The following is a 110,872-nucleotide window of genomic DNA, read 5'->3' on the forward strand; positions in this document are numbered from 1 at the left end:
AGCCGGAAGGGCTATAGGGCTCGCCGCCCGGCATCTTGTAGCCCTTGGCGTCCCAGGGCTTGACCAGGTCGGCATCGCCTGCCTTCAGCACCCATTCGCGGGCGGCTTGCAGGGGGTCGGCAACGACCTCGTCGATCAGGCCGGCGGATTTCGCCCTGGCGGGGTCCGAGAGCTTGCCTTCCAGCAGGAAGGGCGCGGCGCCCATGGCGCCCAGCTTGCGCACCAGCCGGGTGGTGCCGCCCGCGCCGGGGAAGATGCCGACCATGATCTCGGGCAGGCCGATCCTGGCCTTCGGGTTCTCGGCGGCAAAGATGCGATGCGTGGCCAGCGGCAGCTCCAGCCCGATTCCCAGCGCCGTGCCGGGCAGGGCGGCTGCGATGGGCTTGCCGCCCTTTTTCGTCTTGGGGTCCATGCCGGCCAGCTCGATCTTGCGCAGCAGGTGGTGCAGCGTCATCACCCCGTCGAAGACCGCCTGCGCGCCGCCCTGCTTCATGCCGGCGATGACGTTCAGGTCCATGCCGGCGGCGAAGTCCTTCTTGCCGCTGGTGATGACGATGCCCTTCACGGCCGCGTCGGCCAGGGCCTCGTCGATCAGCGCGTTCAATTCGGCCGCGCCGTCCAGCGACAGCACGTTCATCGACTTGCCGGGCACGTCCCAGGTGATGATGGCGACGTCGTCGGCGCCTTTATCCATGGTGAAATCGGTCATCTTCCCCTCCGCTCAGACGCGCTCGATGATGGTGGCCGCGCCCATGCCGGACGCGATGCAGAGCGTGGCGAGGCCCACGGTCTTGTCCTGCCGCTCCAGCTCGTCGAGCAGCGTGCCGATGATGATGGCGCCGGTGGCGCCCAGCGGGTGGCCAAGGGCGATGGCGCCGCCGTTGACGTTGACCACGGCGGGATCGACCTGGAAGGCCTGCATGAAGCGCAGCACGACCGAGGCGAAGGCCTCGTTCACCTCAAAGAGGTCGATGTCGCTGATCGCCATTCCCGAATCGCGCAGGATCTTTTCCGTCACCGGCACCGGGCCGGTCAGCATGATGGTCGGGTCGGTGCCGATCTTGGCGGTGGCGCGGATGCGGGCGCGGGGCTTGAGCCCATGCGCCTTGCCGAATTCCGCATTGCCGATCAGCACCGCGGCGGCGCCGTCCACGATGCCCGAGCTGTTGCCGGCGTGGTGGATATGCTCGATGCGGTCCAGATGCGGGTATTTCAGCATCGCCACCTTGTCGAAGCCGGGCATGGACTCGCCCATCTCCTTGAAGCTGGCCTTCAGCTTGGCCAGATCCTCCAGCGTGGTGCCGGGGCGCATGTATTCGTCGCGGTCGAGGATGGTCAGGCCGTTCTGGTCCCTGACCGGCACGATGGACTTGGCGAAGCGGTTCTCTTGCCAGGCCAGGGCGGCGCGGCGCTGGCTCTCGACGGCAAGGGCATCGGCCTCTTCGCGGGTAAAGCCGTATTCGGTGGCGATGATGTCGGCGCTGATGCCCTGCGGGACGAAATAGGTCTTGAAGGTCAGGCTGGGGTCCACGGCGATGGCGGCGCCGTCGCTGCCCATGGCGACGCGGCCCATCATCTCGACGCCGCCGGCGATATAGGCGTCGCCTGCGCCGCCCCTGACCTGGTTCGCGGCCAGGTTCACCGCCTCCATGCCCGAGGCGCAGAAGCGGTTGATGGCCAGGCCGGGGATCGACTCGTCCAGGTCGGATTCCAGCACTGCCGAGCGGGCGAGGCAGCCGCCCTGTTCCTTGACCTGGGTGACATTGCCCCAGATCACGTCCTCGACGGCATGGCCCTCGAGCCCGTTGCGCTCCTTGACGGCATTCAGCAGCCGGGCGGAAAGCGCGACCGAGGTGACTTCGTGCAGGCTGCCGTCCGGGCGGCCCTTGCCGCGCGGGGTGCGGGCGGCGTCGTAGATATAGGCTTCGGTCATGCGTCCTCCTTCGCGGCCCGGTCCGCGGGATTGCCGGGCATCAGGTCATAGGGATGTTTCCAGCCGGGCAGGGCCTGGATGCGGTCCAGCCAGGCGTCGATCCGGGGCCATTCGGCGCGGTCGAAGCCGAAGGGCTCGGGGTAATAGAGATAGCTGCAACAGGACAGGTCGGCGATGGTGGGCCGGTCGCCCGCCAGCCAGTCGCGCCCGGCCAGGTGCCCGTCCAGCGTCTTCAGCGCCGCCCTGCAGCGCCCCTGCAGCCAGGCGATGACCTCGGCGGGGCGTTTCTCGGGCGGCAGGAAGTTCATCAGGAAGCGCAGCGTGCCGAATTGCGACGAGCCCTTGTGGTTGTCCCAGAACAGCCAGCGCAGGATCTCGCTCCGGTCGCTGTCCATGAAGCGCCCGGTCCTTTCGGCCAGGTGCAGCAGGATCACGCCCGACTGGGCCAGGGTCAGGCCGTCCTCGACGTAGACCGGCGCCTCGCCCATCTCGTTCAAGGCGCGATAGTCGGCGCCGCGCATGGCGCCGCCGAAGAAATCCACGAAGACCGGCTGCCAGGGATGACCGGTCAGCTGCATCATCAGCGCCACCTTGTAGGAATGGCCGGATTCTCCGAAGCAGTGAAGCTGGGCGGTCATGCTGTTTCCTTTCCTTCGACTTGGCGCCGGGCTTCCCGGTCGCATGGGTATTTTTACAACGAAGAAGACGCGCCTTAACCTTGTCTTAACCGCTCCCTGTGAAACTCGGCGGTGCGGTACAGGCTGGGGAGCCGATGACCGCCAACGGAGAAGTCGCCCCGGTCATTTGGCCAAAACCTGTCCCGCCTGAACCGCGGGGGTGGCCGGGGCGCAACCTGCCGATTTCTTCGTTGCCCAAATACCCATGCGACCTTGCCGCCAGGCGCCCCCCTTGCCCGTTTCAGAACCGCCCTGCATCCAGCGCCATCACCGGCTCGGCGCCCGAGCGGATGCGGGCCAGATGCGCCGCGGTCATCGGCAGCTGTCGCGCCATGTAATAGCGGCCGGTCGCCAGCTTGGTCTCGTGGAAGGCCGGATCCTCGGTGCCGCCATCCAGCGCCGCCTTGGCCGCAGCCGCCATCCGCGTCCACATCAGCCCCAGCGCCACATGGCCGAAGAGGTGCATGAAGTCGTAGGAGCCCGCCAGCGCCGCGTTCGGGTTCTTCATGCCCTGTTCCATGAAGAACATCGCCGCCGATTGCAGATCCTTCGAGGCCGCCTTCAGCGGCTCGCAGAAGCCGGCCTCCAGCGCCGCGTCGCCCTCATGCGCCTTGATCTCGGCCTTGACCAACTCGAAGAAGGCCATGACCGGCTTGCCGCCCTCGGCCGCGAGCTTGCGGCCGACGAGGTCCAGCGCCTGCACCCCGTTCGCGCCCTCGTAGATCATGGCGATGCGGGCGTCGCGGACGAATTGCGACATGCCCTGTTCCTCGATATAGCCGTGGCCGCCGAAGACCTGCTGGGCCTGCACCGCCGTCTCGAAGCCCTTGTCGGTCAGGAAGCCCTTGATCACCGGCGTCAGCAGCGAGACGAGGTCATGGGCCTCCTTGTCCTCGGCCAGCACCGCGCGGTCGATCAGATACGCGCCCCAGAAGGCCAGCGCGCGGGCGCCCTCGAGGAAGCTTTTCTGGTCCATCAGGTTGCGGCGGATGTCGGGATGCACGATCAGCGGATCGGCCGGACCCGCAGGGTTGGCATCGCCCGTCACCGCGCGGCCCTGCAGCCGGTCGCGGGCATAGGCGACGGCGTTCTGATAGGCGGCCTCGGCCACGGAATAGCCTTGCAGGCCGACGCCGATCCGGGCCTCGTTCATCATGGTGAACATGGCGCGCATGCCCTTGTGCAGCTCGCCCAGGAGCCAGCCTTTCGCGCCGTCATAGTTCATCACGCAGGTGGCATTGCCGTGGATGCCCATCTTTTCTTCCAGGTTGCCGACCGAGACGGCGTTCCTGTCGCCCAGGGAGCCGTCCTCGTCGACCAGGAATTTCGGCACGATGAAAAGCGAGATGCCCTTGGTGCCCTCGCCCCCGCCCGGCGCCTTGGCCAGGACCAGGTGGATCACGTTTTGCGACATGTCGTGGTCGCCGGCCGAGATGAAGATCTTCTGCCCGGTGATCAGGTAGCTGCCGTCCTGCTGCGGCTCGGCCCTGGTGCGCAGCAGGCCCAGGTCGGTGCCGGCATGGGGCTCGGTCAGGTTCATGGTGCCGGTCCATTCGCAGCTGACCATCTTCGGCAGGTAGGTGGCCTTCTGCTGTTCGGTGCCATGGGCGTGGATGGCGGAATAGGCGCCATGCGTCAGGCCCTGATACATGGTGAAGGCCATGTTCGAGGCCGAGAACATCTCGCCCGCCGCCAGGCCGATCACATAGGGCATGCCCTGGCCGCCGTATTCCGGGTCGCAGTCGAGCGCGGTCCAGCCGCCCTCGCGCATCTGTTCGAAGGCTTCCAGGAAGCCCCTGGGGGTATGGACCACGCCGTTTTCCAGCGTGCAGCCCTCGCGGTCGCCGACGGCGTTCAGCGGCGCCAGCACCTCGGAGGCGAGCTTGCCGGCCGCCTCCAGCACGGCCTGGGTGAAGTCGCGGTCAAGATCGCCGTAACCCGGCAGATCCTGGTTCGAGATGTCCAGCACGTCATGCAGCACGAATTGCATGTCGCGGATGGGCGCGGAATAGGTGGTCATCGGTCCTCCCGAAAGTTCGCCCTCAGGCGTCGGATTTCAGTCTTTGCAGAGCGGCCTCGCCCTCGGCGATCTGCTGGCGCAGCTCGGCGATGGCCTCGCCCAGTTCGCGGTGCTGCCGCTCCATGTCGGCAAGCCGGTCGCGGGCGGTGGCGAGCGTGGCTTCGGTTTGGGTGATGTTGCGTTCGGCCGGGTCGTAAAGCTCCAGCAATTGCCGGATCTGCTCCAGCGAGAAGCCGAAGCGCTTGCCGCGCAGGATCAGGGTCAGCCGGGCGCGGTCCGAGCGGCCGTAAAGCCGATGCTGGCCGCGGCGCTGCGGAAACAGCAATTCGCGGGATTCGTAGAATCGCAGCGTGCGCGGCGTGACGTCGAAGGCGTCGCACATCTGGCGGATGGTCAACAGCTCGTCGCCCATGGCCGATCCTCTCCCCTTGGCACATTCACTTGCCGGGGAATATAGGTCGAGTTGACGTGCGCGTAAGGGGGGACGTGGCGTCAGCGCCCGGCTCAGCCCCTTTTCGCCGTCCCGGCGCCGTTCTGGCCCGCCCCGTCCTGGCCCGCGCCATCCTGGCCCATGCCGTCCAGGATCGCGACGGTGTCGTTGCGCAGGGCCAGCAATTCGGTCATCGAGGCTTCGAGCTCGTCGCGCTGCTGGCGCAGCACCTCGAGCTGGCGGTCGGCCAGCTCGATCCAGACGCGATACTGCTCCTGCGTGCCCTTTTCGCCATAGATCAGCAGCCATTGCCGGATGTCCTCGAGCGAGAAGCCGAAGCGGCGGCCGCGCAGGATCAGCTTCATCCGGGCGATCTCGCGCGGGCCGTAGAAGCGCGAGCGGCCTTCCTTGCGGGGGCTGAGCAGCTCGATGTATTCGTAATAGCGCAGCGTCCGGGGCGTCACGTCGAACCGTGCGCACATTTCCTTGAAGCCAATGTATTCGCTATCGGACATCGGATGAACTCTATGCTGCGGTTGCGGCGCAGCCTAGCGCGGGGGCGGATCAAACTCAACCATTGGTCGGGCGGGCTTGCCTGCGGGTCGCGGGCTGCTACCATTGCCGCCTGCGAGCCAAGCAAGAGGCCAGGGGCATGAGCGAACCGTCGCCAGAGGACGAGCTTGAACAACGCCGGCGCATCGCGCGCCAGTTCATCGAGGTGATCCCCCATGCGCGGGCGCTTGGCATGCGGCTGGACCAGCTTTCCGCCGAGGGGGCCGAGATCTCGTTGCCCTGGCGCGAGGATCTGGTCGGCGATCCGCGCAGCGGGGTGATCCATGGCGGGGTGATCTCGGCCCTGATGGACACGTGCAGCGGCGCGGCGGTGATGGCGCATCCGACCGGGGCGCGCTCGACCGCGACCATCGACCTGCGCATCGACTACATGCGCGCGGCGACGCCCGGCCAGACCATCCGCGCCAAGGCAAGCTGCTATCACATCACCCGCTCGGTCGCCTTCGTGCGCGCCTGGGCGATGGATGACGACGAATCCCGCCCCGTGGCCTCGGCCACCGGCGCCTTTACCGTCGAGAGGTGACATGGCCCCGCGCAACGAACCCCTCGACGCCATCAAGTCGCGGCGCAACAACACGCTGAACGCGCTGGTTTCCAGCGTGCCCTATATCCGCTGGCTGGGCATCGGCTTCGACCGCCGCGGCGACGAACTGACCGCCGTGCTGCCCTTTGACGAGAAGCTGATCGGCAACCCGATGCTGCCGGCGATCCATGGCGGGGTGACGGCCGCCTTCCTGGAGGTCACGGCCATCGTCGAGCTGACCTGGACCGCGATCTGGGAAGACATGGAGCAGGGCCGCATCGCCCCCGACGCCGCCGTGCCCGAAAGCCTGCCGCGCCTGCCCAAGACCATCGACTTTACCGTGGACTACTTGCGCTCCGGCCTGCCGCGCGACGCCTATGCGCGGGCGCGGGTGGTGCGCTCGGGGCGGCGCTATGCCAGCGTGCATGTCGAGGCCTGGCAGGACCAGCGCCAGAAGCTGCTGGCCCAGGCGACCGGGCATTTCCTGATGCCGCAGGATGGCTGAGGAGCATGGCTGAGACGCTGGCCGGCCGGTCCGGGAACCGGGGGGCCGAGGCCGATCTCTCGCACCGCCGGGTGCTGGCCATCGCCCTGCCGGTGGTGCTGTCGAACGCGACCATCCCGATCCTGGGCACGGTGGATACCGGCGTCATCGGCCAGCTGGGCGAGGCCGCGCCCATCGGTGCGGTGGGGCTGGGCGCGGTGATCCTGACCTCGGTCTACTGGATCTTCGGCTTCCTGCGCATGGGCACCTCGGGGCTGGTGGCGCAGGCGCATGGCGCGGGCGACGATGGCGAATCCGGTGCGCATCTGCTGCGGGCGCTGGGGATCGGGCTGGCGGCGGGGCTGGTCTTCATCCTGGCGCAGGGGTTGCTGTTTGCCGGCGCCTTCCGGCTGGCGCCGGCCTCGGCCGAGGTCGAGGCGCTGGCCCGGCAATACCTGGCGCTGCGCATCTGGGGGGCGCCGGCGACCATCTCGCTTTACGCCGTCACCGGCTGGCTGATCGCCACCGAGCGGACGCGCCGGATCCTGGCGCTGCAATTGCTGATGAACGGGCTGAACATCGTCCTGGACCTGTGGTTCGTGCTGGGTCTGGGCTGGGGCGTGCGCGGCGTCGCGGGCGCGACGCTGATCGCGGAATGGTCCGGCCTGGCGCTGGGGCTGTGGTTCGCGCGCCATGCCCTGCGCGCTGCGATCCGGCGCGCCGGGCTGCTGGCGCGCGAACGGATCGAGGAACTGGCGCGGGTGAACGGCGACATCCTGATCCGGTCGGTGCTGCTGCAAGGGTCGTTCACCACCTTCATGTTCCTGGCCGCGGGGCAGGGCGACGTGACGCTGGCCGCCAACCAGGTGCTGCTGCAATTCCTGTCCATCGTCGCCTATGGGCTGGACGGTTTCGCCTTTGCCGCCGAATCGCTGGTCGGGCAGGCGGTGGGCGCGCGCCGGCCCGACCGGCTGCGGCAGGCGGCGCGGCTGACCTCGGCCTGGGGCGTTCTGGGCGCGGGGCTTTTGTCGGCGGTGTTCCTGCTGGGCGGGCCGGCGATCATCGACCTGCTGACCACCGCGCCCGAGGTGCGGGCCCAGGCGCGCGCGTTCCTGCCCTGGCTGGTCGCGGCGCCGCTGGTCGGCATCGCCTCGTGGATGCTGGACGGCATCTTCATCGGCGCCACCCGCACGCGCGAGATGCGCGACGCCATGCTGGTCGCGGTCGGGATCTATGCGGTGCTGGTGGCGGTGTTGCCGCCGATCTGGGGCAACCATGGGCTTTGGGCGGCGCTGATGGCGTTGAACGCGCTGCGCGGCCTGACCATGTGGCGGCTTTATCCCAGGGTCGTGGCGGCGGCGGGCTGAGATGCGGAACGCCCCGGAATCCGGGGCGTCGGCGTCTTGCGAAAGCTCAAAGCTCGTTGATGATCTGTTCGCGCGCGGTGACGCGCAGCTCGGCCATCTTGGCGCGGATGGTGTCCTCGTCGGCCTGGCCGGCCAGGTCGGCCGCCAGCTTGCGGAACACGTCCTCGTCGCCCGGCTCGTCGAAATCCGAGGTGACGACGGTCAGCGCATAGGCGCGGGCATCGTCGCCCGTCTTGCCCAGAAGGCCGGCCGCCCATTCGCCCAGCAGGCGGTTGCGCCGCGCTTCGGCCTTGAAGTTCAGTTCCGCATCATGGGCGAATTTCGCCTCATGCGCGCGCTCGCGGTCGTCAAAAGTGGTCATGGCGGCCTCCGGCTTGGGATTATCCCGTGGATATTGCGCAGGATATGCCCATGCGGGCGGGCCATCGCAAGCCCGTATTGCCCATGACCCCGTTTCTGGCCTATAGCCGCATAAAGATTGTCACCTTGCGGACGGGAGACGCGCAGCATGGCACCAAGGCGCAAGAAAATCTACGAAGGCAAGGCCAAGATCCTCTACGAGGGCACCGAGCCCGGCACGCTCATCCAGTATTTCAAGGATGACGCCACCGCCTTCAACGCCCAGAAGAAGGCCACGGTCGAGGGCAAGGGCGTGCTGAACAACCGCCTGTCCGAGTTCTTCATGACCGGGCTGACCAATATCGGCGTGCCGAACCACTTCATCCGCCGCATCAACATGCGCGAGCAGCTGGTGCGCCAGGTCGAGATCATCCCGCTGGAAGTGATCGTGCGTAATTTCGCCGCAGGCTCGATCTCGAAGCGCCTGGGCATGGAGGAGGGCACGCCGCTGCCGCGCCCCATCGTCGAATACAGCTTCAAGAACGACGAGCTGGGCGATCCCTTCGTGTCCGAGGAATACATCATCGCCTTCGGCTGGGCTTCGCAGCAGGACCTGGACGACATCGTGAGCCTGGCGCTGCGGGTGAACGATTTCCTGTCGGGCGTGTTCTTCGGCGTCGGCATCAAGCTGATCGACTTCAAGATCGAGGTCGGCCGCATCTGGGACGGCGATTTCATGCGCCTGGTGGTCGCCGACGAGATCAGCCCGGATTCATGCCGGCTCTGGGACGTGAAGACCGGGCAGAAGCTGGACAAGGACGTGTTCCGCCGCGACCTGGGCAGCCTGACCGATGCCTATACCGAGGTGGCGCGCCGGCTGGGCCTGATGCCCGCCAACACCACCTCGCTGACCAAACCCACCCTGATCAACTGAGAGGCCCTGCCGATGAAAGCCCGTGTCACCATCATGCTGAAGGATGGCGTTCTGGATCCCCAGGGCGAGGCGATCCGGCACGCGCTGGGGGGCCTGGGCTTTGCCGGCGTCTCGGGCGTGCGCCAGGGCAAGGTGATCGAGCTGGACCTGGCGGCATCCGATGCCGAGGCGGCGAAGGCCGAGGTCGCGCGCATGTGCGAGGGCCTGCTGGCCAATACCGTGATCGAGAAATACGCGGTCGAGATCGTCTGATCCGTTCGGGCCGGGGCTCTGCCCCGGACCCCGGGATATTTGGACACGAAAGAAGGGGCTTGGGGAGGGCGGCTTCGTGATCGACAAGCTCTCCATGTTCATGGCCCTGGCGCGCGAGAAGCATTTCGGCCGCGCCGCCGAATCGCTGGGCATCACCCAGCCCACCCTGTCATCGGCCATCCGGGCGCTGGAAGAGCAGCTGGGCGTGCAGCTGGTCCGGCGCGGTTCGCGTTTCCAGGGGCTGACGCCCGAGGGCGAGCGCGTGCTGGGCTGGGCGCGGCGCATCGTCGCCGATGCCCGCGCCATGCAGGCCGAGATGCAGGCGAGCCGCAAGGGCGTTTCCGGGCGGCTGCGCATCGGCGTCATCCCGACCGCAATGCCGCGAATCGCCGAGCTGACCGGGCCTTTCCTGCGCCGCCATCCCAATGCCGGGGTCTCGATCCTGTCGCGCAGCTCGGACGAGATCCGCGACCAGATCGAGGCGCTGGAGCTGGATGCCGGCGTCACCTACCTGGACAGCGAGCCGCTGGGCCGGGTGCAGAGCCTGCCGCTGTATCGCGAGACCTATTGCCTGATCGACCGCGGCGAGCTGGCCGGGCCGGCGGACTGGGCCGAGACCGCCACCCGGCCGCTATGCCTGCTGACCCCGGACATGCAGAACCGCCGCATCGTCACCCGGCACCTGGTCGAGGCCGGGGCGGATGCGCTGCCGCGGGTCGAATCGACCTCGATGCTGGCGATCCTGTCGCATGTGGCGACCGGCGACTGGGCTGCCATCCTGCCGCGGGCCCTGGCGCGCGGCCTGCCGCTGCCCGAGGGGGTGCGGGCGCGCGACCTGACCGGGAACGGGCATATGGTCGGGCTGGTCGTCGCCCGGCGCGAGCCGCATCCGCCGCTGGTCGAGGCGCTGATCCGCATCGTCTCGTCGATTGATACCTTCAATCAATAGACGATATATCACGATTGTTCTGTCTATCGTGGGGCTCTAGTCTGGGTAAAACAATTGAGCCCGGACCGACCCAGCCATGACTTCACCAGCGATCGACGCTGATTTCCTTTTGCGCCTTGACGAAATCATCGCCGCCCACAAGGGCCGCGAGGGGCCGCTTTTGCCCATCCTGCACGACATCCAGGCCGAATGGGGCCATGTCCCCGAGGAGGCGCAGCCGGTGCTGGCCGAGGCCCTGGGCATGACCCGCGCCGAGGTTCATGGCGTCGTCAGCTTCTATCACGATTTCCGCGACCATCCGCACGGCCGGCATGTGCTGCGGCTGTGCCGGGCCGAGGCCTGCCAGTCGATGGGCGCCGAGGCGTTGGCCGATGAGGTGCGCCAGGCGCTGGGGATCGACTGGCACCAGACCACGCCCGACGGGCGGCTGACGCTGGAGCCGGTGTTCTGCCTGGGGCTTTGCGCCTGCGCGCCCTCGGCCCAGATGGGCGACAGGCTGGTTGGCCGGGCGAACCTGGCCAAGGTGCGGAAACTGGTGGCCGAAGCGGGCATGGGGGCGGGCGCATGAGGGTCTGGGTTCCCCTGGATGCCGCCGCGCGGGCGCTGGGCGCCGACGAGGTGGCCGAGGCGCTGGGGCGCGAGTTCACCGTCACCCGCAACGGCACGCGCGGGATGATCTGGCTGGAGCCCCTGGTCGAGGTCGAGCGCGAGGGCGTGCGCCACGGCTATGGGCCGGTCGGGCCCGAGGACGCGGCCTCGGTCGCCGAGGCGATCCGCACCGGCGGCGATCATCCGCTGGCGCTGGGCCCGGTCGAGGATCTGCCCTGGATGAAGGCGCAGACCCGGTTGACCTTTGCCCGCGTCGGCGTGATCGACCCGCTGTCGGTCGAGGAATACGAGGCGCATGGCGGCTTGGCCGGCCTGCGCCGCGCCATCGGCATCGGGCCGGAACGGATCGTCGCGGAAGTCACCGAATCCGGGTTGCGCGGCCGGGGCGGCGCCGGTTTCCCGACCGGGATCAAGTGGAAGACCGTGGCTGGCGCCAAGGCGGCGCGGAAATACATCGTCTGCAATGCCGACGAGGGCGATTCGGGCAGCTTCGCCGACCGCATGCTGATGGAGGGCGATCCGCTGGTCCTGATCGAGGGCATGGCGATCGCCGGCATCGCCGTGGGCGCGGTGCAGGGCTATGTCTATATCCGCAGCGAATATCCCGACGCGATCCGGCTGATGGAGGCCGCCATCGGCAAGGCGCGGCAAGCCGGCATCCTGGGCCAGTCGGTGCTGGGATCAGACCATGCCTATGACATGGAGGTGCGGGTCGGCGCCGGCGCCTATGTCTGCGGCGAGGAAACCAGCCTGCTCAACAGCCTGGAGGGCAAGCGCGGCGTGGTGCGGGCCAAGCCGCCGATCCCGGCGCTGGAGGGCTTCCTGGGCCGGCCGACGGTGGTCAACAACGTGATCTCGCTGGCCTCGGTGCCCTGGATCCTGACCCATGGCGGGGCGGAATACGCGAAGCTGGGCATCGGGCGGTCCAAGGGCACGATCCCGATCCAGATCGCCGGGAACGTGAAATACGGCGGGCTGTTCGAGGCCGCCTTTGGCATGAGCCTGCGCCAGATCATCGAGGAGATCGGCGGCGGCACCGCCTCGGGCCGGCCGGTCAAGGCGGCGCAGGTGGGCGGGCCCTTGGGCTCCTATATCCCGCATTGGGATTTCGACGTCCCCTTCGGCTACGAGGAACTGGCGACGAAAGAGGGCCTGCTGGGCCATGCCGGCATCACCGTCTTCGACGACACGGCCGACATGCTGAAGCTGGCGCGCTTTGCCATGGAGTTCTGCGCCGTGGAAAGCTGCGGCAAATGCACGCCCTGCCGCATCGGCTCGATCCGGGGCGTCGAGACCATCGACCGCATCGCCCAGGGCGACGAGACGGGGATCCCGATCCTCACCGATCTTTGCAACACGATGAAATGGGGCTCGCTCTGCGCGCTGGGGGGCTTTGCGCCCTTCCCGGTCATGTCGGCGCTGACCCATTTCCCCGAGGATTTCAGCGGGCGCCGCGAGCCCCGCCCCATAACCAGGAGCCGGGAGGCCGCCGAATGAAGGATTTCATCATTCCCGACCGCGACATGGGCACCCCCGCGGTCAACTCCGACGTTACCGTGAACCTGCTGGTGGATGGTATCCCGGTCAGCGTTCCCGCCGGAACCAGCGTCATGCGCGCGGCCGCCGTGGCGGGGATCTCGGTGCCCAAGCTTTGCGCCACCGACCATCTTGCCGCCTTCGGCTCCTGCCGGCTTTGCGTGGTGCAGATCGAGGGGATGCGGGGCCTGCCGGCATCCTGCACGACTCCGGTGGCCGAGGGCATGGTGGTCCATACCCAGACCGACGAGGTGGCCCAGGTCCGCAAGGGGGTGATGGAGCTTTACATCAGCGACCATCCGCTGGACTGCCTGACCTGCGCCGCCAATGGCGATTGCGAGCTTCAGGACATGGCCGGCGCCGTCGGCCTGCGCGAGGTGCGCTATGAGCCGGGCAAGAACCATTTTGCCCGCCGCGACGCCGAGGGGCCGAACCCGGAATACCGGCCCAAGGACCAGTCGAACCCCTATTTCACCTTCGATCCGGCGAAATGCATCGTCTGCTCGCGCTGCGTGCGCGCCTGCGAGGAGGTGCAGGGCACCTTCGCGCTGACCATCGAGGGGCGGGGCTTCGACAGCCGCGTTTCCGCCGGCATGGCCTCGGACAGTTTCCTGTCGTCGGATTGCGTCAGCTGCGGCGCCTGCGTGCAGGTCTGCCCGACCGCGACGCTGATCGAGAACAGCGTGATCCAGATCGGCACCCCCGAGCATATCGTCAAGACGACCTGCGCCTATTGCGGCGTCGGCTGTTCCTTTGACGCGCATATGCGCGGCGAGGAAGTGGTGCGCATGGTGCCCAGCAAGGACGGCAAGGCCAACCACGGCCACAGCTGCGTCAAGGGCCGCTTTGCCTGGGGCTATGCCACGCATCGCGAACGCCAGACCCAGCCCATGGTGCGCGAACGGATCACCGATCCCTGGCGCGTGGTCAGCTGGGACGAGGCGCTGGATTTCGCCGCCACCCGGCTGCGCCAGGCGCAGGCGGATTTCGGGCGCGATTCCATCGGCGTCATCACCTCGTCGCGCTGCACCAACGAGGAAACCTATCTGGTGCAGAAGCTGGCGCGCGCGGTCTTTCACAACAACAACACCGACACCTGCGCCCGCGTCTGCCATTCGCCCACCGGCTACGGGCTGAAGACCACCTTCGGCACCTCGGCCGGCACGCATGACTTCGATTCGGTGGATGAGACCGACCTGGCGCTGGTCATCGGCGCCAACCCGACCGACGGGCACCCGGTCTTTGCCAGCCGGCTGCGCAAGCGGCTGCGCGAGGGGGCGGGGCTGATCGTGCTGGACCCGCGCCAGATCGACCTGCTCAAGACCCCGCATATGGGCGAGGGACTGCACCTGCCGCTGCGCCCCGGCACCAATGTCGCCATGCTGACCGCCATGGCGCATGTGATCGTGGCCGAAAAGCTTTATGACGAGGCCTTCATCCGCGAGCGCTGCGACTGGGACGAGTTCCTGGCCTATGCCGAATTCCTGCTGGATCCGCGCCATGCGCCCGAGGCGGTCGAGACGCCGGCCCGCGTCCCGGCCGAGTTGATCCGCAAGGCCGCCCGCGCCTATGCCGCCGCGCCCCGCGCCAGCATCTATTACGGCCTGGGCGTGACCGAGCATTCGCAGGGCTCGACCACCGTCATGGCCATCGCCAACCTGGCGATGCTGACCGGCAATATCGGCAAGCCCGGCACCGGCGTGAACCCGCTGCGCGGCCAGAACAACGTGCAGGGTTCCTGCGACATGGGCAGCTTCCCGCATGAATATCCGGGCTATCGCCATGTCTCGGACCCCGAGACGCGGGCGATCTACGAACGCGCCTGGGGCGTCGAGCTGTCGCCCGAACCGGGCCTGCGCATCCCCAACATGTTCGACGAGGCGCTGGCCGGCCGGTTCCGCGGGCTCTATTGCCAGGGCGAGGACATCGTGCAATCCGACCCCGACACCCGGCACGTCACCGCGGCGCTCGCGGCGATGGACATCGTCGTCGTGCAGGATCTGTTCCTGAACGAGACCTCGAACTACGCGCATGTCTTCCTGCCGGGGTCGAGCTTCCTGGAAAAGAACGGCACCTTCACCAATGCGGAACGCCGCATCAACATGGTCCGCCGCGCCATGACGCCCAAGAACGGCTACGAGGACTGGGAAGTCACCCAGATGCTGGCCAACCGCATGGGCGCCGCCTGGTCCTATGCGCACCCGCGCGAGATCATGGCCGAGATCGCGCTGACCACCCCCAGCTTCGCCGGCGTCAGCTACGACCTCCTGGAGCGCGAGGGCTCGGTGCAATGGCCCTGCAACGACAAGGCGCCGCTGGGCACGCCGGTCATGCATATCGACGGCTTCGTGCGCGGCCGGGGCAAGTTCGTCCATACCGAATATGTGGCGACCGAGGAACGCACCGGGGCGCGCTTCCCGCTGTTGCTGACCACCGGGCGGATCCTGTCGCAATACAACGTCGGCGCCCAGACCCGGCGGACCGAGAACGTGGTCTGGCACCCCGAGGATATCCTGGAGATCCATCCCTCGGACGCCGAGAACCGCGGCATCCGCGAAGGCGACTGGGTGCGCGTGGCCTCGCGTTCGGGCGACACGACGCTGCGCGCGCATATCACCGAGCGGGTGGCGCCGGGCGTGGTCTATACGACCTTCCATCACCCGACGACTCAGGCCAATGTGGTGACGACGGACAATTCCGACTGGGCCACCAACTGCCCCGAGTTCAAGGTGACGGCCGTGCAGGTCAGCCCCTCGAACGGCCCCTCGGAATGGCAAGAGGAGTATCGCCATCATTCCGACCTCGCCCGCCGCATCCTGCCCACCGCTGCCGAGTGACGGCATGCGGGACGTGAAGGCCGGCGTGCTGCGCTGGGACGGCGAAGGCCAGGGCGGCGGCTGGCGGCCCATCGAGCCGCCCCCGGCGCCGCAGGAATGCCCGGTGGCCATTGTCATCGACGGCATGAGCCAGGCGGTGCTGATGGCGACGCCGCATGACCTGCGCGACTTTGCCCTGGGCTTCGCCCTGACCGAGGGGCTGGTCGCCGCGCCCGAGGATGTCGAGGGCTTCGAGGAGGCCGAGGTTTCCGCCGGCGGCTTTCCCGCGCGCGAGGCGCGGCTCTGGCTGCGCCCCGGCCTGGCCGCCCGGCTGGCCGAGCGGCGGCGCAGCATGATCGGCCCGGTGGGCTGCGGGCTGTGCGGCGTCGACAGCATCGAGGCGGCGCTGCCCCGGATCGTGCCGGTCGCCTCGGACTGGTCCATGCCGCCCGCGGACGTGGCCCGCGCCATGGCCGCGCTGACCCAGGGCCAGGTCTTGCGGCACCGGACCCCCGCCATCCACGGCGCCGCCTTCTGGGACGGTGCCCATGGCCTGACGCGCGAGGATGTCGGGCGGCACAATGCGCTGGACAAGCTGGCGGGCGCGCTGGCGCTTGCCGGACTGGCGGCCGGGCAGGGCGCCATCGTCATGTCCTCGCGCCTGTCGGTCGACCTGGTGCAGAAGGCCGCCCGCATCGGCGCGCCCATCCTGATCGGCGCCAGCGCACCGACGGCCCTGGCGCTGGAATGGGCCGAGCGCGCCGGCATCACCCTGATCGCCCGCGCCAGGGGCGCGAGCTTCGATCTTTACACCCATCCCCGGCGCATTGCCGGAAGCTGAGGCGACATGTCCCACGACCATTCGAAACTGATCCGCATGGCCAGCCAGATGGCGCAATTCTTCGGCACCCAGCCCGACCGGCCGGCGCCCGAGGCGGTGGCCGCGCATATCAACGAATCCTGGACGCCGCGGATGCGGCAGGATTTCGTGGACCAGATCCGCGCCGGGGCCGAGGCCGATCCCGTCGTGCGCGAGGCGGCCGCCTTCGTCCGCCTGCCGGCCGCCTGATTTTGCCCCTGCCACCCCGTTTGGCGTCGTGATAGCGTGGCGGCATGGCACAGCTACCTTCCCGGCAAGAGATTCTCGACTGGGTGTCCGCCCACCCGGACGCCACCGCGAAACGCGACATCGCGAAAGCCTTCGGCATCAAGGGTGCCGAGCGCATCGAGCTGAAGCGGCTGCTGAAGGAGCTGGAATCCGAGGGGCTGCTGGAACGCCGCCGCCGCCATTACCACGATGCCGAGCGGCTGCCGCCGGTCACGGTGCTGCAACTGCTGCCGCCGGACCGCGACGGCGACATCTTCGCCAAGCCGCTGGAATGGCAGGGCGAGGGGCCGATGCCGCGCATCCTCTATGCGGCGCTGAAATCCGACCCGGCGGTGGCGCCGGGCGAGCGCATCCTGGCCCGGCTGATCGAGACGCGGGGCGAGGATCACGACTACCAGGCCCGGCTGATCCGCCGCATCGGCACGGTGCAGCACCGCATCGTCGGCATCTTCCGCGCCGCGGCCGGCGGGTCCGAGGCGGGCGGCCGCATCCTGCCCATCGACAAGGGCCAGGACAAGGAATGGCAGGTCCGCCCCGGCGACGTGCATGGCGCGAAAAGCGGCGAGCTGGTCGAGGCCGAGCAGGTCGGCCCCCGCGGCCGCATCGGCCTGCCCGTGGCGCGGATCGTCGAGCGGCTGGGCGACCCGTCGGCGCCCAGGGCCGTCAGCCTGATCGCCATCCACCAGCACGGCATCCCCGACGATTTCCCCGACGAGGCGATCGCCGAGGCCGATGCCGCCCGCCCGGCGACGATGAAGGGGCGCGAGGATCTGCGCCCCCTGCCCTTCATCACCATCGATCCCTCGGACGCGCGCGACCGCGACGATGCCGTGGCGGCCGAGACGCATGAGGACGGCGGCGCCACGGTCTGGGTCGCCATCGCCGACGTGGCGCATTACGTCCGCCCCGGCTCGGCGCTGGACCGCGAGGCGAGGAACCGTGGCAATTCCACCTATTTTCCCGACCGGGTGGTGCCGATGCTGCCCGACATCCTGTCGAGCGACCTCTGCTCGCTGCACCAGGGCGTGGACCGGCCGGTCATCGCAGTCAGGATGCGGCTGGACGCGCAGGGCAACAAGACCGGCCACAGCTTCTACCGCGGCATGATCCGCTCGGCCGCGAGCCTGGCCTATGAACAGGCGCAGGCGGCGGCCGACGGCAGCCCGGACGACCAGACCGCGCCGCTGCTCGACGCCGTGATCCACCCGCTCTGGCACGCCTACGGGCTGCTCAAGGCCGCGCGGCAGCGCCGCCAGCCGCTGGAACTGGACCTGCCCGAGCGCCGTATCGAGCTGACCCCCGACGGTCGGGTGAAATCGGTGAACTTCCGCGAACGCTACGACGCGCACCGGCTGATCGAGGAATTCATGGTGCTGGCCAATGTCGCTGCGGCCGAGGAACTGGAACGCCTGCGCCGTCCGCTGCTCTACCGCGTCCACGAGGAGCCGACGGTGGAAAAGCTCGACGCGCTGCGCGAGGTGGCCGAGGCCTCGGGCTTCACCCTGGCCAAGGGGCAGGTGCTGCAGACCCGGCACCTGAACCGTCTGCTGGAACAGGCCGAGGGCTCGGAATTCGACGAGCTGATCAACATGACGGCGCTGCGCTCGATGCAGCAGGCCTATTACAACCCCGAGAATTTCGGCCATTTCGGGCTGGCGCTGCGCTCTTACGCGCATTTCACCTCGCCGATCCGGCGCTATTCCGACCTGATCGTGCATCGTGCGCTGATCATGGGGCATGGATGGGGCGATGACGGGCTGTCGGCGCATGACATCGAGACGCTTTCGGAAACCGCCCAGCATATCTCGGAAACCGAGCGCCGCTCGATGGCGGCGGAACGCGACACCACCGACCGCTATCTCGCCGCCTATCTGGCCGACCGGGTGGGGGCCGAGTTCACCGGCCGCATCAGCGGCGTGCAGCGTTTCGGCGCCTTCGTGCGGCTGGACGAGACCGGGGCGGACGGGCTCTTGCCGATCCGCGAGATCGGCCGGGAATATTTCCACTACGACCCCGAGGCGCAGGTGCTGATGGGCTCCGAGACCGGGCTCGAGATCGGCATCGGCCAGCGCGTGACCGTCCGCCTGACCGAGGCGGTGCCGCTGACCGGCGGGCTGATGCTGGAACTGCTGGAACTCGAAGGCCGGCCGCTGCCGCAAGGCTCGGGCGGCGGGCGCGGCAAGAGACCGATGCGCAAGCGCGCCACCCAGGCCCGGCTGGCCGAGATCAAGCGCGCGCAAAAGCGGCGGCGGGTTCGGCGGCAGGGCTGAAGAAGGGGGCTTTGCCCCCGCGCGTTCCGCGCTCCCCCAGGATATTTGGACACGAAAGAAGCGACGTGGCGACTCCGCCGGCTTCTTTCGTGTCCAAATATCCTGCGGGGGAGTCGGCCGCAGGCCGACGGGGGCGCAAAGCCCCCTTGCGGCGCCGGTGCAAGCGAAAAGGCGGCCCCTTGGACCGCCTCTCCTGCATCGCCTGGATCCTGGCTCTCAGCCGATGGCGGCGGCGCGGACGTCGTCGTCGATCTTGTCGGCATATTGCGCGAAATTGTCGCTGAACATGCCGACCAGCTTGCGGGCCTGGGCGTCATAGGCGGCGCCGTCCGCCCAGGTCTGCCGCGGGTCGAGCAGCTTGTCCTCGACGCCGGGAACCGAAACCGGAACCTCGAAGCCGAAATTCGGATCCTTGCGGAACTCGACCTGGTTCAGCGAGCCGTCCAGCGCCGCGGTCAGCAGGGCGCGGGTCGCCTTGATCGGCATGCGCTTGCCGGTGCCGAAGGCGCCGCCGGTCCAGCCGGTGTTGACCAGCCAGCAGGCCGCGCCGGTCTTGGCGATCTTTTCCTGCAGGAGCTTGCCATAAACTTCCGGCCGCCGCGGCATGAAAGGGGCGCCGAAGCAGGTCGAGAAGGTGGGCGTCGGCTCGGTCACGCCGACCTCGGTCCCCGGCGTCTTGGAGGTGAAGCCCGACAGGAAGTGATACATCGCCTGCGCCGGGGTCAGCCGTGCGATCGGCGGCAGCACGCCATAGGCGTCGCAGGTCAGCATGATCACGTTCCTGGGCTGGCCGCCCAGCGAGGTTTCCGACGCGTTCGAGATCTGCTCCAGCGGATAGGCGCAGCGCATGTTGTCGGTCAGCGAGTTGTCCTCGAAGTCCAGCTCCAGCGTGTCGGGGTCGTAGACCATGTTCTCGACCACGGTGCCGAACTTGAAGCAGGTGGCGTAGATTTCCGGCTCGGCCTCGGCCGAGAGGTTGATGGTCTTGGCGTAGCAGCCGCCCTCGAAGTTGAAGATGCCGTGGTCCGACCAGCCATGCTCGTCATCGCCGATCAGCGTGCGCGAGGGATCGGCCGAAAGCGTGGTCTTGCCGGTGCCCGACAGGCCGAAGAAGATCGCCGAATCGTCGGGATTGCCGATGGCGTGGTTGGCCGAGCAATGCATCGGCATCACGCCCTTTTCCGGCAGGATGTAGTTCAGCAGCGTGAAGACCGATTTCTTGTTCTCGCCGGCATAGGCGGTATTGCCGATCAGGATCAGCTTCTTCTCGAAGTTGAGCGCGATCACCGTTTCCGAGCGGCAGCCATGTTTCGCCGGGTCGGCTTTGAACGAGGGGCAGTTGATGATGGTGAAATCCGGCACGAAGCCGGCCAGTTCGGCCGCTTCCGGGCGGCGCAGCAGGTGGCGGATGAAAAGCCCGTGCCAGGCCAGTTCGGTCACGACCCGGACGTCGAGGCGCAGGGCAGGATCCGCGCCGCCGTAGAGGTCTTGCACGAAATAGTCCTTGCCCTTCATGTGCTCCAGCATGTCGGCATGGAGCCGGTCGAAGGCCTCGGGCTCCATCGGGCGGTTGTTTTCCCACCAGATGCTGTCTTCCACCGACGCCGTGCGCACCACATGCTTGTCCTTGGGCGAGCGGCCGGTATGGGCGCCGGTCGAGACCAGGAAGGTGCCGCCCAGGCCCAGCTTGCCTTCGCCGCGCTGGATCGCCGCCTCGACCAGCGCCGGCTCCAGCAGGTTGTAGTGGACATTGCCGAGCCCCGTGATCCCCTGGTCTTCGAGACGGCAATTCGGATTGACGCGCGGTTCGGTCATGGCACCTTTGCTCCTGCTGATAGTCCGGGCCGGCAGCGGCCGTTGCGCGTCCTATAACACGGCATTTCCCCGGCGAAAGCGCACATATGGGCAGGGTTAGCGCAATCAGACACGGTTAGCGCAATCATTTGTCGGATCGTGGTCTTGGCTTCGGGAAAACGTCACAAAGGCCCTTGGTCCGGCGTAGGGGTCCGGGGCGATTCGCGCCGCGGCAAGAGGCAAGGGGAAGGAAGCCATGATCCTGCATGCAAGTTGCATCGCCCACCGGGAACGGGGGCTGCTGATCCTGGGGCCCTCGGGCGCGGGCAAGTCCACGCTGGCGCTGCAGATGATGGCGCTTGGCGCGGCGCTGGTGGCGGACGACCGCACCGTCCTGCGCCGTGAGGGCGGTCGGATCCTCGCCGATGCGCCCGATTCGATCCGCGGCCGGATCGAGGCGCGGGGGGTGGGCATCCTGCATGCTGCGCCGCATGGCCCGGTCGAGCTGGCCCTGGCGGTCGATCTGGCGCGCCCCGAGCCCGACCGGCTGCCGCCCGACCGGCGGCTTGACCTAATGGGCAGGTCCGTGCCCCTTGTCCTTGGGGCCGGCCGCGTTCATCTTGCGTCAATACTGTTGCAATACCTTGTCGCTGGCCGGGCGGATACGGATTTGCACGAAAGGTAGGGTCAAGCCATGCCGGAGGCGGCAAGCGCCATGGACAGCCAGGAGGAACAGGCCCAGCGGCTGGTGCTGATCACCGGCCCGTCGGGGGCCGGGCGCTCGACGGCGATCAACGTGCTGGAGGATCTGGGCTACGAGGCGATCGACAACCTGCCCCTGTCGCTGATCCCGCGGCTGCTGGACGGGCCGGCGCGGCCGATGCCGCTGGCCCTGGGGCTGGACGTGCGCAACCGCGACTTCTCGGTCGCCAACCTGATCGAGCTGATCGACCGGCTGACCCGGCTGCCGGAATATGCGCCCGAGGTGCTGTTCCTGGACTGCACGACCGAGCAGCTCTTGCGGCGGTTCAACGAAACCCGGCGCCGCCATCCGCTGCGCGCCGAGGGCTCGCCGCTCGACGCCATCATCGCCGAGCGCGACATGCTGTCGCCGATCCGCGCCCGCGCCGACGTGCTGGTCGATACGTCCGAGCTGTCGCCGCATGACCTGAAGGCCGAACTGGCCCGCTGGTTCGAGACCGAGCCGGGGCGGCGGCTGACCGTCTCGGTCCAGTCCTTTTCCTACAAGCGCGGGGTGCCGCGCGGGGTGGACATGATGTTCGACTGCCGCTTCCTGGCCAATCCGCATTGGCAGCCGGAACTGCGGCCGCTGGATGGCCGCGATTCGCCGGTTCAGCATTATGTGATGGCCGATTCGCGATTCGACGAGTTCTTCCGCAGGGTGCAGGATCTTGTGCTTTTCACCCTGCCTGCCCATCTGGATGAGGGAAAGGCGCACCTGGCGATCGGCTTCGGCTGCACCGGGGGGCGACACCGTTCTGTCACAATGGCGGAAAAAATGGCAGATGCGCTTGCGAAAGCAGGCTGGCAAGTGTCAATTAGACATCGGGAACTTGAACGCCGTGAAAAGGCGCCGGCACCTGGGGATGATGGCCATATGCGGGCCTCTCGCACAGCTTTGGCGCAAGGGTGAACGGCTGGTGCGTGGTGGGGCGAATTGATCGGGATTGTCATCGTGGCGCATGGTGGGCTGGCCAGGGAGTATCTCTCGGCCGTCGAGCATGTGGTGGGGCCGCAAACCGGGATCAAGGCCGTGGCCATCGAGGAAAACCATGACCGGGGCGAGAAGCAGGCCGAAATCTGCGCCGCCGCGGATGCGGTGGACGCGGGCGACGGCGTGGTGGTGGTCACGGATCTGTTCGGGGGTTCGCCCTCGAACCTGTCGCTGATGGCCTGTGCGACGCGGAACCGCTCGATTCTCTATGGGGCGAACCTGCCGATGCTGGTGAAACTGGCGAAATCGCGCAAATTGTCGGTGGCCGATGCGGTGACGCTGGCCAAGGATGCGGGACGCAAGTACATCAACAGCTATGACGTCCTGCCTGCCGATGTGCTTCCCATTCCCAAACGTGCCGCTTCATGAATGACATGACCAACGGGGCCGTCACCCGCGAACTGGCGATCATCAACGAAAAGGGCCTGCACGCGCGGGCCAGCGCGAAATTCGTCGAGACGGTGGAACGCTTCGACGCCCAGGCCACCGTGGAAAAGGACGGCATCAGCGTCTCGGGCGATTCGATCATGGGCCTGCTGATGCTGGCCGCGCCGCGCGGCACCGCGATTCGCGTCACCACCCGCGGGGCCGAGGCGCGGGAGCTGGCCGATGCGCTGACCGCCCTGGTCGAGGATTACTTCGGCGAAGGCATGTAAGGGCCGGACATGGCCCGCACCTCCTATCACCATGGCAACCTGCGCCAGGCCCTTGTCGAGGCCACGGTGCAGCTGATCGAGGAAAAGGGCCCGCAGGCCTTTACCCTGGCCGAGGCCGCACGCCTGGCCGGGGTCAGCGCCGCCGCGCCCTATCGCCATTTCGCCGGGCGCGAGGACCTGCTGGAGGAGGTCGCCCGGCAGGGCTTCGAGGAATTCGCCGACCGGCTCGAGGCCGCCTTCGACCAGGGCCGGCCGCGGCCGCTGACCGCATTCCTGCGCATGGGCCAGGAATACCTGACCTTTGCCGCCGAGCGGCGCGGCTTCTACATGGCCATGTTCGAATCGGGCATCTCGATCGCCGGCAATGCGGGGCTGTCGCAGGCCTCGGAACGGGCGCGCGGCATCCTGGTGCGCGGGGCCGAGACGCTGTTTGCCCAATTGCCCAATGGGCGCCGCCCGCCGCCGGGCATGGTCGCCGACCATGTCTGGGCGCTGAGCCATGGCGTGGTCGAGCTGTTCGGCCGCGGCAAGCCCGGCTCGCGCTCGCCCATCTCGGCGGGCGACATGCTGGAAAGCGGGGCGCTGATCTATCTGCGCGGGCTCGGCGTGATCCCCGACTGAAACTTTCCCATGAAAATTTCCGCCGTTTCCCTTGAACCCGGCCGGCTGCGCTCCATCTATGTAAATGTGATTAACATTCACATCGGAAAGGGACCGCAATGAACACTGACATCGCCCCGCGCCCCTCCGTCCTTGACCGGGTCGGCGCCGTGCTGGCCGGCATCCGGGACTGGCTGGACGAACGCGGGAAGGGCGCCTGGATCGCCGCCATGATCCTGGCCTTCATCGCCTGCTGGCCCTTGGGCCTTGCCATCCTGGGTTACATGATCTGGAGCAAACGCATGTTTTCCTGCCGCCACCGCCATCATCACCACCGCCACGGCCGCAGCCATGGCCTCGGATACGCGGCGCCGACCGGCAACACCGCCTTCGACGCCTATCGCGAGGAAACGCTGAAGCGGCTGGAGGACGAGCATCGCGAGTTCCTGGACTTCCTGCAAAAGCTGCGCGAAGCCAAGGACAAGGCCGAGTTCGACCAGTTCATCCAAAGCCGCAAGGAACCGGATGAGCCGCCGGCTTCCAGGATCGAGCCGCAGGCGTGATGCGAAAAGGGCCGGGGATCACCCGGCCCTGCTTCAATAGGAATATTCGGCATAGATGCGGCTGAGGTCGCCCGCCCATTCGCCCTGGTATTTCTCCAGCAGCTCGTCGGCCGGCACCCTGCCGGTCTCGACGCTTTCCTTCAGCGTGTTCAGGAAATGCGTCTCGTCCGGGACCAGCCCGCCCGAGCCGGTGCGGGCCCGCGCCTTGAGCCCGGCCTCGGAAATCGCCAGCACCTCGCGCGCCAGGTCGCGCATCCTGGTGCCGTTCACCTCGGCATCCAGCGCCAGAAGGCCGGCGCCCTGCCGCCAGGATTCGCGCGTCTCGGCGTCCCAGCCCTTGACCAGATCCCAGGCCGCATCCAGCGCCGAGGCGTCGTAAAGCAGCCCGACCCACAGCGCCGGCAGGGCGCAGAGCCGCCGCCAGGGGCCGCCGTCGGCGCCGCGCATCTCGATGAATTTCTTGACCCGCGCCTCGGGGAAAACGGTGGTCAGGTGGTCGGCCCAGTCCGACAGCGTCGGGATCTCGCCCGGCAGGGCGGGCAGGCGGCCGTTCAGGAAATCGCGGAAGCTCTGCCCCAGCGCGTCGATATACTTGCCGTCGCGATAGACGAAATACATCGGCACATCGAGGACGTAATCGACCCAGGCCTCGTAGCCGAACCCGTCCTCGAAGGCAAAGGGCAGCATGCCGGTGCGCGCGGCGTCGAGGTTCTGCCAGATATGCGCGCGCCAGCTTTTCCAGCCGTTCGGCTTGCCGTCGAGGAAGGGCGAATTGGCAAACAGCGCATTCGCCACCGGCTGCAGGGCCAGCGCCACGCGCAGCTTCTGCACCATGTCGGCTTCCGAGGCGAAGTCCAGGTTCACCTGCACCGTGCAGGTGCGATACATCATCTGCGTGCCCAGCGTGCCGACCCGGCCCATGTAGTCGGTCATCAGCCGGTAGCGCCCCTTGGGCATCATCGGCATCTGGTCCTGGGTCCAGACCGGCGCCGCGCCCAGGCCGATGAAGCCCGCGCCCAGCTCGTCGGCGACGCTTCTGACCTCGGCCAGGTGCTGGTTCACTTCGTCGCAGGTCTGGTGGATGGTCTCCAGCGGCGCGCCCGAGAGTTCCAGCTGCCCGCCCGGCTCCAGGCTGACATTGGCGCCGTCGCGTTCCAGCCCGATGATATGGCCGGCCTCCAGCACCGGGGTCCAGCCGAAGCGGGCCTGCAACCCCTCCAGCATGGCCTTGACCGAGGGCTGGCCGGGCGCGGCCTCATAGGGCAGGGGCATCAGGTCGGCGTGGCGATAGCCGAATTTCTCGTGTTCCGTGCCGATCCGCCAGCTTTCCCGCGGCTTTTCGCCCGAGGCGAGGTATTCGGCCAGCTGTTCGGGACGTTCGATCGGGCCGCCGCCCTGTTGGGGAATGGACATCGGTGGCCTTTCGTTTGCCTTTGCCCGCCACAGGTGGCAAGGCGGGCGGCTCAAGTCAAGCGGGCGCGAACCGGCCTCGTCCAAAGGGTTTGGATCGTGGGCGCCCCCTCGGCCAGCGCGGCGGCGACCCGGCCCATCTCGATCCCCGGCAAGGTGGCGAAGGCGCCGGCCAGATGTTCGGCCCCCGAGGCATCGACGGGGATCAGCAGCGCCTGCCCGTCGGCGCTTTTCAGCCGCCAGTGCCGGCGGCCGTTCAGCCGCATCAGCCGGATTTCGTTCAACTCGCGCAGCGCGATCTCGCCGCCCAGCAGCCGGTTGGGCGACAGGTAGCGGATCGCGCCCTCGTCCAGCTCGACCATGCCGGGGCCCAGCGTGTCGTGGCGGAACCGCATCCGCCGCCGCGCGTCCAGCGCCCAGAGCGCCGAGGCCCCGGCGATCGCGGCGCCGATCGGCCACAGGATCCAGCCGCCCAGCGAGAACACCCACAGCCCGAAGGCGGTCGCGGCCAGCGCGGTGCCGGTCTCGGCCCAGGGGCGCAGCTTTTCGGCCAGCTCCGGGCGGATCATTCCAGGTCCAGCGCCATGTCCCGATGCGGGATGCCGGCATCGTCGTATTCCGGGCCATAGGCGGCAAAGCCCAGCTTTTCGTAAAAGCCGATGGCATGGGTCTGGGCGCCCAGCTTGGCGCGGGTGACGCCGGGCATGGCGCGCAATTCCTCCAGCGCCGCGCGGATCAGCGCCGCGCCGGCGCCGGTGCCGCGGGCGGATTGCAGCACGGCGACGCGGCCGATCTTGCCGGTCGCGCCCTGGACCAGGATGCGGGCGGTGCCCACCGCCGCGCCCGAGGCGTCGCGGGCCAAGAGGTGGATCGCCTCGCCGTCGCGGCCGTCCCATTCCTCGGCCTCGGGGACGGATTGCTCGATGATGAAGACCTCGCGCCGGATCGCGCGGCAGGTCGCAAGGTCGGTGGTCTTTTCGATCATGCGAAGTAACGCTCCAGGATGCGGCGATAGATGCGGGCAAGCTGGCGCACCTGTTCGGCCGGCACGCGCTCATCCACCTGATGCATGAAATGCCCCACCAGCCCGAATTCAAGCACCGGGCAGTGATCCTTGACGAAACGCGCGTCCGAGGTGCCGCCCGAGGTGGAAAGCGCGGGGGCCAGCCCCGTCTCCTCGCGCACCACGCCGGCGACCAGGTCGACGAAGGGGCCGGGCCGGGTCAGGAAGCTTTCGCCCGAAACGTCGGTCGAGATGGCGAAATCCACCTTGGTATCGGCCGAGATCGCCGCCGCCCGCGCCCGGATCATGCGGTCGAGGCTGCCCGACGTATGCGCGTCGTTGAAGCGGATGTTGATCGTCGCCTGCACCCGTTCCGGGATCACGTTCGAGGCCGGGTTGCCGCAATCCACCGTCGTCACCTGCAGGCCCGAGGGGTCGAAATGCTCGGTCCCCTCGTCCAGCGGCGCCTCGGTCAGCTCGTGCAGCAGCCGCAGCAGCGCGTGGATCGGGTTGCGGGCGCGATGCGGATAGGCGGCATGGCCCTGGATGCCATGCGCCTCGACCTGCAGGGTCATCGAGCCGCGGCGGCCGATCTTGATCATCTCGCCCATGCGGTCGGGGTTCGAGGGCTCGCCGACGATGCAGACATCCATCCGCTCGCCATGCGCGGCCATCCAGTCGAGCAGCGCGCGGGTGCCGTGCTTGCCCGGCCCCTCCTCGTCGCCGGTGATGGCCAGGACCACCGCGCCGTCCGGCGGCGGGGTCTCGGTCACGAAGCCGATGGCGGCGGCGACGAAGGCGGCGACGCCGGATTTCATGTCGGTGGCGCCCCGGCCCCAGATCCAGCCCTCGGCCTCGTGCCCGGAAAAGGGCGGATGCGTCCAGCTGGCCGGATCGCCGGGCGGCACCACGTCGGTATGGCCGTTGAAGCCGAAGCTGCGCGCGCCCTTGGCCCCCCAGCGCGCGAACAGGTTCGGCACCCCCTCGCGGTCGACGCGATGGCATTCGAAGCCCGCCGCGCCCAGCACATCCGCCAGCAGCAGCAGCGCGCCGCCCTCGTCGGGCGTGACCGAGGCGCAGCGGATCAGCCTTGCGGTCAGTTGGGCGGGATCGGGGATCGTGGTCATGGGCGGCCTTTCGCTTTTGGCCCCCTGGTTACACCGCCGGGCCCGCAAGCTCCAGCGCGCGGCGCAGCAGGTTGGCGCCGGTCAGCACCAGCAGCAGCAGCGTCCAGCGCCGGAACCGCGCCGCGTCCAGCCGGTCATGCGCCAGATAGCCCAGCCCCATGCCGACCAGCGCCGGGATGACCAGGATCGCCGAGAACGGCAGGGTCCGGGCGTTCAGAAGCCCCGATTGCAGATGCGAGGCGGTCAGCACCGCCGCGCCGATGAAGAACACCACGCCCTGCACGCGCATCTGCTCGGCCTTGGGCACGTGCAGCGACAGCAGCAGCACCAGCAGCGGCGGCCCCCAGATGCCCGAGATGCCGCCGATCAGCCCGCCGGTCACGCCGGTCGCGATCTCCACGCGGCGGCGGTGATGGACGGGCAGGACCATGCTGCGCCCCAGGATCTGCCACAGCGCGAACAGCATGATCGGCAGGCCGATCAGCGCATACATCAGCCCTTGCGGCACGCGGGTCGCGAAAAAGGCGCTGACCGGGATGAACAGCACCACCATGCCGACATGCCAGCGCCAGTCCCAGGTCGCCTGCCATGCCGGGCGCCAGCCGCCGCGCAGCGCCTGGCGGATGTTCGTGACCAGCACCGGCAGGATCACCGCGGCGACGGCCTGCTGGGCGGGCAGGAAGGAACCCAGCGCCGCCAGCATGATCATCGGCATGGCAAAGCCGATGGCGCCCTTCACGAAGCCGGAAAACAGCGTGATCGCGATGGCGATCCAGAAATGGAAGGGATCGAGGCCGAACATGTTCCTTGGGCGACGGTAAGATTCTGCGGGTTCTGGCAAGGTGCTTAGCGCGCCTCGGATCTTTCCGCAAAGCACAAGAGGCAGGCTCTCAGGCGGAAAGCGGCGCCATCCCCCCGCGCGCGCGGGAGCGAAGCGGTGTTTGGCTCCTACACCACAGGGTCGCCGGCCATCCCCCGCGCGCGCGGGACCGGAGACATCGGCCGCGCGCACGCTGGCGCGATGACCGGCCATCCCCCGCGCGCGCGGGACCGGAGGCCCCCGGATGATGTTCCGGGGGTCTGGGACAGCCATCCCCCCGCGCGCCAGACCGGATCACCGGCAATGCCTCGGCCTGGGCCGGAAGCACGAGGCGGCTGGCACGCCCCTCGCCCCCAGCCGGAGCAGCGCCCGGATCAAGGGCGCGCTGCCGAGGAACGGCAGCGCCGACGGCCGATTGCGTGCCGGTGACGGTGGCGGACCAGACCCATCCGGCCATGTGGCGCAGGGATGTCAGCCTGGCCTCTGGCAGGCCCTGGATCGCTGCGCATCCGGCTGGATGTCCAGCGGTTCACGCCCCGCCATGCCAAGGCCCTCGCCAGCCGCTTCGGGCCAAGGCACGGCCCCGCCGTCACTCGGGGCGCGGACGCAATAGGCAAGCTGCTGGGCGGGGCCGGGCGGAAGGGTTCGACACGGTGTTCCCTCTTGCCCAAGGGCCGGCCGCAAAGGAGATCGACCGTTGCCAGACCGTCCTGCTCGACGGCAGCAGCCTGGCGCTGTGCCATCATCCCGGCCGATATTCCGTGGGCACCCAGCCCGGCAATGGGCGCGACTGACGGGACATTTTAGTTCATAATGCGGCTATATCGCGCATGATAGTTGCGCTGCAATTGCGAAACGGCTAGTCATGCTGCAACGCCGCATGAAGGAATCTGCCATGAAGGACATGCCCGCGATGCCAGCCGATACGCCTTCCGCCCTGCTTGCGCTTGCAGGCGAGGCCCTGCCGGAACTCGAAGCCCTGCAATCCCGCGCGACCGAGGCGCTGCGCGCGCTGGTCGCCCCCGCGGGCAAGCCGCAACCGGCGCTTCTGGAGGAACACCAGCACGCCGCCCATGCGCTGTCCTGGCTGGCGACCTATGTCGAATCGGTGCGCCAGCTGGCCGGCTGGGCCGGGCGGCTGGCCGAGGCGGGCAGCCTGGGCCGCACCGAGGCGCTGATCCTGCAGATCGGCCTGGGCGAATACCTCACCCAGATCGCCGGCGGCATCCCGATGAGCCAGACCGAGTTCGCCCGGCTTTCGGACCTGGGCCTCGACTGGCAGCCGGGCGAGGCGGCGGCCGCGCTGATGCGCGGCAATACCGCCCAGGCGCGGGCCGAGCTTGCGCGGCTGATGCAGGACAACCATGGCCGCGCGACCTTCGGCGCCACCGGGCTGGACGAGGATCTGGAGATGATCCGCGACCAGTTCCGCCGCTATGCCGACGAGCGGGTGATCCCCAACGCCCATGAATGGCACCTGAAGGACCAGCTGATCCCGATGGAGATCATCAAGGAACTGGCCGAGCTGGGCGTCTTTGGCCTGACCATCCCCGAGGAATTCGGGGGGCTGGGCCTCTCGAAAGCCTCGATGGTGGTCGTGACCGAGGAGCTGTCGCGCGGCTATATCGGCGTGGGCTCGCTGGGCACCCGCAGCGAGATCGCGGCCGAGCTGATCCTCTGCGGCGGCACCGAGGCGCAGAAGGCGAAATGGCTGCCGGCGCTGGCCTCGGGCGAGATCCTGTCGACGGCGGTCTTTACCGAGCCGAATACCGGCTCGGACCTGGGCAGCCTGCGCACGCGGGCCGTGCGCGACGGCGAGGATTGGGTCGTCACCGGCAACAAGACCTGGATCACCCATGCGCAGCGCACCCATGTCATGACGCTGCTGGCGCGCACCGACCCCGAGACCACGGATTGGCGCGGATTGTCGATGTTCCTGGCGGAAAAGACGCCGGGCACCGACGACGACCCCTTCCCGACCCCCGGCATGACCGGCGGCGAGATCGAGGTGCTGGGCTATCGCGGCATGAAGGAATACGAACTCGGCTTCGACGGCTTCCGGGTCAAGGGCGAGAACCTGCTGGGCGGCGAGCCGGGGCGCGGCTTCAAGCAGCTGATGGAGACCTTCGAATCGGCACGCATCCAGACGGCCGCCCGCGCCGTGGGCGTGGCGCAATCGGCGGCCGAGATCGGCATGCAATACGCCATCGACCGCAAGCAGTTCGGCAAACCGCTGATCGAGTTCCCGCGCGTCGCCGACAAGCTGGCGATGATGGCGGTGGAAATCATGATCGCCCGCCAGCTGACCTATTTCAGCGCCTGGGAAAAGGACCACGGCCGGCGCTGCGACCTGGAGGCCGGCATGGCCAAGCTCTTGGGCGCGCGCGTCGCCTGGGCGGCGGCCGACAATGCCTTGCAGATCCATGGCGGCAACGGCTTTGCGCTGGAATACGCCATCAGCCGCGTGCTGTGCGACGCGCGGATCCTGAACATCTTCGAGGGCGCGGCCGAGATCCAGGCCCAGGTTATTGCACGCAGGCTACTGGACTAGGATGAAATTCCGGCCCCTGCTGGACAGCGGGGGCCGTTAGGGCATTATGGCAGCAACATGACGTAACGGAGCTGCCCATGAACCGCATCCCGATGATTTCCGTGGCCTTCGCCGCCACGCTCGGCCTTGCCGCCTGCGAGCCCGCCACGCCCGACGTTCCGGGCAGCAATATCCCGACTGGCGCCTATGTGCTGGTCGGCATCGGTTCCGACACCGTGCCGCAGCGCAATGTCGGCATGACCATCGCGGCGGACGGCTCGATTTCGGGCAAGGCGCCCTGCAACCAGTATTCGGCCAGCCAGACCGCCGAGCCGCCGGGCTTTGCGCTGGGCCCGCTGACCACGACCGAGATGGCCTGCTCGGGCAATGCCGGCCGGCTGGAGACGCGCTATCTGCAGGCGCTTGCGGCCGCCGACGGCATCACCTTCGAGGGCGGCGTGCTGACCATCAAGGGGCCGACCTACCTGACCTACGAGCCGGGCTATCGCAAGGAATGACCCCTTGCCCGGAAGGAGGCGCGCCATGCGCAAGCTGATCCTGGCCCTGTCCTTGCCCCTGGGGCTGGCCGCCTGCGCGGCAGAACCGGACGGTGCGGCGCAGATCCCCGGCGACTATGCGCTGGTCGCGGTCGAGGGCGTCGCGGTTTCGGGCACGCCGAGCCTGCGCATCGCCGAGGACGGCGCGGTCTCGGGGCAGGGGCCCTGCAACCTGTTCACCGGCCGCAACAACGCCGCGCTGCCGGCGCTGGACCTGGGCGCGCTGGCGGTGACGCGCCGCGCCTGCCTGCAAGAGGGTGGCGAGCACGCGTTCTTCCAGGCGCTCGGCGCGGTGCGCGAGGCCAGGCGCGAGGGCGAGGAGCTGGTGATGACCGGCCCGGATGTCACCATCCGCTGGCGGATCGCGACGCCGTAAGCCGGGCGACCAGCCGGGCGCGTGCGGGCGGCAGGGGCTTGCCCGCATGGCTCTCGGCCAGCCGCGATTGCAGGAAATGCCCGGTCAGGGCCAGCGCGTCCTCGATCCCGCCATTGCCGCGCCCGCCCAGCATGGCGGGCAGGGGCAAGAGCCGCGGTGCCCAGTCCCCCGCCGCCTGCGCCGAAACCGCCCGGCCCGAGCGCGGGCTGACATAGGCCAGCCCCTCGCGCGATCCCGTCACCGCGCAGCTGGTCAGGTCCAGCCCGAAGCCCAGCTCGTCCAGAAGACGCATTTCCCAGCGCAGATAGGCTTCCGCCCAATCCTCGCCCGCGTCCATCAGGTCCAGCAGCGCCTCGGTCGCGGCGGCAAGGCGGGGATGGGGGTCGCGCTCGGGCAGGGCAAAGGTCAGCAGCGCGGTGACGGCATTCACCCCGGCCAGCGCATCGGCACCGGCCAGCAGCCCCGGCCGCGCCCGCGCCGGCTCGATGCTGAAGGTGCCCAGCTGTTCCTCAAGCCGCGCCCGCCAGCGCAGGCTGACCCGGTTGCCCGGCTGCAGCATGGCGGCGCGCCTGGCGCTGGCGCCGCCGGGCACCAGGCCGCGGATCAGCCCTGCCTCGCGCGTCAGCACGGTCAGGATCACGGCGCTTTCGCCGTGCCTTTGCAGCGCCATCACGCTGGCCTCGCCGCTCCATTCCATCGCGCCGCCTTTCCTTTCGCGCCACCCTGCCGCAATCTGGGGGCGACGGACAAGGAGGCAGGCATGTTGAAACCGTGGATCGAGGCCCAGGCCCGGCTGGTCGAAGTGGCGGCGGGGCGCGCGCCGGCGGATCTGGTGATCCGGGGCGGGCAATGGGTCAATGTCCACACCCGCGAGGTGATCCCCGGCATCGACATCGCCGTGGCCGACGGCCGGGTGGCCTATGTCGGCGCCGATGCCGGGCCCTCGATCGGCCCCGATACGCAGGTCATCGAGGCGGCGGGCCGCTACATGGTCCCCGGCCTGGTCGACGCGCACATGCATGTCGAATCGGGGATGCTGACGCCCGCCGGATTCGCGGCGGCGGTGATCCCGCATGGCACGACGACGATCTTCCATGACCCGCATGAGATCGCCAATGTGCTGGGGCTCAACGGCGTGCGGCTGATGCGGGACGAATCGCTGCTCCAGCCGATCAGCATGTTCACCCAGATGCCCAGCTGCGCGCCATCCGCCCCCGGCCTGGAGACCACCGGCCAGCCGATCACCGAGGGCGAGGTGGCGCAGGCCATGGGCTGGGACGGCATCGTCGGCCTGGGCGAGATGATGAACTTTCCCGGCGTCGCCGCGGGCGACCGGCAGATGCTGGCCGAGATCGCCGCCACCCGCGCCGCCGGCAAGACGGTGGGCGGCCATTACGCCAGCCCCGACCTGGGCCGGCCCTTCCACGCCTATGTCGCCGGCGGTGCCGCGGACGACCACGAGACCACGACCGAGGCGCAGGGCATCGCCCGCGTGCGCCAGGGCATGGGCTGCATGATGCGGCTGGGCTCGGCCTGGTATGACGTGGAAAGCCAGATCACCGCGATCACCGAAAAGGGGCTCGACCCGCGCTTCTTCATCCTTTGCACCGACGACAGCCATTCCGGCACGCTGGTCCATGACGGGCACATGAACCGGGTGGTGCGCCATGCCATCGACTGCGGCTGCGATCCGCTGGTGGCGATCCAGATGGCGACGATCAACGCGGCCCAGCATTTCGGGCTGGAACGCGAACTGGGCAGCATCACGCCGGGCCGGCGGGCGGACTTGATCCTGACCCCGGACCTGCGCAGCCTGCCCATCGAGGCGGTGATCGCGCAGGGGCGTCTGGTCGCCGAAGGCGGCAAGCTGCTGGTCGATTGCCCGCGCATCGCCTGGCCCGACGAGGCGCGCAACTCGGTGCATCTGGGGCGCAGCCTTGCCGGCGCGGATTTCGCCGTGCGCGCCACGGGCGACAGCGCGCGGGTGCGGGTGCGGGTGATCGGCGTGGTCGAGAACCAGGCCCCGACCCGTGCGCTGACCGCCGAGCTGCCGATCCGCGACGGCGTGATCGAGGCGCAGGGCGAGACCTGCCATATCGCGCTGGTCGAACGCCACCGGGCGACGGGCGGCGTGGTGAACGGCTTCGTCTCGGGCTTCGGCTACCAGGGCCGGATGGCGGTGGCCTCGACCGTGGCGCATGACAGCCATCACATGATCGTCGTCGGCACCTGCCGCGACAGCATGGCGGCGGCGGCCAACCACCTGGGCCGGATCGGCGGCGGCGTCACCGTGTTCCGCGACGGCGAGGCACTGGCGACGGTGGCGCTGCCCATCGCCGGGCTGATGTCCGACCTGCCCGCCGAGGAAGTGGCCGAGGCGACGCAGGGGATCGTCAAGGCGATGCAGGATTGCGGCTGCCGGCTCAACAACGCCTATATGCAGCATTCGCTCCTGGCGCTGGTGGTGATCCCCGAGCTGCGCATCTCGGACCTGGGCATCGTCGACGTGACCCGGTTCGAACTGGTCGACCTGCTGGTCTAGCCCTGCAGCCCCGGCACGGCCTTCGGCCGGGATGGGCCGGGGCTGGCCGCGGGGCGTGCGTCAGTCGCCGTCGTCGGGCACTTCGTCGTCATCGCCAAAGCGTGCGTCGTCGTCATATTCGTCCTCGCCCTCGCCGACATATTTCGCCGACAGGTTGATCGAGTGATTGTCGTGGATCGGGTCCATGACGATGTCCGAGGGGATTTCGCCCGCCAGCCATTCGCGGATCTCGTCCTTGGTCTCGTCGATCTCCTGCCCGGTGACTTCGGCGATATAGGTGATGAAGGCGCGCTGGTCGCCGTCGATCTCCTCGAGGTCGCTTTCATCGGCCGCAGGCCATTTCTCGACGATGGCCTCGAAGAAGGCGGGCCAGTTGTCGCGGACGTGAACCCATTTCATCAGTAGCCTCCTCCGCCCAGGCCGCCCTGCACCAGGCGCGAGGCGCCGGTGATGTCCTCGCCCACGCCGGCCACGGTATTGCACGCGGCAAGCGCAAGAAGGGTCAGGATGGCTGCGATCCGACTGAATTTCATTCTCTTTCCTCCTGCCACCAGGTTTCTGGCATGAAGCCGGGCCAGTCACCGTAAAGCGGCGTGTTTTCAGGATAATCCAGGTCGGCACGATGGGCCAAGCGGGAAATCCGTGAATAGCTGACCGGGATGACATAGCGTCCGGCGGTTAAGATTCGGTCAAGGGCCCTGACCGCTGCGACGAAATCCTCATGCGTGCGGGCGTGGCCCATCTCGGCGATCATCGCCTCGGCGGCGGGGCTGTCCATGCCCATCCAGTTGCGGCTGCCCGGCTTGGCCACGCCCTCGCGGCCCCAATAGAGCCGCTGTTCGTTGCCCGGCGACAGCGACAGCCCGCGTTCATACCAGGTCATGTCGAACTGGTAGTTGTTCGTCCGCTCCACATATTGCGCGGCATCGAGCATCGTCACCGTCGGCCGGATGCCCAGGTTGCGCAGCGATTGCACGAAGATGTCGATGATCTGCCGGGTCTCGGCGCTGGTGCGCATGGCGCTGCCCGACTGGTTCAGCAGGATCTCGAAGGCGAAGGGGCGGCCCTTCGCGTCGCGCAGCTCGCCCTCTTGCACGGTCCAGCCGGCCTCGCCCAGCAGGTCCAGCGCGGCGCGGATGCCCCGGCGGTCGATGGCGCGCTCGCCGCCCTCGGGCAGGGCATAGCCTTCGATGGTGCCGGGCGGCAGCTGGTCGGCGAAGGGCGCCAGCAACGCGGCCTCGCGCCCGGTGGCGGGGCCGGGCTGCATCGCCAGATCGGAATTGGCGAAATAGCTGGTGATCCGCGGATCCTTGCCGCCGGTCAGCGTCATGTTGATGAAGCGATAGTTGAAGGCTTCGATCATCGCCTGCCGCACCCGCCAGTCGGCAAACAGCGGATTGCGGGTGTTCATCACCAGCCCCATGATCCCCGAGGGGCGGCCATGCGCGATCTCGGATTTCTCCATCCGGCCGTCGCGCATGGCGGGAAAGTCGAAATTGCGTTCCCAGCGCGCCGCGACCAGTTCGCGCCAGACGTCGATCTCGCCGGCCTTGAACGCCTCGAACATGGCCGAGGCATCGCCGAAATAGTCGTAGCGGATCACGTCGAAATTGTGCAGCCCCCGGCTGACCGCCAGGTCGCGGCCCCAGTAATCCGGGTTGCGGCGAAAGCTGATCGCCCGGCCCGGATCGACCTTGTCGATGACATAGGGCCCCGATCCGATGGGGACCATCAGGCTGGACTGGCCGAAATCGCGCCCCTGCCATTGCGCCTTCTTCAGGATCGGCCGCATGCCCATCAGCATCGACAGCTCGCGGTCGGCGGTGTTGAAGGTGAACCGGACCGAGCGCGGCCCGGTCTGTTCCATCGTCTCGACCTTGGACCAGACGGCGGTATAGCGCGGATGCCCCTTGGTCCCCAGCACCTCATAGGACCACATCACGTCCTCGATCGTTACCGGCGTGCCGTCGGAAAAGCGGGCCTCGGGGCGCAGGGTGAACTCGACCCATGTCCGGTCGGCATCGGTCTCGACGCTTTCGGCCAGAAGGCCGTAGAGGGTGAAGGGCTCGTCGATCGAGCGCATCATCAGCGACTCGGCCACCAGCCCCGGCTGGGTGAAGATCGGCCAGACCGGGTTGCCCATCAGGATCCAGGGGTTGAGCGAATCGAAGGTGCCCGTCTCGGCCAGGCGAATCGTGCCGCCCTTGGGCGCCTCGGGATTGGCATAGGGCAGGTGGGTGAAGCCGGCCGGAAGCGCAGGTTCTCCATACATTGCAATGGCATGCCGGGGTTCGGCAAGGCTTGCCAGCGGCATGGATGCAACACACAGGCACAGGGCGATTCGCCGCCAGATCGCGGATTCGTTAGCAAACTTGAAGAATCGCATGCTCGATGGCCCTGTTTTCCGGGTCGTTGGTTCTGCCCGTGCCCAGATTAACCGCCCGTTCACCTTGAAGCAAACTTACGCCTTGGACTCATGGGGCGAAAAGCGTATAGATAAGGCACTGCTCGATAGGTTTCTTGCCTGTATGAAACCTGCCTCATGACTTGCGCCCGCCTTGTGCGGGCGCTTTTTTCTTGGGGGTTTCGCGATTGCGCCGCAGCCTTGCCTGCCCGCACCCGCCGGGGGAATCGAGCGCGCAAAAAAGTGAACGAAGCGGTATTTCCCCTGCCATCGCCAGCGGCCCCCGCGCCTTGCCGCGCCGCCGGTGTCCGACCTTGTGCGGTGCGGGCTTTTTCCCCATGCTGCGGCGGCAACAGCAACGCAGGCGTGGAGGCAGCGATGTTCCAGAAATTCCTTGGCGGCAAGACGGCGGTGGTGACGGGTTCGAACTCGGGGATCGGGCTTGGCATCGCGCATGAGCTGGCGCGGGCCGGGGCGGATCTGGTGCTGAACAGCTTTACCGACGCGCCCGAGGATCACGCCCTGGCCGAAAGCCTGGCCGCCGAGCATGGCGTCAAGGTCCGCTACATCCAGGCCGACATGTCGAAGGGCGCCGAGTGCCGCGCCCTGATCGAAAAGGCCGGCGCCTGCGACATCCTGGTGAACAATGCCGGCATCCAGCATGTCGCGCCGATCCCGGATTTCCCGGCCGAGAAATGGGACGCGATCATCGCCATCAACCTGTCCTCCGCCTTTCACACCACGGCGGTGGCGCTGCCGCTGATGCGCGAGGCGGGCTGGGGGCGGGTGATCAACATCGCCTCGGCGCACGGGCTGACGGCCAGCGAATACAAGTCGGCCTATGTCGCCGCCAAGCACGGCATCGTCGGCCTGACCAAGGTGACGGCGCTGGAGACGGCGAAGGAGCCGATCACCTGCAACGCCATCTGCCCCGGCTATGTGCTGACGCCCATCGTGGAAAAGCAGATCCCCGACCAGATGAAGACCCACAACCTGAGCCGCGAGGACGTGATCGCCAAGGTCATGCTGCACCGCCAGCCCTCGGGGCAGTTCGCCACGGTCGAGCAGATGGGCGGCACGGCGGTCTTCCTGTGCTCGCCGGCGGCCGAGCAGATCACCGGCACGACGATCTCGGTCGATGGGGGGTGGACGGCGCTTTAGGGCGCCGCTCCGACGGGGTTTCCCACCCCTTTGCCCAAGGGGATCGCGGGCGGGCGGTCAGCCCCAGGCCGCCTCGAACTCGCGCCATTCGCCCTTGCTCATGCCGCTGTTTTCCTGCGTGACCGTCTCGCCGGCCAGGCGGCGCTTCAGCGCCTCGACGCCCCTGGCGGAAAGCTGCATGCCGCCCAGCCGGTAGTCCTCGAAGGCGGCATAGGCGAAGGGCACCCAGTCCTTGACGATGCCGCACATGGTTTCGGCATAGGTGCGGATCTCGTATTGCGCATGGGCATCGGCGCGCAGGCGCAGGAAATGGAACAGGTTGTGCAGGTCGACCTTCCAGTACCATTGCGTATAGACATTCGCCGGCAGGTTCATCCGCGCCAGTTCGCGCGCCAGGCCCTGCTGGCCCTCCTGGCTCAGCATCGCCTCGTAATGGTCATAGCTGCGCATCGCGTCCTCGCGCAGGATGTCGAGGACGCGGGCGGCCTCGTCCCCCTCCAGCACCTGGCCGCGGCCCTGGTTGTTCACCGTCGATTGCGCGGCCAGGTGTTCGGGGGCGGGGATGTAGAATTCGCGGTCCAGGATCGAATAGCGCGCCGAATATTCGTTCACGTTGGCGGTGCGGTGGCGGATCCATTGCCGGGCGACGAAGACCGGCAGCTTGACGTGGAACTTGACCTCGCACATCTCGAACGGGGTCGAGTGCCAGTGCCGCATCAGGTAGCGGATCAGCCCCTCGTCGTTGCTGACCGATTTCGTGCCGCGGCCATAGCTGACCCGCGCGGCCTGGGTGATCGCGCCGTCGTCGCCCATGTAGTCGATGACCCGCACCAGCCCGTGATCCAGCACCGGATGCGCCCGGTAGAGATGGCCCTCCATCCCCTCGGAGACGGCGCGCAGGGTGGGGCGCGGGCTGGCGCGCAGCTCGTCGATCTCGGCCTGTTGTTCGGGGGTCAGGGGCATGGCGGAATCCTTCGTGCTGTTGGGCATATCTTGTGGCACCGACGGGGGATGCAATCAACCGGCAGTATGGACGCGGCGGGTGCAGCCGATCGCCCCACGTTGCGGTCCGGCCGCCGCCATGCCAGTCTGGCCGCAGCGAACGGAAAGGAGCGACAGATGAAGGTCCGCTATCTGCACACCATGGTCCGCGTGCTCGATCTGGAAAAGACGATGGCATTCTTCCACCTGCTCGGGCTGGAGGAGACGCGGCGAATCGACAATGAGAAGGGGCGCTTCACCCTGGTCTTCATGGCCGCGCCCGGCCAGCCGGAATGCCCGGTCGAGCTGACCTGGAACTGGGACGGCGACGACGGCCTGCCCTCGGACAGCCGGCATTTCGGCCATCTCGCCTATCGGGTCGAAGATATCTACGAGATGTGCCAGAGGCTGATGGATGCGGGCGTGACCATCAACCGCCCGCCGCGCGACGGCCATATGGCCTTTGTCCGCAGCCCCGACAACATCTCGATCGAATTGCTGCAAGAGGGCGAGGCGCTGCCGCCGCAAGAGCCCTGGGCCAGCATGCAGAACACGGGCCACTGGTAGAGGGCGGGGCCCGGCGAAAGGCGGCGCAGGGTCTGGACATGCCCGGCCCGCGCCGGGTCGGGCCGGGCCGCCGCAAGAGCCCTGGGCCAGCGTGCAAAACACAGGCCACTGGTAGGGGGCGGGGCCCCGGCGAAAGGCGGCGCAAGGTCTGGCTCATGTCCGATCCGCGCCGGGTCGGGTCGGCCGATCGCAGACCTGACCGCGCGCATTGAGGCGTGCATGCCCGACCCGTCGCCGGGACCGGCCGGCGGGGAGAAGGGCCCCCGCGGCCGATGCCGGTGCGGGCCGGGCATGACGGCGTCGCTGGGCCATGCTGCTGCGCTGCGGTTCAGTAGATGTAGCGGATCTGCTCGGCCCAGAATCTTTCGACCCGGCGCCATTGCAAGTTCACCGCCTCGATGGGCGGATCGTCCAGCACGCCGGACAGTTCCAGCCCTTCGGCATGGCGGGCAAACAGCCGCGCCACGCAATCGCGCACCTCTTGTCCCGCCTGGGTCAGCCGCACCCGGACCGCGCGGCGGTCCATCTCGCAGCGTTCATGGTGGACATAGCCCAGCTCGACCAGCTTCTTGAGATTGTAGGAGACGTTCGAGCCCTGATACATCCCGCGCGAACGCAACTCGCCCGCCGTCACCTCCGACGTGCCGAGATTGTAGATCAGCAGCGCCTGCACCGGCGTCAGGTCCGAGCGGCCCAGCCGCTCGAACTCGTCCTTGATCAGGTCCAGCAAAAGCCGATGCAGCCGCTCCAGCATTTGCAGGCTTTCCAGATAGGCGTCGGCCCGGTTGGTCCGCGGCGGCAAGGGCCGCAGGGCCGGCACCGTGTGGGCAGAGCTGCGCTGTTGCATAAGCGGGTTCCGTTCTTGGCCTCGTTTCCGCCACCATGGCGCAGATTTGCCAATCTTCGGTTAATCGCCGCGCAGTTTGCTAAAATTGCGCCTATTTCCGTGCCAGCCGCTGATGGGCAAAACCCGCCACGCGGTCCAGGATGGGCAGCAGCGCCTGCGGTCCGGGGCGGGCGTCGCCCAGCCGGGCGGTGATCCAGGGATACAGATCCTGGTCGTTTTCGCTCAGCAGCGCCTCGTAAAGGTCCAGCTCCTCGGGGCTCAGCCCGTCAAGCTCGCTGTCCGAGAACGGGCCCAGGATCAGGTCCATCTCCTTGGTGCCCCGCCGCCAGCTGCGCATCCGCAGCCGCTTTAGCCTTGCTTCGTTCTCGTCCACGCTTGCCCCCGGCTTGCCTGTCCGCGGCGCCGCCCCTATGACGGGGCAGCCAGCCGCAGGATGAATTCGATGAGCTTTTTGTCGCAGACGCTCGCCCGCGTCAAACCCTCGCCCACCATCGCCATCACCACCCGCGCCCGCGAGCTTGCGGCCGAGGGGCGGGACATCATCGGCCTGTCCGCCGGCGAGCCCGATTTCGACACGCCCGCGCATATCCGCGAGGCGGCCAAGGCCGCCATCGACGCCGGCCATACCCGCTACACGGCGGTGGACGGCATCCCGGAACTGAAACGCGCCATCTGCGACAAGTTCGCGCGGGAAAACGGGCTGGACTATGCGCCCGCGCAGGTGACGGTCGGCACCGGCGGCAAGCAGATCCTCTACAACGCACTGATGGCGACGCTGAATCCGGGCGACGAGGTCATCATTCCCGCGCCCTATTGGGTCAGCTACCCGGACATGGTGCTGCTGGCCGGCGGCACGCCCGTGGTGGTCGAGGGCGCGATGCAGAACGGCTATCGCATCACCCCCGAACAGCTGGAGGCGGCGATCACGCCGCGGACGAAATGGCTGATCCTCAATTCGCCCTCGAACCCCACCGGCGCGGGCTATGCCGTCGAACACATGCGCGCCCTGACCCAGGTGCTGATGCGCCATCCGCAGGTCTGGGTGCTGGCGGACGACATCTACGAGCATCTGGTCTTTGACGATTTCCGCTTCGTTACCCCGGCGCAGGTCGAGCCGGGGCTGAAATCGCGCACGCTGACCATGAACGGCGTGTCGAAGGCCTATGCCATGACCGGCTGGCGCATCGGCTATGGCGCGGGCCCCGAGGAACTGATCCGCGCCATGGCCAAGCTGCAGTCGCAATCGACCTCGAACCCCTGCTCGATCAGCCAATATGCGGCGCTGGCCGCGTTGCAGGGGCCGCAGGACTACATCGCGGAAAGCCGCGCCGTGTTCCAGCGCCGCCGCGACCTGGTGGTGGCGGGGCTGAACGCCTGTCCCGGCATCGACTGCCCGGTGCCGCAGGGGGCGTTCTACGTCTATCCCTCGATCGCGGCGCTGATCGGCAAGACCTCGGCCGGCGGCACGTTGATCGCGGATGACGAGGCATTCGCCACCGCGCTGTTGAACGAGACCGGGGTCGCGGTGGTCTTTGGCGCGGCCTTCGGGCTTTCGCCGCATTTCCGCATCTCCTACGCCACATCGGACGCGGTGCTGGCGGATGCCTGCGCCCGCATCAAGACATTCTGCGAGGGGCTGCGCTAAAGCGAAGCGGCGGGGCCGAAACCCCGCCCCGCCTGCCTTAGTTGACAAAAAGCTGCGGCCTGGTCAGGCTTTCCGGGCGCAGGATGGCGTCCAGCCGCTCTTTCGGCAAAAGCCCCTTTTCCAGCACCAGCTCATAGACGCCGCGGCCGGTCAGATGCGCCTCGGTCGCGAGTTCGGTGGCGGCGGCATAGCCGATATAGGGGTTCAGCGCCGTGACGATGCCGATCGAGCGGCGCACGGTTTCCTTCAGCACGTCGCGATTGGCGGTGATGCCGCGCACGCAATTGTGCTCCAGCGTGTTGCAGGCCGCGATCAGGTGGCTGACCGAGCGGAACATGCTGTAGGCGATGACCGGCTCGAAGGCATTCAGCTGCAACTGCCCGCCCTCGGCGGCCATGGTGATGGTCATGTCGTTGCCGATCACCTCGAAGGCGACCTGGTTGACCACCTCGGGGATGACCGGGTTCACCTTGCCCGGCATGATCGAGGAACCGGCCTGTTTCGCCGGCAGGTTGATCTCGTTGAAGCCGGCGCGCGGACCTGAGGACAGCAGCCGCAGGTCGTTGCAGATCTTCGACAGCTTGACCGCCACCCGCTTCAGCACGCCCGAGACCTGCACGAAGGCGCCGCAATCCTGCGTCGCCTCGACCAAGTCGGGGGCGGTGACGAGCGGGATCACGGTGATTTCGGCCAGCCGCGCCCGCACCCGCTCGGCATAGTCGGGATGGGTGGTGATGCCGGTGCCGATGGCGGTGGCGCCCAGGTTGATCTCGCAGATCAGGCTGGCGGCCTCGGCCAGGCGCATCTCGTCCTCGCCGATAGTGATGGCGAAGGCGTTGAACTCCTGGCCCAGGGTCATCGGCACCGCCTCTTGCAGCTGGGTGCGGCCCATCTTGAGGATTTCGGCGAATTCCGCGCCCTTCTCGGCAAAGGCGCCGCGCAGCGAGGCCAGCGCCGCGATCACGTTCTGCAAGCCCCGCCACGAGGCCAGCCGCAACGCCGTCGGATAGACGTCGTTGGTCGATTGGCTCATGTTCACATGCTCGTTGGGATGCAGGTATTTGTATTCGCCCTTGGCATGGCCCATGATCTCCAGCGCGCGATTGGCGATGACCTCGTTGGCGTTCATGTTGGTCGAGGTGCCGGCGCCGCCCTGGATCTGGTCCACGACGAACTGGTCGTGCAGCTGGCCGGCGCGGATTTCCTCGCAGGCGACGACGATGGCGTCGCGGCGCTCGGCCGAAAGCAGCCCCAGATCGGCATTGGCCAGCGCCGCCGCCTGCTTGATCGCGGCCAGCGCGCGGATCAGTTCGGGAATTTCGCCGATGGGCCTGCCGGAGATCGGGAAATTCTCGACGGCGCGCAGGGTGTGGACGCCCCAATAGGCGTCGGCGGGCACCTCGCGGTCGCCAAGCAGGTCGTGTTCGATGCGGGTCTTGGTCATGTTCACCTCGGGCGCAGGCGCGCCGCCCGCCGGTGGCGGTGCGGGCGCGATGCGCATTTCTGTCGGATCTGTTGCGATAGGCAGGGCGTTCGCGCGCCCCATGTGTCAAAGATTTAGGCAGGATCGCGGGTATTTTCCAATGCGAAGTCGCGCTGGGTTATTCCAATCCTGCATAACCTTCGCCCAACTCGCGCGCGGCCTGCCAGACCCGCCCGGTGATGCCGCGGCCGCGCGCCGCATTGCGGTAAAGCCGGATCTCCATCGGCAGTTCCGGGGCCACGACCTCCAGCCGGCCGGTCGCGATCTCGGCCTTGACCAGCCGGCGGGGCAGCCAGACCAGGCCATGCCCGGCCACGGCCATGCTTTTCATCGCCTCGGCCATGCTGGCTTCGTCGGTATGGGCGACATAGACCCTGGGCGCGCCGGGCTGCGCCAGCGCGATGCGCGCCATGGCGTTCAGGAACGAGCCGCGGGAATATTTCAGCATCGGCATGCCCTCGGTCCGCCATTCCTGCGGAAAGCCGGGGCGGGCGACGGCGACCAGGCTGTCCTGGCCCACCACCAGATGCGGATAGCCCGCGGGGTCCAGCGGGATGTTCACCTGCGGATGGGCATAGGTCAGGAAGAAGTCATAGCCGCCCTCGGTCAGGGCCTCGATGCAGCGGTCGAAATTCTCGGGCTTGACGCGGCTGGTCATCTGCCCCGCCGCCGCCTTCAGCCGCATCAGCCAGCCCGGCAGGAAAGTCACGGTCAGGCTGTGCAGCGCCACGAAGGAAATCTCGCCGCCCCGGCTTCGGGCATGGTCGCGGAACTCGGCGCGGCGGGCGAGGATCATGCGCACGACCTCTTCGGCCGTCTCGCGGAACAGCACGCCCTCGGGCGTCAGCGACACCGGGTAGCTGTCGCGCGACAGCAGGTCGGTGCCCAGCCATTCCTCCAGCGCGCGGATGCGGCGGCTGAAGGCGCTTTGCGTGACGCCGCGCAGCTCGGCCGAGCGCGAGAAGCTGTGCGTCTCGGCCAGGCTCAGGAAGTCCTCAAGCCATTTCAGATCCATGCGCCCCCCTTTCCTGCCGCTTTAGCCGAGCCGGCGCGGGCGCGCCATGCCTGGCCGCCTTGCGGGCGGCAATCGGGCCTGAATGCTTGCCCCTGGCCGGAAAATCCGGTTTTCTGGCGGGCATCAGACGGGGAAGGGCGCATGGACGACAGCACGATGGTGACGGTGGCCGAGCTTGGCCGGATGGTCGAGTCGCTTTTCATGCGCGCCGGCTTCAACGCCCAGCAGGCCGATGCCATCGCCCGCATCATCACCGCCGCCGAGCGCGACGGCGCGAAATCGCACGGCATCTATCGCATCGAAGGCTGCCTGCGCACCCTGGCGGCCGGCAAGGTTTCCCCCGATGCGCGGCCGGAGCTGATCGACGAGGGCAGCGCCGTGATCCGGGTCGGGGCCGGCGGCGGCTTTTCCCCCGCCGCCTTCGAACTGGGCCTGCCGGCGCTGGCCGGCCGCGCGGAAAAGCTGGGGCTGGCGGCGCTGGTCATCAACGATTGCGTGCATTACTCGGCGCTGTGGCCCGAGGTCGAGGCGCTGGCGGCGCGCGGCCTTGCCGGGCTTGCCATGTGCCCCAGCTATGCCGCCGTCGCCCCGGCGGGCGGCAACCGGCCGATCCTGGGCACCAACCCCATCGCCTTTGCCTGGCCGCGTGCGGGGGCCGCCCCCTACGTCTTCGACTTCGCCACCTCGGCCGCGGCGCGGGGCGAGATCGAGCTGCTGGCGCGGGCGGGCGAACCCCTGCCCGAAGGCTGGGCGCTGGACGCGGCCGGCCAGCCCACCACCGATCCCCAGGCGGCGCTGGCCGGGGCCATGCTGCCCTTTGGCGGGCACAAGGGCTCGGCCATCTCGACCATGGTCGAGCTGCTGGCGGGGGTGATGATCGGCGACCTGACCAGCCAGGGCGCGCTGGACGAACTGGGCACGCTGGCCCTGGCACCCAGGCATGGCGAGCTGATCCTGGCCTTTTCGCCGGCGCGTTTCGCCGCAGGCCGGCCCGGTGATCCGCTGGCTGCGGCCGAGGCGCTGTTCGACGCCATCCTGGGCCAGGGCGCGCGCCTGCCCGGCCAGCGCCGCCTTGCCGCCCGCGCCCGCTCCGAGGCCGAGGGCATCGCCCTGACCGCCGCCGAACTGGCGCTGATCGAGCGCTTCCAGCGCGAGGGGCTGGCGGCGCTGGGCTGATCGCGGTCCGGCGGGGGCCAAGCGGCTGCACGACCGGCGGTCGGCATGCATCGCGGCCTGTCCCGTGCGCTGGCTGCCGGAAAGCGGCTGAGCAGAATCGTCCATCCGTCCCAGGCGGTGCGGCCGGCCCCAGGGCAGGGGTCGATCATGCGCGACGCCGGCATTGCGCGGGGCTTGCAAGGCAGGCCCCCGTTCCGATCCTGTGCATCAGGTGCAGAAGCCTAGCCGTCGGTTCTCGGCTCAGGGCGGGCCACCGGGCGCGGCATCGGCGGAACTGGAGCGGCGGATCCTCGCCACGCCAGCCGCCGGACTGGCAGGCCGCCGGGCCGCGCTGCCACGGCCCCGCGGACAGGCCCGCGCGGTGCCGCGGTGCCGATCCAGAACCGCGACGGGCCGTTCGATCATGCCCGGACCTTGCGGCGGGCGGATCAACCTAGCGCATGGCGGCAAGCCAATCCTGGATCGTGGCGAGCGATTCGGGCTCGTCGAGGAAGGGGACATGGGCGCGATCGGGCACCTCGGCCAGGATCATCTGGGGATGCCGGCAGCGCATCTCGGTCGCGGTCTCATGCGCCAGCAGGTCCGAGTTTGCCCCGCGCACCAGCGCCAGGGGCAGCCCCTGCGCGGCGTCGAACAGCGGCCACAGATCGACCTCGGGCCCATTGAAGGCGGCCAGGAACGCCTCGCGCAGGGCGGGGTCGTAGTTGATGCGCAGGCCCGCGGGCGTCTCGGCGTAATGGCGCCGCGCCTCGTCCAGCCATCGGCTTGCCGGCACGCCGGCAAAGCCGGGCATGAGGGCGGGCAGGCGCTCTGCCATGTCCTCCAGGCTTTTCGCGGCCGGGTTGCGGCCGACATAGTCGAAGATCCGCTCCAGCCCGCTGCGCTGCAATGCCGGGCCGACATCGTTCAGGCACAGGCCCAACAGCCGGTCGCGCGCCGTCGCGGCCAGCAGCATGCCGATGATCCCCCCGCGCGAGGTGCCCAGCACCGCCGCCTGCGCGATGCCCAGGTGATCCAGCAGCGCCAGCGCGTCCCGCGCCTCTTGCGGGACGGTATAGCTGTCCGCGCCGGTCCAATCCGAATCGCCGCGGCCGCGGTAATCCGGCCGGATCAGCCGCACGCCGGCCAGATGCGGCGCCAGATAGTCGAAATCCCGCCCCGTCCGGGTCAGCCCCGGCAGGGCCAGGACCGCCAGCCCCTCGCCCTCGTCGCGATAGGCCAGCCGGGCGCCGTCCTCGGCCTGGAAGAAGCGGACGGGCATCACAGGTTTTCCGACTGCGGCATGCCCAGCACGTGATAGCCGCCATCGACCAGCACGATCTCGCCCGTGGTGCAGGCGCCCCAGTCCGAACACAGCCAGACCGCCGTGCCGCCGATCGCCTCCAGCGTGGCATTGGCGCGCAGCGGGGCATTGGCCTCGGTATGGCGATAGGTCTTGCGGGCGCCGCCGATGGCTGCGCCGGCCAGGGTCTTCATCGGGCCGGGGCTGATCGCGTTGACGCGAATCCCCTCGGGGCCCAGATCGTTGGCCAGGTAGCGGACCGAGGATTCCAATGCGGCCTTTGCCACCCCCATGACGTTGTAGAACGGCGTGACCCGGTTCGAGCCGGCATAGGTCAGCGTGATGATCGAGCCGCCATTCCTCATCAGGGGCTGCGCGCGCCGGGCCAGGTCGATCAGCGAATAGCACGAAATCGTCAAGGAATTCTTGAAATTGTCGCGGGTCGTATCGATGAATCGCCCGGTCAGCTCGTTCTTGTCGGAATAGGCGACGGCATGGACCAGGAAATCCAGCCCGCCCCAGCGCGATTCGATCGCCGCAAAGGCGCGGTCGAGCGATTCGTCGTCCAGCACGTCGACATCCATCAGGAAGTCCGAGCCCAGCGATTGCGCCAGGGGCTCGACCCGCTTGCCGAAAGCCTCGCCCTGATAGGAAAAGGCCAGTTCCGCGCCCTGATCCGCCAGCGCCTTCGCAATCCCCCAAGCGATCGAGCGGTCATTCGCGACCCCCATCACAAGGCCGCGTTTGCCTTTCATCAATTCGCTCATGGCTTAACCTTTTCTTGGTTTATTCGCGGTATTTCGACAGGAGCAGCGTGGCGTTGGTGCCGCCAAAACCGAAACTGTTGGAAAGGACACTATCGAAATCGACGTCATCCATGCGCGTCTGCGCAATCTCCTCGGGCCGGATCTCGGGGTCCAGCTCGGTGATGTTGGCCGAGGCGGCGATGAAGCCCTGCTGCATCATCAAGAGCGAATAGATCGCCTCATGCACGCCGGTCGCGCCCAGCGAATGGCCGGTCAGCGACTTGGTCGACGACACCGGCGGCACCGCGCCCTCGCCAAAGACCCGGCGCAGCGCCTTGATCTCGCCCACGTCGCCCACCGGGGTCGAGGTGCCATGCGCATTGACATAGCTGACGCGCCGCCCCTCGGGCAGGGTGGACAGCGCCAGCCGCATCGAGCGCTCGCCGCCCTCGCCGGAAGGGGCGACCATGTCATAGCCGTCGCTGGTCGCGCCATAGCCGGTGACCTCGGCATAGATGCGGGCGCCGCGGGCCAGGGCGTGGCCCAGCTCCTCCAGCACCACCACCCCGGCGCCGCCGGCGATGACGAAGCCGTCGCGGGTCGCGTCGAAGGGGCGCGAGGCGGTCTGGGGCGTGTCGTTGTATTTCGACGACATCGCGCCCATGGCGTCGAACAGGCAGCTGAGCGTCCAGTCCAGCTCCTCGCCGCCGCCGGCGAAGACGATGTCCTGCTTGCCCATCTGGATCAGCTCGGTGCCGTTGCCGATGCAATGCGCCGAGGTCGAGCAGGCCGAGGTGATCGAATAGTTCACGCCCTTGATCCTGAAGGGCGTGGCCAGACAGGCCGAATTGGTCGAGGACATGCAGCGCGTGACCATGAAGGGGCCCATGCGCTTGGGCGCGCCCTTCTCGATCACGGTGCGATGCGCCTCGAACAGGTTGGCGGTCGACGGCCCGCCCGAGCCCATGACCAGGCCCGAGCGCTCGTTCGAGACATCCTCGGGCGCCAGGCCCGCATCCTCGATCGCCTGCTGCATGGCGATGAAGTTATAGGCCGCGCCCGCGCCCATGAAGCGCAGGTTGCGCTTGTCGATATGGTCCTCGACGGCGATCTGCGGCATGCCGTGGACCTGGCTGCGAAAGCCGTGCTCGGCATATTCGGGGGCGAAGACGATGCCCGAGCGGCCGGCACGCAGGCTTTCGGTGACCTCGGTGGCATTGTTGCCGATGGGAGAGACGATGCCCAGCCCGGTGATGACGACACGGCGCATGGCGTGCTCCTTGTTCATGTGTCAGGCGGCCGACAGGGCAACCTTCATGTCCTTGACCTCATAGATGGTTTCGCCGTCGGCCTCGACACGGCCGTCGGCGACGCCCATGGTCAGGCGACGGGTCTGGACTGCCTTGGTGAAATCGACGAAATAGCGCAAGAGCTTGCGGTCGGGGCGGACCATGCCGGTCAGCTTGACCTCGCCCACGCCAAGCGCATAGCCGCGCCCCTGCCAGCCGCGCCAGCCCAGGTTGAAGCCGGTCAGCTGCCACAGCCCGTCAAGGCCCAGGCAGCCCGGCATGATCGGATTGCCGGGAAAATGGCAGGCAAAAAACCACAGGTCGGGATGGATGTCGAATTCGGCGACGACATGGCCCTTGCCATGCGGGCCGGCATCGGCGGAAATCTCGGTGATGCGGTCCATCATCAGCATCGGCGGTTCGGGCAATTGGGCATTTCCGGGGCCGAACAACTCGCCACGGGCGCAGGCCAGCAGATCTTCCTTGTCAAAGCTGGTCCGTGTCATCGTCATGCGCGTGTGTTCCCCTCGATCCGACGTTGCGTTAACTGCTGCGGCGGCTGCCGGGCAAGCCCGCGCCGCACTTGCTTTCGGGTCTATCATTCCGTCCCGGCAGGGCGCAAGGGCGCAGGTTTTGCGGGTTTTTGCGTCGGATATGCCGGCGGTTGCCAAAGACGGAGGCGCGGCGGACGATTTGCCGCAGCTTTCCCCGCCCGGCAGGACGGGCGGGCCTTGCGCACCATGGCCGGCGCCGCATCCGGGGGCTTTGCGCCCCCAGACCCCCGCAGGATATTTCAACACGAAAGAACCGGGCAGGAGAATACCGGGCCGCGGCTTCTTTCGTGCCGAAATATCCTGGGGGAGCGCGGAACGCGCGGGGGCAAAGCCCCCATGACGGGGGAACGGGCGGTCAGCCGGCCTGTTCCGCGGCCAGGTCGCGGGTGCGGCGGGCGATCAGGGCGATGCCCGGCGCGATGTCCCCCTCGCGGATCGAGGAATAGCCCAGCCGGAAGAAGGCGCAGGGCTGCGGCGGGGTTTCGAAGAAGACCTCGCCCGGCTCGATCAGCACGCTGTCCTCTTGTAGCCTTGCTGCCAGGACGGCGCTGTCGATGCCGGCCGGTCCCTCGATCCACAGGCTCGACCCGCCCGAGCGCGCCGCCCCGGCGATGCGCAGCCCGGTGGCCGCCAGCGCCTGCTCCATCAGCGCGCGGCGGCGTTTCAGCGCCCCGCGCAGCCGCACGATATGCGCGTCGTAATGGCCGAGCGCCAGGAAATAGGCGGTGATCCTTTGCAGGTGGTTCGGCGGGTGGCGCAGCATGATGGCGCGCAGCGCGCGGGCTCGCGCGATGAAGGGCGCCGGCGCCACCATGTAGCCGATGCGCAGCCCCGGAAACAGCGATTTCGAGAAGCTGCCGACATAGATCACCCGCCCCGACCGGTCGAGCGATTTCAGCGCCGGCGCCGGCGGGGCCAGATAGGACATCTCGAAGTCGTAATCGTCCTCGACGATCAGGAAATCATGCGCGGCGGCGCGGGCCAGCAGGTCGCGGCGCCGCGCCAGCGGCATGGTCGCGCCGGTCGGGATGTTGTGGCTGGGCGTCACGATCACCAGCCGCGTCCCCTGCGGCAGCAGCTCGGGGTTCAGCCCGCCCTCGTCCACGTCGAGGAAGGTGGTCGGGCTGTGGGCGCGGCGCAGGGTCTCGGCGAAATCGGGATAGCCCGGATCCTCGGTCACGGCCAGCCGGTCGCCGCGCGCCAGCAGCTCGACGGCGATGAACAGCGCGTTCTGCGCCCCCAGCGTCACCAGCACCTCGTCCGGCTCGGCCTGGATGCCGCGGCGGGGCAGGGAATGCGAGCAGATGTAGTCGATCAGCATCGGGTCGTCGGCGCCGTAGAGATCCGAGGCCAGCTCGCCGAAATCCCGCGTCCCCCAGGCCCGGCGGGCGCAGTCGCGCCAGGCGTTGTGGTCGAAGAGCGCCGCGTCGCTTTGCCCGTAGATGAAGGGATAGCGGAAGTCGCGCCAGTTCGCCGGCTTGCGGATCACCCGCTGCCGCGGCAGCTGGCCCGCAAGCCAGCTGTCCCAGTCGAGCGCGGTCTCGTGCGGCACGGGCTCCTGCACCTTCAGCCGGCGGTGCGGCACGGTGGCGGCGACGATGATGCCGGACCGTGCCCGCGTCTCCAGATAGCCCTGGCTGACCAGCTCCTGGTAGACCAGCGTCACGGTCATCCGCGAAATCCCCAGCGCAGCGGCCAGCCCCCGCGACGAGGGCAGCCGCGTGCCCGGCCGCGCCCGCGTCTCCAGGATCGCCCGCACGATGGCCGCCGCCAGCCGCGCCTGCAGCGTGCCTGCATCGCTGTCGCGGGAAAAGAACATTTCGACGGGAATCCGGTCGCTCATCTGGCCTTATCTTTGCTTTCATCTGGACATATCGTTACGCCCCGTCACCTGCAACATTTTGCCGCAGAAGCAACCGTGCAGAGTTGCCCATGCCAATCACCGGGGCTGAGTCGACAGGCTCGGCCGCGTCGCAAGACCAACAATCGAAAAACAGGGAGTCACAAGAATGACCAACATGAACCGGGCCGGAGCCTTCCTGGCCGCGATGACGCTTGGCGCCGGCCTCGGCCTGGCCCCCGCCCATGCCGAGACCACCGTGGTCGTCGGCTACCAGCAGATCGTCGGCCCCTTCATCGCCGCCATCGCCGACGGTCGGCTGGACGCCGCGGCCAAGGAGGCGGGCTACAAGATCGACTGGCGGCAGTTTTCCTCGGGCGGCGACATCTCGACGGCGCTTGCCTCGGGCAACGTGCCGGTGGGGGTGATCGGCTCGACCGGGATCGCCGCCGCGGCGACGCGCGGGGTGGAGTTCGAGCTGTTCTGGATCCTCGACAATATCGGCAAGTCCGAGGCGCTGGTCGCCCGCAACGGCTCGGGCATCGAGAAGCCCGAGGATCTGGCCGGCAAGAACGTCGCGGTGCCCTTCGTCTCGACCTCGCATTTCCACCTGCTGGTCGGGATGGACCAAGTCTGGAAGATCGATCCGCGCGGCGTCAACATCCTGAACATGAAGCCGCCGCAGATCCTGGCCGCCTGGCAGCGCGGCGACATCGACGCGGCCTATGTCTGGCCGCCGGTGCTGACCGAGCTGATGAAGGAAGGCGCGGTCATCGCCGACAGCGAACAGATCGGCGCGGCCAGCGTGCCGACCTTCGACGGGCTGGTGGCGGACAAGAAATTCGCTGCCGAGAACCCGGACTTCATGGCCGCCTTTACCAAGGCGTTGGCCGGGGCCTATGCCGATTACAATGCCGACAAGGCGGCCTGGACCGAGGATTCCCCGCAGGTCGCGGGCATCGTCAAGATGATCGGCGGCGATGCCGCCGGCACGGTCGAGGCGCTGAACATGCTGTCCTTCCCGGATGCGGCCGAGCAGGCCTCCGAGACCTGGCTGACCGGCGGCGCGGTGCGCGCGCTGGGCGAAAGCGCCCGCTTCCTGGTCGAGCAGAAGCAGATCGACGGCGCGCTGGACGATTACGCCCCCTTCGTGAACCCGAGCTTTGCCCAGGCCGCGGCGCAATAGGCGGCGGGCCCCCTTGCGGGGCCGCCTTCCCGCGCGCTTCAACCCTTTCCTCTGAAAGACCGCTGATATGCAGACACTGAAAGTTTCCGACGTCAGCCTGATCTATCCGGGCCATCACAAGGGCGCCCCCGTCACGGCGCTGAAAGGCGTGAACCTCGAGGTCAAGAGCGGCGATTTCGTCGTGGCGCTGGGTGCCTCGGGTTGCGGCAAGACCACGCTCCTGAACCTGATGGCCGGGTTCATGGCGCCCTCGGCCGGGCAGATCACGCTGGGCGACCGCCCGGTCGCCGGCCCCGGCGCCGAGCGCGGCGTGGTGTTCCAGAAACACGCGTTGCTGCCCTGGCTGAACGTCATCGACAACGTGGAATTCGGCCTGAAACTGCAGGGCGTGGACGCCAGGACAAGGCGCGAGCGCGCGGTGAAGAACCTGGCGCTGGTCGGCCTGCAGGACTTCCACAAGCACATGATCTATCACCTGTCGGGCGGCATGCAGCAGCGCGTCGGCATCGCCCGCGCCCTGACCTGCGACCCGGCCATGCTGCTGATGGACGAGCCGATGGCGGCGCTGGACGCGCTGACCCGCGAGACGGTGCAGGAACTGCTGCTGCAGATCTGGCAGCAGACCGACAAGATGTATTTCTTCATCACCCACAGCGTCGAGGAGGCGCTGTTCCTCGGCTCGCGGCTGATCGTCATGTCGCCGCGGCCGGGCCGCATCACCCACACTTACGAGCTGGACTTCAACCGCCGCTTCCTGGCCGAGGGCAATGCCCGCGCCATCAAGTCCAGCCCCGATTTCATCGAGATGAGGGAGCAGATCCTTGGCATCATCTATGGCGACGAACGCGCCGGCGAGCAGGAAAAGATCCATGCTTGACCGGCTGATGAAAGCACGCCCGGCCCGGCCCGGCGTATCCTACGGCGCCCCCGGCGACGGCTCCAGCGCGCTCATCAGCCTGGCCACGGCGCTGGCGCTGATCGCGCTGTGGTTCCTGGTCACCGGCATGGGCTGGGTCAGGCCGCTGTTCCTGCCCTCGCCCGCCGCGGTCTGGGGCAAGTTCGTGCTGGCCGCGACCGAGGGGGTGTCGAACTCGACCCTGGTGCAGCATACGCTGGCCAGCCTCGGCCGGGTGCTGGGCGCCTTCTTCCTGGCGCTGGCCGTCGCGGTGCCGGTCGGCATCCTGATGGGGGTGAACCGGGTGGTCCGGGGCCTGCTGGACCCGATCATCGAGTTCTACCGCCCGCTGCCGCCCTTGGCCTATCTGCCGCTGATCATCATCTGGCTGGGCATCGGCGAGTTTCCCAAGGTCTTCCTGATCTTCCTGGCGATCTTTGCCCCCATGGCCATCGCGGCGCGGGCCGGCGTGCGCTCGGTCTCGATCGAGCAGATCCATGCCGCCTACGCCATGGGCGCCAGCAAGCTGCAGGTGATCTTCCACGTCATCCTGAAGGCGGCGCTGCCCGAGATCTTCACCGGCATGCGCATCGGCATCGGCGTGGGCTGGACGACGCTGGTCGCGGCCGAGATGGTCGCCGCCCACCGCGGCCTGGGCTTCATGGTGCTGAACTCGGCCGAATACCTGGCCAGCGACGCCGTGATCATGGGGATCATCGTGATCGGCATCCTGGCCTTTGCCTTTGACCTGCTGATCCGCCGCATCGAGCGCGCGCTGATCCCCTGGAAGGGCAAGGTCTGACCCCCGTCCGCCGGATCTGACCCGCAACCATTCACCGCAAACGTCCCGGAGGCGCGCCCGCGCGCCGCCGACCGGGAGAGGAGTATCCACCGATGACCCGCAAGCTGACCGCCGGCGACCTGAAGGCCACCTTCGACGCCTTCAACCGCCACGACATCGACGGCGTGATGACCCATTTCGCCGAGGATTGCGTGTTCTACACCGTCGCCGGCGAGCATGAATACGGCAACAAGGTCGAGGGCAAGGCCGCTATCGCCAGGGCCTTCGAGACCGTCTGGACCACGATGCCGGACGTCGAATGGGCCGACCACACGCATTTCCTGTCCGAGGACGGCACCCGCGGCGTGTCGCAATGGACCTTCCGCGCCACCAACCCCGACGGCAGCCGGACCGAGGTGCAGGGCGTGGACCTGTTCCGCATCGCGGACGGCCGGATCGTCGAGAAGCAGGCGATCCGCAAGCAGCGCCCGGCCATCCCCGCCCCCGCCTCCGCCGCCGCCCTTGCCGAGAAATGAGGCCCGCCATGCAGGCGATCGAGAAACGAGCGGGCGCGCAGCCCTACGACCCGTTCTATGACCCCATCACCAGCCGCAGCCTGGGCCCGCGCAGCGATTACGCGCCGACCTACTGGATCGGCACCGCCGGCGAGCCGCCTGCGGACGACGGCCCGGTCACGCGCGACATGGATGCCGACGTGGTGGTGATCGGCTCGGGCTATACCGGCCTTTCCTGCGCCCTCCACCTGGCCAAGATGCACGGCATCAAGGCCACCGTGCTGGAAGCGAACGGCGTCGCCTATGGCTGTTCGACCCGCAACGGCGGGCAGGCGCAGGTCAGTTCGGGCCGGCTCAAGCGCAGCCAGTGGATCGAGCGCTGGGGCCTCGATACCGCCAAGGGCCTGCATGCCGAGGTCTGCGAAGGGTTCGAGCTGTTCCGCGGGCTGATCCGCGACCATGCGATCGACTGCGATCCGCAGGACGGCGGGCATTACTACATCGCCCACAAGGCCAGCGTGATGCCCGCGCTGCAGAAGGAGGCGGCGCTTCTGCGCGAAACCTTCGGCTATGACGCCCGCATGATCTCGCGCGACGAGCTGCACCGGACCGTCGTGCGCGACATGGAGGCGCATGGCGCCATGTGGGAGGTGGACGGCGTCGGCATCCATGCCGCGAAGCTGGCCTTCGGCTACCTGCGCGTCGCCCGCGAACTGGGCGCGAAAGTGCATGTCGACAGCCCGGTGCAGGGCTGGGAATACCGCGGCGGCGTGCATCACCTGCGCACGCCGGGCGGCACGGTGCGCGCCAAGCGCGTGGCGGTGGCGACGGCGGCCTATGCGCCGCGCGGCCTGCACCCGCGACTCAGGGACCGGCTGATGCCGATCATGTCGAACAGCATCGTCACCCGCGTGCTGACGCCGGGCGAGCTGGAGGCGGTCGGCATCCGGAAGCTCTCGCCGCTGACCGACACCCGGACGCTGCGGCATTACTACCGGCTGCTGCCCGACAACCGGCTGCAGATCGGCTCGCGTGCCGCGATCACCGGCCGCGATGCCGCGAACCCGGCGCATCTGGAGGCGCTGAAGCAGGGGATGGCCCGCAAGTTTCCCGCCCTGCGCGGGATCGAGCTGGACTACAGTTGGTGGGGCTGGGTGGATGTCAGCCACGACATGATGCCGCGCATCACCGGCTTGGCCGACCTGCCCGGCGCCTTCTATGCGCTGGGCTATGGCGGCAACGGCGTGATGTATTCCGCCATGGCCGGGCGGCGCATGGCGCAACTGGTCGCGGGCGAGGCTGTGCCCAGGCTGCCGATCTTCAACGACGAATTGCCGCATGAGGGCTGGAGGACGCCGTTCCGGCGCCTCGGCCAATGGGGCCTCTACAAACTCTATCACTTCCGCGACGAGCGCAAATAAGGAGCCATCGCCATGAAAATGACCACTGAGGAGTCTTTTGTGAAAGTTCTCCAGCTTCACGGGATCGAGCATGCGTTCGGGATCATCGGCTCTGCGATGATGCCTGTGTCGGACCTGTTTCCCAGGGCTGGGATCACGTTCTGGGACTGCGCGCACGAGACGAACGCCGGGATGATGGCGGACGGGTTCACCCGCTCGACCGGCCGGATGTCGATGGCGATCGCGCAGAACGGCCCCGGCGTGACCGGCTTCGTCACGCCGGTCAAGACCGCCTACTGGAACCACACCCCGCTGCTCTTGGTCACGCCGCAGGCGGCGAACCGCACCATCGGCCAGGGCGGCTTCCAGGAGATGGAGCAGATGCGCATCTTCGCCGATTGCGTCTGCTACCAGGAAGAGGTGCGCGACGCCTCGCGCATCCCCGAGGTCTTGAACCGGGTGATCATGCAGGCCTGGCGCAACTCGGCCCCGGCGCAGATCAACATCCCGCGCGACTTCTGGACCCAGGTCATCGACGTGGAGCTGCCGCAGGTGGTCGCCTTCGAGCGGCCCGCGGGCGGCGAGCAGGCGGTGGCCGAGGCGGCAAAGCTGCTGTCCGCGGCCGAGTTCCCGGTGATCCTGTCGGGCGCCGGCGTGGTGCTGTCGGGCGCGATCCCGGAGCTGGCCAGGCTGGCCGAGCGGCTGGATGCGCCGGTCTGCTCGAACTACCAGCACAACGACAGCTTCCCCGGCTCGCACCCGCTGGCCATGGGCCCCTTGGGCTACAACGGCTCGAAGGCGGCGATGGAGATCATCGCCAGGGCCGACGTGGTGCTGGCGCTGGGCACGCGCTTGAACCCGTTCTCGACCCTGCCGGGCTATGGCATCGACTACTGGCCGAAGGATGCCAGGATCATCCAGGTCGATATCAACGCCGACCGCATCGGGCTGACCAAGAAGGTCACGGTCGGCATCCAGGGCGACGCGGCCAAGGTGGCGCGCGGCATCCTGGCGCAGCTTGCCCCCACCGCCGGCGATGCCGGCCGGGCGGAACGCAAGGCGCTGGTGGCGCAGACCAGGTCCCGCTGGGCGCAGGAACTGTCGAGCCTGGACCACGAGGAGGACGATCCCGGCACCGAATGGAACGAGGACGCGCGCAGGCGCGACGCCGGGCTGATGAGCCCGCGCCAGGCCTGGCGGGCGATCATGCAGGCGGTGCCGAAGGAGGCGATCGTCAGCTCGGACATCGGCAACAACTGCGCCATCGGCAATGCCTACCCGAGCTTCGAGGCCGGGCGGAAATACCTGGCGCCGGGGCTGTTCGGGCCCTGCGGCTACGGCTTCCCGGCGATCCTGGGCGCCAAGATCGGCAATCCGGACGTGCCGGTGATCGGCTTTGCCGGCGACGGCGCCTTCGGCATCTCGATGAACGAGATGACCGCCTGCGGCCGCGAGGACTGGCCGGCGATCACCATGGTGATCTTCCGCAACTACCAATGGGGGGCGGAAAAGCGCAACACCACGCTGTGGTACGACAACAACTTCGTCGGCACCGAGCTGGACCGCGACACCTCCTATGCGAAGATCGCCCAGGCCTGCGGGCTCGTCGGCGTGCAGGTGAAGAGCCAGGAGGAACTGACCGCGGCGCTGCACGATGCGGTCGAGCGGCAGATGAAGAACCGCGAGACCACCTTCATCGAGGTGCTGCTGAACCAGGAACTGGGCGAGCCCTTCCGCCGCGACGCGATGAAGAAGCCGGTGGTGGTCGCCGGCATCGACCCGGCCGACATGCGCCCCCAGCAGGGCGCGGCCTGAGGCGGGGCGGCGGCGGAAGGCCGGGGCGTCCCCTGCCTTTCTCCGTTTCCCAAATACCCCGGGGGGGCGCTTGCGCGGCCCCATCGAGGGGCCGCGCAAGCGCGAGGGGGGCAGAGCCCCCCTCGGCGCCCCCGCCCCGCCCGCGACCCCCATGACACCCCCCGGCGTGCAGCAACAAGCGCCCCGGCCCATCCCCGCATCCCGGTGAGGACGATGATTTCCACCATGATCCCTTCGCGCGGCCTGATCGAGGAAGCCTTTCCGGGCTTCGCCGTCTCGGCGCTGGTCGCGGCCACGGCGCAGTTCCTGTCGGATCATTACGGCGCCCCCGCCATGCTGATGGCGCTGCTTTTGGGCCTGGCGCTGAACTTCCTGGCCGAGGAGGGCACCCGCACCGCCCCCGGCATCGCCTTTACCGCGCGCACCGTGCTGCGGCTGGGGGTGGCGCTTCTGGGCGCGCGCATCTCGGCCGGCATGCTGGCGGCGCTGGGGCCGGGCGCCATCGCGCTGGTGGCGGCGGGCGTGGTGCTGACCATCCTGTTCGCCCTTGCCGCCAGCCGGCTGGCCGGCCGCGGCTGGCGCTTTGCGCTGCTGACCGGCGGCTCGGTGGCGATCTGCGGCGCCTCGGCGGCCATGGCCATCGCCGCCGTCCTGCCCCGGCACGAGAAATCCGAACGCGACCTGGTCTTCACCGTGCTCTCCGTCACCGTGCTTTCGACCGTGGCCATGGTGCTCTACCCGATGCTGGCCGGGCTTTTCGGCTTCACCGCCCGCGATTCCGGCGTCTTCCTGGGCGGCACCATCCATGACGTCGCCCAGGTGGTCGGCGCCGGCTTCTCGATCGGCCCCGAGGCGGGCGAGACCGCGACCCTGGTCAAGCTGATCCGCGTCGCCATGCTGGCGCCGGTGGTGCTGTGCTTTTCCCTGGCGATCCGGGCGCGCGGGCTTTCGGACCGCCGGGGCGGCAAGGCGCCGCCGCTGCTGCCGGGCTTCGTCATCGGCTTTCTCGCGCTCGCCACGCTCAACAGCCTGGGGCTGGTGCCGCCGGCGGTCTCGGACTTCGCCGGGCAGCTGTCCCGCTGGGCATTGCTGATCGCCATCGCCGCGGTCGGCATCAAGACCTCGCTCGGCAAGATGCTCGAGGTCGGCGCCGGCGCCATCGGGCTGATCGTGGCCGAGACCGTGTTCCTGGGCGTCTTCGTCGTCGCCGGCCTGCATTTCCTGGGGTAAGAGATGAAACCGCTCGAGCGCATCCACCAGACCGCCAAGGCGCTGGACCGCCACATCATCCTGTCCGAGGGCGACGACCCGCGCGTGGCCGAGGCCGCCCGCCGGCTGCTGGCCGAGGGGCTGGCGCGCGTCACCCTGATGGGCGGGCCCGAGATCCCCGGCGCCCGCCGCATCGACCCGGCCGGCGCGCCCGACCTGGCGGAACTGGCCGACCATTGGCACCGCATGCGCGCGGCCAGGGGCATGACCGGCGAACGCGCGCTGGCCGAGATGCGCGACCCGATCCGCCAGGCGGCGATGCGGGTGCGGCTGGGCCAGGCCGACGGCACGCTGGGCGGCGCCGTCGCCACCACCGCCGACACCGTCCGCGCCGCGTTGCAGATCATCGGCCGGGCGCCCGATGCCGGCATCGTGTCGAGCTTTTTCCTGATGCTGTCCTGCGGGCCGGGCGCGCCGATCAGGGGCGGCATGATCTTTGCCGATTGCGGGCTGGTGATCCAGCCCGACGCGCAGGAGCTCGCCGCCATCGCGCTTTCGGCCGCCGAAAGCTGCCGCCGGCTGCTGGCCGAGGAGCCGCGGGTGGCGCTGCTGTCCTTCTCGACCGCGGGCTCGGCCGACCACCCGAGCCTCGGCCGGCTGCGCGAGGCGCTGGCGCTGATCCGCGCCGCGGCCCCGGATCTCGAGGTGGATGGCGAGATGCAGTTCGACGCCGCGCTGGACGAGGCGATCCGGGCGAGGAAGGCGCCGGCCAGCCGGCTGTCGGGGCGGCCGAACGTCTTCGTCTTTCCCGACCTCGCCGCGGGCAATATCGGCTACAAGATCGCCGAGCGCCTGGGCGGCCTCACCGCCATCGGGCCCATCCTGCAGGGACTGGCAAAACCCGCAAACGACCTCTCGCGAGGATGCTCCGTCAAAGACATCGTCGACGCAGCAGCCGTAACAGCCGTCCAGACAGCAAAGCCCGGGCCGGTCGCCGCGTCCTAGCGGCGGCCCGACCCGCTGCGTTCAGCGCCCGGCCGGGGCGGCATAGACGGCCGACCAGAAGCGGGTCCGGCCATCCGCGCCGGTGGCGTGGCCGATGCCGAACTGCCGGACCTGCGGGATCAGGATATTGGCCCGGTGCCCGCTGGAGCTGTTCCATTCCCCCAGCACCTGGTCGGCGCCGTAGGGGCCGGCGGCGATGTTCTCGGCGGTGATGCGCGGCGCATATCCCAGCGCCTTGAGCCGTTGCGCCGGGCCGCTGCTGCGGCTGCCGGCATGGCTCATCCGGCCGCGCTGCGCCATGTCGCAGGCATGGGCGGCCGCGGCCTGCGACAGCAGGGCATTGGCCTGGACCGCGGGCAGCCCGGCCTGGCTGCGGGCGCGGTTGGTGGCGGTGAGGCCGGAACGGACGACCTGCGGGCTGGGGGCGCTGCATTCGACCAGGCCCGGCGCCGAGACCTGCACGTCATAGGCCTTGTCCGGCCCGGCGCTTGGCGGCGCGGTGCAGGCGGCCAGCAGCAGGCAGGCCGCAACCGCCGTGCATGCGGGGTGGGGGATTTCGTGCGGCATCGTGTTTTCCTCCTGATGCGATGGAAGAACGCCTGCGGCACGACTGGAAAAACCTGAACGAAAGCACGATGGAAATGCGGGTCGCAGCGCCCTGGAGCTGTGCCGGCGATCTTCGGACACGTCATGCGTGCAAAACGACCCGGAAGGGGACATGGTTCCTGATCCGCTGCGGCGCTGGAACAAGGCCGCTTGCGGGCGCTTCACCCGGTCCTCGCGGAATTTTCGTGCAAATCCCAGGGAGAGACGACCGATGAGCCGCCCGGTCAGGCGTGAGGCGGCCGGCCCAGCCCCCGATACAGCCCCCGATGCAGGCCGGCCATGGGGGTGCTGGTGACGGGGGCGACGGGGCTGATCGGGCAAAGCGTCTGCACCCGGCTGGTCGCCGACGGCCATGTCGTCCTGGGCACCACCCGCAGCGCCGCGCCGGCGGCACCCGGCGCGGTCTCGGGCTGGATCCGGGTGGATTTCCGCCAGGCGCGCGAGCCCGAGACCTGGCTGCCGCATCTTCGCGACATCGACGCGGTGGTGCACTGCGTCGGCGTGTTGCTGGACAATGCGCGCGAGGATACCGCCGCCGCCCATGCCACCGGGGCGGAGGCGCTGTTTCGCGCCTGCGCGGCGGCGGGGGTGCGGCGGGTCGTGCATTTCTCGGCCATCGGGTGGACCGGCGGCAGGCCTCGGCCTATTCGGCCAGCAAGCTCAAGGGCGACAGGGCGCTGATGGCGCTGGACCCGGACTGGGTGATCCTGCGGCCCTCGGTGGTGCTGGGCGGCCCTGCCCGTGCTGCCGGTGATGCCCGTGACCGGCCCCCTGCAGGGGGTGGCGCTGGAGGATGTGGCCGAAACCGTGGCGTTCTTCGTCCCGCCCGACCGGCCGGCACGGCTGGCGCTGGAGCTGGCCGGGCCAGAGCGACTGTCCTTTGCCCAGGTGGGGGCGCTGCATCGCGCCTGGCTGGGCTGGCGCCCGGCGCGGCCGCTGGCGCTGCCTGGCTGGTGGCGGGCCTGCTTTACCGGGCGGGCGACCTGGCGGGCAGGCTGGGCCGGCGCCCGCCGCTGCGCAGCACCGCGCGGGCCGAGATCCGCCACGGCGCCGTCGGCGACCCGGCGCCCTAGACGCAACTGACCGGCATCCGGCCCCGCGGCCTGGAGGAGACCTTGCGCGCGCGCCCGGCCACGGTGCAGGAGCGCTGGTTCGCCCGGTTTTATCCCATCAAGCCGGTGCTGTTCGTGGTGCTGGTGCTGTTCTGGACGCTGACCGCGATCATCTCGCTGACCACGGGTTTCGAGAACGGGCTGGAACTGATGCATGGGGCGCTGGCCGGGCCGGGGGTGGTCGCGGGCGCGCTGGCCTGGCACCTGGGCTATGGGCTGGGCGAGCATCGGATCGTGCTGTCGCTGCTGCTTTATCTGCTGACCGGCGCCTTCTGGCTGCCGGTGGTCTGGATGCAGATGCAGATGCGCGACCTGGCCGTCGCGGCGCTGCACCGGCGCGCGCGCTGCCGCCGCGCTGTTTTCGGGCCTGGTTCGCCTTCGGCTTTCCGGCCTTTGCCGCCGTGCCGGGCATCTTCTGGCTGATGATCGCGCGGCCGGCGCAGATCTGGTAGGGCCCCGCCTCAGGGCGGCGGCCGGCCCCTGACGCCGGCGGCCGGCCCGGCAAAGACCGTCCGGCAGGCCTGCACAAAGGCGTGGACCGCCGGATGCCGGGCGCCGGACCGCTGCCAGATCACCCCGGTATGCCGCGCCTCGCCGGCGGGCAGCAGGGTCTTGCGCAGCCGCAGCCCATCCGGCCAGGGCGGCGCCCAGTCGGGGACGATGGCCACGCCCAGGCCCCGGTCCACCAGCGCGGCGATGGCGTCCAGCGCGTCCAGCTCCAGCCATTCCTGCACCTTCAGCCCGTGGTCGCGGATGTATTTGTCCACGATCTGCCCGCCCCATTGGTTGCGGTCGTAGCGGATGAAGCGCGACCGCTCGATCAGCACATGCGGGTCGAGCGGCGGCGCGGATTGCGAGGCGATGAAGACCAGCGGCTCGTCGCGGATGGTCAGCCAGTCGGTGGATTTCGGGATGGCGAATTGCGGCCTGACGATGATCGCCGCGTCCAGCTGTCCCTCGACCACGCGGTGGTAGAGATCGACCGACGAGCCGGGCTGGACGAAATATTCGATCGAGGGATAGTCGGCGCTGAGCCGGGTGATGATGGCCGGCAGCAATCCGGTCAGCGAGGTCGCGGTCGCGCCCAGCCGCAACTGCCCCGCCGGCACCCCGTTCGCCGCCAGCGCCTGAAGATCGCGCGCGCCCTGCACCAGCGCGCGGGCATGATCCAGGATCGCCAGCCCCTGGGCCGTGGGCTGCACCGTGCGCCCCGAGCGCAGGACCAGCTTGTGCCCCAGCTCCTGCTCCAGCGCGTGCAGGCGCTGGGTCAGGGCCGCCGGCGTGCGGTTCAGCCGCCGGGCCGCCTCGGCGATCGAGCCGCAATCGGCGATGGCGATGAAGGTTTCCAGAAAGCGCAGGTCCATGGGGCCGATCCTCATCTGCCGGGCCGCCGGTCATTATGGCGGGACGGCCTGCCCCTTGCCAGCGGGTTTTCTTTTCCGGCCATTACGAAAACGGGGTCTGAGGGCCAGGTTCCGTTTCTTGCCCGCGCAGCGGCCGGCAGCAAGACTGGCGGCGGAAAACCGGGGACGACGCATGCCGATCGAATTGCTGAAATACGGGTTGAGACGGGGCCACCGGCCCTATCGCGACATTCCCTCCACGCCCGAGCTGCGCAGAAGCTACGATGTCGTCATCATCGGCGGCGGCGGCCACGGGCTGGCGGCGGCCTATTACCTGTCGCATTACCACGGCATCTCGAACATCGCCGTGCTGGAAAAGGGCTATCTGGCCGGCGGCAACACGGCGCGCAACACGACGACGGTGCGCTCAAACTACCTGACGCTGCCCTCGATCGAGTTCTATCGCGAAGGCGTCTCGCTGTTCGAGACCATGTCGCAGGAGCTGGGCTTCAACGTCATGTTCTCGCAGCGCGGCCAGCTGACGCTGGCCCATTCCGACGCGGCCATGCGCAGCTTTCGCCTGCGGGCCGAGATGGGCAAGCATGCCGGTATCCGCGCCGAGGTCGTGGATGCCCAGACCGTGCAGGAGCTGTGCCCGCATGTGAACATGGATTTCGGCGGCCAGCACGAGGTCCTGGGCGGGCTGTGGCACGCCGACGGCGGCACCGCGCGCCACGACGCCGTCGCCTGGGGCTATGCCAAGCGCGCCGCCGAGCGCGGGGTCGAGATCCACCAGCGCACCGAGGTCACGGGCTTCGGCATCGCCGGCGGCCGCGTGACCGAAATACGGACCAACCGCGGCACCGTCCTGGCTGGGCAGGTCTTGCAGGCGGCGGGCGGGATGAACGGGCGCATCGCCAAAATGGCCGGCATCCGGTTGCCGATCCGCTGCTTTCCCCTGCAGGCCATGGTCACGCAGCCGCTCAAGCCGTTCCTGGACATCCTGCTGTCCTCGTCGAACCTGCATACCTATCTGGTGCAGTCCTCGCGCGGGGAGATCGTGATCGGCGGCGGGACCGACCCCTACCAGCTGGCCTCGACCCGCTCCAGCCTGCCGCAGAAAGAGGCGCTGGCCACCGGCGCGCTGCAACTGATGCCCTTCCTGCATAACGTCAAGCTTTTGCGGCAATGGGCGGGGATCACCGACATCACCCCGGATTTCAGCCCGATCATGGGCGCCTCGCCCCTGCAGAACTATTGGCTGGACGCGGGCTGGGGCACCTGGGGGTTCAAGGCGACGGCGGTGGCGGGCAAGCGCATGGCCGAAACCATCGCGACCGGGCGGGTGCCCGACATCCTGATGCCCTTTGCGCTGGAGCGCTTTGCGCGATTCGAGCTTCTGAACGAAATGGGCGCCACGGCGGCCGGGCATTGAGGTGCTGCGATGAAGATCATGACCTGCCCGGTGAACGGGCCCCGCAATATTTCCGAATTCCAATGGCTCGGCCCCGTCCATGCCGAGGACGAGGCCCGCGACGAAACCCTGGTCGAGCGGCTTTTCCTGGCGCCGAACCCGATGGGCGTGCTGCGCGAATGGTGGCGCCACACCCCCTCGAACACGGTGTTCATCGCCGAACGCAACCTGATCTCGGATGAAATCCTGCGCACCTGGCTGAAGGGTTCGGACGCAGACAAACCCACGAGCGCCGCATGAGCAACAGACTTGGCCACGGCTGGGGCAGCCGCATCGACCGCAACGCCGCCATCGGCTTCACCTTCGAGGGGCGGCCCGTCTCTGCCCATCCCGGCGACACCATCGCCAGCGCGCTGGCCGCCAAGGGCGAATGGATCCTGTCGCGGTCCTTCAAGTATCACCGCCCGCGCGGCATCCTGACCATGGCCGGGCAGGACGCCAATACCCTGGTGCAGATCGGCGACGAGGCCAATGTCCGCGCCGACCTGCGCCAGGTGGCCGAGGGCATGGCGGTCACGCCGCTGAACGTCAGCGGCAGCCTGCGCCGGGATCGCGGCCGCATCATCGACCACCTGGGCCGCTTCCTGCCGGTGGGTTTCTATTACCGCACCTTCTTCGGGCCGCGCAGGACCAGCTGGCTGAAGCTGTGGGAGCCGATCATCCGCGCCTCGGCCGGGCTGGGCACCGTCAGCCTGGACCCGGCGCCGCGCCGCTATCTCAAGGAAACCCGGCATTGCGACGTGCTGGTGGTGGGGGCGGGGCCGGCCGGCCTTGCCGCCGCCATCGCCGCCGCCGAGGCGGGCGCCGACGTGATCCTGGTCGAGAAGGAGCCGGAACTGGGCGGCGCGCTGACCTATGCCCGCTTCGGCGTCGAAACCGCCGATGCGGCCCGCCACCTGGACGCGCTGCGCCGGAAGGCGGCGGCGGCCGGGATCGCGGTCCTGTCCGGCGCGACCTGCAACGGGCATTTCGCCGACAACTGGCTGCCGGTGCTGCAAGGCGACCGCCTGATCCGCATCCGCGCCGCCGAGCTGGTGCTGGCCACCGGCGCGCACGAGCAGCCGCTGATCTTTCGCAACAACGACCTGCCCGGCGTCATGCTGTCCTCGGCCGCGCAGCGCCTGATGCGGCATTACGGCGTGCGTCCGGGCCGGCGGGCGGTGGTCTATGCCGGCGACCGCGACGGCTATCTGGCGGCCCTGGACCTGGACGATGCCGGCGTCAGGATCGCCGCGGTGATCGACCCCGAGGCCGAGGACCGCGACGGCCTTGCCCCGGAGCTGGCGCGGCGCGGGGTGCCGGTCATGCGCGGCTGCACCATCCGGCAGGCCCGCGGCGGCCTGCACCTGAAGGCGGTCGAGGTCCAGGACCGCCAGGGCGGCCGAACCCGGCTGGACTGCGACCTGCTGGTCATGGCCGGCGGCTATACGCCGGGCTACCAGCTTGCGCTTCATGCCGGGGCGCGGCTGTCCTCGGACGACGGCGGCACGCGTTTCTCGATCACCGGGGTGCCGGATCATGTCCACCTTGCCGGGGCGGCGGCGGGCCTGTCCGACCTGGCGGCGGTGATCGAAAGCGGCCGGATCGCCGGGCTGCGCGCCGCGGCCGGGCTGGGCCTGGCGCCCGCGCAGGAACTGCCGGCGCCGGTGCAGGCCGGCTGGCGCCGCGCCGCGCCCTCGCCGGCCCATCCCAAGGGCCGCGACTTCGTCGATTTCGACGAGGATCTCCAGGTCAAGGACATCGAGAACGCCATCGCCGACGGCTATCGCGAACTGGAGCTGGTGAAGCGCTATTCCACCGTCGGCATGGGGCCGTCGCAGGGGCGGCATTCGGCGCTGGCCACGGCGCGCATCGTCGCCCGCAAGACCGCGCGCAGCCTGGCCGAGGTCGGCATCACCACCGCGCGCCCGCCCTTCGGCCCGGAAAGGCTGGGCCTTCTGGCCGATACCACGCCCGAACGCCACCGCCGCACGCCGCTGCACGCCGCCCATCTGGCGGCCGGGGCCCGGATGACGCCGGTGGGCGCCTGGTGGCGGCCCCTGGTCTATCCCGGCGCCGACGCGCCCGAGGATGCGATCCGGCGCGAGACCCGCATGGTGCGCGAGGCGGCGGGGATGCTGGACGTCTCGACCCTGGGCAAGCTGGAGATCCGCGGGCCGGATGCGGGGGCCTTCATGGACCGCATCTATACCATGGCCCATGCCGGGCAGCCGGTGGGCCGGGTGCGCTATTGCCTGGCCCTGAACGAGATGGGGTCGATCCTGGACGACGGCGTGGCCTTCCGCCTGTCGGACGAGCATTTCTACGTGACGGCGACCACCGGCGCGGTCGATCGGCTTTTCGCCGAGATGATGCTGCAAAAGACCATCATGGGCGCCAGGGTCGACATCCAGAACGTGACCGCGGCCTTCGGCGCCATGAACCTGACCGGCCCCAGGGCCCGCGAGGTGCTGGAGCGCCTGCCCGGCAGCATCGACTTCGGCCGCGAGGGCTTTGCCTTCCTGGACGGGCGCGAGGGCGAACTGGCGGGTTGTCCGGTCCGGGTCATGCGCATCGGCTTCACCGGCGAGTTGAGCTACGAGATCCACCTGCCGCAATCCCATGCCGCCGGGCTTTGGGCGGCGCTGCTCGAGGCGGGGGCGGACCTGGGGCTGCGGCCCTATGGGCTCGAGGCGTCGCGCATCCTGCGGCTGGAAAAGGGCCATATCATCATCGGGCAGGACACCGATGCGCTGTCCACGCCGGACGAGCTGGGCATGGGCTGGGCACTGTCGCGCAAGAAGCCCTTCTACATCGGCAAGCCCGCGGTCGAGCGCCGCCGCGCCCTGGGCGACAAGCGCCGGCTTTGCGGCTTTGCCCTGCCGGACGAGGGGAATGCGGCCGGGGTGGGCGAATCCGCGCTGGTGCTTCAGGACGGCAAGCCTGTCGGCCATGTCACCTCCTTCGGGTATTCGCCGACGCTGGGGCAATGGATCGGGCTGGCCCATGTCGCCCCCGACCAGGCCGAGCCGGGGTCGCGGATCACCCTGCGCGGCTTTGCCGGCGCCGAGGTCGAGGCGCCCGTCGTCGCGCTGCCCTTCCATGACAAAGACAACGCACGACAGGAGATGTGAGATGACCGCGCTTGCCGCACCGGCCCGGATATGGCCGCTTGCCGACCGGCTGCCGCTGCTGGACGCCTGGCCCCAGGACGGCCGGGACTGGATGCTCGACCTGTCCGCGCTGCCGCGTTTCGGGCTGCGCGGGCCCGGCACGGCCGCGTGGCTCTCCGGCCGCGGCTGCCCGCTGCCCGACACCATCCACCGAACGGCCGAGGCCCCCGGCATGACCGTCGTCCGGCTGGGCGGCGACGAGGTCATCCTGCTGGCCGATCCCCTCGCCGGACCAACGGGGCTGGCCGCGTTGCGGCAGGACTGGCAGCAGGCCGCCGGCCCCAAGGGCTTCGACGCCTGGCGCGAGGAGACCTGGTGCTGGCTGGCCCTGACCGGGCCGGGCCTGGCCGATGCCCTGCCGCTGCTGACCGCGGTCGATACCCGGCCGCATGTTTTCGGTCCCGGCGCCGTGGTCCAGACCCGCGCCCTGCACATGGATGCGGTGCTGGTCCGCAACGACCGCAACGGCCAGCCCGGCCTGGACATGCTGTTCGACGTGGCCTCGTCGGACTATGCGGCGGATTTCGTCGCCGACGTGCTGCCGGGATTCCAGATGGGCCGCCTGGCGGGCTGATCGCCCGGTCCCCCTTTGGCGAACATGAAGACGCCCGCCCGATCTGCCGGATCGGGCGGGCGTTGCGTTCTTGGGGCGCGACAGCACCTAGCCCAGGAGATCGCGGGTGCGCGCGTCTCGACGTGGCCTTGTTCGATTACGCGACGGATTTCGTCACCGATGTGCCGCCGGGTATTCGGGATGGGCCGCCTGGGGGGCTGATCGCCCGCCTTTGTCCGCACGCCTTGCCCTGCCGGCCGCGAAAATGCCCGCCCGATCCGCCGGATCGGGCAGGCGTTCGGATTCTAGCCGGCGCTACAGCACCTGGTCCAGGAAATCGCGGGTGCGCGCGTCCTTGGCCTGGGTAAAGAACTCGGCCGGGGGCCCGTGTTCCACGATCACGCCGCGGTCGGTGAAATAGATGTGGTCGGCGACCTCGCGCGCGAAGCCCATCTCATGCGTGACCAGGATGCAGGTCATGCCCTCGGCGGCCAGATCCTTGATGGTGACAAGGACTTCCTTGACCGTCTCGGGGTCCAGCGCTGCCGTCACCTCGTCGAACAGCATCACGTCGGGCCGCATCGCCAGCGAGCGGGCGATGGCGATGCGCTGCTGCTGGCCGCCCGAAAGCTCGCCCGGATAGTGGTTCTCCTTGCCCTCCAGCCGCACCTTCTTCAGCAGGGCGCGGGCGCGGGTCTCGACCTCGGCAGGCTTTTCCTTCAGCACCTTGACCGGCGCCATCATCACATTCTGCAGCGCGGTCTTGTGCGGGAACAGGTTGTATTGCTGAAAGACCATGCCGACCTTGCGCCGCAAGGCCAGCTTGTCCAGCCTGGGGTCGTGGACCTCTTGCCCCTCGACCTGGATCGAGCCGGCCTGGATGTCGTTCAGCGCATTGATGCAGCGGATCAGCGTCGACTTGCCCGATCCCGAGGGGCCGATGATGCAGATCACCTCGCCCTTCATCACGTCCATGCTGATGCCGCGAAGCACCTCGACCTGGCCATAGGATTTGTGGACGTCGCGCAGGCGGACGATGGGCTGGTCGGCGGTCCAGTTTGTCATGGGACACCCTTTCAGTTTTTGACCGCGAACCGACGTTCCAGCCGCAGGGTCAGGCGGGCGATCGGATAGCAGTATGCAAGGAACAGAAGCAGCGCGAAGCCGTAGAAGGGGATCAGGAGTTCGGGGCGGTTGCCCTCGGCCTCCATGGCCTGCCGGGTCATGCTGATGATCTCGCCCACGCCCAGAAGCGAGCAGAGCGGCGTGGACATGGTCAGGATCGCGTACCAGTTCATCCAGGGCGGCAGCATCCGCTTGAAGCATTGCGGCAGGATGATCTGCCAGATGGTCTGGCGGCGGGTGAAGCCCAGCGACTCGGCCGCCTCCCATTGCGCGGTGGGCACGGACTGGACGGCGCCGCGGACCACCTCGGCGATGTTGGCCGATACCGGGATGGCCAGGCCGATCACCGTCTTGATCCAGCCGGGCAGGGGGATCGTCATGCCGAAGACCTTGATCTGGAACGGAAAGGCCAGCAGCACGATGAACAGCAGCACGAGCCAGGGCACGTTGCGGAAGAAGGTGACATAGACCCGCGCGACGGCGCGCAACAGCCGCGCGCGCGAGATCAGCGCCAGCCCGGCAAAGGCGCCGACCGCCGTCCCGATCGCCATGGCAAGGACCGAGATCAGCACGTTGAACAGGAAGCCCTGCGTGAACAGGAAGGGCATCCAGCGCAGCAGCTTTTCCAGCGGGGTTTCGATGGCGGCGGCGGCGCCGGCCTGCGCCAGGACCATGGCGGGAAACAGCGCCGCCAGCGCCACGATCCAGCCGGCCGGGATCGCGGCCAGCCAGCGCGTCGCGAAGAACGCGTCATAGGCCGGGCCGCGCGGGGCAAAGGGCAGCAGCACCGGCAGCGCGCCCTTGGCCGTCGGGACGGGGGTTTTATACGCCATAGCCTGGAATCCTCAGCTTGCGTTCCCATTGGCCCATGCCCAGGGACAACAGCCCGACCAGCCCCAGGTAGCAGACCATCATCAGCAGCATGGTCGGGTTCTGGGCCGAGGGAAAATCGTTCCAGATGGAGACGGACTGGTAAAGCAGTTCGGGGACCGCGATGGCATAGGCCTGGTTGGTGGTCTTGACCAGGTTGATGAGATTGGCCGACAGCGCCGGCAGCGAGATCCGCAGGGTCAGCGGCAGCACCACGTTGGTATAGGCCTGAAGCCGCGTCATCCCCAGCGATTCCGCGGCCTCGCGGGTGGAATGGGGCACGGCCTCGATCCCGGCGCGGAAGATCTCGATGTTGAAGGCGCCGGCAAAGAAGGACAGCGCGATGATCGCCCAGCCGACGTTCGAGATGATCGGCACCTCGAGCCAGCCGTCGGGGCTGTAGCTGGGGGTGAACTGCCCCAGCGCGAAATAGAAGAACAGCAGCTGGATCAGCGGCGGCGTGTTGCGGAAGAACTGCACATAGCCCTGCACCGCGCTGCGCAGAAGGCGGCTTTTCGCCTCCTGCGCCCAGGCGCCGACGACGCCGATGACGACGGAAAACACCAGGCAGGCCAGGCTGAGCTTGATGGTCATCCACAGCCCGCCCAGAACCCGGTCCATCTGGACCGGATCGTAAAGCCAGATGAAGTTCCAGTGCGGAGAGGTGGCGGCCAGTTCCCGGAAGAAATCCTGCATGTCCGTCAGCATCGGCGCGCGGCCCCTACTGCGCCAGCGGATCGGCCATCCGCGCGTGCATGTCGGCCAGGAAGGGGCTGGCGGCGACGCCCCATTTCTTTTCCAGCTCGATCAGCGTGCCGTCGCGGTGCCAGGCGTATTGCAGGCCCGAGACGATCTGGCCAAGCGCGCAGCTTTCCTCGGACTTGGCGACGGCCAGGCCCCAGGGCGCGAAATCCTCGACCGGCAGCGAGATCTCGAAATCGTCCCAGCCGCCGGCGGCGTAATCGGCGCCGATGGTGGTGTCGTCATAGACGAAGGCCACGCATTTCTTGTCGCGCAGCGCCTGCTTGGCCTCGGCTGCGTTGCCGAAGGCGGCGATGGTGGCGCCGTATTCCTGTTCGATCTTCTGCAGGTAGAACGAGCCCTGCACGCCGCAGACCGGCTTGCCGCGCAATGCGTTCCAATCGGTCAGGCCCATGGCCTTGGGCGTCAGCGCCGCCGTGCCCGAGGCGTAATAGTTCGGCCCCTTGATCCCCACCATCGCCCGCCGGTCGGCGGTGTCGGTCATGGTGGCGATCATCAGGTCGATCTGGCCCTGCTGCAGGAACTGCATCCGGTTCGACGCGATCACCGGCACCAGCTCCAGCTTGACGCCCAGCGTGTCGGCGACCATCTGCGCCATGTCGATCTCCAGCCCGACGATGTTGCCGGCCGTGTCGCGATAGCCCCAGGGCTTGTAGTCGGCCTTGACCCCGGCGATCAGGGTGCCGCGATCCTGGATGCGCTTCAGCCCGGCATTGGTGCAGCTTTCGGCGGCGGCGGCCAGCGGCGCAAGCGCGACCGCGGACGCCAGAAGGGTGGCGAGGATGGTTTTCATCTATGGGACTCTCCTGTTGATTATGAGAGGACTAGCAAAGCCCTCCGACAGAGCGTGAGAGACGAAAACATTGCCCTGCTGCGGCAACATTATTTCCCCGGACAAAGGCGGGAAGGCCGCGCCATCATGCGCCGCGCCCCCTGCCGCGGTCGCGCGCCGCCGCGTGCTGGGCGGGCTTGCGGGCTGGGCGGCTGCCTGTGCCGCGCCCTCGGCCCTGCGCGCGGGGCCCGAAACCTGGACGATGGTCGGGATGGACGAGTTCGCGCCCTACAACTACCTGGACAGCGGCCGGTTCGTCGGCGCCGACATCGACATCCTAGGCGATGCCGCCCTGCGGCTGGGGATCGGGATGCGCTTCGTGCCCCTGCCCTGGCGCCGGGCGCTGCTGGCGCCGGGCATGGGCGAGGCGGACGGGCTGTTCCAGCTGGCGCCGACCCCCGAGCGGTTCCGCAACTGGCTGATGGTCGGGCCGTTGCGGACGACGCGGCTGGTCTTCGTCGTCATGGCGGATTCGCCCCTGCGCGACTTTGCCGGCCTGGGCGCGCTGGCCGGGTATTCGGTGGGCGTGGTCGACGGCTTTACCTATACCCCCGCCTTCGACGCCTCGACGCATTTCCTGCACGAAGGCTCGGTCGATGACGAGACCAGCCTGCGCAAGCTGCTGTTGCGCCGGGCCGACGTGGTGGTGGGCGGCGAGGCCAACCTGCGCCACGCCATGCGCAAGCTGGCGGTCGAGGATCGGGTTCGCGTCCTGCCCACCGCGCTGGACGTGCGCGGCCGCTATGTCGGCTTTCCCCGCAGCGATGCCGGGCGGGACAAGGCCGAGCGGCTGGGCGCCGTGCTGCGCCGGATGCATGCCGAGGGCCGGATCGCGGCGATCCTGCGCCACAGGCTGGGCGGGTGAGGCGCGGCATGGGCACGGGCAGCATCGCGCGCCGGATGGTGCTGGCCGGGGCGCTGGTCAGCATCGTCTCGGGGATCGGGCTGGGCGGGGCCAGCGCCGTCGCGGACCTGCGCCGCGGCATCGCGGTGGCGACGGGCAATGCCGAGCGGATCCTCTATTCCGCCGCGCCGCAGCTTGAGCGCGCCTATTGGGACGTGGACCTGACCACGGTCCAGGCCATCCTGGACCGGCTGGTCGATGCGCCGCTGATCCTGTCGCTGCGGATCGAGGATCTGCTGCTGTCGCCCGAGCAGTTGCGGGTGGCGCAGATCCCCCGCTTCCAGGTCCAGCGTCCCGCCGCCGCCCTGCCGGCCTGGCTGAAGGGCTGGATGCTGCCGCCCGAGCGCCTGACGCAGACCCGCTCGGTCGTCCTGCGGGCGCCCGACGGCGTGGCCGAGATCGCAAGGCTCGACGTCACCTTCTCGTTCGTGGGCTTTTACAACGACTTCACCCGGCAGGCGCTGCGCATCGTGCTGACCGCCGTCCTGCAGGCGCTGCTGCTGGCCGGGCTGCTGTTTTTGCTGGCAAGGCGCTACGTCATCTCGCCCCTGGGCGCGCTGAGCCGGGCGGCGCAGGGCCTGCGCGAGGGGCGGGGGTTCCGCCTGACCGGCCCGGCGGCCGGGCGGCTGCGTTCCCGCGACGACGAGATCGCGCGGCTGGCGCAGGATTTCACCCGCACGGTCGCGCAGATGGAACGCTATCGCGACCACCTGCGCGACGAGGTCGAGCAGCGCACCGCCGAACTGGTGGTGGCGCGCAACGACGCGCTGGCGGCGTCGCGGGCGAAATCGGCCTTCCTGGCCAATATGAGCCATGAGCTGCGAACGCCCCTGAACGCGATCACCGGCCTGTCGGAACTGCTGCTGGCCGACCGGCTGCCTGCCGCCTCGCGCCGGCAGGTCGCCGACATGCAAGGCGCGGCAAGGCAGCTTCTGGGCAGCATCGACAGCGTGCTGGACCTGTCCAAGCTCGAAGGCGGGCACATGGTCTTCGAGCGCCGGCCCTTTGCGGTGGACGCGGTCTTTGACGAGGTGATCGCCCAGACCCGCGCCTTGATCGGGTCGCGCCCGCTGCGGCTCGAGGGCGACATCGCCGCCGACGTGCCGGCGACGATCCTGGGCGACCGGCAGAAGCTGACGCAGATCCTGCTGAACCTGACCAGCAATGCCGTCAAGTTCACCGCCCAGGGCCGGATCGCGCTGCGGGTCTTTCGCCGGGGCGATCGGCTGCGGCTCTCGGTCTTCGACAGCGGCAACGGCATCGCCGAACAGGACCAGGCCGCCATCTTCGATCCCTTCACCCAGGCCGATGCGACGATCTCGCGCGAGGTGTCGGGCACGGGCCTGGGCCTGGCCATCGCCCGGCAGATGGCCCAGGGCATGCAGGGCCGCCTGGCGCTGCGCAGCCGGCCGGGGGTGGGCAGCCTCTTCGTGCTGGAGCTGCCGCTGGACCCCGGTCCGCCGGCCGCCGATCCGCCGCCGGTCCTGCCGCGCCCGCTGCTGGACGTCCCCGACCCGGCCCTGCGCCGCCGCATCGCGCGGATGCTGGATCGCGCGCGGATGACGGGCACGCCGGACGGCGCCGTGCTGCGGCTTGCCGACGGCGGGCTGACCCTGGCCGGGGCGGCCCTGCCGCAGCCCCTGACCCATCGCGAGCTGCGCCTGGCCGCGGATCGCCCGCCCGCCGGTCCCGCCCCCTCGCCGGCGTTGCGGGCAAGGCGCGTCCTGGTGGTCGAGGATCGCAAGATCAACCGCGACGTGATGGAGGAGCTGTTGCGGCGCTCTGGCGTCAGGGTCGCCTCGGCGCCGGGCGGGCGTGTGGCGCTGGCGGCGCTGGACCATCCGCTGCCCGATGCGATCATCACCGACCTGCACATGCCGGAAATGGACGGCATCGCCCTGATGGGCGCATTGCGGGCGCGGGGGTTGGCGATCCCGGTCATCGCCTCGAGCGCCGACGTGTCCACCCAGACGCGGCTGGCCTGCCGCGATGCCGGTTTCGCGGCCTTCCTGCCCAAGCCCGTGACCGGCGCCGCCCTGGCCGGGACGCTGGCCTCGGTGCTCGAGGATGCCCTGCCGGTGCTGGATCACGCCGCGCTGGACCGCAACACCGGCGGCGACCGGCAGCTTGCGGCGCGATGGCGGGCGCGGATCCCCGAGGAGATCGAGGAATGGCGCGGCCTGCTGGCGGGCGGGATGCCGCTGGCCGAGGCGCTGCATGCGATCAGGGGCGCGGCGCTGCAACTGGGCGCGGCCGAGGTCTGCCATGCGGTGCAGGAAGAGCCGGCGGACATGGACCGCATCGCCGCGGCCCTGGACCGGCTGGGCGAGGCCGCGACCCGGCCCGAGGAGACGCGCGAGCCGTCGCCCGGTTAGCCGCGCCCCGATCAGCCCTGGAAATCGGCCAGGCTGCGGCGGATGCCGGCCAGCAGCGCCTCGGCCCGCTCCAGCCGGTCGGCGCGGCGCTGGAGCAGGTTTTCCAGCGCCATGTTCGACCGGCGCAGGTCCAGCTGCACCCGGATCCGCGCCAGCAGCACCGCCGGGGCAAAGGGCCGGGCGACATAGTCGCAGGCGCCGACCGAAAAGCCCTCGGTCTCGTCCTCGGGCGCGTCCAGGCTGGTCAGGAACATCACAGGCACCTTGGCCAGGCGCGGCATCGCCTTGAGCCGGCGGCACAGCGCATAGCCGTCCATTCCCGACATCCGCACGTCCAGCATGATCAGGTCGGCCTCGCCGCCCGCCAGCAGCCAGTCCAGCGCGTCCTCGGCGCGGGTATGGGCGACGACCTGGTAGCGGCCGTGCAGCACGTCGTGCAGCCTGCGGATATTGGCCGGCATGTCGTCCACGATCAGGATGCGCTCCTGGTCGGATTCCATCGGCAGCTCGGGTGGTTCCTCGTCGTTTTCGTCGCCGCGGATCGCGACCGAGGCCAGGGCGATGTTTTCCAGGTTGCCCGACACGGTTTCGAAATAGCGCGCGCCCCAGTCGCGCAGCACGGTGCTGTTGGCGCTGCGCTCGAAAAGCGACAGGCCCAGATGGGCCTCGAGCGCGCGGATCTGGCGGCTGACCGCCTCGCGCGTGACGTTCAGTTCGCGCGCCGCGTCGGAAAAGCTGCCCAGCCGGGCGGCCGCCTCGAAGGCGACGAGGCTGGTCAGCGGCGGCAGGTTTCGCTTGAGGTTTTCCATGGCGTTGCAGATTGCGCGGGCGCGGGCGGCGGCGCAAGGCCCCCGCCCACCGTCCCGTCCCGCCTGCGCCGCGCGGGCGGCGTGCCGAAATGCCGGGCAAAGCAGCGCGAGAAATGCTGCACGGTGGCAAAGCCGGTCAGCTGGGCGATCTCGGCCAGCGGCAGGGCGGAATGGCGCAGCAGCTCGTCCGCCTTTTCCAGCCGCAGGTTGCGATAGAAATCCGAGATGCTCATGCCGAAATGATCGGCAAAGCGGCGCTGCAACTGCCGGGCGCTGCAACCGGACAGGCCGGCCAGCTGCGCCGCCGACAGCGGATCGGCGATATGCGTCGTCATCAGCCGCACCGCCGCCTCGAGCCGGGGGTGGTGCAGGTTGTAGCGCCGGGCGGGATCAAGCTGCTGCGGCTCGGAGGCGGTGCGCATCCGGGAATGGATGAACCAGTCGCTGACCTCATGCGCGAATGCGGCGCCGTGCTGGCTGGCGATCATCGCGCACATCATGTCGAAGGCGGCGACGCCGCCGGCGCAGGTGTAGCGGTCGCGGTCGATGACATAAAGCGCGCGCTCGATCAGCAGGCCGGGCGCGAGTTCCTGCAATTCCTCGATATGCAGCCAATGGACGGTGAAGCGCCGCCCCTCCATCAGCCCATGCCGCGCCAGCACCGCCGCGCCGCCGGAAATCCCGCCCAGCCGGACCCCGCGGCGGTCAAGGTTGCGCAGGCCGTGGATCAGCGCCGGATCGTCATGCAGCATCGGGTTGCCGCCGGCGACGACGAACAGCAGGTCCAGGTCGGCCGCCGCCTCGCGCAGGGCGGCGCAGTTGAAGCCGCCGCCGACCGATGAGGCGACGAACCCGCTTTCGGCGGCAAGGAAATCCAGCCGGTAAAGCGGGCGCGGGCCCAGCTGGTTGGCCGCCCGCAGCGGCTCGATCGCCGAGGCCAGCGACATCATCGCATAGCCGGGCAAGAGCAGGAAACCGATGGAGGCGGGCGGGGTCATGCGCCGCCGCATAGCAGCCCTGGCGCATATGGGCAAGAACATGGCCGCCTTGGATAAAGACTGGCGGCAGGAAAGCCGTAATCTGGCGGCGAAACGTCAATACGGGGTCGAAGGTGCGCTTTTCAGCACTCAGGGTATTTGCCGAGGCGATCAGGGGTCACAAGGGCTGGAAGCCCCTGTGGCGCAATCCCGATCCGCAGCCGGCCTATGACTATGTCATCGTCGGCGGCGGCGGGCATGGGCTGGCGACGGCCTATTACCTGGCCAACACCTTCCGGCAGTCGCGCATCGCGGTGCTGGAAAAGGGCTGGCTGGGGTCGGGCAATATCGGCCGCAACACCACCATCATCCGCTCGAACTACCTGCTGCCGGGCAACGAGCCCTTCTACGAGTTCTCGATGAAGCTGTGGGAGGGGCTGGAGCAGGCGTTCAACTTCAACGCCATGGTCAGCCAGCGCGGCATCCTGAACCTGTTCCACAGCGACGGCCAGCGCGACGCCTATCGCCGGCGCGGCAATGCCATGCTGCTGGCCGGCGCCGATGCGGAACTGCTGGACCGCGAGCAGGTGCGGGCGATGGCGCCCTTCCTGAATTTCGACAACGCCCGCTTTCCCATCAAGGGCGGGCTGCTGCAGCGCCGGGCCGGCACCGCGCGCCACGACGGGGTGGCCTGGGGCTATGCCCGCGGCGCCGACATGGCTGGGGTCGACCTGATCCAGAACTGCGAAGTCACCGGCTTTCGCATCGAAGGCGGCCGCATCCGCGGGGTCGAGACCTCGCGCGGCCCTATTGCCGCGGGCAAGGTGGGGGTGGCGGTGGCGGGCTCGTCCAGCCGGGTGATGGCGGCGGCGGGGCTGCGCCTGCCCATCGAAAGCCATGTCCTGCAGGCTTTCGTGTCCGAGGGGCTCAAGCCCACCATTCCGGGGGTCATCACCTTCGGCGCCGGGCATTTCTACGTCAGCCAGTCCGACAAGGGCGGGCTGGTCTTTGGCGGCGATCCCGACGGCTACAACTCCTATGCGCAGCGCGGCAACCTGCCGGTGGTCGAGGATGTCGCCGAAAGCGGCATGGCGCTGATGCCGATGATCGGGCGGGCGCGGCTGCTGCGGATCTGGGGCGGGATCATGGACATGTCGATGGACGGCAGCCCGATCATCGACCGCACCCCCGTCGAGGGGCTCTATCTGAATGCGGGCTGGTGCTATGGCGGCTTCAAGGCGACGCCGGCCAGCGGCTATGCCTTTGCGCATCTCATGGCCACCGACACCCCGCACGACACCGCCCGCTTCTATCGGCTGGACCGTTTCGCGCGCGGCCATGTCATCGACGAAAAGGGCGTGGGCCCCACGCCGAACCTGCACTGAGGTCATGTGATGCTGATCCCCCATCCCCTGCTTGGCCCCCGCGACGCGCAGGAGTTCACCTATCTGGGCGATGCCCGCCTGATCGCGCGGCCCGACGGCATGGCCGAGGGCGCCGAGGCGGCCTTTGCCGAATACGTCTATCTGCGCGACAACCCGGCCGGGGTGCATCGCGAGCTGTGGTTCCACGAACAGGGCGACCGCTCGTGGCTGATCGTGACCCGCGATACGGTGACGCATCGCATCCTGGGCGCCGAACTGGCCCGCGACGTCAAGCTGAAAGGCGGTGCGGCATGACCCGGCTGTCCGGTGGGCTGGTCGACCGCTCGCGCAGCCTGAGCTTTACCTTCGACGGGCGCCGCTATTCCGGCCATCCCGGCGATACGCTGGCCTCGGCGCTCTTGGCCAACGGGGTGCGGCTGATGGGACGCAGCTTCAAGTATCACCGCCCGCGCGGCCCCATCTCGGCCGGGTCCGAGGAACCGAACGCGCTGGTCGAGCTGCGCGACGGCGCCCGGCAAGAGCCCAATACCCGCGCCACCGTGGCCGAGCTTTACGACGGGCTTCGGGCGCGCAGCCAGAACCGCGTCGGCTCGTTGCGTTTCGACCTGATGGCGGTGAACGACCGGCTGTCGCCCTTTTTCGCGGCGGGCTTCTATTACAAGACCTTCATGTGGCCGCGCGCCTTCTGGGAAAAGCTCTACGAACCCGCGATCCGCCGGGCGGCGGGGCTGGGCCGGCTGTCGATGCAGCCCGATCCCGACGAATACGACAAGGGCTTCCTGCATTGCGACCTGCTGGTGATCGGCGCCGGGGCCGCGGGGCTTGCGGCGGCGCTGACCGCGGCGCGCGCGGGGGTCCGGGTCATCCTGGCGGACGAGGATTTCCGCCTGGGCGGCCGGCTTCTGGCCGAGACGCATCCGCTGGACGGCGCGCCCGCCCCCGAATGGGTGGCCGGGGTCGAGGCGGAGCTGGCCAGCCTGCCGAACCTGCGCATCATGCGCCGCACCACCGTCTTCGGGGCATTCGACCACGGCGTCCACGGCGCGGTCGAAAGGCTGGCCGACCACCTGCCGCAACCGCAGGGCGGGCCGCGCCAGGTGCTTTGGCGCATCACCGCCGGGCGGACGATCCTGGCGGCGGGCGCGACCGAGCGCCATATCCCCTTTGCCAACAACGACCGCCCCGGCATCATGCTGGCGGGTGCGATGCGGGCCTATGCCAACCGCTGGGCGGTCAGCCCGGCCGAGCGGGTGGCCGTCTTTACCAACAACGACGACGGCCATCGCACCGCGCTCGACCTGGCGGCCAAGGGGGTCGGCATCGCCGGCGTCATCGACAGCCGCGCGGATGCGGTGGCGATGGGGGATTATCCGCTGTTCGCCGGCGCCGTCATCGGCGACACCAGGGGCCGGCTGGGCCTGACCCGGATCGAGGTCCGCCAGCATGGCCGCAGCCAATGGCTGGATTGCGGGGCGCTGGGCGTGGCGGGCGGGTGGAACCCGAACCTGCACCTGGCCTCGCATCACCGCGGCCGGCCGGTCTGGAGCGACGCGCTGCACGCCTTTGTCCCCGGCAAGGACGGCCCGGCCGGCCTGATCGCGGCCGGCGCGGCCGAGGGCCGGGGCAGCACCGCGCAGGCCCTGCGTTCGGGCGCCGAGGCCGCGCGCCGCGCCCTGGCCGAGCTGGACGTGAATGCCCCGCTGCCCGACCTGCCGCAGGCCGAGGACCAGGCGCAGAACCTGCACCCGCTTTGGCATGTGCCGGGCAAGGGCCGGGCCTGGGTCGATTTCCAGAACGACGTGACGGTCAAGGACATCGCGCTGGCGCATCAGGAAAACATGCGCCCGGTCGAGCATCTGAAGCGCTGGACCACGCTGGGGATGGCGACCGACCAGGGCAAGACGGCGAATGTCACCGCGCTTGCGGTCATGTCGGAGCTGACCGGCAAGCCGATCGCGCAGACCGGCACCACGATCTTCCGCCCGCCCTATACGCCGGTCTCGCTGTCGGTGCTGGGCGGCGGCGGCAGCGGCGCGCATTTCCGCCCGCGCCGCCTGACGCCGACCCACGCCTGGGCGCAATCCCAGGGCGCGGTCTTCGTCGAGGTCGGGCCCTGGATGCGGGCGCAATACTTCCCCCGCGCGGGCGAGACGCATTGGCGCCAGACCGTGGACCGCGAGGTTCTGGCCACCCGCAAGGGCGTCGGCATCTGCGACGTGACCACGCTGGGCAAGGTGGACGTGCAGGGCGCGGACGCGGGCGCGTTCCTGGACCGGCTCTATTGCAACGCCATGGCCAGCCTCAGGGTCGGGATGACCCGCTATGGGCTGATGCTGCGCGAGGACGGCGTGGCCTGGGACGACGGCACCTGTGCCCGGCTGGCCGCGGACCATTACGTCGTGACCACCACCACCGCGCAGGCCGGCCCGGTCTATCGCCACATGGAGTTCGCCCGGCAATGCCTGTGGCCCGAGCTGGACGTGCAGCTGATCTCGACCACCGACGCCTGGGCGCAGCTTTCCGTCGCCGGCCCGAACGCGCGCCGGCTGCTGGAGCGGATCGTGGACGGGTTCGACCTGTCGAACGAGGCGTTTCCCTTCATGGCCTGTGCCGGGCTGACCGTCTGCGGCGGGCTTCGGGCGCGGCTCTTCCGCATCAGCTTCTCGGGCGAGCTGGCCTATGAGATCGCGGTGCCGGCGCGCTATGGCGATGCGCTGATGGCAAGGCTGGTCGAGGCGGGCGCCGACCTGGGCGCCACCCCCTATGGCACCGAGGCGCTGGGGGTGCTGCGCATCGAAAAGGGCCATGCCGCCGGCAACGAGCTGAACGGCCAGACCAGCGCGCAGATGCTGGGCATGGGCCGGATGGTATCGGCGAAAAAGGATGGCATCGGCGCGGTCATGTCGCGGCGCGAGGGGATGCTGGCCGAGACCCGCGTGCTGGTCGGCTTGCAGCCGGTCGATCCGGCGCAGCCGGTGGTCCCCGGCTCGCACCTGTTCCGCCAGGGCGATGCGCAGGACACCTGGACCGATCAGGGCTGGATCAGCTCGGCCTGCCATTCGCCGCATCTGGGCCATGCCATCGGCCTGGGCTTTCTGGAAAACGGCGCCGCCCGCATGGGCGAGGTGATCGTCGCGGCCAACCCGCTGCAGGGGCAGAGCGTGCCTTTGCGCGTCGTTTCGCCCCATTTCATCGACCCCGAAGGAGGGCGCCTGCGTGACTGACCTGACCCCGATCACCGCGCTTGGCGCCGCCACGCCCGCCGACCAGCGTTTCGGCGCGCTGCGCATCACCGAGAATGCCGGCCTTGCCCTGGCATCGCTGGCGCTGCGCCGGGGCGCCGCCCAGCCCGCGCCGCTGGGGCTGGCCCTGCCCGGACCGGGGCGATGGGCCGAGGGGCAGGGGATCGCCGCCTTCTGGACCGGCCCCGGCCAGTGGATGGTCGAGGTCCCCGGCCGCGCCGCCGAAGATTTCGCGGCCGTGCTGGCCGCCGGGACGCCGGGCTGTTCGGTCACGGACCAGACCGACGGCTGGGCGGCGTTCGAGATCGCCTCGGACCGGGGCGAGGCGCCGATCCGGGCGCTGCTGGAAAGGCTGGCCAATATCGACCCCGACGGCTTCGGCCCCGGCAGCGCCACCCGGACCCTGGCGCATCACATGGGCGTCTTCCTGATCCGCCGCGCCCCCGACCGGCTGGCGGTGCTGGGGATGCGCAGCATGGCCGGGTCGCTGTGGCATGCGCTGGCCACCACCCTGCGGCGGCAGGGGGCGGCCGCGGCGCCGGACGACGGTTTTCCTATCGTCTGATTCTACAAAAGCCAGTTTTTACCATCGACCCAAAGGCAATAGGCTGCCCGCAACATCAAACACCCGCTGCGGGAAAGGGAAAACCACCATGTCGATCCAAAGCAAATTCAGCAAGTTGGGCACCGATAACGCCCCCGGACAAGAGGTCCGGCAAGGCACGGCGGGCGCCGAGGGCTTCCTGCGGGGGGACAAGCTCTCGGGCCGCCCGGTCGATTTCTCGCATGGCGACGTGGATGCGCATGAGCCGACGCCCGGCGCCTTCGAGGCGTTTTCGGCCGGCGTCGCCCTGGGCGGGGCGCAGGCCTATACCGAATATCGCGGCGACCTGGGCATCCGCGAAGTGGTGGGCGCGCGGCTGGCCGGCTTTACCGGCGCGCCCGTCGATGCGCGGGACGGGCTGATCATCACCCCCGGCACGCAGGGCGCGCTGTTCCTGGCCGTGGCCGCGACGGTTTCGCGGGGCGACAAGGTCGCCATCGTCCAGCCCGACTATTTCGCCAACCGCAAGCTGGTCGAGTTCTTCGAGGGCGAGATGCTTCCCGTCCGGCTGGCCTATCGCGAGGCTGCGGCGGGGCAGGCGGGCCTGGACCTGGACGGCCTGGAGGCGGCATTCCGCGCCGGGGCAAGGCTGTTTCTGTTCTCGAACCCGAACAACCCCGCCGGCGTGGTCTATTCGCAGGACGAGATCGCCCGGATCGCGGCGCTGGCGGCGCAATACGGCGCGACCGTGATCGTGGACCAGCTGTATTCGCGGCTGCTCTACCCCTCGGCCTCCTATACGCATCTGCGCGCCATGGACATCGACGCGGAAAACGTCGTGACCATCATGGGCCCGTCCAAGACCGAATCGCTCAGCGGCTATCGGCTGGGGGTCGCCTTCGGCTCGACCCAGGTCATCGCCCGCATGGAAAAGCTGCAAGCCATCGTGTCCCTGCGCGCGGCAGGCTATTCGCAGGCGGTGCTGCGGACCTGGTTCGCCGAGCCCGAGGGCTGGATGGCCGAGCGCATCGCCCGCCATCAGGCGATCCGCGACGACCTGCTGGCGCTGTTCGGCGGCATCGAGGGGTGTTTCGTCCGCGCGCCGCAGGCCGGCAGCTACCTGTTTCCCAGCCTGCCCGCGCTGGCCATTGCCCACGCGGATTTCGTCAAGGCGCTGCGGTTGCAGGCGGGTGTCATCGTCACCCCCGGCACCGAGTTCGGCCCGCATTCCGGCGACAGCATCCGGCTGAACTTCTCGCAGGACCATGCGGCGGCGACGGCCGCGGTCGAGCGCCTGGCGGCGCTGGTCGAACGGTATCGCGCATGAGCGCGGCTCCCGGACAGGGCAACCCGGTGCCGCAGGGCGATTACGTCGCGGCAACGCGGCACGGATCGCTGATCTTCACCGCCGGGATGACCCCGCGCGTGAACGGCCGGCTGATGTTCAGCGGCCCGGTCCGCAGGGACCAGCCGCTGGAAACCTGGCGCGAGGCGGTGGTGCTGGCCTGCAGCAACGCGCTGCGGGCCGCGCGCGCGACCCTGGCGCCGGGCGAGGATCTGGCGGCCGTCCTCAGCCTGACCGTCTATGTCGCCGCGGAAGCGGGGTTTGCCGCGCATTCCGCGCTTGCCGATTTCGCCTCGCAGTTCCTCAAGGAACAGCTGGGCGCAGGTGGCATCGGCAGCCGCTGCGCGGTGGGCGTGGCGACGCTGCCGGGGAATGCGCCGGTCGAAATCCAGATGGTGGCGGCGGTCTGATCTGCCGCGCCGCGCGTGTGGGTGCCGGGCTTTTGCTTTGGGGCGGGCTGCGGACATTGCAAGGAGAATGGCTTATGGGTGCAAGGATCATCGACGGGCGGGGCTTTGCGGCCGGGTTGCGGGCGCGTGTCGCCGAGGCTGTGGACCGGCTGCGGTCTGGGCACGGGTTGGTGCCCGGGCTTGCGGTTGTTCTGGTGGGCGAGGATCCTGCGAGCCAGGTCTATGTCAGGAACAAGGCGGTCCAGACGCGCGAGGCGGGGATGGCGAGCTTCGAGCACCGGCTTGCGGCCGAGACGCCGCAGGCGGCGCTGCTGGCGCTGGTCGCGCGGCTCAATGCCGACCCGGCCGTGCACGGCATCCTGGTGCAGCTGCCGCTGCCCGCGCATATGGACGCCGGGGCGGTGATCGCCGCCATCGACCCGCGAAAGGACGTGGACGGGTTCCATGCGCTGAACGTGGGGCTGCTGGGGACCGGGCAGAAGGCGCTGGTGCCCTGCACGCCCTCGGGCTGCCTGATGCTCTTGCGCGAGACGCTCGGGGATCTGTCGGGGCTGGAGGCGGTGGTGGTGGGGCGCTCGAACATCGTGGGCAAGCCGATGGCGCAGCTCTTGCTGGCCGAGAACTGCACGGTGACCATCGCCCACAGCCGCACCCGCGAGCTGGCGGCGGTCTGCCGGCGGGCGGACATCCTGGTGGCGGCGGTGGGCCGGGCGCGGATGATCCGGGGCGAGTGGATCAAGCCCGGCGCCACGGTGATCGACGTGGGCATCAACCGCATCGAGGAGGAGGGCCGGTCGCGGCTGGTCGGCGACGTGGACTTCGCGGGCGCGGCGCAGGTGGCGGGCGCGATCACCCCGGTGCCGGGGGGCGTGGGGCCGATGACCATCGCCTGCCTGCTGGCCAATACGCTGGTGGCCTGCTGCCGGGCGCATGGCCTGCCCGAGCCGGATCCGGGCCGGGCCGAAGGCGCGGCGGCCTGAGGGATGGCGCGGGACGGCGGGGGGCGCTGCCCCCCGCTCCTGCGGCCCCCCGGGATATTTGCACACGGAAGAAACCAGGGCGCTTGCCCTTTCAGTGGAGAGCCAGATGAAGAAATACACGCTGACGGTCGCCTGCCCCTCGACGCGCGGCATCGTCGCCACCGTGGCCGGCTTTCTGGCCGAGCACGGCTGCAACATCACCGACAGTTCGCAGTTCGACGATACCGAGACCGGGCGCTTCTTCATGCGGGTGAGCTTCGTCTCGGAGGAGGGCGTGGGGCTGGAGGCGCTGCGCGCGGGCCTGGCCGGCCCGGCCGAGCCCTTCGGCATGGACTACGCCATCCATGACGAGGCCGAGAAGATGAAGGTGGTGATCATGGTCAGCCGCTTCGGCCATTGCCTGAACGACCTGCTCTATCGCTGGCGCATCGGCGCGCTGCCGATCGAGATCGTGGCGGTGATCTCGAACCACATGGACTACCAGAAGGTGGTGGTGAACCACGACATCCCCTTCCACTGCATCAAGGTCACGCGCGAGAACAAGCCGCAGGCCGAGGCGCAGCTGATGGCGGTGGTCGAGGATTCGGGGGCCGAGCTGGTGGTTCTGGCGCGCTACATGCAGGTGCTGTCGGACGCCTTGTGCAAGAAGATGTCGGGGCGGATCATCAACATCCACCATTCCTTCCTGCCGAGCTTCAAGGGCGCCAACCCCTACAAGCAGGCCTTCGAGCGCGGGGTGAAGCTGATCGGGGCGACCAGCCATTACGTGACCGCCGACCTCGACGAGGGCCCGATCATCGAGCAGGACACCGTCCGGGTCACCCATGCGCAATCGCCCGAGGACTATGTCAGCCTCGGCCGCGACGTCGAAAGCCAGGTCCTGGCCCGCGCCATCCACGCCCATATCCACCGCCGGGTGTTCCTCAACGGCAACAAGACCGTGGTCTTCCCCGCCTCGCCAGGAAGCTACGCATCCGAAAGAATGGGGTGAAACAGCGCCCCCCACCCCCACCCCGCCCCGGTCTTCCGTGGACAAATATCCCCGCCGGAGGCAAGCAGCGGGGAAGGCACGGCAGGCGGCGCATTTGCGGCCTGGCCTCGAATTCGTTATGCCCGCCTGAGGAATTATGAGCCGGCGTCATGCGCGAACTTCCCCATCTCGTCTATCTCCAGGCCTTCGAGGCGGCGGCGCGGCATCTGAGCTTTACCCGCGCCGCGGACGAGCTGAACTGCACGCAGGCGGCCATCAGCCAGCGGGTGCGGGCGCTCGAGCAGTATTTCGGCCGCCCGCTGTTTCGGCGCCAGGCGAGCGGCCTGGAACTCAGCTCTGCCGGAAAGGCCTATCTGCCCGGCATCACCCAGGCCCTCGACATGGCCGAGGCGGCGACCAGGGGGCTGACGGGGCGCCGCGAACGGCAGGGCATCACCGTCTCGGCGCCGATCTCGTTTCTGAACCTGTGGATGGCGCCGCGGCTTGGCGAATTCCTGGCCGGCCATCCCGGCATCGCCGTGCAGCTGAACAGCTCGATCTGGACCGATCCGAACATCGACCTGGCGGATGTCAGCTTCGCCTTTGAAAAGCCGGAACTGATCGCGCCCGAGGCGATCGTCCTGTGCAGCGAGCGGCTGGTCCTGGTCGGCGCCGGCCGGCATGCCGAATCCGCGGCGCGCAGCACCCCCTTGCAGGAGATCCCGCAGATCGAGATCCAGGGGAAATACTCGCTCTGGGACATATGGTCGGATGGGATGGGCCTGCGCCGGACACCGGGCCTGCCGGTGCTGCGGGTCGATACCGCCGTCTCGGCGCTGGAACTGGCCGCGGCCGGGGCGGGGCTGACGGTGCTTTATTCGACCTATGCCGAAAGGCTGCTGGCCGGCGGCAGCATCACCGCGCCGCTGGGGCCGGGCGTCGCCGTGCCGCATGTGCTGGCGATGAGCCGCAACCCGAAGCGCAAGGAAACCGGCGCGGTCCGCAGCTTCATGGAATGGGTGTCGGGCCATTTCTCCGGCGATCCTGCGGCCCGCTAGCCCGCCCGGTCCTTGCGCCGGCATTCGGGGTTTTTCGCATCACGCATGGCTGTTTTCCGCGCGCTCTGCCCGGCGCACGGGCAGGGGCCGGCGCGCCGGGATCCAGAATCCAGTTTGAACACCGAAACGCGATTTTCTTGCCTGCGAGGCGTCGGAATCATTTGACGTAGGGCATCCGATTTGCATACTGAATTTCAAGAATCGAATTTCCCGGCATGGATCGCCGCGAAATTCATTGGAAATTTCAGGAGCATATGATGGGAGACTGGGTAATCGGGGTCGATGTCGGCGGAACCTTCACCGATTTTTCGGCGCGGCGGTTGTCGACGGGGCAATCGGTCCTGCACAAGCGGCCTTCGACGCCGCATGATCCGTCCGAGGCGATCTTGAACGGGTTGCGGGAATTGCAGGACAAGGCCGGGATCGACGGCGAGGACATCGTCCGCTTCGCCCATGGCACCACGGTGGCGACGAACGCGCTGCTTCAGCGCAAGGGGCCGAAAACCGGGCTGGTGACGACCAAGGGCTTTCGCGACCTGCTGGAGATCGGCCGCCAGGTCCGCCCGGCCATCTACGACCTGCAGACCGACGCGCCGCCGCCCCTGGTCGAGCGCGAGCATCGCCTGGAGGTCTGCGAGCGGATCGGCCCCCGCGGCGAGGCGATCGTCGCGCTGACCGAGGCCGAGATCGATGCCATCATTGCGGAACTCGGCCCGATGAGCGACGTGGAATCGCTGGCCGTCTGCCTGATCTTCTCCTTCCTGAACCCGGAGCATGAAGAGCGGATCGCGGCGGCGCTGCGCCGGGCCTATCCCGACCTCTACGTCTCGATCTCGAGCGAGGTGCATCCCGAGTTCCGCGAATACGAGCGTTTCTCGACCACGGTCATCAACGCCTTCCTGCAACCCGAGGTCAGCCGCTACATGGACCGGCTGAGCGCGGCGATCCAGAAGACGGCGCCCAAGGCCGCCCTGGGCATCTTCCAGTCGGCGGGCGGGCTGATGTCGATCGAGCTGGCCTCGCGCTTTCCGGTGCGCACGGCGCTTTCCGGGCCGGCCGCGGGTGCGGTGGGTGCGGCGGCGGCGGCGGCCATGTCGGGGATCGAGGACATCATCACCCTGGACATCGGCGGAACCAGCACCGATGTCGCGCTGATCCAGGGCGGCAAGGTCGGCACCTCGAACCTGCGCGACATCGCGGGCTTCCGCATCCGCCTGCCCACGGTCGACATTCACACCGTCGGCGCCGGCGGCGGCTCGATCGCGCATCTGGGCGCCGACGGGCTGCTGAAGGTCGGCCCGATGAGCGCGGGGGCGGTGCCGGGCCCGGCCTGCTATGCGCGCGGCGGCGACAAGCCCACGGTCTCGGATGCGAACGTGGTGCTGGGCCGGCTGCCGGCGCGGCTGGCCGACGGCTTCAGGATCGACGCCGACCTGGCCAGGGCCGCCGTCGCCCGGATCAGCGAGCCGCTGGGCGTATCGCTGGAGAAGGCCGCGCATGGCATCGTCAGCGTCGCCGCCTCGAACATGGCGCGGGCCATCCGCGCGGTCTCGATCGAGAAGGGGCAGGATCCGCGCGACTATACGCTGATGTGCTTTGGCGGCGCGGGGGGCCTGCATGCCGCGGACGTGGCAGAGATCCTGGCCATGCGCCGCATCCTGGTCCCGCGCGCGCCGGGCATCCTGTGCGCCGAGGGGCTGATCGTCTCGGACCTGCAGGAGAACTACGTCACCACCTGCCGCTGCCCGCTGGACGGCGACCTGGCCGTCATCGCCGAGGCCATCGGCCGGCTGGGCGCGCAGGCCGAGGAATGGCTGGCCGCCGATGCCGAGGATGCCGCCCATGTCGTCAGCCGCAGCCAGACCGTCATCCTGGACCTGCGCTATATCGGGCAGAACTACGAACTGCCGGTCGAACTGGGCACCAGCCGACACGCCCCCGCGCTGCCCCCGGTCGAAGAGCTGAAGCAGGCCTTCTTCCGCCAGCACGAGGCGGCCTATGGCCATTGCAACCCCGACGCCCCGGTCGAGGTGGTCAACGTCCGCATCCGAGCGACGATGGAATTCGCCAAGCAGGCGGTCGATGCTGCGCGCCCGGCGGGCGAGGCCAAGCCCGCCGCGACCGAGCAGATCTGGTTCGAGCAGACCGGCTTCGTGCCGACCCCGGTCTATGCCCGCGACGGGCTGGCCGAGGGCGTCGGCATCATCGGCCCGGCGCTCATCACCCAGTTCGACACCACGACGCTGGTGCCGCCCGGATGGACGCTTCGCATTGATGGCGCAATGAACATGATTATGGAACGCAACGATGACTAAACCCCTGTCGCTGGATCCGATCACCATCGAAATCAGCTGGAACAGCCTGCGGTCGATCGCCGACGAATGCTTCCTGACGCTGATGCGCAGCGCATTCTCGACCAATATCAAGGAGCGCCACGACCATTCGACCGCCATCGCCGACCGCAATGGCCGGCTGATCGTCCAGGCGGAAAACGCGCTGCCGATCCACCTGGCCTCGATGTCGGGACTGATCGGCCTGATCCTGGAGCAATATGAAGGCAGCCTGGCGCCGGGCGACATCTTCATCGCCAACGACCCGCATGTCGCGGGCGGCTCGCACCTGCCCGACATCAACATGGCGATGCCGATCTTCGACGGCGACCGGCTGCTGGGCTTCGTGGCCAATATCGTCCACCATGCCGACGTGGGCGGCGCCTCGGTCGGCTCGATGTCGGGCGGGCTGAACGAGATCTACAAGGAGGGGCTGCGCATCCCGATCCTGCGCCTGTTCCGCAAGGGCGAGCGCTGCGACGACATCATGCGCCTGCTGCTGCTGAACATGCGCCTGTCGGACGAGCGGCTGGGCGACCTGAACGCGCAGATCGCGGCGGTCAAGCTGGGCGTCAAGCGCATCGGCGAGATGGTGGCGCGGCATGGCGCCGACCACCTGACGGCCCTGTGCGACGAGATCGTCAGCCGCACCAACCAGCGGATGCGCAAGGCGATCGCCGGGGTGGCGGACGGCGAATACAGCTTTGCCGATGTCATGGACGACGACGGGCTGGGCACCGAGGACGTCAGGATCGCCCTGACCGTCAGGAAGGCGGGCGAGAAGGTGGTCTTCGACTTCACCGGCACCTCGCCGCAGGTTCCGGGCAATTTCAACATGACGCTGAACACCACGAAATCGGCGGTCTGCTATGCGCTCAAGGCGCTGCTGGACCCCGAGGTGCCGAACAACCAGGGCATCTTCGACGCGATCGAGATCCGGGCCGAGCCGGGCAGTTTCGTGAACTGCGCCCATCCGGCGGGCGTCGCCATGCGCGCCAATTCCTGCCAGCGCGTGGTGGACGTGGTGCTGGGCGCCTTTGCCGAGGCGCTGCCCGGCCGCGTCATCGGCGCGGCCAACGGCGCCAATACCAGCGCGGTCTTTGCCGGCACCGATCCGCAGACCGGCCATTCCTATGTCTACCTGGAAACGCTGGGCGGCGGCATGGGCGCGCGCGCGGCCAAGGACGGCAAGGACGGCGTCCAGGTCCATATCACCAACACCGCCAACCTGCCGGTCGAGGCGATCGAGCTGGAATACCCGCTGCGCGTCGAGGAATATTCGCTGATCACCGATTCCGGGGGCGCGGGCAAGCACCGCGGCGGCATGGGCATCCGCCGCGCCATCCGCCCCATCGGCCATCTTTGCGAGTTCAACGGCGTCGGCGACCGCTTTCGCCACCGGCCCTGGGGCATCTTCGGCGGCATGCCGGGCGCGACGGGCCAGTTCCGCCTGCGCAACGACGACGGCTCGTCCAGGGATCTGCCCTCGAAGATCACCGGCATCTTCGTCACCGACGAAACCGTGGTCGTCATCGAGACCCCCGGCGCCGGCGGCTATGGCGACCCGCGCGAGCGGACGCCCGAAGCGATCCGCGAGGATCTGGCCTCGGGCAAGTTCACCGCGGATTTCGTGGCCGCGCATTACGCGCCGCAAAAGGTCGCCTAGGGCCAGGGCCCGGCGCGGCCCGCAGTTCAACAGAGAGGAAAAACAAATGCAAAACAGAATCCTGAGCGCGGCATTTTCCCTGGTGGCCCTGTCGGGCGCCGCCTTGGCGCAAAGCCATTCCTGGGATCTTGCCAACGAATACGGCGAAAGCACCATCATGGGCCAGGCGGACAAGGTGTTCATCGAGGCGGTCCACGAAGCCTCGGGCGGGGACATCAAGATCACCGGCCATTATGGCGGCTCGATCGGCTACAAGTCGGTGGACCAGTTCGACGCGGTGGGCGACGGCGCGCTGGACATGGCCGATACCATCACCACCTCGCTGTCGGGCATCGAGCCGCTGTTCCTGCTGTCGTCCCTGCCCTTCGTCGCCAATACCAACGCCGATGCGAAGCTGCTTTGGGACGTCGCGCGCCCGCATTACGAGGCGGTGTTCGAAAAGCACAACCAGGTGCTGCTCTGGGCGACGCCCTGGCCGCCCTCGGGCATCTGGGCGCAGGCGCCGATCACCGCCGAGGGCGACATGGCCGGGCTGAAGATCCGCGGCTGGGATGCCAGCGGCGTGCGCACCCTGTCCAATGCCGGCTCGACGGCCGTCCAGATCAGCTGGGCCGACACCGTCCCGCAGCTTGCCGCGGGCAGCATCAACTCGGTGCTGACCTCGGCGGATGGCGGCGCCAGTTCCAAGTTCTGGGAGTTCCTCGATAACTTCACCGCGGTGAACTATTCGATGGCGCTGAACATGACGCATATGAACAAGGACATCTACGACAGCCTGACCCCGGAACAGCAGGCCATCATCCGCGATGCCGCCGAAAAGGCCAGCGATGCGGCCTGGGCCGACCTGGAAAAGCGCGTGGCGCAGAATTTCGAGGAGATGCGCGCCAACGGCGTCGCCATCACCACCGACGTGCCGCCCGAATTCCTGGAGTTCCTGCGCCAGTCCGGCCAGGAGGTCTATGACGAATGGCTGAAGGCCGTCGGCCCCGTCGGCCAGCAGATCCTGGACGAATACGCCGCAAAGCGCGGTTCGTGACCCGGCAGGGCGCGCAGGGATTGCGCGCCCCCATCGCAATCATCATGAGGTCGGAAACATGCTTTCGCGTGCGGTCATTCGCATATCGGAAATCTGCTCGGGCGCCGGGATAGCGGTTTCGGCCGCGCTTCTGGTCTATATCGTCGTCCACATCATCCTTGAAATCATCCTGCGCAACTTCTTCGCCAGCTCGACCAACTCGATGGGCGAATATGTCGGCTATGCGACCGGGGCGATGGCCTTCCTGGCGATGGGCCACACCTTCATGAGCCGCAAGCACGTGCGGGTCAGCCTGCTGCGCCGCTTCCTGCGCGGCCGGGCCGCCATCGCGGTCGAATTGTTCTGCGTCGCGACGACCTTCGCGATGTTCGCCTTCATGGCCCGCTATATCTGGCTGATCCTGGTGCGCGACTTCCTGCGCGGCTCGGTCAGCCCCGGCCTGACGGCGACGCCGACCTGGTATATCGCCGCGGCGATCTTCGCCGGGCTGGTCATCTTCCTGATCCAGCTGGTCGCATCCGCGCTCGACACCGTGATCCACGGCGTCCCCGAAGAGCATATCGAGGGAGAATGAACCAATGGAATCCCTGATCGTCGCCTTCGGCGTCCTTGCCCTCGTCATCTTTTTCCTGGGGATCGGCGTCTGGGTCTTTGCCGGGCTGCTTGTCGTCAGCACCCTGGGCCTGGCGCTGTTCATCGACATGCCCGTCCACCGCATCGGCACCATCCTGGCGCCGCTGGTCATCCGCAGCTCGACCGCATGGGAGCTGTCGGCCATCCCGATGTTCATCTGGATGGGAGAGATCATCCTGCGCACCGACGTCTCGACCCGGCTGTTCCGCGGGCTGTCGCCGCTGACCTATTACCTGCCCGGCCGGATGCTGCACACCAACATCTTCGGCTCGGCCGTCTTTGCCGCCATCTGCGGCTCGAGCGCGGCGACCACCGCCACGGTCGGCAAGATCACCATCCCCGAGCTGAAGAAACGCGGCTATTCCAGCGCGCTTTCCTATGGCTCGCTGGCCGGGGCGGGCAGCCTGGGCCTGCTGATCCCGCCCTCGATCATGATGATCGTCTATGGCGTGCTGGCCGAGGTCTCGATCTCGCGGCTGTTCGCGGCGGGGCTGATCCCCGGCCTGATGATCGCCGGGATCTATTCGGTCTATGTCATCATCTACAGCCTGATCCGGCCGGCGGTGGCGCCCGCCGACACCACCGCCCCGACCTTGCGCGAGATGCTGGTCGGCATCGCCAACCTGGCCCCGATCGGCATCCTGATCGGCGTGGTGCTGGGCGCGATCTATTCCGGCCTGGCCACGCCTTCGGAAACGGCGGCGATCGGGGTGGCGGTGACGCTGGTCTATGCGGCCTGCACCTGGCAGCTGTCGTGGGGGACGTTCATCGCCAGCCTCAAGGCTTCGGTCCATACCAGCTGCATGATCTCGGCCATCATGATCGGCGCGGCCTTCATGTCCACCGCCATGGGCTTCATGCACGTGCCCCACAACATCGCCGCGGTGATCGACGGGCTGGCGCTGTCGCCCTATCAGCTGATCTTCATCCTGGTGCTGTTCTACCTGCTGCTGGGCATGTTCCTGGAAGGCATCTCGATGATGGTGATGAGCCTGCCGATCACGCTGCCGCTGATCCTGGCGGCCGGCTTCGACCCGATCTGGTTCGGCATCTTCCTGATCCTGATGGCGGAACTGGCGCAGATCACCCCGCCGGTGGGCTTCAACCTGTTCATCCTCCAGGATCTGACCAAGGCGTCCATCGCGAGGATCATCGTCGCCTGCGTGCCGTTCTTCTTCCTGATGTGCTTCGGCGTGGTCCTGATCACCGTCTTCCCCGAGATCGTGCTGTGGCTGCCCGACTACCTGTTCCAGAAATGAGGCGAGGCAAGGAAATGGGACGACTGGAGAACAAGGTCTGCGTGGTGACGGGTGCGGCATCGGGCATCGGCCGGGAAACCGCGCTTGCCTATCTGCGCGAGGGGGCCAGGGTCCATGCGCTCGACCGCGACGAACGGGGGCTGGCGGAACTGGCGGCCCGGCACCCCGGCCTGCGCGTCGCCCGTATCGACGTCACCGATGCGGCGGCGGTCGAGGCCTTCCACGCCGGGCTGGAGCGGCTGGACGTGCAGGTCAACTGCGCCGGCATGGTCGCGGTCGGCAACCTGCAAGCCTGCACGGCCGAGGATTGGCAAAGGTCGCTGGACCTGAACGCGACCTCGGTCTTTCTGATGATGCGGGCGGCGGTCGGGCGGATGGTGCCGCAAAAGGGCGGCAGCATCATCAACGTCGCCTCGGTCATCTCGTCCATCGGGGCGGCGCCGGACCGCTTTGCCTATGGCGCGACCAAGGCGGCGGTGATCGGCATGACCAAATCGGTCGCCCGCGACTATGCCTCGGCCAATATCCGCTGCAACGTCATCTGCCCCTCGGCCGTCGAGACGCCCTCGATGACCGCGCGGATCGAGGCCATGCCCGACAGTGCCGCCGCGCGCCGCGACTTTGCCGCGCGCCAGCCGCTGGGCCGCATGGGAACCCCGGCCGAGATCGCGGAACTGGCGGTCTATCTTGCCTCGGATCTGTCGGGGTTCATGACCGGCAGCCAGCTGGTGATCGACGGGGGTGCGAAGCTGTGACGGAAACCGCACTCCTGCGCGCGGCGATCGTGGGCCTGGGCCGCTGGGGCCAGAACCTGGTCCGGGCCAATGCCGGCAATCCCGGCTCCGCCCTGCGCTTTACCCATGCCGCCACCCGTTCGCCCGACAAGGCCCAGGATTTCTGCCGCGACCAGGGGCTGGCGCTGCTGCCGGGCCTGGACGCGCTGCTGCAAGAGGGCGAGGTCGATGCCGTCGTCCTGGCCACGCCGCACAGCCAGCACGGCGCGCAGATCCGCCGGGCGGCGCAGGCGGGCAAGCATGTCTTCGTGGAAAAGCCGCTGACCCTGGAGCTGGCCGAGGCCGAGGCGGCGCTGGCCGCCGCACAGGCGGCGGGCGTCGCGCTGTGCGTGGGGTTCAACCGCCGCTTCCTGCCGGCCTTCCAGGCGCTTGCGGGACAGCTTGCAGCGGGTGCGCTGGGACGGCCCCTGCATGTCGAGGGCGCGTTTTCCGGCGATTTCGGCTATCACTATAGCGACCAGATGTGGCGCGGCGACGACCGGGAAAACCCGGCGGGCGGCATGGCCGCGATGGGCATCCACGTCCTCGATGCGATGATCGCGCTGCTGGGGCCGGTGCGGCGGGTCTCGGCCATCAGCCGCCGCGCCGCGGTTTCGGCGCAGCTGAAGGACGTGACCAGCGTGATGCTGGATTTCGAATCGGGCGCGACCGGCAGCCTTTCGACACTGATGGCGACCGCCGGTTTCTGGCGGCTGCACGTCTTTGGCTCGCAGGGCTGGGCGCAGATGCCGGACCAGGCCACCCTGATCACCTCGGACCTGTCGGGCCGGCAGGAGCGGCGGGCCTTCGATCCCTGCGACAGCCTGGCGCAGGAACTCGACGCCTTCGCCCGCAAGGCCCGGTCGGACCGGCCCTATCCGGTCTCGCCTCTCCAGGCGCTGCAGGGCGTGGCGGCCATGGAGGCCATCGCGATTTCCGCCGCGGCCGATGCGGAGTGGACGCAGGTCGCGCGCCCGGCTACATCCATATTGGATGCCACGGCCTGACGCGCCTGGGCCGCGGCCATTGAAAGAGAACGCATTTCGGGATGACGATGAACAGATCCGTGGATGAACGGGACGGCCAGAAAGTCGCCAGGAAGATCCGGGAGGCCATCCTGAGGCTTGAACTGCGGCCGGGGCTGGTGCTGGACGAGGCCGACCTTGCCGAGCAGATGGAGGTGTCGCGCACGCCGGTGCGCGAGGCCATCATCCAGCTGATCTCGGACGGGCTGGTCCAGCGCCACGGCCGCAAGGCCATCGTCGCGACGATGGATTTCGACGAGGTGCCCAAGCTTTACGACGCGCTGCTGGTGTCGAGCCGGCTGATCCATCGCCTGGCGGCCGAACACCGCACCGACGACGACCTCGCCGCGATCAAAAAGACCATGCTGGCCTTTGAGCGCAGCAAGGACGTGTCGAACGGCGTCGAGCGGTCCGAGGCGAACCTGCAATTCCACCTGGCGATCTCGCGCGCGGCGCATAACCGCTATTTCTCGGCCTTCTACGACAATGCGCTGCTGGGCACCATTCGCCTGGCGCGCGCCTGCTTTGCCCAGGTCAGCACGGTGGAATACCTGAACCCGACCACCAAGGAAGAACTGGCGGCGCATCTGGCGGAAACCGAGCGCCAGCACCGCGCCCTGTATGCCGCGATCCAGGCTTGCGACATCGAGCTGGCCGACCGGCTTGCGGTGGACCATTACGTCCTGACCCGCAACCGCGTCGAGAAGGTGCTGTTCCGCATCGACCCCGCCGTGGAGGGCCTGGACCTGACGGCCGGGCTGTCCTGAGCGGGCGGTTCAGGCAAGCAGCAGGGCCAGGCCGCGGAGGAAGGCCCAGATCACGCCCCAGATGAGCGCGAAGGCCAGGACCGCAAGCAGGCTGCCGGCGATGATCCACAGCCCGTCCCGTTCCAGCACGCCAAGCGCGAGGATGGCGATGGCCAGCGCCGGCAGCATGTTGCCCAGCGGGATCGGCAGCAGCAGCACGACCGACAGCCCCAGGCACAGCCCGCCCGCCAGCCGCACCGCCAGCGGCGCGGACAGCGGCGGGATGCGGGGCGAGAGCAGCCTTTCCGCCCGGACCAGAAAGGGCGCGCTGCGCGATAGGATCGCCGCGAATTCCGTGCGCGGCAGCGATCGCTGGGCGATGAAGCGCGGCAGCCAGGGCCGCTGGCCCAGCATCATCTGGAAGGACAGATAGACCAGCGGCAGGCCCAGGATGCCCGAGGTGCCCGGCGGCATGGGCAGGATGTTGGGAAAGGCGAAAAGCAGCAGCAGCCCTGCCGTCGCCCGCCCCTCGAGCAGGACCAGCAGGTCGGTGACGCTGATCCGGTCGCGGCCGGCGTCGCCGGCGATCCGGGTCAGCACGTCCGAAAGATGCTGGCGCCGCCGGGGCGGGCCGTGCCCCGGCCGCGGGCCTCGGTCCCCTGCCGCCGGACCGGGATCGCCGGTGGGCGGGCTTTCGCCTGGCGCAGGCATTCTGTCTCCTGACGGTTGCCGCGGTTCGGTGGTTCTATCTTGGGTCGGGCGGCTGGGGTTTCAAGGCGGAAATGCCTTTCGTCCGCTTGCCAGGCGGCTTCCCGAGGCGCGCGGCAGCCAGGGGTTGCCGCCTTGGCGTTCGGGTATTTGGGCAACAGAGAAGATGCGGGTGCCCGCGCCCTTCAGCCCGGCAGGGCGGCCAGTTCATGCGCCCAGGGCGGGTTGGCGCCGGGACGCGAGACGGTGATCGCCGCCGCGCGGGTGCCGAGCGCCAGCGCCTGGGCGATGGATTCCGGCGCCAGCGCCTCCAGCCCCTTGCGCGTCAGCACGCCGGCGCGGTCCAGCGCGGCCAGCACCCCGGCGTTGAAGGTGTCGCCGGCGCCGATGGTGTCGGCGACCTCGACCCGGACCGCCTGGGCGGCCAGCGGCGCGCCCGACCAATGCGCCCGCGCCCCGGCCGAGCCGCCGGTCTGGAAGACCACCCGCGGCCCGCGGGAAAGGATGGCGGCGGCGGCTTCCTCGAAGCTTGCGCCGGGCATCAGCCATTCCAGGTCGTCGCCCGAAAGCTTGACCAGGTCGGCCATGGCGATGAGCCGGTCGAGCCGGGCGCGATAGGCCGCCTCGTCGGCGATGAAGAAGGGGCGGATGTTCGGGTCCAGCATCACCGGGATGCGGTGGCGGACGCGCTCCGCCAGCGCCTCGACGGCGGCGCCGCAGGGGTCGGGCACCAGGCTGATGCCGCCGATGAACAGCGCCGAGACCGTATCGGGGATCTCGGGCAGGTCATCGGGGGCGAACATGCGCCCGGCCGAGCCCTCGTCGTAGAAGGAATAGCGCGCCTCGCCCCCGGTCAGGGTCACGAAGGCCAGCGTGGTCAGCCGGTCGCTGCGCGGGCAAAGCCCGGTATCCACCCCGGCCTCGGCCAGCGGGCGCAGCAGCATCTCGCCGAAGCTGTCGCGCGAGATCGGCCAGAGATAGCCCGTGTCGATGCCCATGCGGCCAAGCGCGATGGCGGTGTTGTAGACCGCGCCCCCCGGCAGGGGACAGTAGCCGGCGCCCTCGGGCACCATGTCGATCAGCGATTCCCCGGCGCAAAGGATCATAGCCTCTCCCTTCCTTCGTCAGCCCGCTCCTGCCTCCTGATAGCGGTAACTGCCGGCGATGGAAATATCCTGCGTGACCGGCGCCGCGCCGATGCGGATGAAACCGCCCCGCTCGTTCAGCCACAGCGCGGCAAGAAGCAGGGCCAGCGCCAGCAGGACGGCGAAGGCGATCTTCCAAGCCGACCACGGCCGTTCGCCCTGCACCCGGCCGGACTGGCCGTTGACGACGAAGCGGTAGCTCTTGCCGTTGTAGCGATAGGCGGCGGTCCAGACCGGCAGCAGGATATGCTTGAAGGTTTCGTCGCCGTAGCGGGTCTCGATGCCGGTGATGCGCTGTTCGTTGCCGCCGATGGCGCGGCGCACGTCCATGGCGATGACCCCGGCCATTTCCTGCCGGGCGATGTCATGGCCCGAGCCGAGCGGGATCGTATAGCCCTCGGCCAGGAAGCCGGCGAGGTATTCGGGCTGGTAGGGCACCAGGTGCGACAGATCCCAGGGCGTCAGCGCATCGGTGATCCGGCGCGGCAGCGAGCCTGAGGCCAAGACCAGCACGTCGTCGAAATTCCGCGCCACCTGGCCCGAGACCGGGGTCCAGCGCGTCTTGCGCACCTGCCGGGCCACGCGCTGCTGGCGGCCGTCCACCATCTGCGTGACGTAGACGGTTTCGTAATACCAGTCGCCGCGCGCGCCGCTGTAGCGCGAGGCGGTGTCGGCGTCGAAGGTCCAGAAGGGCGAATAGACCCCGCTCATCTTCTTGCCGCGTCGGGCATAGGCGGTCAGGCCCGAGGGGGCGAACCAGAGCCCGTGCAGCCAGTCCTCGAGCGCGGTCTTGGCCTGCGCTTCGGTGATGACGAAGGGCAGCAGGCCCTGCGGCTTGATCAGGCGGGTGGTGCCGGTGTCGGTAACGACGGCCGTGGCGCAGAACGGGCAGGCCGAGGCGTGGCGGTCGCTGGTGATTTCCACCTTGGCGCCGCAGTTCGGGCAGGAGAGGGTGCGCACCGTCTCGGTCAGGTCGCTGTGCTGGTCGAGGGTGAGCCCGTGTTCCAGCGGCAGTTCCTGCAATTGCGGCGCCTTGTGCCCGCCGTCCCATTGCAGCGCCCGCCCGGTGGCGGGGTCGAGCAGGATGGCGCTTTCGCCCCATGGCCCCTGTTGCGCCTGGCGGGCGGGCGCGCGGGCGGGGCCGGGGCCGATATGCTGCTTATGCCCGCAATAGGGGCAGACCAGCCCCTGCTGGCCGGGCGAGAATTCCAGGCTCGCGCCGCAATTCTCGCAAGGATAGCGGTATTCCGAGGGGGGTGTCGGCATCTCAGCCCTTGGGCAGCGGCGGGGGCGGGGGCGGCGGCGCGACGGTGAAGAGCTGGGCGAGTTCGGCGACCTCCTCGGCCGGTTTCCAGCCGTCCTGGCCGGGGGTCCAGACCAGCGTCTCGCGGGTGAAGGCCCCCTCGCGCACCAGGCGGCCGAGATGGGCGCGGCCATAGGGGCCGTCGGCCTGGCCGTTCACGGCGATGTGCCAGACCGTCTCGGGGTGGTGCAGCGGCGGTGGGGTTTGCGGGGCCTGTTGGGGCGCCTGCTGCTGCTGCGGCACGGCGCCCCAGGGGCCGCGCTGCGCCATGGCGGCGCCCAGCCCCGCGCCCATGCCGGCACCCAGGCCGGCGCCGATGCCCGCGCCCATGCCGCCCGCCTGGTTCGAGGCGTTCAGCATCGCCTCGGACGCGGCATATTGGCCAAAGCGGTTCAGGTCGCCGACGATGCCCATCGAGGTGCGCTTGTCGAGCATCCGTTCCACCTCGTCGGGCAGGCTGATGTTCTCGATGTAGAATTCCGGGATGGTCAGGCCATAGGCGGCGACGGTCGGGCTGATCGCCTTGGCGACCATCTGGCCCAGGTCGCCCGTGTTCGCCGCCATGTCGAGGACCGGGATGCCCGAGCCGGCGATCATGCGCGAAAACTCCTGCACGATGATGTTGCGCAGCTGGAAGCTGATCTCGTCACGGGTGAATTCGCCGTCGGTGCCGACGATCTCGGTCATGAAGCGGCCGGGGTCGGTCACGCGCATGGAATAGGTGCCGAAGGCGCGGATGCGCACCGGGCCAAATTCCGGGTCGCGCGCGATCACCGGGTTCTTGGTGCCCCATTTCAGGTCGTTGAAGCGGGTGGTGTTGACGAAATAGACCTCGGACTTGAACGGGCTGCGAAAGCCGTGGTCCCAGTGCTGCAGCCGGGTCAGGACCGGCAGGTTGTTGGTCTCCAGCATGTAGAGGCCGGGCTGGAACACGTCGGCCAGCTGGCCTTCATGGATGAAGACGGCGGCCTGGCCCTCGCGCACGGTCAGCTTGGCGCCGTATTTGATCGCCTTGCCGACGGTCGGGTAGCGATAGACCATGGTGTCGCGCGAGTCGTCGGTCCATTCGATGATCTCGATGAACTCGCCGCCGAGGATGTCGAAGATGCTCATGGGGGCTGCCTTTCGCTCTGCGGGACGCTTGCCCGCGATAGTGACCCGCAGCCGCCCGGCGTCAAGCCCCCGGACGGCGGCTCATGCTTCGGTCTCCAGCAATTCGCGGGCGATCTGCAGCACGATGGGGCGGGCCTCGGCCTCGGTCATGCCTGGACGCAGCCGGGCGTCGTAGAGGATCTGCAGCAGCAGCTCGTCATGCCGGGTCAGGTAGGCGAATTCTTCGTTGTCGTTGAAGATCGAGGGCCGCGCGCGCGGGCTGTCATTGGCCAGCCCCATGCCCTGGGCCAGTTCCTCGTGGATGCAGGAGCGGCGCAGGCGCGGCGGCAGTTCCGCCCGGATCAGCGCCACCGCCTGGGCATAGACCGGGGAATTGCCGTTGGAATAGGCAAAGACCGTGCAATAGTTCTGCGGCGCCAGGTCGCGCAGCGCGACGATGTCGCCGGGCGGGATGCCGGGCACCAGCGCGGCCAGGCGCGGGCCGATGGCGCGGCGTTCGTCCTCGTTCAGGATCAGCACGGCGACATTGCCGGCGCCGCCCGTCACCGCGACCGGATGGCCGCTGATGCGGGCAAGCCGGGCGGCGAAGCCCGCGATCTCGGCGCGGTCGCGGGCGCGCTGGTCGGGGGCGACCGAATCGCCGAATTCCAGCCGCAGCAGCACCGGCTGCTGCCAGCGCCGCAGCGGCGCCGGCGTGGGGCGCGAGACCAGCTTGCCGCCCTCGCGCACATATTCGTCGTAGAGCGCGACCTCGATGAAGGTGTCGGTCAGCTTTTCCGGGGTCAGCGCGATTTCGTCGCCGCTGTCGATGCGCAGCCGGCCGCGGGCGATCAGCGCCTGCTCGACGCCGGCGAGGTAGTCGCGCATGTTGCGGCTGGCGGGCGAGGCGGCGGCGGCCTCGGCGCGGGCGGTGGCGGCACGGGCGCTTTCGGCGCGTTCCCGGCGCAGGGCCGCCTGGTCGACCGGCGGGTCGGGGCGTTCGGGCGGCGGCGGGGCCTCGACCGGGGTGGGCGGCGCCTCGGCCGGCGGCTCGGGCGCGCAGGCGGCAAGCAGCGCCAGCAAGGCCAGCGCGAGGGGCAGGGGCAGGCGAGATCGGGCTGGCAGGGTCACGGCGTCTTTGCTGCGGGGGTTGCGGATCGGGCGCTGGCCGAGGCGAGGGTCTTGCGCAATTCGGCCTCCATCACCTTCAGATCCTCTTCTGCGGCGGCGCGGCGGGTGCGGCCTTCGTCGGCGATGCGCAGGCTGTCCTCGATGGTCGAGATCAGCTCGGCATTGGCGGTGCGCACCGCCTCGATGTCGAAGACGCCGCGCTCCACCTGGGTGCGGATCTGGGCATTGGCCTCGCGCAGGTTCTTCGCGTTGGCGGTCAAGAGGTCGTTGGTCAGGTCGTTGGCTTCCTTGACCGCGCGGGCGGCCTCGGCGCTGCGCTGGATGGTGACGGCCTGGGCCAGCTGCGTTTCCCACAGCGGCACGGTGTTCACCAGCGTGGAATTGATCTTTGTCACCAGGGACTTGTCGTTTTCCTGCACCAGCCGGATCGAGGGCAGCGACTGCATCGTCACCTGCCGGGTCAGCTTGAGGTCGTGGACCCGCCGCTCCAGGTCGTCGCGGGCCGAGCGCAGGTCGCGCAGCTCCTGCGCCGCCATGACCTTGTCGTTCTCGGCCGCGGATTCGACGGCGGCTTCCCTGGCGGGGATCTCGTCGCGGTCGATCTGCGCCAGCTTCTCCTCGCCCGCGGCGATATAGAGCGCCAGTTCGTCATAGAAGTTTAGCGTGCGCTCATAAAGCAGGTCCAGCGACCTGATGTCCTTGAGCAGCCGGTGCTGGTGCTGGTCCAGATCCATGGCGATGCGGTCGATCTGGCCCTGCACCTCTTCGTAATTGGCCACGAACTTGGCAAAGGGCGCGGTGCGGCCCAGCAGCCTTTCCCACCAGCTGCGCTCGCGCCGCACGTCGAGTTCGCTGACGGAAAAGCCGCGGATCGTGGTCACGATCTCGCGCAGCGACTCGCCGGCGGGGCCCACGTCCTTGTTCTTGACGTCGGCCAGCATCGCCTGGCTGATTTCCTGCAACTCGTTCTGGGCGCGGGCGCCGAAATGCACGATCGAGCCCGAGTCGCGGATGTCGACCTCGGCCATGCGCTTGCGGATCTCCTCGGCGATGGCGGGCTCGGCCTCGGTCAGCGTCGGCGCGGCGGCGGGGGGTTCGGGCAGGACGACCGCGGTCACGGTCTGGATCTCGTCCAAGGCGGCTTGGGCGCTGGCCTGCGTCTGGGTGGTCATCCGGCGTCGTCCTTTCGTGATGGAACAAGGGCCCGGTTGCAGAATAGGCCGTTTGCAGCCGAGTTCAACGAGAGGCCGGCGCGAAGGTTCCCTTTGCCTTTCCGGTGTTGCCATCCTGCCGGAAAGCGGGCGCGCGGCGCGGCGAATCGCCGGGCAGCCCCGCATGAAAAATGGCGGCCCCGGCCAGCGGGACCGCCACGCATCGCCCGGACGGGGCGCGCTACTGCGGCTTGACCAGAACCAGGTCGTTCGGGCGGCGCTGGCTTTCGGGCAGCGCGAGGTAGCGGTCATGGTCCGAAACCGTGATCAGCCGCGCCACGTTGCCCTCGCGCGCGGCCCGCAGGTTCTGCGCGCTGGTCCGCTCCAGCTCGCCCAGCGTCGTCGCCAGCGCCGAGGCCAGGAACAGCGATTTCGCCTCGAACACCTTGGCGACATAGTGGTCGTAGCCCTCGATGGTCCAGGTCGTGCCCGCCCGCTCGCCCTCGCCGTTCACGATCAGATCCAGCGACCAGCCGCCCTGCGCATCCGTCGTCGCCTCGACCTTCTGCGTCACCACCCGCAGCCCGCCGTCGAATATGTCCGAGCCCTGAAGCGTCGCGACGATCTTGCCCGCCGCGATCGGCGCAAGCGTCGCATCCATCAAAACGCCCCTGACTGTGGCTTTGTTCGGCATCTCACCCTCTCCTCATCCGAATGGCGCCGCATTATCCGGCGCGGCGCGGCGCGTTGCAGGATGGCGCCGTGCAACGGCCGGTCAGGGCGCGTCCTGCGCCAGGGGGACGCGGTTCTGGCGCCAGAGGTCGGGCGTGGTGCCCTCGGTCTCGCGGAAGACGCGGATCAGGTGCGAGGCGTCGCAAAAGCCGGTCTCCTCGGCGATGCGGGTGACGGTGCGGTCGGTGCGCGCCAGCAGCATGCGCGCCTGCGCCAGCCGGATGCGGATCGAGGCATCGGCGGGCGGAAGGCCCAGGTCGGCGTTGAAATGCCGCTCCAGCTTGCGCCGCCCGACGCCCAGATCCTTGGCGATGCGGGCGATGGACAGCGGCGCATGCAGGTTCTGCTGCATGGCCAGCAGCGCGCGGCGCACTAGCGGGTCGCGGGCATTGAGTTCCAGCGGCAGGCCGGGCTGGGGGCGGTCGCCGGCCATCGGCTCGTCGATCATCAGGATCGACAGCGCCTTGCGCGCGGCGGCGCGGCCCAGGTGGCGGTCGACCAGGAAGGCGGCCAGATGCGCCGCGCTGACCCCGCCCGAGCAGGAAATCCGGTCGCGGTCCACCACGAAGATCTGGTCCGAGACCGGGCGCATCCGCTCGAACTCGGCCAGGAAATCCTGGTGGTGGAACCAGCTGACGCAGCAGCGATAGCCGTCCATCAGCCCGATGCGGGCCATGGCGAAGACCCCGGTGCAAAGCCCGCCAAGCGCCACCCGCGCCAGGGCGGCGCGGCGCAGGAAGGCGGCCTGGTCCGGCGAAAGGCCCGGCCCCCCGTCGATCAGCCCGCCGACGGTGATGATGTAGTCGAAGCGGGTGGGGTCGCCCAGCCGCTCCTCGGGTTCGATGCGCATGCCGCAGGAGGATTGCACCGGCGCCATGTCGGGCGAGAGCACGCGCCAGCGGCAGCGGATCGGCCGCGAGCCGTCGCCGTCGTCGGCCGCCAGCCGCAGCACGTCCACGAACGTGGCAAAGGCCGACAGCGTGAAGCGCGGCGTCAGCACGAAGCCGATGCGCAGTCGCGGCTGGTTCGGGTCGGGCGAGGGATCGTGTTCGGGCATCTGTCGCGATTCGTCCATGGATGGCGTCGCGATCATGCCATGTTTTCGCCATTTATCCAGAGCCGGCGCGATCAATCCTTGGTGGCCAGGACCATGGTGGCCGCCGAGGCCTGGGCCGCATCCTCGGCCTCGTCGCCGGCCTCGACCAGTTCGCGCGCCTCTTCCTCGTCCTCGTCCTCCAGCGCGGGCGGATCCTCGCCCGCCAGGAAATTGCCGAATTTCTGCAGGCCGGGGATGTGTTCGGCCAGAACCCGCATCACCACCAGCAACGGCACGGCGACGATCATGCCGATCACCGACCAGAGCCAGGCCCAGAGCGCGACGGTCAGGAACACCACCACCGTGTTCAGCTGCAGGCGGCGCGAGACGAAATAGGGCGTGATGAGCTGGCCTTCCAGCGCGGTCAGGCCCAGGTAGGTCAGGCCGACCATCAGCGGCGTGAACAGGTCGTCGAAGACGAAGACCCCGACCAGCGTCGCGATGATGATGCCGGCGACCGAGCCCAGGTAGGGGATGAAGTTCAGCAGGAAGGCCGCGAGCCCGAACAGCACCGGGCTGGGCATGTCCCAGGCCCACATCGCCAGCCCGATGGCCAGCCCCAGGCAGGCGTTGATCAAGGTGATCGCGCCAAGATAGGTGCCCAGGCTGTCCTCAATCTCGCGCAGCGCCAGGTAGGCCGCGCGCTTTTCGCGCATGGAATCGAAGCTCTGCACGATCTTGAGGTAAAGCAGGTCGCCCGAGGAGATCAGGAAGAACAGCAAAAACAGCGTGAAGATGATCTGCCCGACCAGCGCCGGCCCAAGGTCCAGCGCGCTGGCCAGCGTCGAGGTCTCGGGGGTGGCGTTCACCTCGACCTGGATCTGCTGGTCGGGGGGCTGCGGCGCACCAGGGGCGGGGATCGCGCTGAGCGTGCCGGTCAGCGTCGCGTCGGGCAAGGTTTCACCGGGCGGCATGGCCGGTTCGGGCGGGGAGGAACCGCCGCCGGCGATCTCGTCGATCTTTTCGGCGGCGCGCTCCAGGCCGCGGAAATTGCTGCGGATCTCGGTAAAGCGCTGTTCCAGCCGCTCGGTGATCTGCGGCGCGTTCTCGATCAGCCGGTTGGCCGGGCCCGAGATGACGAAGCCGATCAGCACCACCGCCACCACCAGCCCCAGCGAGACGATGGCGGCGGTGACGATGGCGCCGATGCCCAGCCGCTCCATCAGCCGGCGGAAGGGCACGAAGACGAAGAACAGCAGGATCGCCAGCGTCACCGGCATCAGGAAGCTGCGCGCCTGCGCGAAGAAGCTGAAGAGCAGGATGAGGAAGATGCCGATCACCGCCCAGTTCGCCACCTTGGCCACGCCCTTGTCGGTGGGGGCGGAAAAGGGAAACATGTGGCTGCGGCGTTCCTGATCTGGCGGCATGCGTCCCCTCCCCCGTTCCGCGCCCCCCGGTGCGGCGCCGAGGGAAACGCCAGGCCCGCGGCCGGGTTCCCACGCCGCGGGCGTTTTCGGCAAGCCGTCCGGGCCGTGCCTAGAGCGGGTGGTCGCCCGAGGCGTCGATGACGCGGGTGGGCAGGCCCAGGTCGCCCAGCAGCTCCAGGAAGGGGCGGGCGGGCAGATCCTCGACATTGACCATGCGCTTCACGTCCCAGGTGCCGCGCGCGACCAGGATCGCCGCAGCGACCGGGGGCACGCCCGCGGTATAGCTGATGCCCTGGCTGCCGACCTCGTTATAGGCGTCCTTGTGGTCGGCGACGTTGTAGATGAAGACCTCGCCCGGCTTGCCGCCCAGCGTGCCCTTGACCAGGTCGCCGATGCAGGTCTTGCCCTCGTAGTCGGGCGCGAGGCTGGCCGGGTCGGGCAGCACGGCCTTGACCACCTTCAGCGGCACGACCTCCAGCCCCTCGGCGGTCGTGACCGGCTGCTCGGAAAGCAGGCCGAGGTTCTTCAGCACGGTGAAGACGTTGATGTAATGTTCGCCGAAGCCCATCCAGAAGCGCACGTCGGCGTCCTTGTAGCGGGCCGAGAGGCTGTGGACCTCGTCATGGCCGGACAGGTAGGCGGTGCGCTTGCCGACGACGGGCAGATCCCATTCGCGGCCGACCTCGAACATCTGGTTCTGCCGCCATTCGCCGCCCTGCCAGGAATAGACGGTGCCAGTGAATTCGCGGAAGTTGATCTCGGGGTCGAAATTGGTCGCGAACCAGCGGCCATGGCTGCCGGCGTTGATGTCGACGATGTCGATCGAGTCGATCTTGTCGAAATATTCGTCCTCGGCCAGCCGGGCATAGGCGTTGACCACGCCGGGATCGAAGCCCGCGCCCAGGATGGCGGTGACGCCGGACTTCTCGCAATCCTCGCGCCGCTTCCATTCGTAGTTGGCATACCAGGGCGGCGTCTCGCAGATCTTGGCCGGGTCTTCGTGGATCGCGGTGTCGATATAGGCGGCGCCGGTCTCGATGCAGCCCTGCAGCACGGTCATGTTGACGAAGGCCGAGCCGACGTTGATGACGATGCCGGCGTCGATCTGGCGGATCAGCGCGGCCACGGCGGCGCTGTCCATGGCGTCCAGCGGATGGGCGGTGAATTCGACCGAATGGCCTTTCTCACGAATGCTCGCGATGATCTTCTCGGCCTTGGACACGGTTCGGCTGGCGATATGCAGCGCTCCGAATTCCTTGGCGTTCTGCGCCACCTTATGCGCGACCACCTGGGCGACGCCGCCGGCGCCGATGATGAGCACGTTCTTGGCCAATTCAGTCTCCTTTTCGGGGCTGGGAAAGGGGATGGCTTGCGCCTGTTCAGGACAGGCTGGCTTTGTAGTCGTCATAGGTGAACCGGCGGACCAGGCGGATCGTTCCGTCCTCGTCCCGGATCGCGATCGAGGGCATGGCCACGCCGTTGAACCAGTTCTTCTTGACCATGGTATAGCCGCCGGCATCGGCGATGCTGATGCGGTCGCCGACCTTCAGCGGCCGGGGAAAGCGGCCCTCGCCGAAGATGTCGCCCGCGAGGCAGGTCTTGCCCGCGACCTGCCAGGGATGCTCGCCGTCCTGCGGCAGCTTGGCGGTTTCGCGATAGATCAGCAGGTCGAGCATATGCGCCTCGATGCTCGAGTCGACGATGGCCACGTCCTTGCCGTGGTGGATGGTGTCCAGCACCGTCACCTCCAGCGAGGTCGAGCGGGTGATGCTGGCCTCGCCCGGTTCCAGGAAGACCTGCACCCCGAAGCGCTCCGAGAACGCCCGCAGCCGGTCGGCAAGCCGGTCCAGCGGATAGCCTTCGCCGGTGAAATGGATGCCGCCGCCAAGGCTGACCCAGTCGAGCTTTTCCAGGAAGCCGCCGAACTCGGCTTCGATCCGGCCCAGCTGCGCGTCGAACAGCTCGAAATCGGCATTCTCGCAATTGTAGTGGATCATCACGCCCGAGATGCGGTCCAGCGCCGCCTCCAGCCGGTTCAGATCCCATTCGCCCAGCCGCGAGAAGGGGCGGGCCGGGTCGGCCAGGTCGAAGCCCGAGGTCGAGAAGCGCGGGTTGAGCCGCAGCCCCATGGCGATGCCGCGCCCGGCCGCCTTGGCCCCGAAACGGTCGAGCTGGCCCAGGCTGTTGAAGATGATCTTGTCGGCGTAACCCAGCGCCTCGTCGATCTCGTGATCGGCCCAGGCGACGGAATAGGCGTGGGTTTCCTTGCCGAATTCCTCGTGCCCCAGCCGCAGCTCGAACAGCGAGGACGAGGTGGTGCCGTCCATGAAGTCGCGCATGAAGTCGAAGGCCGACCAGGTGGCGAAGCATTTCAGCGCCAGCAGGCATTTCGTGCCCGAGCGTTCGCGCAGATAGCGGATTCGCTCCATGTTCACCCGCAGCTTTGCAAGGTCGATCAGGTAATAGGGCGTCTGCAGATCGGACATGGCGCGGAACCTCTGGCCTTGCGACCGTGAAAGCGGAAAAGGAATGGCTCATTTAGGGCCACGGGCCGCATTTCGCAAGAAAGCGTGACGGGCGTGTGACGGCGGGTGCGATGGACGGGTGCGTCAGATGCGCAATCGCACCGGCTGGCCCGTGCGCACCGATTCGTCCGCGGCCAGGCAAACGGCGAGCGAGGAGACCGCGTCGCGCATGTGCCGCTCCAGGTCCATGTCCCCGGCGATGGCGCGGGCCATGAAGGCGGCCTCGGCGTCGCAAAGCTGCTGGTGGCCGGGTTCGTCGCGCATCGAGATGTCGTGGTCCGGTTCTCCGACGCGGTGCAGGCGCAGGGTCGCGGTGCGGGTATGGGTGTCGATGTCGTCAGAGCGCGCGTCCTGGGGCATGCGGATGCTGACGGCGCCGCGCGGGCTGACCACGTCCTTCACGAAAAAGGCGGTGTCGGACATCATCGGCCCCCAGCCCGCCTCGTACCAGCCCAGCGAGCCGTCCTGGAACAGCACCTGGAAATGGCCATAGTTGTACATGTCCGCCGCGATCTCGTCCGAAAGGCGCAGGCCCATCCCCCGCACCTCGACCGGCGGCGCGTCGGTGATCTGGCACATGACGTCGACGTAATGCACGCCGCAATCGACGATAGGGGGCGTGGTGCGCATCAGCGCCTTGTGGACCTGCCAGGTGGGGCCGGAGCTTTGCTGGTTCAGGTTCAGCCGGAAGACATAGGGCCCGCCCAATGCGCGCGCCTCGGCGATCAGGCGCTGCCAGCTGGGATGGTGGCGCAGGATGTAGCCGACGACCAGTTTGCGGCCGGTCTCGGCCGCGCATTCGGCCACGCGGCGGGCGTCCTCGACCGTGGTGGCCAGGGGCTTTTCGACGAAGACATGCGCGCCCGCCCGCATGGCGGCGATGGCATATTCGGCATGGCTGTCGGAATAGGTGGCGATCACCGCCACGTCGGGGCGCAGGCGGTGCAGCGCCTCGTGGAAGTCCTGGCTTTGCGGGATCGCGGCCAGTTCGGGCGGCAGGTCCACGGGCGAGCGGTTGACCAGGCCGACGATCTCGGCCCCCGGCTGCTTCAGCCAGGCCAGCGCGTGGCTGCGCCCCATGTTGCCCAGGCCGGCGACCAGCACCCGCATGGCCTAGTCGTCCACGATCGACAGGATCTTGGGCAGGGCGGGGCAGGGCAGCAGCTGGTTGCGGGCCACGTCCGCCAGCGTGTGGTTGTGCAGGAACACATAGACATGCGCCGACAGGCTTTCCCACAGCCGGTTCGACAGCGTCTGCGCCCGCGACCCCGAGACCCCGCCCGAGGCGCCGGCGCCGACATGCAGCGCGCTGACGGTTTCGTCCACCGCCTCCAGCACATCGGCGACGCGGATCGTCTCGGGCGCCTTGGCCAGCCGGTAGCCGCCGCCCGGCCCGCGCACCGAATCGACCAGCCCGGCCCGGCGCAGGCGGACGAAGAGCTGCTCCAGATAGGGCAGCGAGATGTCCTGCCGCTTGGAGATCTCGGCCAGCGAGGTCAACTCGTCGCCCTTGGCGATGGCCAGGTCGACCAGGGCGACCATTGCGTAACGTCCCTTGGTGGACAGTTTCATCTTGCCTCTCCTCCAGCCGCAAACCATTGACGACGCGTAAGCCAGGGGCTAATTCCCCGGCGCCGTCCTTGAATGCGTCTTGCCTATGTCGGGCGCGCTTCCCAGATTGACGATCTAGAGCCGCGCCGTCACAGGGTCAAGGAACCCGAGTTTCAAAGGAAGCCCATGCCCGAACTGATTTTCCCCGGTCCCGAAGGTCGTCTGGAAGGCCGCTATCACGCGCAAGCCGCGCCCGACGCCCCCATCGCCATCATCCTGCACCCGCATCCGCAATATGGCGGGACGATGAACAACCGGGTCGTCTACAACCTGCACTATGCCTTCCACCGCATGGGCTTCACCGTCATGCGGTTCAACTTCCGCGGCGTCGGCCGCAGCCAGGGCGAGTTCGACCAGGGCATCGGCGAGCTGTCGGATGCCGCCTC

General features: G+C 68.7%; 109 protein-coding genes and 1 pseudogene (2 of these 110 cut by a window edge). 62 read left to right on the forward strand and 48 right to left on the reverse strand.

The window, feature by feature from the left end:
- The 6 genes from E3U26_RS17870 to E3U26_RS17895 form a co-directional block, all read right to left on the reverse strand.
- A protein-coding gene (locus tag E3U26_RS17870) for a fatty acid beta-oxidation multifunctional protein (protein ID WP_499107063.1) crosses the window boundary here: on the reverse strand, positions 1 to 709 show its 5' portion. Its footprint begins 1,475 nt before the window's first position; only the first 709 of its 2,184 coding nucleotides appear in the window; the start codon lies at positions 707 to 709; its stop codon lies beyond the left edge, outside the window.
- Positions 710 to 721: 12 nt separating this feature from the next.
- On the reverse strand, positions 722 to 1,933 hold the full coding sequence (locus E3U26_RS17875) for an acetyl-CoA C-acetyltransferase (protein WP_114537667.1): 1,212 nt from the start codon (positions 1,931 to 1,933) through the stop codon (positions 722 to 724).
- Positions 1,930 to 2,571 (reverse strand): glutathione S-transferase family protein, encoded by a 642-nt coding sequence (locus tag E3U26_RS17880; protein WP_499107066.1) that lies wholly within the window; start codon positions 2,569 to 2,571, stop codon positions 1,930 to 1,932. Before E3U26_RS17880 ends, E3U26_RS17875 begins: the two co-directional genes overlap by 4 nt.
- Positions 2,572 to 2,851: 280 nt before the next feature.
- Entirely contained in the window at positions 2,852 to 4,630 is a 1,779-nt protein-coding gene (locus E3U26_RS17885) for an acyl-CoA dehydrogenase family protein (protein WP_499107068.1), read from the reverse strand.
- A gap of 22 nt (positions 4,631 to 4,652) precedes the next feature.
- Positions 4,653 to 5,042 (reverse strand): MerR family transcriptional regulator, encoded by a 390-nt coding sequence (locus tag E3U26_RS17890; protein WP_036756222.1) that lies wholly within the window; start codon positions 5,040 to 5,042, stop codon positions 4,653 to 4,655.
- Positions 5,043 to 5,134: 92 nt separating this feature from the next.
- On the reverse strand, positions 5,135 to 5,575 hold the full coding sequence (locus E3U26_RS17895; RefSeq protein ID WP_036756220.1) for a MerR family transcriptional regulator: 441 nt from the start codon (positions 5,573 to 5,575) through the stop codon (positions 5,135 to 5,137).
- Positions 5,576 to 5,712: 137 nt separating this feature from the next.
- On the opposite strand from E3U26_RS17895, the gene E3U26_RS17900 reads away from it, so the two are divergent.
- Genes E3U26_RS17900 through E3U26_RS17910 form a run of 3 tightly spaced genes read left to right on the forward strand, consistent with a single transcriptional unit; the run spans position 5,713 to position 8,007 of the window.
- Entirely contained in the window at positions 5,713 to 6,156 is a 444-nt protein-coding gene (locus E3U26_RS17900) for a PaaI family thioesterase (protein WP_036756218.1), read from the forward strand.
- Between the two features lies 1 nt (position 6,157).
- Positions 6,158 to 6,661 (forward strand): PaaI family thioesterase, encoded by a 504-nt coding sequence (locus tag E3U26_RS17905; RefSeq protein ID WP_116220475.1) that lies wholly within the window; start codon positions 6,158 to 6,160, stop codon positions 6,659 to 6,661.
- A gap of 5 nt (positions 6,662 to 6,666) precedes the next feature.
- Positions 6,667 to 8,007: an MATE family efflux transporter gene (locus tag E3U26_RS17910; RefSeq protein WP_499107069.1), complete on the forward strand. Its 1,341-nt coding sequence runs from the start codon at positions 6,667 to 6,669 to the stop codon at positions 8,005 to 8,007.
- Positions 8,008 to 8,053: 46 nt separating this feature from the next.
- Here E3U26_RS17910 and E3U26_RS17915 read toward each other — a convergent pair whose 3' ends face one another.
- On the reverse strand, positions 8,054 to 8,368 hold the full coding sequence (locus E3U26_RS17915; RefSeq protein WP_036756212.1) for a DUF1476 domain-containing protein: 315 nt from the start codon (positions 8,366 to 8,368) through the stop codon (positions 8,054 to 8,056).
- 147 nt (positions 8,369 to 8,515) lie between these two features.
- On the opposite strand from E3U26_RS17915, the gene purC reads away from it, so the two are divergent.
- From purC to rnr, 9 genes are all read left to right on the forward strand, one after another.
- Positions 8,516 to 9,280 (forward strand): phosphoribosylaminoimidazolesuccinocarboxamide synthase, encoded by a 765-nt coding sequence (purC, locus tag E3U26_RS17920; RefSeq protein WP_024843654.1) that lies wholly within the window; start codon positions 8,516 to 8,518, stop codon positions 9,278 to 9,280.
- Between the two features lie 12 nt (positions 9,281 to 9,292).
- Positions 9,293 to 9,532, forward strand: a complete 240-nt coding sequence (gene purS, locus E3U26_RS17925) for a phosphoribosylformylglycinamidine synthase subunit PurS (protein ID WP_024843653.1) — start codon at positions 9,293 to 9,295, stop codon at positions 9,530 to 9,532.
- Between the two features lie 76 nt (positions 9,533 to 9,608).
- Positions 9,609 to 10,481: a LysR family transcriptional regulator gene (locus E3U26_RS17930; RefSeq protein ID WP_036756288.1), complete on the forward strand. Its 873-nt coding sequence runs from the start codon at positions 9,609 to 9,611 to the stop codon at positions 10,479 to 10,481.
- Positions 10,482 to 10,557: 76 nt separating this feature from the next.
- Entirely contained in the window at positions 10,558 to 11,049 is a 492-nt protein-coding gene (locus E3U26_RS17935) for a formate dehydrogenase subunit gamma (protein ID WP_036756210.1), read from the forward strand.
- Positions 11,046 to 12,587: a formate dehydrogenase beta subunit gene (locus E3U26_RS17940; protein ID WP_499107070.1), complete on the forward strand. Its 1,542-nt coding sequence runs from the start codon at positions 11,046 to 11,048 to the stop codon at positions 12,585 to 12,587. Before E3U26_RS17935 ends, E3U26_RS17940 begins: the two co-directional genes overlap by 4 nt.
- The gene (gene fdhF / locus E3U26_RS17945; RefSeq protein WP_499107071.1) at positions 12,584 to 15,463 is read left to right on the forward strand and encodes a molybdopterin oxidoreductase family protein; all 2,880 of its coding nucleotides are present in this window, start codon (positions 12,584 to 12,586) and stop codon (positions 15,461 to 15,463) included. The genes E3U26_RS17940 and fdhF overlap by 4 nt, the downstream gene beginning before the upstream one ends.
- 4 nt (positions 15,464 to 15,467) lie before the next feature.
- Entirely contained in the window at positions 15,468 to 16,283 is an 816-nt protein-coding gene (gene fdhD, locus E3U26_RS17950) for a formate dehydrogenase accessory sulfurtransferase FdhD (protein WP_449045511.1), read from the forward strand.
- Positions 16,284 to 16,289: 6 nt separating this feature from the next.
- Positions 16,290 to 16,511 (forward strand): formate dehydrogenase subunit delta, encoded by a 222-nt coding sequence (locus tag E3U26_RS17955; protein ID WP_036756200.1) that lies wholly within the window; start codon positions 16,290 to 16,292, stop codon positions 16,509 to 16,511.
- A 44-nt stretch (positions 16,512 to 16,555) separates the two neighbouring features.
- Positions 16,556 to 18,820: a ribonuclease R family protein gene (gene rnr / locus E3U26_RS17960; protein ID WP_499107073.1), complete on the forward strand. Its 2,265-nt coding sequence runs from the start codon at positions 16,556 to 16,558 to the stop codon at positions 18,818 to 18,820.
- Positions 18,821 to 19,036: 216 nt separating this feature from the next.
- Here the strand turns inward: rnr and E3U26_RS17965 are convergent, their stop codons facing one another.
- The gene (locus E3U26_RS17965) at positions 19,037 to 20,635 is read right to left on the reverse strand and encodes a phosphoenolpyruvate carboxykinase (RefSeq protein WP_036756195.1); all 1,599 of its coding nucleotides are present in this window, start codon (positions 20,633 to 20,635) and stop codon (positions 19,037 to 19,039) included.
- Between the two features lie 235 nt (positions 20,636 to 20,870).
- Between E3U26_RS17965 and E3U26_RS17970 the strand changes: the two genes are divergently transcribed.
- The 6 genes from E3U26_RS17970 (at position 20,871) to E3U26_RS17995 (ending at position 24,168) form a co-directional block, all read left to right on the forward strand.
- Positions 20,871 to 21,299, forward strand: a complete 429-nt coding sequence (locus E3U26_RS17970; protein ID WP_499107075.1) for an HPr kinase/phosphorylase — start codon at positions 20,871 to 20,873, stop codon at positions 21,297 to 21,299.
- Between the two features lie 9 nt (positions 21,300 to 21,308).
- Positions 21,309 to 22,268 carry an RNase adapter RapZ gene (gene rapZ, locus E3U26_RS17975; RefSeq protein WP_052095936.1) on the forward strand — a complete coding sequence of 320 codons (960 nt, stop codon included), beginning with the start codon at positions 21,309 to 21,311 and terminating at the stop codon, positions 22,266 to 22,268.
- A gap of 24 nt (positions 22,269 to 22,292) precedes the next feature.
- Positions 22,293 to 22,718, forward strand: coding sequence for a PTS sugar transporter subunit IIA (locus E3U26_RS17980; protein WP_036756189.1), 426 nt, complete (start codon positions 22,293 to 22,295; stop codon positions 22,716 to 22,718).
- Positions 22,715 to 23,005, forward strand: coding sequence for an HPr family phosphocarrier protein (locus E3U26_RS17985; RefSeq protein WP_116220468.1), 291 nt, complete (start codon positions 22,715 to 22,717; stop codon positions 23,003 to 23,005). The genes E3U26_RS17980 and E3U26_RS17985 overlap by 4 nt, the downstream gene beginning before the upstream one ends.
- A 9-nt stretch (positions 23,006 to 23,014) precedes the next feature.
- On the forward strand, positions 23,015 to 23,626 hold the full coding sequence (locus tag E3U26_RS17990) for a TetR/AcrR family transcriptional regulator (RefSeq protein WP_072462075.1): 612 nt from the start codon (positions 23,015 to 23,017) through the stop codon (positions 23,624 to 23,626).
- Positions 23,627 to 23,724: 98 nt separating this feature from the next.
- Positions 23,725 to 24,168, forward strand: coding sequence for a DUF2852 domain-containing protein (locus E3U26_RS17995; protein ID WP_243785461.1), 444 nt, complete (start codon positions 23,725 to 23,727; stop codon positions 24,166 to 24,168).
- Positions 24,169 to 24,201: 33 nt separating this feature from the next.
- On the opposite strand, the gene E3U26_RS18000 is transcribed toward E3U26_RS17995, so the two are convergent.
- Genes E3U26_RS18000 through E3U26_RS18020 form a run of 5 tightly spaced genes read right to left on the reverse strand, consistent with a single transcriptional unit; the run spans position 24,202 to position 28,510 of the window.
- The gene (locus E3U26_RS18000) at positions 24,202 to 25,581 is read right to left on the reverse strand and encodes a glutamate--cysteine ligase (RefSeq protein WP_072462073.1); all 1,380 of its coding nucleotides are present in this window, start codon (positions 25,579 to 25,581) and stop codon (positions 24,202 to 24,204) included.
- Between the two features lie 50 nt (positions 25,582 to 25,631).
- Positions 25,632 to 26,147, reverse strand: a complete 516-nt coding sequence (locus E3U26_RS18005; protein WP_116220466.1) for a hypothetical protein — start codon at positions 26,145 to 26,147, stop codon at positions 25,632 to 25,634.
- The gene (locus E3U26_RS18010) at positions 26,144 to 26,563 is read right to left on the reverse strand and encodes a GNAT family N-acetyltransferase (protein ID WP_214274289.1); all 420 of its coding nucleotides are present in this window, start codon (positions 26,561 to 26,563) and stop codon (positions 26,144 to 26,146) included. Before E3U26_RS18010 ends, E3U26_RS18005 begins: the two co-directional genes overlap by 4 nt.
- Positions 26,560 to 27,708, reverse strand: coding sequence for a succinyl-diaminopimelate desuccinylase (dapE, locus tag E3U26_RS18015; protein WP_499107076.1), 1,149 nt, complete (start codon positions 27,706 to 27,708; stop codon positions 26,560 to 26,562). Before dapE ends, E3U26_RS18010 begins: the two co-directional genes overlap by 4 nt.
- Before the next feature lie 28 nt (positions 27,709 to 27,736).
- Positions 27,737 to 28,510 (reverse strand): sulfite exporter TauE/SafE family protein, encoded by a 774-nt coding sequence (locus E3U26_RS18020; RefSeq protein ID WP_036756169.1) that lies wholly within the window; start codon positions 28,508 to 28,510, stop codon positions 27,737 to 27,739.
- A 671-nt stretch (positions 28,511 to 29,181) separates the two neighbouring features.
- On the opposite strand from E3U26_RS18020, the gene E3U26_RS18025 reads away from it, so the two are divergent.
- The 4 genes from E3U26_RS18025 to E3U26_RS18040 all read left to right on the forward strand — a co-directional run bounded on the left by E3U26_RS18025 (position 29,182) and on the right by E3U26_RS18040 (position 31,991).
- Positions 29,182 to 29,322: a hypothetical protein gene (locus tag E3U26_RS18025; protein WP_499107078.1), complete on the forward strand. Its 141-nt coding sequence runs from the start codon at positions 29,182 to 29,184 to the stop codon at positions 29,320 to 29,322.
- A gap of 101 nt (positions 29,323 to 29,423) precedes the next feature.
- A complete protein-coding gene (locus tag E3U26_RS18030) occupies positions 29,424 to 31,079 on the forward strand; it encodes an acyl-CoA dehydrogenase family protein (RefSeq protein ID WP_499107080.1) in 1,656 nt (551 codons plus the stop codon).
- A gap of 77 nt (positions 31,080 to 31,156) precedes the next feature.
- The gene (locus E3U26_RS18035) at positions 31,157 to 31,576 is read left to right on the forward strand and encodes an META domain-containing protein (protein WP_449045504.1); all 420 of its coding nucleotides are present in this window, start codon (positions 31,157 to 31,159) and stop codon (positions 31,574 to 31,576) included.
- Between the two features lie 25 nt (positions 31,577 to 31,601).
- Positions 31,602 to 31,991: an META domain-containing protein gene (locus E3U26_RS18040; RefSeq protein WP_214274286.1), complete on the forward strand. Its 390-nt coding sequence runs from the start codon at positions 31,602 to 31,604 to the stop codon at positions 31,989 to 31,991.
- On the opposite strand, the gene recO is transcribed toward E3U26_RS18040, so the two are convergent.
- Positions 31,960 to 32,688 (reverse strand): DNA repair protein RecO, encoded by a 729-nt coding sequence (gene recO, locus E3U26_RS18045; RefSeq protein ID WP_449045503.1) that lies wholly within the window; start codon positions 32,686 to 32,688, stop codon positions 31,960 to 31,962. The genes E3U26_RS18040 and recO overlap by 32 nt on opposite strands.
- A gap of 63 nt (positions 32,689 to 32,751) precedes the next feature.
- On the opposite strand from recO, the gene ade reads away from it, so the two are divergent.
- Positions 32,752 to 34,533: an adenine deaminase gene (gene ade / locus E3U26_RS18050; RefSeq protein WP_499107083.1), complete on the forward strand. Its 1,782-nt coding sequence runs from the start codon at positions 32,752 to 32,754 to the stop codon at positions 34,531 to 34,533.
- Between the two features lie 60 nt (positions 34,534 to 34,593).
- On the opposite strand, the gene E3U26_RS18055 is transcribed toward ade, so the two are convergent.
- From E3U26_RS18055 to E3U26_RS18065, 3 genes are read right to left on the reverse strand one after another with little or no spacing between them, the layout of a single operon-like run.
- A complete protein-coding gene (locus tag E3U26_RS18055) occupies positions 34,594 to 34,932 on the reverse strand; it encodes a hypothetical protein (RefSeq protein WP_036756157.1) in 339 nt (112 codons plus the stop codon).
- Positions 34,932 to 35,066, reverse strand: coding sequence for a hypothetical protein (locus E3U26_RS18060; RefSeq protein ID WP_258552065.1), 135 nt, complete (start codon positions 35,064 to 35,066; stop codon positions 34,932 to 34,934). Before E3U26_RS18060 ends, E3U26_RS18055 begins: the two co-directional genes overlap by 1 nt.
- Positions 35,063 to 36,919 carry an extracellular solute-binding protein gene (locus tag E3U26_RS18065; protein WP_425025722.1) on the reverse strand — a complete coding sequence of 619 codons (1,857 nt, stop codon included), beginning with the start codon at positions 36,917 to 36,919 and terminating at the stop codon, positions 35,063 to 35,065. The genes E3U26_RS18060 and E3U26_RS18065 overlap by 4 nt, the downstream gene beginning before the upstream one ends.
- Before the next feature lie 396 nt (positions 36,920 to 37,315).
- Here E3U26_RS18065 and E3U26_RS18070 point away from each other — a divergent pair, with 396 nt between their 5' ends.
- Complete coding sequence (locus E3U26_RS18070; protein ID WP_036756275.1) at positions 37,316 to 38,098, forward strand: 3-hydroxybutyrate dehydrogenase; 783 nt, start codon at positions 37,316 to 37,318, stop codon at positions 38,096 to 38,098.
- A 57-nt stretch (positions 38,099 to 38,155) separates the two neighbouring features.
- Here the strand turns inward: E3U26_RS18070 and thyX are convergent, their stop codons facing one another.
- The gene (thyX, locus tag E3U26_RS18075) at positions 38,156 to 39,061 is read right to left on the reverse strand and encodes an FAD-dependent thymidylate synthase (protein ID WP_036756272.1); all 906 of its coding nucleotides are present in this window, start codon (positions 39,059 to 39,061) and stop codon (positions 38,156 to 38,158) included.
- Positions 39,062 to 39,217: 156 nt separating this feature from the next.
- On the opposite strand from thyX, the gene E3U26_RS18080 reads away from it, so the two are divergent.
- Positions 39,218 to 39,646 carry a VOC family protein gene (locus E3U26_RS18080; RefSeq protein WP_036756152.1) on the forward strand — a complete coding sequence of 143 codons (429 nt, stop codon included), beginning with the start codon at positions 39,218 to 39,220 and terminating at the stop codon, positions 39,644 to 39,646.
- Positions 39,647 to 39,974: 328 nt separating this feature from the next.
- Here E3U26_RS18080 and E3U26_RS18085 read toward each other — a convergent pair whose 3' ends face one another.
- Positions 39,975 to 40,493 carry a MarR family winged helix-turn-helix transcriptional regulator gene (locus E3U26_RS18085; protein ID WP_499107089.1) on the reverse strand — a complete coding sequence of 173 codons (519 nt, stop codon included), beginning with the start codon at positions 40,491 to 40,493 and terminating at the stop codon, positions 39,975 to 39,977.
- 91 nt (positions 40,494 to 40,584) lie between these two features.
- Positions 40,585 to 40,830 carry an FAD assembly factor SdhE gene (locus tag E3U26_RS18090; protein WP_051419801.1) on the reverse strand — a complete coding sequence of 82 codons (246 nt, stop codon included), beginning with the start codon at positions 40,828 to 40,830 and terminating at the stop codon, positions 40,585 to 40,587.
- 105 nt (positions 40,831 to 40,935) lie between these two features.
- On the opposite strand from E3U26_RS18090, the gene E3U26_RS18095 reads away from it, so the two are divergent.
- A complete protein-coding gene (locus E3U26_RS18095; RefSeq protein WP_499107094.1) occupies positions 40,936 to 42,138 on the forward strand; it encodes a pyridoxal phosphate-dependent aminotransferase in 1,203 nt (400 codons plus the stop codon).
- Between the two features lie 37 nt (positions 42,139 to 42,175).
- Here the strand turns inward: E3U26_RS18095 and aspA are convergent, their stop codons facing one another.
- Entirely contained in the window at positions 42,176 to 43,582 is a 1,407-nt protein-coding gene (gene aspA, locus E3U26_RS18100; RefSeq protein ID WP_499107097.1) for an aspartate ammonia-lyase, read from the reverse strand.
- Positions 43,583 to 43,739: 157 nt separating this feature from the next.
- The gene (locus E3U26_RS18105; RefSeq protein WP_499107102.1) at positions 43,740 to 44,636 is read right to left on the reverse strand and encodes a LysR family transcriptional regulator; all 897 of its coding nucleotides are present in this window, start codon (positions 44,634 to 44,636) and stop codon (positions 43,740 to 43,742) included.
- Between the two features lie 141 nt (positions 44,637 to 44,777).
- On the opposite strand from E3U26_RS18105, the gene E3U26_RS18110 reads away from it, so the two are divergent.
- Positions 44,778 to 45,812: an Ldh family oxidoreductase gene (locus E3U26_RS18110; RefSeq protein ID WP_499107104.1), complete on the forward strand. Its 1,035-nt coding sequence runs from the start codon at positions 44,778 to 44,780 to the stop codon at positions 45,810 to 45,812.
- A 433-nt stretch (positions 45,813 to 46,245) separates the two neighbouring features.
- Here the strand turns inward: E3U26_RS18110 and E3U26_RS18115 are convergent, their stop codons facing one another.
- From E3U26_RS18115 to pdxR, 5 genes are all read right to left on the reverse strand, one after another.
- Positions 46,246 to 47,073, reverse strand: a complete 828-nt coding sequence (locus E3U26_RS18115; RefSeq protein WP_116220457.1) for an alpha/beta fold hydrolase — start codon at positions 47,071 to 47,073, stop codon at positions 46,246 to 46,248.
- Complete coding sequence (locus tag E3U26_RS18120) at positions 47,073 to 47,861, reverse strand: enoyl-ACP reductase FabI (RefSeq protein WP_214274278.1); 789 nt, start codon at positions 47,859 to 47,861, stop codon at positions 47,073 to 47,075. Before E3U26_RS18120 ends, E3U26_RS18115 begins: the two co-directional genes overlap by 1 nt.
- Before the next feature lie 19 nt (positions 47,862 to 47,880).
- Positions 47,881 to 49,110: a beta-ketoacyl-ACP synthase I gene (gene fabB, locus E3U26_RS18125; RefSeq protein WP_072462122.1), complete on the reverse strand. Its 1,230-nt coding sequence runs from the start codon at positions 49,108 to 49,110 to the stop codon at positions 47,881 to 47,883.
- Between the two features lie 21 nt (positions 49,111 to 49,131).
- Positions 49,132 to 49,641, reverse strand: coding sequence for a bifunctional 3-hydroxydecanoyl-ACP dehydratase/trans-2-decenoyl-ACP isomerase (gene fabA / locus E3U26_RS18130; protein WP_036756139.1), 510 nt, complete (start codon positions 49,639 to 49,641; stop codon positions 49,132 to 49,134).
- A gap of 397 nt (positions 49,642 to 50,038) precedes the next feature.
- On the reverse strand, positions 50,039 to 51,526 hold the full coding sequence (gene pdxR, locus E3U26_RS18135; protein WP_036756136.1) for a MocR-like pyridoxine biosynthesis transcription factor PdxR: 1,488 nt from the start codon (positions 51,524 to 51,526) through the stop codon (positions 50,039 to 50,041).
- 205 nt (positions 51,527 to 51,731) lie between these two features.
- Between pdxR and tauA the strand changes: the two genes are divergently transcribed.
- From tauA to E3U26_RS18175, 8 genes are all read left to right on the forward strand, one after another.
- On the forward strand, positions 51,732 to 52,709 hold the full coding sequence (gene tauA, locus E3U26_RS18140; protein WP_281029283.1) for a taurine ABC transporter substrate-binding protein: 978 nt from the start codon (positions 51,732 to 51,734) through the stop codon (positions 52,707 to 52,709).
- 67 nt (positions 52,710 to 52,776) lie between these two features.
- A complete protein-coding gene (locus E3U26_RS18145) occupies positions 52,777 to 53,586 on the forward strand; it encodes a taurine ABC transporter ATP-binding protein (protein ID WP_036756131.1) in 810 nt (269 codons plus the stop codon).
- Positions 53,579 to 54,406, forward strand: coding sequence for an ABC transporter permease subunit (locus tag E3U26_RS18150; RefSeq protein WP_036756128.1), 828 nt, complete (start codon positions 53,579 to 53,581; stop codon positions 54,404 to 54,406). The genes E3U26_RS18145 and E3U26_RS18150 overlap by 8 nt, the downstream gene beginning before the upstream one ends.
- A gap of 92 nt (positions 54,407 to 54,498) precedes the next feature.
- Positions 54,499 to 54,921: a nuclear transport factor 2 family protein gene (locus E3U26_RS18155; protein WP_499107114.1), complete on the forward strand. Its 423-nt coding sequence runs from the start codon at positions 54,499 to 54,501 to the stop codon at positions 54,919 to 54,921.
- A gap of 8 nt (positions 54,922 to 54,929) precedes the next feature.
- Complete coding sequence (locus E3U26_RS18160; protein WP_499107116.1) at positions 54,930 to 56,321, forward strand: NAD(P)/FAD-dependent oxidoreductase; 1,392 nt, start codon at positions 54,930 to 54,932, stop codon at positions 56,319 to 56,321.
- A 12-nt stretch (positions 56,322 to 56,333) separates the two neighbouring features.
- Entirely contained in the window at positions 56,334 to 58,115 is a 1,782-nt protein-coding gene (gene xsc, locus E3U26_RS18165) for a sulfoacetaldehyde acetyltransferase (protein ID WP_499105593.1), read from the forward strand.
- A gap of 213 nt (positions 58,116 to 58,328) precedes the next feature.
- A complete protein-coding gene (locus tag E3U26_RS18170; protein WP_072462047.1) occupies positions 58,329 to 59,345 on the forward strand; it encodes a YeiH family protein in 1,017 nt (338 codons plus the stop codon).
- Positions 59,346 to 59,348: 3 nt separating this feature from the next.
- The gene (locus E3U26_RS18175; protein ID WP_116220454.1) at positions 59,349 to 60,329 is read left to right on the forward strand and encodes a phosphate acetyltransferase; all 981 of its coding nucleotides are present in this window, start codon (positions 59,349 to 59,351) and stop codon (positions 60,327 to 60,329) included.
- Positions 60,330 to 60,350: 21 nt separating this feature from the next.
- Here E3U26_RS18175 and E3U26_RS18180 read toward each other — a convergent pair whose 3' ends face one another.
- The gene (locus E3U26_RS18180; RefSeq protein WP_499107119.1) at positions 60,351 to 60,896 is read right to left on the reverse strand and encodes a CAP domain-containing protein; all 546 of its coding nucleotides are present in this window, start codon (positions 60,894 to 60,896) and stop codon (positions 60,351 to 60,353) included.
- 318 nt (positions 60,897 to 61,214) lie between these two features.
- Between E3U26_RS18180 and E3U26_RS18185 the strand changes: the two genes are divergently transcribed.
- From E3U26_RS18185 to E3U26_RS18195, 3 genes and pseudogenes are all read left to right on the forward strand, one after another.
- Positions 61,215 to 61,616: an NAD-dependent epimerase/dehydratase family protein gene (locus E3U26_RS18185; protein ID WP_499107121.1), complete on the forward strand. Its 402-nt coding sequence runs from the start codon at positions 61,215 to 61,217 to the stop codon at positions 61,614 to 61,616.
- Between the two features lie 78 nt (positions 61,617 to 61,694).
- Positions 61,695 to 62,018: a Rossmann-fold NAD(P)-binding domain-containing protein gene (locus tag E3U26_RS18190; RefSeq protein WP_499107124.1), complete on the forward strand. Its 324-nt coding sequence runs from the start codon at positions 61,695 to 61,697 to the stop codon at positions 62,016 to 62,018.
- A 218-nt stretch (positions 62,019 to 62,236) separates the two neighbouring features.
- Positions 62,237 to 62,499 (forward strand): annotated as a pseudogene (locus E3U26_RS18195) (DUF2269 family protein); the annotation flags it as partial.
- 9 nt (positions 62,500 to 62,508) lie between these two features.
- Here the strand turns inward: E3U26_RS18195 and E3U26_RS18200 are convergent.
- A complete protein-coding gene (locus E3U26_RS18200; RefSeq protein WP_499107126.1) occupies positions 62,509 to 63,411 on the reverse strand; it encodes a LysR family transcriptional regulator in 903 nt (300 codons plus the stop codon).
- A gap of 172 nt (positions 63,412 to 63,583) precedes the next feature.
- Here E3U26_RS18200 and E3U26_RS18205 point away from each other — a divergent pair, with 172 nt between their 5' ends.
- Genes E3U26_RS18205 through E3U26_RS18220 form a run of 4 tightly spaced genes read left to right on the forward strand, consistent with a single transcriptional unit; the run spans position 63,584 to position 68,590 of the window.
- Positions 63,584 to 64,825 carry a sarcosine oxidase subunit beta family protein gene (locus tag E3U26_RS18205; RefSeq protein WP_499107128.1) on the forward strand — a complete coding sequence of 414 codons (1,242 nt, stop codon included), beginning with the start codon at positions 63,584 to 63,586 and terminating at the stop codon, positions 64,823 to 64,825.
- Between the two features lie 9 nt (positions 64,826 to 64,834).
- Entirely contained in the window at positions 64,835 to 65,104 is a 270-nt protein-coding gene (locus E3U26_RS18210; protein ID WP_036759689.1) for a sarcosine oxidase subunit delta, read from the forward strand.
- Positions 65,101 to 67,977, forward strand: coding sequence for an aminomethyltransferase family protein (locus E3U26_RS18215; RefSeq protein ID WP_499107130.1), 2,877 nt, complete (start codon positions 65,101 to 65,103; stop codon positions 67,975 to 67,977). The genes E3U26_RS18210 and E3U26_RS18215 overlap by 4 nt, the downstream gene beginning before the upstream one ends.
- Before the next feature lies 1 nt (position 67,978).
- Positions 67,979 to 68,590: a hypothetical protein gene (locus E3U26_RS18220; protein WP_499107132.1), complete on the forward strand. Its 612-nt coding sequence runs from the start codon at positions 67,979 to 67,981 to the stop codon at positions 68,588 to 68,590.
- A 294-nt stretch (positions 68,591 to 68,884) separates the two neighbouring features.
- Here E3U26_RS18220 and E3U26_RS18225 read toward each other — a convergent pair whose 3' ends face one another.
- Genes E3U26_RS18225 through E3U26_RS18240 form a run of 4 tightly spaced genes read right to left on the reverse strand, consistent with a single transcriptional unit; the run spans position 68,885 to position 72,119 of the window.
- A complete protein-coding gene (locus tag E3U26_RS18225; protein WP_116220447.1) occupies positions 68,885 to 69,634 on the reverse strand; it encodes an amino acid ABC transporter ATP-binding protein in 750 nt (249 codons plus the stop codon).
- A gap of 11 nt (positions 69,635 to 69,645) precedes the next feature.
- The gene (locus tag E3U26_RS18230; protein WP_499107134.1) at positions 69,646 to 70,527 is read right to left on the reverse strand and encodes an amino acid ABC transporter permease; all 882 of its coding nucleotides are present in this window, start codon (positions 70,525 to 70,527) and stop codon (positions 69,646 to 69,648) included.
- On the reverse strand, positions 70,517 to 71,272 hold the full coding sequence (locus tag E3U26_RS18235) for an amino acid ABC transporter permease (RefSeq protein WP_036759696.1): 756 nt from the start codon (positions 71,270 to 71,272) through the stop codon (positions 70,517 to 70,519). Before E3U26_RS18235 ends, E3U26_RS18230 begins: the two co-directional genes overlap by 11 nt.
- Positions 71,273 to 71,285: 13 nt before the next feature.
- Positions 71,286 to 72,119, reverse strand: coding sequence for a transporter substrate-binding domain-containing protein (locus E3U26_RS18240; protein WP_036759698.1), 834 nt, complete (start codon positions 72,117 to 72,119; stop codon positions 71,286 to 71,288).
- Between the two features lie 250 nt (positions 72,120 to 72,369).
- On the opposite strand from E3U26_RS18240, the gene E3U26_RS18245 reads away from it, so the two are divergent.
- Together E3U26_RS18245 and E3U26_RS18250 are read left to right on the forward strand one after the other, a co-directional pair.
- Positions 72,370 to 73,023, forward strand: a complete 654-nt coding sequence (locus tag E3U26_RS18245) for a substrate-binding periplasmic protein (RefSeq protein ID WP_166436145.1) — start codon at positions 72,370 to 72,372, stop codon at positions 73,021 to 73,023.
- Between the two features lie 8 nt (positions 73,024 to 73,031).
- Positions 73,032 to 75,437 (forward strand): ATP-binding protein, encoded by a 2,406-nt coding sequence (locus tag E3U26_RS18250; RefSeq protein WP_499107137.1) that lies wholly within the window; start codon positions 73,032 to 73,034, stop codon positions 75,435 to 75,437.
- Between the two features lie 11 nt (positions 75,438 to 75,448).
- On the opposite strand, the gene E3U26_RS18255 is transcribed toward E3U26_RS18250, so the two are convergent.
- Both E3U26_RS18255 and E3U26_RS18260 read right to left on the reverse strand, forming a co-directional pair.
- Positions 75,449 to 76,246, reverse strand: a complete 798-nt coding sequence (locus E3U26_RS18255) for a response regulator (protein ID WP_052096227.1) — start codon at positions 76,244 to 76,246, stop codon at positions 75,449 to 75,451.
- Positions 76,213 to 77,244, reverse strand: coding sequence for a GlxA family transcriptional regulator (locus tag E3U26_RS18260; RefSeq protein WP_499107138.1), 1,032 nt, complete (start codon positions 77,242 to 77,244; stop codon positions 76,213 to 76,215). The genes E3U26_RS18255 and E3U26_RS18260 overlap by 34 nt, the downstream gene beginning before the upstream one ends.
- Positions 77,245 to 77,357: 113 nt before the next feature.
- Here E3U26_RS18260 and E3U26_RS18265 point away from each other — a divergent pair, with 113 nt between their 5' ends.
- The 17 genes from E3U26_RS18265 (at position 77,358) to E3U26_RS18345 (ending at position 96,646) form a co-directional block, all read left to right on the forward strand.
- Positions 77,358 to 78,608 carry a sarcosine oxidase subunit beta family protein gene (locus E3U26_RS18265; RefSeq protein WP_036759703.1) on the forward strand — a complete coding sequence of 417 codons (1,251 nt, stop codon included), beginning with the start codon at positions 77,358 to 77,360 and terminating at the stop codon, positions 78,606 to 78,608.
- 9 nt (positions 78,609 to 78,617) lie between these two features.
- Positions 78,618 to 78,902, forward strand: a complete 285-nt coding sequence (locus E3U26_RS18270; RefSeq protein ID WP_036759704.1) for a sarcosine oxidase subunit delta — start codon at positions 78,618 to 78,620, stop codon at positions 78,900 to 78,902.
- Positions 78,899 to 81,832 (forward strand): aminomethyltransferase family protein, encoded by a 2,934-nt coding sequence (locus E3U26_RS18275; protein WP_499107140.1) that lies wholly within the window; start codon positions 78,899 to 78,901, stop codon positions 81,830 to 81,832. The genes E3U26_RS18270 and E3U26_RS18275 overlap by 4 nt, the downstream gene beginning before the upstream one ends.
- A complete protein-coding gene (locus E3U26_RS18280; protein ID WP_499107141.1) occupies positions 81,825 to 82,415 on the forward strand; it encodes a sarcosine oxidase subunit gamma in 591 nt (196 codons plus the stop codon). Before E3U26_RS18275 ends, E3U26_RS18280 begins: the two co-directional genes overlap by 8 nt.
- Positions 82,416 to 82,503: 88 nt before the next feature.
- Positions 82,504 to 83,721, forward strand: a complete 1,218-nt coding sequence (locus E3U26_RS18285; RefSeq protein WP_243785809.1) for a pyridoxal phosphate-dependent aminotransferase — start codon at positions 82,504 to 82,506, stop codon at positions 83,719 to 83,721.
- Positions 83,718 to 84,149, forward strand: a complete 432-nt coding sequence (locus tag E3U26_RS18290) for a RidA family protein (protein ID WP_499107143.1) — start codon at positions 83,718 to 83,720, stop codon at positions 84,147 to 84,149. Before E3U26_RS18285 ends, E3U26_RS18290 begins: the two co-directional genes overlap by 4 nt.
- Positions 84,150 to 84,223: 74 nt before the next feature.
- Entirely contained in the window at positions 84,224 to 85,129 is a 906-nt protein-coding gene (gene folD, locus E3U26_RS18295; RefSeq protein ID WP_116220437.1) for a bifunctional methylenetetrahydrofolate dehydrogenase/methenyltetrahydrofolate cyclohydrolase FolD, read from the forward strand.
- A gap of 106 nt (positions 85,130 to 85,235) precedes the next feature.
- Complete coding sequence (purU, locus tag E3U26_RS18300) at positions 85,236 to 86,120, forward strand: formyltetrahydrofolate deformylase (protein ID WP_499104688.1); 885 nt, start codon at positions 85,236 to 85,238, stop codon at positions 86,118 to 86,120.
- Positions 86,121 to 86,269: 149 nt separating this feature from the next.
- On the forward strand, positions 86,270 to 87,157 hold the full coding sequence (locus E3U26_RS18305) for a LysR family transcriptional regulator (RefSeq protein WP_499107144.1): 888 nt from the start codon (positions 86,270 to 86,272) through the stop codon (positions 87,155 to 87,157).
- A 257-nt stretch (positions 87,158 to 87,414) separates the two neighbouring features.
- A complete protein-coding gene (locus tag E3U26_RS18310; protein ID WP_036760524.1) occupies positions 87,415 to 89,472 on the forward strand; it encodes a hydantoinase/oxoprolinase family protein in 2,058 nt (685 codons plus the stop codon).
- Positions 89,465 to 91,153, forward strand: a complete 1,689-nt coding sequence (locus E3U26_RS18315; protein WP_499107145.1) for a hydantoinase B/oxoprolinase family protein — start codon at positions 89,465 to 89,467, stop codon at positions 91,151 to 91,153. The genes E3U26_RS18310 and E3U26_RS18315 overlap by 8 nt, the downstream gene beginning before the upstream one ends.
- 46 nt (positions 91,154 to 91,199) lie before the next feature.
- Entirely contained in the window at positions 91,200 to 92,189 is a 990-nt protein-coding gene (locus E3U26_RS18320) for a TRAP transporter substrate-binding protein (RefSeq protein ID WP_036760506.1), read from the forward strand.
- A gap of 58 nt (positions 92,190 to 92,247) precedes the next feature.
- Entirely contained in the window at positions 92,248 to 92,763 is a 516-nt protein-coding gene (locus E3U26_RS18325) for a TRAP transporter small permease subunit (RefSeq protein WP_052096274.1), read from the forward strand.
- Positions 92,764 to 92,767: 4 nt separating this feature from the next.
- A complete protein-coding gene (locus tag E3U26_RS18330) occupies positions 92,768 to 94,081 on the forward strand; it encodes a TRAP transporter large permease (RefSeq protein ID WP_499107148.1) in 1,314 nt (437 codons plus the stop codon).
- A gap of 14 nt (positions 94,082 to 94,095) precedes the next feature.
- Positions 94,096 to 94,836: a Rossmann-fold NAD(P)-binding domain-containing protein gene (locus tag E3U26_RS18335; protein WP_499107150.1), complete on the forward strand. Its 741-nt coding sequence runs from the start codon at positions 94,096 to 94,098 to the stop codon at positions 94,834 to 94,836.
- Positions 94,833 to 95,861, forward strand: a complete 1,029-nt coding sequence (locus E3U26_RS18340; RefSeq protein ID WP_499107151.1) for a Gfo/Idh/MocA family protein — start codon at positions 94,833 to 94,835, stop codon at positions 95,859 to 95,861. The genes E3U26_RS18335 and E3U26_RS18340 overlap by 4 nt, the downstream gene beginning before the upstream one ends.
- Before the next feature lie 59 nt (positions 95,862 to 95,920).
- Positions 95,921 to 96,646: a GntR family transcriptional regulator gene (locus E3U26_RS18345; RefSeq protein ID WP_214274256.1), complete on the forward strand. Its 726-nt coding sequence runs from the start codon at positions 95,921 to 95,923 to the stop codon at positions 96,644 to 96,646.
- A 9-nt stretch (positions 96,647 to 96,655) separates the two neighbouring features.
- Here E3U26_RS18345 and E3U26_RS18350 read toward each other — a convergent pair whose 3' ends face one another.
- The 13 genes from E3U26_RS18350 to iscR form a co-directional block, all read right to left on the reverse strand.
- Positions 96,656 to 97,336 carry an exopolysaccharide biosynthesis protein gene (locus E3U26_RS18350; RefSeq protein ID WP_084197434.1) on the reverse strand — a complete coding sequence of 227 codons (681 nt, stop codon included), beginning with the start codon at positions 97,334 to 97,336 and terminating at the stop codon, positions 96,656 to 96,658.
- A 182-nt stretch (positions 97,337 to 97,518) separates the two neighbouring features.
- The gene (locus tag E3U26_RS18355; RefSeq protein ID WP_499107155.1) at positions 97,519 to 98,439 is read right to left on the reverse strand and encodes a carbohydrate kinase family protein; all 921 of its coding nucleotides are present in this window, start codon (positions 98,437 to 98,439) and stop codon (positions 97,519 to 97,521) included.
- 18 nt (positions 98,440 to 98,457) lie between these two features.
- Positions 98,458 to 99,744: a TFIIB-type zinc ribbon-containing protein gene (locus E3U26_RS18360; RefSeq protein WP_499107156.1), complete on the reverse strand. Its 1,287-nt coding sequence runs from the start codon at positions 99,742 to 99,744 to the stop codon at positions 98,458 to 98,460.
- Position 99,745: 1 nt separating this feature from the next.
- A complete protein-coding gene (locus tag E3U26_RS18365) occupies positions 99,746 to 100,894 on the reverse strand; it encodes an SPFH domain-containing protein (protein ID WP_036760520.1) in 1,149 nt (382 codons plus the stop codon).
- A gap of 81 nt (positions 100,895 to 100,975) precedes the next feature.
- The gene (locus E3U26_RS18370) at positions 100,976 to 102,004 is read right to left on the reverse strand and encodes a DUF2927 domain-containing protein (protein ID WP_499107157.1); all 1,029 of its coding nucleotides are present in this window, start codon (positions 102,002 to 102,004) and stop codon (positions 100,976 to 100,978) included.
- Complete coding sequence (locus E3U26_RS18375) at positions 102,001 to 103,176, reverse strand: toxic anion resistance protein (RefSeq protein WP_036748986.1); 1,176 nt, start codon at positions 103,174 to 103,176, stop codon at positions 102,001 to 102,003. The genes E3U26_RS18370 and E3U26_RS18375 overlap by 4 nt, the downstream gene beginning before the upstream one ends.
- A 220-nt stretch (positions 103,177 to 103,396) precedes the next feature.
- On the reverse strand, positions 103,397 to 103,816 hold the full coding sequence (locus tag E3U26_RS18380; RefSeq protein ID WP_499107159.1) for a hypothetical protein: 420 nt from the start codon (positions 103,814 to 103,816) through the stop codon (positions 103,397 to 103,399).
- Between the two features lie 114 nt (positions 103,817 to 103,930).
- On the reverse strand, positions 103,931 to 104,944 hold the full coding sequence (locus E3U26_RS18385) for a GlxA family transcriptional regulator (protein ID WP_036749313.1): 1,014 nt from the start codon (positions 104,942 to 104,944) through the stop codon (positions 103,931 to 103,933).
- 71 nt (positions 104,945 to 105,015) lie between these two features.
- Positions 105,016 to 106,350, reverse strand: a complete 1,335-nt coding sequence (locus E3U26_RS18390; protein WP_449043188.1) for an AI-2E family transporter — start codon at positions 106,348 to 106,350, stop codon at positions 105,016 to 105,018.
- Between the two features lie 109 nt (positions 106,351 to 106,459).
- Positions 106,460 to 107,683 (reverse strand): saccharopine dehydrogenase family protein, encoded by a 1,224-nt coding sequence (locus E3U26_RS18395; RefSeq protein WP_499107163.1) that lies wholly within the window; start codon positions 107,681 to 107,683, stop codon positions 106,460 to 106,462.
- A gap of 46 nt (positions 107,684 to 107,729) precedes the next feature.
- Complete coding sequence (locus E3U26_RS18400; protein ID WP_499107165.1) at positions 107,730 to 108,836, reverse strand: carboxynorspermidine decarboxylase; 1,107 nt, start codon at positions 108,834 to 108,836, stop codon at positions 107,730 to 107,732.
- Positions 108,837 to 108,959: 123 nt separating this feature from the next.
- On the reverse strand, positions 108,960 to 109,985 hold the full coding sequence (locus E3U26_RS18405; protein WP_114536012.1) for a Gfo/Idh/MocA family protein: 1,026 nt from the start codon (positions 109,983 to 109,985) through the stop codon (positions 108,960 to 108,962).
- A 3-nt stretch (positions 109,986 to 109,988) separates the two neighbouring features.
- Positions 109,989 to 110,447, reverse strand: a complete 459-nt coding sequence (iscR, locus tag E3U26_RS18410; RefSeq protein ID WP_024845794.1) for a Fe-S cluster assembly transcriptional regulator IscR — start codon at positions 110,445 to 110,447, stop codon at positions 109,989 to 109,991.
- 165 nt (positions 110,448 to 110,612) lie between these two features.
- Here iscR and E3U26_RS18415 point away from each other — a divergent pair, with 165 nt between their 5' ends.
- A protein-coding gene (locus E3U26_RS18415; protein ID WP_036749011.1) for an alpha/beta hydrolase crosses the window boundary here: on the forward strand, positions 110,613 to 110,872 show its start. It continues 400 nt past the right edge of the window; the window shows 260 of its 660 coding nt (coding positions 1-260); its start codon is at positions 110,613 to 110,615; its stop codon lies beyond the right edge, outside the window.

The organism is Paracoccus ferrooxidans, assembly GCF_029909815.1.
GTDB classification, from domain to species: domain Bacteria; phylum Pseudomonadota; class Alphaproteobacteria; order Rhodobacterales; family Rhodobacteraceae; genus Paracoccus; species Paracoccus versutus.

Excerpts from the sequence above, each read along its gene's own strand:
- E3U26_RS17900 (WP_036756218.1), top strand. The coding sequence starts at position 5,713 with ATGAGCGAACCGTCGCCAGAGGACGAGCTTGAACAACGCCGGCGCATC.
- E3U26_RS18160 (WP_499107116.1), top strand. The coding sequence starts at position 54,930 with ATGCAGGCGATCGAGAAACGAGCGGGCGCGCAGCCCTACGACCCGTTC.
- pdxR (WP_036756136.1), bottom strand. The coding sequence starts at position 51,526 with ATGAGCGACCGGATTCCCGTCGAAATGTTCTTTTCCCGCGACAGCGAT.
- E3U26_RS18095 (WP_499107094.1), top strand. The coding sequence starts at position 40,936 with ATGAGCTTTTTGTCGCAGACGCTCGCCCGCGTCAAACCCTCGCCCACC.
- E3U26_RS18390 (WP_449043188.1), bottom strand. The coding sequence starts at position 106,350 with ATGCCGCCAGATCAGGAACGCCGCAGCCACATGTTTCCCTTTTCCGCC.
- E3U26_RS18090 (WP_051419801.1), bottom strand. The coding sequence starts at position 40,830 with ATGCGCAGCTGGCGGCGGGGCACCAAGGAGATGGACCTGATCCTGGGC.
- E3U26_RS18005 (WP_116220466.1), bottom strand. The coding sequence starts at position 26,147 with ATGATCCGCCCGGAGCTGGCCGAAAAGCTGCGCCCCTGGGCCGAGACC.
- fabB (WP_072462122.1), bottom strand. The coding sequence starts at position 49,110 with ATGCGCCGTGTCGTCATCACCGGGCTGGGCATCGTCTCTCCCATCGGC.
- E3U26_RS18150 (WP_036756128.1), top strand. The coding sequence starts at position 53,579 with ATGCTTGACCGGCTGATGAAAGCACGCCCGGCCCGGCCCGGCGTATCC.
- E3U26_RS18330 (WP_499107148.1), top strand. The coding sequence starts at position 92,768 with ATGGAATCCCTGATCGTCGCCTTCGGCGTCCTTGCCCTCGTCATCTTT.
- E3U26_RS18170 (WP_072462047.1), top strand. The coding sequence starts at position 58,329 with ATGATTTCCACCATGATCCCTTCGCGCGGCCTGATCGAGGAAGCCTTT.
- E3U26_RS18380 (WP_499107159.1), bottom strand. The coding sequence starts at position 103,816 with ATGGATGCGACGCTTGCGCCGATCGCGGCGGGCAAGATCGTCGCGACG.
- E3U26_RS18310 (WP_036760524.1), top strand. The coding sequence starts at position 87,415 with ATGGGAGACTGGGTAATCGGGGTCGATGTCGGCGGAACCTTCACCGAT.
- E3U26_RS17880 (WP_499107066.1), bottom strand. The coding sequence starts at position 2,571 with ATGACCGCCCAGCTTCACTGCTTCGGAGAATCCGGCCATTCCTACAAG.
- E3U26_RS18010 (WP_214274289.1), bottom strand. The coding sequence starts at position 26,563 with ATGATCGAAAAGACCACCGACCTTGCGACCTGCCGCGCGATCCGGCGC.
- E3U26_RS18065 (WP_425025722.1), bottom strand. The coding sequence starts at position 36,919 with ATGCGATTCTTCAAGTTTGCTAACGAATCCGCGATCTGGCGGCGAATC.
- E3U26_RS17910 (WP_499107069.1), top strand. The coding sequence starts at position 6,667 with ATGGCTGAGACGCTGGCCGGCCGGTCCGGGAACCGGGGGGCCGAGGCC.
- dapE (WP_499107076.1), bottom strand. The coding sequence starts at position 27,708 with ATGACCACGATCCCCGATCCCGCCCAACTGACCGCAAGGCTGATCCGC.
- E3U26_RS18245 (WP_166436145.1), top strand. The coding sequence starts at position 72,370 with ATGGACGAGTTCGCGCCCTACAACTACCTGGACAGCGGCCGGTTCGTC.
- E3U26_RS18060 (WP_258552065.1), bottom strand. The coding sequence starts at position 35,066 with ATGAAATTCAGTCGGATCGCAGCCATCCTGACCCTTCTTGCGCTTGCC.
- E3U26_RS18385 (WP_036749313.1), bottom strand. The coding sequence starts at position 104,944 with ATGCCCGAACACGATCCCTCGCCCGACCCGAACCAGCCGCGACTGCGC.
- rapZ (WP_052095936.1), top strand. The coding sequence starts at position 21,309 with ATGCCGGAGGCGGCAAGCGCCATGGACAGCCAGGAGGAACAGGCCCAG.
- E3U26_RS18215 (WP_499107130.1), top strand. The coding sequence starts at position 65,101 with ATGAGCAACAGACTTGGCCACGGCTGGGGCAGCCGCATCGACCGCAAC.
- E3U26_RS18040 (WP_214274286.1), top strand. The coding sequence starts at position 31,602 with ATGCGCAAGCTGATCCTGGCCCTGTCCTTGCCCCTGGGGCTGGCCGCC.
- fdhF (WP_499107071.1), top strand. The coding sequence starts at position 12,584 with ATGAAGGATTTCATCATTCCCGACCGCGACATGGGCACCCCCGCGGTC.
- E3U26_RS18290 (WP_499107143.1), top strand. The coding sequence starts at position 83,718 with ATGAGCGCGGCTCCCGGACAGGGCAACCCGGTGCCGCAGGGCGATTAC.
- E3U26_RS18225 (WP_116220447.1), bottom strand. The coding sequence starts at position 69,634 with ATGACAAACTGGACCGCCGACCAGCCCATCGTCCGCCTGCGCGACGTC.
- E3U26_RS18070 (WP_036756275.1), top strand. The coding sequence starts at position 37,316 with ATGTTCCAGAAATTCCTTGGCGGCAAGACGGCGGTGGTGACGGGTTCG.
- E3U26_RS18235 (WP_036759696.1), bottom strand. The coding sequence starts at position 71,272 with ATGCTGACGGACATGCAGGATTTCTTCCGGGAACTGGCCGCCACCTCT.
- E3U26_RS18155 (WP_499107114.1), top strand. The coding sequence starts at position 54,499 with ATGACCCGCAAGCTGACCGCCGGCGACCTGAAGGCCACCTTCGACGCC.
- thyX (WP_036756272.1), bottom strand. The coding sequence starts at position 39,061 with ATGCCCCTGACCCCCGAACAACAGGCCGAGATCGACGAGCTGCGCGCC.
- E3U26_RS17970 (WP_499107075.1), top strand. The coding sequence starts at position 20,871 with ATGATCCTGCATGCAAGTTGCATCGCCCACCGGGAACGGGGGCTGCTG.
- ade (WP_499107083.1), top strand. The coding sequence starts at position 32,752 with ATGTTGAAACCGTGGATCGAGGCCCAGGCCCGGCTGGTCGAAGTGGCG.
- E3U26_RS18110 (WP_499107104.1), top strand. The coding sequence starts at position 44,778 with ATGGACGACAGCACGATGGTGACGGTGGCCGAGCTTGGCCGGATGGTC.
- E3U26_RS17895 (WP_036756220.1), bottom strand. The coding sequence starts at position 5,575 with ATGTCCGATAGCGAATACATTGGCTTCAAGGAAATGTGCGCACGGTTC.
- E3U26_RS18120 (WP_214274278.1), bottom strand. The coding sequence starts at position 47,861 with ATGAGCGAATTGATGAAAGGCAAACGCGGCCTTGTGATGGGGGTCGCG.
- E3U26_RS17885 (WP_499107068.1), bottom strand. The coding sequence starts at position 4,630 with ATGACCACCTATTCCGCGCCCATCCGCGACATGCAATTCGTGCTGCAT.
- E3U26_RS18020 (WP_036756169.1), bottom strand. The coding sequence starts at position 28,510 with ATGTTCGGCCTCGATCCCTTCCATTTCTGGATCGCCATCGCGATCACG.
- E3U26_RS18000 (WP_072462073.1), bottom strand. The coding sequence starts at position 25,581 with ATGTCCATTCCCCAACAGGGCGGCGGCCCGATCGAACGTCCCGAACAG.
- fdhD (WP_449045511.1), top strand. The coding sequence starts at position 15,468 with ATGCGGGACGTGAAGGCCGGCGTGCTGCGCTGGGACGGCGAAGGCCAG.
- tauA (WP_281029283.1), top strand. The coding sequence starts at position 51,732 with ATGACGCTTGGCGCCGGCCTCGGCCTGGCCCCCGCCCATGCCGAGACC.
- E3U26_RS18200 (WP_499107126.1), bottom strand. The coding sequence starts at position 63,411 with ATGGACCTGCGCTTTCTGGAAACCTTCATCGCCATCGCCGATTGCGGC.
- purU (WP_499104688.1), top strand. The coding sequence starts at position 85,236 with ATGAAGAAATACACGCTGACGGTCGCCTGCCCCTCGACGCGCGGCATC.
- E3U26_RS18180 (WP_499107119.1), bottom strand. The coding sequence starts at position 60,896 with ATGCCGCACGAAATCCCCCACCCCGCATGCACGGCGGTTGCGGCCTGC.
- E3U26_RS18080 (WP_036756152.1), top strand. The coding sequence starts at position 39,218 with ATGAAGGTCCGCTATCTGCACACCATGGTCCGCGTGCTCGATCTGGAA.
- E3U26_RS18360 (WP_499107156.1), bottom strand. The coding sequence starts at position 99,744 with ATGCCGACACCCCCCTCGGAATACCGCTATCCTTGCGAGAATTGCGGC.
- E3U26_RS18030 (WP_499107080.1), top strand. The coding sequence starts at position 29,424 with ATGAAGGACATGCCCGCGATGCCAGCCGATACGCCTTCCGCCCTGCTT.
- E3U26_RS18350 (WP_084197434.1), bottom strand. The coding sequence starts at position 97,336 with ATGCCTGCGCCAGGCGAAAGCCCGCCCACCGGCGATCCCGGTCCGGCG.
- E3U26_RS18205 (WP_499107128.1), top strand. The coding sequence starts at position 63,584 with ATGCCGATCGAATTGCTGAAATACGGGTTGAGACGGGGCCACCGGCCC.
- E3U26_RS17965 (WP_036756195.1), bottom strand. The coding sequence starts at position 20,635 with ATGACCGAACCGCGCGTCAATCCGAATTGCCGTCTCGAAGACCAGGGG.
- E3U26_RS18115 (WP_116220457.1), bottom strand. The coding sequence starts at position 47,073 with ATGCCCGTCCGCTTCTTCCAGGCCGAGGACGGCGCCCGGCTGGCCTAT.
- E3U26_RS18260 (WP_499107138.1), bottom strand. The coding sequence starts at position 77,244 with ATGACCCCGCCCGCCTCCATCGGTTTCCTGCTCTTGCCCGGCTATGCG.
- E3U26_RS18105 (WP_499107102.1), bottom strand. The coding sequence starts at position 44,636 with ATGGATCTGAAATGGCTTGAGGACTTCCTGAGCCTGGCCGAGACGCAC.
- xsc (WP_499105593.1), top strand. The coding sequence starts at position 56,334 with ATGAAAATGACCACTGAGGAGTCTTTTGTGAAAGTTCTCCAGCTTCAC.
- E3U26_RS17995 (WP_243785461.1), top strand. The coding sequence starts at position 23,725 with ATGAACACTGACATCGCCCCGCGCCCCTCCGTCCTTGACCGGGTCGGC.
- E3U26_RS18400 (WP_499107165.1), bottom strand. The coding sequence starts at position 108,836 with ATGTCCGATCTGCAGACGCCCTATTACCTGATCGACCTTGCAAAGCTG.
- folD (WP_116220437.1), top strand. The coding sequence starts at position 84,224 with ATGGGTGCAAGGATCATCGACGGGCGGGGCTTTGCGGCCGGGTTGCGG.
- E3U26_RS17905 (WP_116220475.1), top strand. The coding sequence starts at position 6,158 with ATGGCCCCGCGCAACGAACCCCTCGACGCCATCAAGTCGCGGCGCAAC.
- rnr (WP_499107073.1), top strand. The coding sequence starts at position 16,556 with ATGGCACAGCTACCTTCCCGGCAAGAGATTCTCGACTGGGTGTCCGCC.
- E3U26_RS18320 (WP_036760506.1), top strand. The coding sequence starts at position 91,200 with ATGCAAAACAGAATCCTGAGCGCGGCATTTTCCCTGGTGGCCCTGTCG.
- E3U26_RS18240 (WP_036759698.1), bottom strand. The coding sequence starts at position 72,119 with ATGAAAACCATCCTCGCCACCCTTCTGGCGTCCGCGGTCGCGCTTGCG.
- E3U26_RS18285 (WP_243785809.1), top strand. The coding sequence starts at position 82,504 with ATGTCGATCCAAAGCAAATTCAGCAAGTTGGGCACCGATAACGCCCCC.
- E3U26_RS18275 (WP_499107140.1), top strand. The coding sequence starts at position 78,899 with ATGACCCGGCTGTCCGGTGGGCTGGTCGACCGCTCGCGCAGCCTGAGC.
- fabA (WP_036756139.1), bottom strand. The coding sequence starts at position 49,641 with ATGACGATGACACGGACCAGCTTTGACAAGGAAGATCTGCTGGCCTGC.
- E3U26_RS17935 (WP_036756210.1), top strand. The coding sequence starts at position 10,558 with ATGACTTCACCAGCGATCGACGCTGATTTCCTTTTGCGCCTTGACGAA.
- E3U26_RS18255 (WP_052096227.1), bottom strand. The coding sequence starts at position 76,246 with ATGGAAAACCTCAAGCGAAACCTGCCGCCGCTGACCAGCCTCGTCGCC.
- E3U26_RS17875 (WP_114537667.1), bottom strand. The coding sequence starts at position 1,933 with ATGACCGAAGCCTATATCTACGACGCCGCCCGCACCCCGCGCGGCAAG.
- E3U26_RS18085 (WP_499107089.1), bottom strand. The coding sequence starts at position 40,493 with ATGCAACAGCGCAGCTCTGCCCACACGGTGCCGGCCCTGCGGCCCTTG.
- E3U26_RS18145 (WP_036756131.1), top strand. The coding sequence starts at position 52,777 with ATGCAGACACTGAAAGTTTCCGACGTCAGCCTGATCTATCCGGGCCAT.
- E3U26_RS18305 (WP_499107144.1), top strand. The coding sequence starts at position 86,270 with ATGCGCGAACTTCCCCATCTCGTCTATCTCCAGGCCTTCGAGGCGGCG.
- purC (WP_024843654.1), top strand. The coding sequence starts at position 8,516 with ATGGCACCAAGGCGCAAGAAAATCTACGAAGGCAAGGCCAAGATCCTC.
- E3U26_RS18185 (WP_499107121.1), top strand. The coding sequence starts at position 61,215 with ATGGGGGTGCTGGTGACGGGGGCGACGGGGCTGATCGGGCAAAGCGTC.
- E3U26_RS17985 (WP_116220468.1), top strand. The coding sequence starts at position 22,715 with ATGAATGACATGACCAACGGGGCCGTCACCCGCGAACTGGCGATCATC.
- E3U26_RS18055 (WP_036756157.1), bottom strand. The coding sequence starts at position 34,932 with ATGAAATGGGTTCACGTCCGCGACAACTGGCCCGCCTTCTTCGAGGCC.
- E3U26_RS17915 (WP_036756212.1), bottom strand. The coding sequence starts at position 8,368 with ATGACCACTTTTGACGACCGCGAGCGCGCGCATGAGGCGAAATTCGCC.
- E3U26_RS17890 (WP_036756222.1), bottom strand. The coding sequence starts at position 5,042 with ATGGGCGACGAGCTGTTGACCATCCGCCAGATGTGCGACGCCTTCGAC.
- E3U26_RS18210 (WP_036759689.1), top strand. The coding sequence starts at position 64,835 with ATGAAGATCATGACCTGCCCGGTGAACGGGCCCCGCAATATTTCCGAA.
- E3U26_RS18175 (WP_116220454.1), top strand. The coding sequence starts at position 59,349 with ATGAAACCGCTCGAGCGCATCCACCAGACCGCCAAGGCGCTGGACCGC.
- iscR (WP_024845794.1), bottom strand. The coding sequence starts at position 110,447 with ATGAAACTGTCCACCAAGGGACGTTACGCAATGGTCGCCCTGGTCGAC.
- E3U26_RS18230 (WP_499107134.1), bottom strand. The coding sequence starts at position 70,527 with ATGGCGTATAAAACCCCCGTCCCGACGGCCAAGGGCGCGCTGCCGGTG.
- E3U26_RS18335 (WP_499107150.1), top strand. The coding sequence starts at position 94,096 with ATGGGACGACTGGAGAACAAGGTCTGCGTGGTGACGGGTGCGGCATCG.
- E3U26_RS18270 (WP_036759704.1), top strand. The coding sequence starts at position 78,618 with ATGCTGATCCCCCATCCCCTGCTTGGCCCCCGCGACGCGCAGGAGTTC.
- E3U26_RS17955 (WP_036756200.1), top strand. The coding sequence starts at position 16,290 with ATGTCCCACGACCATTCGAAACTGATCCGCATGGCCAGCCAGATGGCG.
- E3U26_RS18315 (WP_499107145.1), top strand. The coding sequence starts at position 89,465 with ATGACTAAACCCCTGTCGCTGGATCCGATCACCATCGAAATCAGCTGG.
- E3U26_RS17940 (WP_499107070.1), top strand. The coding sequence starts at position 11,046 with ATGAGGGTCTGGGTTCCCCTGGATGCCGCCGCGCGGGCGCTGGGCGCC.
- E3U26_RS18035 (WP_449045504.1), top strand. The coding sequence starts at position 31,157 with ATGAACCGCATCCCGATGATTTCCGTGGCCTTCGCCGCCACGCTCGGC.
- E3U26_RS17990 (WP_072462075.1), top strand. The coding sequence starts at position 23,015 with ATGGCCCGCACCTCCTATCACCATGGCAACCTGCGCCAGGCCCTTGTC.
- E3U26_RS18405 (WP_114536012.1), bottom strand. The coding sequence starts at position 109,985 with ATGCGGGTGCTGGTCGCCGGCCTGGGCAACATGGGGCGCAGCCACGCG.
- E3U26_RS18375 (WP_036748986.1), bottom strand. The coding sequence starts at position 103,176 with ATGACCACCCAGACGCAGGCCAGCGCCCAAGCCGCCTTGGACGAGATC.
- E3U26_RS18355 (WP_499107155.1), bottom strand. The coding sequence starts at position 98,439 with ATGATCCTTTGCGCCGGGGAATCGCTGATCGACATGGTGCCCGAGGGC.
- purS (WP_024843653.1), top strand. The coding sequence starts at position 9,293 with ATGAAAGCCCGTGTCACCATCATGCTGAAGGATGGCGTTCTGGATCCC.
- recO (WP_449045503.1), bottom strand. The coding sequence starts at position 32,688 with ATGGAATGGAGCGGCGAGGCCAGCGTGATGGCGCTGCAAAGGCACGGC.
- E3U26_RS18325 (WP_052096274.1), top strand. The coding sequence starts at position 92,248 with ATGCTTTCGCGTGCGGTCATTCGCATATCGGAAATCTGCTCGGGCGCC.
- aspA (WP_499107097.1), bottom strand. The coding sequence starts at position 43,582 with ATGACCAAGACCCGCATCGAACACGACCTGCTTGGCGACCGCGAGGTG.
- E3U26_RS18220 (WP_499107132.1), top strand. The coding sequence starts at position 67,979 with ATGACCGCGCTTGCCGCACCGGCCCGGATATGGCCGCTTGCCGACCGG.
- E3U26_RS18365 (WP_036760520.1), bottom strand. The coding sequence starts at position 100,894 with ATGAGCATCTTCGACATCCTCGGCGGCGAGTTCATCGAGATCATCGAA.
- E3U26_RS18250 (WP_499107137.1), top strand. The coding sequence starts at position 73,032 with ATGGGCACGGGCAGCATCGCGCGCCGGATGGTGCTGGCCGGGGCGCTG.